Raw genomic sequence first — 115,343 nt, 5'->3', positions numbered from 1 at the left:
ACTGAGTTGTGATGAATGCAGGTGAACGACAGGCTCAGGAATACTGGCTCGTAAGCTAGCAATATGTCCGGTGCGAGTCATGGTATGCCACTGATCTCGGCTTCGGCCAGTGTTTAATAACAAGGTGTTACTCGGTAATGATTGTTGCGGAACACTAACAACCGCAGGCGTAACAAACTGCGCTTTACCCGTCGCGGTAGCAAATTCACCTAGGCCGAAAACACGCACGTTTTGTTGACCAATTTGAGTTGCCGAAGCAATAGGCCATTGCGTCGGTGCTAGTGCATCATATTGCGCTTTGGATAACTCTGTTAGCCCAGTGAGATCAAACACCTTAGTTGGAAAAACCTGTTTAACCTTCGCCGATAAGGCTGCAAACTCGCTAAATATGCTGGCATTGTCATCAAACTCAAAACCATCAAAGCCCATTTTCTTAGCTACTTGGCTAACCGCCCACCAATCCGGTTTAGTTTGGCCTTTGGCTGTGATAAAGCCACGTTGACGCGTAATAGTGCGCTCACTATTAGTGACGGTACCGCACTTTTCTGACCAGCCTTGCGCGGGGAGTAATACATCAGCAAGTTTGGCGGTATCAGAATCAGGACTGATTTCAGACACGACAACAAAAGGACAATCTGCTAATGCCCGTGCAATTTTTTCACTGTTGGGCAAAGACACCACAGGATTTGTGCCCATAATCCAAATCGCTTTGATTTTACCTTCGGCAAGGGCATCAAACATCTCAACTGCTGCTAAACCTTTTTGATCTGCAACACTGTCAACTTGCCAAAAATCAGCTAATAACTGTTGCTCCGATTGTGAAAACCCCATATGACACGCTAACTGAGTGGCTAACCCACCGACCTCTCGGCCGCCCATGGCATTGGGCTGCCCAGTTAACGAAAAGAATCCACAGCCAGCTTGACCAATGTGTCCTAACGCGAGGTGGCAGTTAATCATCGCATTGGTTGCATCGGTGCCAATGGTTGACTGGTTAACCCCCTGACAAGATGCCGTAAGTACTTTTTTATTGTTGGCTACAAGTTGATAAAATTGCGTCAGCTGAGTGACTGAAACACCGACTTGCGTGGCAAGATCGGCTAAATTGGCACTTAATTGTTGCGCCTGCAAAACCACAGTATCAAAGCCTTCTGTATGTGCGGCAATATACGCGTGGTCGACACGATTTTGATCTGTTAGGTAACCGAGTAAGCCATGAAATAATGTTAAATCAGCGCCCGGTTTAATGGCTAAATGTAAGTCTGCTTGTTTTGCTGTGGCTGTTGATAACGGGTCGATTACCACTAACTGAGCATTATTAGCTTTTTTTGCGGCTAAAATTCTTTGAAAAAGAACGGGATGAGTCCAAGCGGTATTGGCGCCGACTAGCACTATGACCTCTGCTTGTTCTAAGTCATCATAACAACCTGGCACTACATCCTCACCAAAGGCACACTGCATTGCGCTCACTGCTGACGACATACATAAGCGTGAGTTAGTATCGACGTTAGCCGTTTTTAAAAAGCCTTTAGCAAACTTGTTGGCAACATAATAATCTTCAGTGAGTAATTGGCCAGAAAGATACAGTGCGACTGAATCTGGACCATGTTCTGCAATGGTTTGCGCAAAGGTATCAGCAATTAAGGTGCTCGCCTTGTCCCAATCAAGTGGCATACCAGAACGAAGTTTAGGGTAACGCAGTACATTGGGTTGGGCTAAACTGTCGAGTAAGCGTTCACCTTTGGCACATAAATGACCGTAATTAGCTGGATGCTTGTTGTCACCGACTAGTATTAAATCTGCAGCATCGACATCGGTCCAATTCGGTTTATTTGAAGACACGCTAACACCGCATCCGACACCACAATAAGCACAACTTGATTGGACCACTGACATACATCTACCCTTTCACTTTGACTATCTCATGGGTAAGGTACTGCGAAAGCTGTGCCAGAAAATTAACTTACTGATTTATAATAGAAATGGATATTTAGATAAATAAAGCATTACAACATTTGCGCAACAAAAGTGCATTAACTGCGCTGTTATGTAGCGCATCTAATTGAAATCAAAAGACTTTAAATACCTATAAAGAGGTATAAAAATAAAAGTGAGATGTATACTCTTGAGGAATAAAAACAAAAATACCGACATTATGTCGGTATTTTCAAGCTATCTAAGATAACTTATTTTGCAGTACGGCCATCATCGTGGCATGTATCACATGTTGGCTTTTCGCCTACTTTTGCTTCATGTGGTGCATGACAATCAGCACACATAAGTAACCCATCATGTGGCTTATGGTTATCATCCATTTCAGCTAGTGAACCATGACAACTTTGACATTGTTCAAATTCATAAGCGCCATCTTTTGATGGTTCACCATCAGCGTGACAGTTTTCACAGCCACCCATTTCAACGTGAAACTCTGCGAGGGTCTCATCAGCAGCAAATGATGCAGAAGACATCATCATTACCGCGAAACCAGCCGCAAACAATGCACTTAGTAGTTTATTGCTCACTATTCATTCCTCCAATTTAGTGTGTGTCCGCATTCTTTTATCTGACGCGGATCAGCACACTGCAACACGACACTTTGCTTAAGGGTTATTCAACAACTTTGTTTATAAACCGTTTATCAAAGATTTATAAACAATCTCAAATTAACTGACAATATAAACGTAGTTAATCAATCCACTTTAAGCAAAATTAATTTAGATTAAGTAATAATAGCAGCGATAATTAGATGAAGATGTGCGCTATATCATGTAACTCGATGGTTTTTAGTCAATAAATCATCTTAAGTGCAGAAACAAGCTAATACAGCAAAGGCTAATACATTGGCTTATAGCCAATAAAAAGCCCCAATCGATATTGGGGCTACATTTACACATATAACAACTTAGTGTTTATATTAACTGCGAGACTTTTCTAAGCGAGCAAGTAAACTAGAAGTATCCCAGCGATTACCTTTCATTGCTTGAACTTCAGAATAAAATTGATCAACTAATGCGGCTACCGGTAAATGGCTACCATTACGACGGGCTTCATCTAATGCAATACCCAAATCTTTACGCATCCAATCGATAGCAAAACCAAAATCATATTGACCTTGCCACATCGTTTTATAGCGATTTTCCATCTGCCAGCTTTGTGCCGCGCCTTTGCTGATCACTTCAATCACTTTTAAGCCATCTAAACCAGCACTTTTAGCAAAATGAAGTCCCTCTGCGAGGCCTTGCACTACACCAGCAATACAAATTTGGTTAACCATTTTAGTCAACTGCCCCGCCCCAACTGGCCCTAACAATTCAGCGCAGCGGCTGTATGCCGATATGACGGGTTTAACAGTATCAAAATGAGCTTGGTCACCACCCATCATCACCGTTAACGCACCATTTTCGGCACCGGCTTGACCACCTGAAACTGGCGCGTCTAAGAATGCGATGTTAAGTGGCTCAATGTACGCGGCAATTTCACGTGCAACATCTGCTGAAGCGGTTGTATGGTCAACTAAAATAGCACCAGCATGCATACCATGCACAATCCCATGTTCACCTAATACTACTTGACGTAGGTCATCATCATTACCCACACAGGTAAAAACAATGTCTTGGCCTTGGGCGGCATCTTTTGGTGTATCAGCCTTCTTACCACCATATTGTTCAACCCACTGAGTCGCTTTAGCCCCGGTACGGTTATAAACAGTAACGTCATGACCCTGTTTAACCAAATGTCCCGCCATCGGGAACCCCATAACGCCTAAACCAATAAATGCTACCTTGGCCATGATTTCCCCTTATTTATTCAACTGAAGGTTTAACGTGAGCTTCCATTTCGGCACCGATACGTTTACGCATATCCATCAATCTCAATGCACTATCACGTAAGCGAACATCATCAGCGGTGGCTGGTATCCACTCAGGAACCGATGTCGGATGTCCTTCATCGTCTACTGCTACCATAATAACAATACAGTGGGTTGTCAGATGACGTTCAGATTCTTTAGGATCGCCTGCTTTTACATCAATGGCAATGTGCATAGACGTTGTACCGGTATAAATAACTTTGCCAGTCACTTCAACAATATTACCCACATGGATAGGCTTAACAAATCGAATGCCGCCAGCATAAACAGTAATACAATATTTACCGCTCCAGCCTGCTGCTGCTGCATAAGCGGCTAAATCGATCCATTTCATTACTGCACCGCCGTGAACCTTACCGCCAAAATTGACATCTGCAGGTTCTGCCAGAAAACGTAATGTAAGTTGTCTATCTTTACCGGCCATAATAGATCCTATTAAATAAGTTTCATTACTTATCAGTCTACGCTAAATCATCATTTAACGGGAATTGATAAATACTAATGTGACAAAAAAACAAACCAAATAAATAAAAAAGGGAAGATTTTCATCTTCCCTTATTGGCATTAACTCGATTAAATTTTCTTAAACAGTAACGAACCGTTCGTGCCACCAAAACCAAATGAATTACATAAGGCATAGTCAAACTGATGTCGACGTGAAGTGTGGGCAACAAAATCTAAATCGCAACCTTCGTCTGGGTTATCTAAGTTGATTGTTGGCGGTACGTGCTGATCACGCAGTGCAAGCAAAGTAATAATGGCTTCAACAGCGCCAGCTGCGCCCAACAAATGTCCAGTCATTGATTTAGTTGAACTTACAAGTACCTCGTAGGCATGTGGTCCAAACACCGATTTAACTGCTGCAGCTTCTGCTTTATCACCCGCATGAGTTGAGGTGCCATGTGCATTGATGTAACCCACAAGCTCTTTGTCAATTTGGGCATCATTAATGGCGTTAACCATTGCCGCTGCGGCACCAGCACCATCACTTGGAGGTGATGTCATGTGAAATGCATCGCCGCTCATACCAAAACCAACTAACTCACCGTAAATTTTAGCACCACGAGCTTTAGCTCGTTCATACTCTTCCATCACAATAACACCGGCGCCATCGCCAATAACAAAGCCATCACGGTCTTTGTCCCAAGGGCGACTTGCTGCTGTTGGATTGTCATTACGAGTCGATAATGCTTTAGCAGCACTAAAACCTGCAACGCCTAATGGGCTAGTAACATCTTCTGCACCACCAGCCACCATCACATCAGCATCACCGTAAGCAATGGTACGTGCTGCAAAACCAATATTGTGTACACCAGTTGTACAGGCTGTAGTCACCGCAAAATTAGGACCTGTCATGCCATACATAATCGACAAGTTTCCGGCTATCATATTGATAATGGTGCTTGGCACAAAAAATGGCGACACTTTACGTGGTCCACCATTTAATAATGCAGAATGGCCTTGTTCAATTAACCACATACCACCCATACCAGAACCAATAGCAGTACCTATACGAGCTGGATTTTCTTGGCTCATATCTAAGCCTGAATCTTTTACTGCTTGAATACCCGCAGCCATGCCGTATTGGATAAATAAATCCATTTTACGAGCATCTTTTTTGGTTAGGTATTGTTCGACGTCAAAATCTTTCACAGAGCCACTGAAACGAGTACCAAATTCACTAGCATCAAACTTAGTGATTGGAGCTATACCACTCTTACCAGCCAATAAGGCATTCCAAGTAGACTCGACATCATTACCCACAGGAGTCACAAGACCAAGACCTGTGATGACGACACGACGTTTAGACATGTTATTCACCTTTAAATAAAATCTGCCACGATGCCATTATTGCGATTTAGCTAAAGAAGTATAAGGAGGGATGTTCTAATGCAATTAAATGGAACGAGCGTTTACAAATGCTTTAAACAAAAACAGGCGGCATAAATGCCGCCTGTTTTTGTGAATTCTTGATTACTGATTCTTAGAAACGTAATCGATCGCTGCTTGAACAGTAGTGATCTTTTCAGCTTCTTCGTCAGGGATCTCGGTATCAAACTCTTCTTCTAGAGCCATAACCAATTCAACAGTGTCTAGAGAATCAGCGCCTAAATCGTCTACAAAAGAAGCAGCTGATTTAACGTCTTCTTCTTTAACGCCAAGTTGTTCGATGATGATTTTCTTTACACGTTCTTCGATGTTGCTCATTAGTTTTCTTTCCTATTCAAATTACGCACTTGCGTAAGATTGCGAGTAGTTTATTCGAATTAGATAACAATGCAAGCTTAGATTTTGTGGTCTAACCACAAAAATTAACATTGAATTGTCACTAACACTGACTCAAATGAAGGTAGTTACCTACCTATCGCCCTTAAACCATGTACATACCGCCATTCACATGCAAAGTTTCGCCTGTGATGTAAGCGGCTGAATCCGAGGCCAAAAACAATACTGCATTGGCAATTTCTTGTGCTTGCCCTAATCGTTCCATCGGAACTTGCGACATAATAGCTTGTTGCTGCTCAACTGTCAGCTCATCTGTCATGTCTGTCTGAATAAATCCAGGTGCAATAGCATTCACTGTTATTTGACGAGATGCAACCTCTCTTGCAAGAGATTTTGTAAATCCGATCAAACCAGCTTTAGCTGCCGAGTAATTTACTTGGCCAGCGTTGCCCATTGTACCTACTACAGAACCGATACTGATAATACGTCCGAAACGTTTTTTCATCATAGATCGCATTACTGGTTTAGACAATTTAAATAATGAAGTCAAATTAGTGTCAATAATATCTTGCCACTCATCATCTTTCATCCGCATTAATAAATTATCACGGGTAATACCCGCATTGTTGATAAGAATATCAACTTCACCTGCTTTTTCTTTGATCTGGCTATATAAATCAGCAACAGATTGAGAGTCAGTGACATTTAACACCATCCCAAAGCCTTTGTCACCTAGGTATGCTTGAATCGCCGCTGCACCTTTTTCACTGGTTGCCGTACCGATAACCATCGCGCCAGCTTGTACCAATGATTCAGCAATCGCACGCCCAATACCGCGACTAGCGCCTGTCACTAAAGCAACTTTACCGTCTAAATTAATGCTAAAGCTCATATCAACTCCTTTATTCGACTAATGCTGCAAATGAAGCAACATCATTGACCGCTTGAGCGGATATCGATTTATTAATTCTTTTTGTTAAACCGGTTAATACTTTACCCGGTCCACACTCTATTAATTTTGTAACACCTTGTGTCGCCATAAATTCAACAGACTCGCTCCAACGCACTGGGCAATATAACTGACGCACTAATGCATCTTTAATTGCCTGTGAATCTGTCGGCATGGCCACATCAACATTGTTGACGACATTAATGGTAGGCTCTGAGAATGTCACTTCAATTAACGCTTTAGCGAGTTCATCAGCGGCTGGCTTCATTAGTGCACAATGTGACGGTACACTCACAGGTAATGCTACTGTCATTTTTGCCCCTGCAGCTTTACATGCAGCTGCAGCGCGTTCAACAGCCGCTTTCTCACCGGCTATCACAACTTGACCAGGGCTGTTGTAGTTAACAGGGCTTACCACGCTACCTTCAGCAGACTCTGCGCATGCTTTAGCAATAGCAGCATCATCAAGACCAATAATGGCAAACATGGCACCAGAACCTGCTGGCACAGCTTGTTGCATTAACTTTCCGCGTAGTTCAACTAATTTAACTGCATCAATAAATTCAATCACACCTGCGCAAACTAAAGCAGAATACTCTCCAAGGCTGTGACCTGCTAATAAAGAAGGCATGGGCTTGTTAGATGCTTGATATGCACGCCAAATAGCTACGCTTGCCGTAAGCAATGCAGGCTGAGTTTTATCTGTTTCATTCAAGGTCTCAGCTGGACCATTGGCAACAAGATCCCATAAATCATAACCTAACGCTTCACTCGCTTCAGCAAAGGTTTTGCCGATAACATCGTTAGATTGAGCTAATTCCGCTAACATTCCTACAGCCTGTGAACCTTGGCCAGGAAATACAAAAGCAACATTTTCCATAAACGCTTACCTGTATAAAATTAATTTGAAAATTAAAAACGAACTAAAGCACTGCCCCAAGCAAAACCACCGCCAAATGCTTCGAGTAGTAATAAATGTCCACGCTGAATTCGACCATCACGCACCGCTTCATCTAATGCGATAGGCACCGATGCGGCAGAAGTATTACCGTGTCTCGCTAAAGTCAGCACGACTTTATCTAGACTCATGTGCAACTTTTTAGCCGTGGCATTAATAATGCGGAAATTAGCTTGATGTGGCACTAGCCAGTCAATTTCTGATTTATCGACATTATTAAGACGTAAGGTTTCAGTGACCACATTAGACAGCTGGGTAACTGCAACTTTAAACACATCGTTGCCTTTCATCGTCATAAAACCAACGGCTTCAGAACTTTCATTAGCACGAGGAGGGAAAGAGCATTTTAATAAATCCCCTTGGCTGCCATCAGCATAGATATGCGTCGCAATGATACCGGGTGTATCACTAACACCGATGATAGCAGCGCCTGCGCCATCGCCAAATAAAATGACGGTAGAGCGATCAGCAGGATCACACATCCGTGACAATACGTCAGAACCTATAACCAGTACTTTCTTAGCAGAACCCGTTTTTACGAATTGATCCGCAACCGATAGTGCATAAATAAATCCAGAACACGCGGCAGCAATATCAAAGGCAGGGATATTTTTGACGCCTAATAAGGCTTGGATTTCGCATGCAGCTGCAGGAAATGCGTTTGATGCACTGGTGGTTCCACAAACAATCATATCAAGATCGCTTGCTTCGATCCCTGCCATTTCAAGCGCTTTTAGTGCCGCTTGATAACCCATTGTTGAAACCGATTCATCTGATGCAGCAATGCGCCGCTCAGAAATACCGGTTCGGTCAACAATCCATTGGTCACTGGTTTCAACCATTTTTTCGAGATCTTGATTGCTACGAACTTGCACAGGTAGATAGCTACCTGTTCCGAGAATTTTTGTGTGCATATATGAGATCAGCTATTGATGTCTAAAAGAATCGACTCCAAACGATCTTTAATCATTTCAGGAAGACGACGTTTTGCTTCTGTTGCTGCTAAATTTAATGCTTGTAAAAATGCAGCTTCATCCGCGTTACCATGACTCTTTACTACTATTCCGCGCAATCCTATCAGACTTGCACCGTTATAGTGGTCGGGGTTCATCTTACTGAGTACTGCTTGTATGCGTGGAGCGATGAGTTTGGAGAGTAAACGAACAAAAAAACCGTCATTTAAGCCGCGTTTTAATTGATGTACTAACAGTTTTGCGATGCCTTCAGAAGTCTTTAAGGTGATATTACCGACAAAGCCATCACAAACAATGACATCCACATTACCAGTGTAAATTTCATCGCCTTCAACAAAGCCGATATAATTAACTTGTTCGGTGTGTTGTAAAATTTGTCCGGCCTGTTGAACCTGGTCGTTACCTTTAATGGCTTCAATACCGACATTAAGCAAAGCGACTTTGGGACGGGATTTCTTATGGACAGCTTCACATAAGACAGACCCCATAATAGCAAACTGGAATAAGGTCTCGGAATCACAAGATACATTAGCCCCTAAATCCAGCAGATAAACGGGCTTGCCAGTCATTGCAGGTAAACAAGAAACCAGTGCGGGTCTATCAATACCCGGTAATGTTTTTAATAGCACCTTAGCCATCGCCATCAACGCACCAGTATTACCAGCGCTAACGCAGGCCTCGGCTTTTCCGTCACGTACCAGTTCAAGCGCTATTCTCATAGAACTGTTTTTACGTGAACGCAAAGCATGAATGGGCCTATCGCACATTGTCACGACTTCAGTAGTGTGGATTATTTCAATTCTGGATAAATCAGCTGAGTGAGCTTGGGGAAGGTATTTTTCTATTTCGGTTTTATTACCAACCAAAATAATATTTAAAGAGGTATGAAATTTCAGTGCCTGCATCGCTGCAGGCACTGTCACGTGGGGACCGTGATCGCCCCCCATCGCATCTAACGCAAGCGTCAGATTTGTCATCAGATAATCAACAAATTACTTGTTGATAACCTTTTTACCGCGGTAAAAACCATCAGCAGTCACGTTGTGACGTAGATGTAATTCACCGCTAGTTGCGTCTACTGATAATTGAGCAGTGCTCAATGAATCATGTGAACGACGCATGCCGCGCTTTGAACGTGATTTTTTATTCTGTTGTACAGCCATTGGACCTGTCTCCTACGATTACTTGCTCTTCAGTTTTTCTAACACTGCAAACGGATTTGGACGCTCCTCATGAGCGGGTTCGATCTCGCCTACAACTATATCTTTCGATCCAGACTTACAACTATTATCATCGTGCATCGGGATGATAGGCATAGCGACTATCAATTCATCTTCAATCAATTGATGCAGACGTACTTCACCAATCTCATTACACTCAATTGGATCATACGCATCCGGGAGCTCATCGATTTCTGCCTCAGTCTTACAAGGACTAAAACAAAAGTCGACCGTAACCTCAGTAGTAAATTGTGTCATGCAACGTTGACATAGCAGAGTGAGCTCCGTCACAGCCTTCCCGCGAAGGTAGACTATCCCCTGTAAATCGACGCCACATTCCAACGACACAACTACGTCGGAACAGTCGCCGGCACATAACTCGCTTAATCGCTTAAGTTGCTTACCTAAAATGGTACCTTCATATCGAAGGCCGCTAGAGGCAGCGCGTATAGGATCAATTGAAACCGGTATCTTTACTGTTTGCATAAGGCGCGCATATTATAGTTTGAAAACGCTGGAGTCAAAGAAAATTTCCGTAAAAATACGGTAACCTCACCTAACAAGGAACTTTAGGTACTCTTTAAATCCGGCATTGAATTTGAAAGTTGGTAAATTTTACCGAACCCAACCCCATCACACAAGCATTACTCAAGAAAAATGATCCATTTGCATAGATGAATACAGTAAACTGACTAATATTCTGTTATTAGCCAATAAATAATGAAACAAAACCAATGAAATTCAATCTTGTACTTGCGTCAACCTCACCTTTTCGTCAACAACTAATGCAAAAATTAATGCTGCCTTTTAGTTGTGTTAACCCAGATATTGATGAAACCCCAATAAAAGATGAGACAGCATTAGCATTGGTTAAGCGCTTAGCCGAGCAAAAAGCATTAGCTGGCGCGAACTTAATTGATCAAACATCTGTGCCGCAATTAATTATTGGTTCCGATCAAGTCGCGCTGATTAACGGTCAAATTATCGGTAAGCCTTATAATGTAGACAATGCGATAGCTCAATTAAGCTCAGCATCTGGTCAAGCAATTACTTTTTATACAGGTCTTGCTGTATTCAATAGTGCCAATCAACAAATGATATCTTGTGTTGAACCGTTTACGGTTCATTTTAAACACTTATCTACGGCGCAAATTCGCTATTACGTCGATGCAGAGCAGCCATTATATTGCGCGGGGAGTTTTAAATGCGAAGGGTTAGGCATTGCCTTATTTAGCCGTTTAGAAGGTGACGACCCAAATAGCTTAATTGGACTACCATTAATTAAGCTGATTGATTTACTCTCACAACACGGTGTAGATGTTCTTAGTACAGCAGCAGAATGCTCAATCAAGGAATATTAATATCGAATACTAATATCGAATACTAATATCGAATACTGATATCGAATACTGATATCGAATATAAGGTCGATACCGAATCTAAAAAGGTGCATTGATGAAGGTAATGGTGTTTGCGCTTAATGTGGGAACGATAACAGGTGTAACACCGAGATAAGCTAAGCAACATATAAAGCGTATGTAATGCAGCGTCGAACACTTATATTCGACGCTGCATTACACATCTGGCAATACATCACCCACAATAATTAAACATAGTCATGTATCGCCGATGGTTGGTCGACAATCGCGCGTGGATTTAACGTTTTTAATCTAGCTTCATTATGTGCGCCGTAACTCACACCAATACTCGCCATGCCAGCATTATTGGCCATGGTTAAATCATGAATAGAATCACCAATCATGACGGCTCTATCGGCAGCAACATCAAAATATCTCAATAATGAATGCAGCATCTCAGGATCTGGCTTGCTCTTAGCGTCATCAGCGCAACGCGTCGCATGAAAATACTGTCCTAAGCCTGTTAATGCTAATACCTTGTCTAGACCATCTCGTCCTTTACCCGTCGCCACAGCTAATTGATAACCAGCCGCATGTAGATTAATAATGAGCGACTCTACCCCCTCAAATAGAGGTGTAGGCTGCTCATTGGCAAAATGATGACGTCGATAACAATCAATAATCTGTTGATGGTTTTGGTGACCAGCAAATAAAATCGGCATGATTTTAGGTAAAGATAAGCCTATGACATCTCTAATTTGTTGCTCAGAGGGTATAGGTAAAATTAATTCTTGTGCTACATCTTGCATACAAGACACTATTTTACCTACGGTATCCATTAGTGTGCCATCCCAATCGAAAATGACTAGTTCATAAGCTTTATCTTTAATGTTCAATATCATGCCCTACTTCATTTGCACATATCTGTGGGTGTTATACTCTCTTCAATTTATCAAGAGTGCTCAATAACACTGGATCTAAAGGCGCTTTAACTTGCATGATTTCATCATTTTCTGGATGAGTGAATTTAAGTTCAGCCGCGTGTAAAAACAGACGGTCTAACCCTAAAGCACGCATGCTGTCGTCAAATTGTTGCTCGCTGTATTTATCATCACAAGCAATTGCATGGCCTGCATACTGACAATGTACTCGTATTTGGTGGGTTCGCCCTGTAACAGGACTCGCCTTAACTAAAGTACACCCTTGGTAACGCTGCATGATCTTATAACGGGTTTCTGACTCTTTACCCTCTTTGTTAACCCGAACGATTCTCTCGCCCGACTTTAAGGTAATTTTTAATAGCGGTGCTTTAACCACTTTATCACTTGCTTGCCATTCACCACGCACCAACGCTAAATAATCTTTTTGCATGGTTTTACTGCGCAATTGCTCATGTAAATGCTTTAGTGCACTTCGCTTCTTGGCCACAAGCAACACACCCGAGGTATCTTTATCTAATCGATGCACTAGCTCTAAAAACTTTTGCTGTGGTCGCAGTGAGCGTAATCCTTCAATCACACCATAATCGACACCGCTGCCACCATGCACAGCAATACCAGCAGGCTTGTTTAACACGATAAGATGATTATCTTCATGGATAATACGATCTTCAAGCTGTGACACTCTGGATAAATTAGGAGATGGTGCCTTGCGATTGTCTTTTTCGGCAACACGAACAGGCGGTACTCTTACGATGTCACCAATTTGTAATTTGTATTCAGGCTTGATGCGTTTTTTATTTACCCGCACTTCCCCTTTGCGCACAATCCGATAGATCATGCTTTTAGGAACACCTTTTAATTTAGTTAGCAGAAAATTATCGATTCGTTGTTCAAAATGATCTTCGTCGATAGTCACGTATTCAACTTGGGGGGTAGTTTCAGTATTCATGATGCGCCATATAGTGGTAACCCCAATAGTGTACCTTATCTTGCAAATGATTGGCTATTGCCGCATCAGACTTGAAATAAATACATGAAAGAATATGGGCTTTTGATTGCTGAAAATAACGTTTGTTGCTATATTTGCCCACAGGTTGAGAGTAAACAGTGGATAAAGTGTTCACAACTTTGACCAAATGCGAAACACTAGCAGTTAAAAAAATGAACCTAATCGGTAGCAACTCATTGATTTGCAAATTGTATTAATTAAAAAACGACAAAAACCGTTTGTGCAATTAAACCGTAAGTTTTGAATAAAGATTTCAATTTAACTGTAGTAAATCGCCCCAAATTCGAACAACATTTTAGCTTGTTATCAAACAAACCGATTCGACTTGGGCATTAACGGATTAAAATACCATAATTTATGGGGTTGGTTGTTAGTCAACCAATTCCTTGTTTTTGTAAACATTAGAAAATAAGCCATAAATAGGATGCGACACGCAGTGACTGCGTTTTACAGTAATGAGCACCTAATTGCCTGGATCTAGCCGTGAGGTTATACCGATTAATTCAGGCCCGTAATGCAGAAAAAATCGTGTTGTTTGATGACCTCATTTAGAAGAATCACGTCATCATGAAACGTATGTTAATTAATGCAACTCAATCAGAAGAGTTGCGCGTAGCCCTAGTTGATGGGCAAGAACTGTATGATTTAGACATTGAAAGTCCAGGTCACGAACAGAAAAAATCAAATATCTATAAAGGTAAAATCACTCGAGTAGAACCGTCACTTGAAGCCGCATTCGTTGATTACGGTGCAGATCGTCATGGTTTTTTACCCCTCAAAGAAATTGGTCGCGAATACTTCCCTAAAGGTTATTCATTCCAAGGCCGCCCAAACATTAAAGAAGTGGTACAAGAAGGCCAAGAAGTCATCGTTCAAATCGATAAAGAAGAACGTGGCAACAAAGGCGCTGCACTAACTACCTTTATTAGTCTTGCTGGCTCTTATTTAGTATTAATGCCAAATAACCCTCGTGCTGGCGGTATTTCTCGTCGTATCGAAGGTGATGAACGTACCGAACTCAAAGAAGCAATGGCTGAGCTAGAAGTACCGAATGGTATGGGCTTGATTGTGCGAACTGCTGGTGTAGGCAAAGAATCAACAGAGCTAAAGTGGGACTTAAAAGTACTACAACATCATTGGGACGCTATTCAAGAAGCTGCTCAAAGTAAAGCCGCACCATTCTTAATTCATCAAGAAAGCAACGTGATTGTTCGCGCTATTCGTGACTACTTACGTCGCGATGTGGGTGAGATCCTTATCGATCACCCACGTATTTTCGAAGAAGCTAAATTGCACATTGGTTTAGTTCGCCCCGATTTCGTAGAACGTGTAAAACTATATGATTCTGAAGTACCGTTGTTTACTCACTTTCAAATTGAGTCTCAAATCGAGTCAGCGTTCCAACGTGAAGTGCGTTTGCCTTCAGGCGGATCAATTGTTATTGACCCGACAGAAGCATTAACGTCGATCGATATCAACTCTGCCCGTGCAACTAAAGGCGGCGATATTGAAGAAACAGCACTCAACACTAACCTTGAAGCTGCGGATGAAATTGCTCGTCAATTACGTCTACGTGACTTAGGCGGTTTAGTGGTTATCGACTTTATCGATATGACACCTGTTCGTCATCAACGTGAAGTAGAAAACCGTTTACGTGATGCAGTACACCATGACCGTGCTCGTGTGCAATTAGGTCGTATTTCTCGCTTTGGTTTAATGGAAATGTCGCGTCAGCGTCTGCGTCCATCGTTAGAAGAATCAGCAGCTCACTTGTGTCCACGTTGTCATGGCCAAGGCACTATTCGCAGTACTGAATCATTAGCGCTATCGATTTTACGTTTAATGGAAGAAGAAGCCATTAAAGAGAACACTACACAAATCGAAGCGATTGTACCGGTTGATGTTGCTGCGTTCTTATTAAACGAGAAACGTAAAGCAATTCGTATTACCGAAGAACGTCACGAAGTTGAAGTTTACATCATCCCAGATGCACACATGCAAACACCAGATTACCGCGTTGTACGTCGTAAGAGTGATGATGAAGTCAGTGAATCTAGCTATAAACGAGTAGAACAACCCGTCGCCAAATTGTATGAGCCTCGTAAGCTTGAGCGTGCAGCGTCTCCTGAACCTGCATTAAAAGGCTTTACTGCTCCACAAAAAGCAGCTGAAGATACAGTAAAAGCAATACCTGCAGATGTCGCTCCGGTGGCAACGTCTAATCAGCCAGGATTATTCACTCGAATGATCTCAGCAATTAGCGCCTTATTTTCAGGTAATGAAGCTGAGGCCAAAGATACCAAAGCAGCTGAACCAACGAAAGAAACGGCTCAAACTAACACCCGTCGTAATACCCGTCGTAATGACACTCGTAACGACAGCACTAACCGTAATGACAAACGCAATGATAGTCGTCGTCAGCGAAATGACAGCGATAAATCAAAAGACAGCACAGAAGCTCGTCCTCAGAATAAGCGTAATGAACGTAATAGCAGAAATACGGTTCAAGATGACAACGCCAAAAACAAACCGAGAACTGAGAAAGTTGACAAGCCATTGCCTGTCAATGAAACCAAAGCAACAGAGGTTAAAGTAACAGAGCCTAAAGTTGCTACGGAAAAATCTCCAAAACAAGAAGCTGCTCGTGAGCGTCGCCAGCGTCGTAATTTACGTCGTAAAGTGCGTATTGAAAGCGAACAGAGTGAAACATTACCAACAACCGATGTTAATGATAATAGATCAACTGAGCAATCAGTTGAGGTAATGACATCAGAACCTAAAGCGGTAGAGTCAAAAGTAGCTGAAGAAAAAACATCAGAAACGAGAGCGCCACGCAGTCGTCGTCAACCTCGTAAAGAGAAGACTGAACAAACGGTTGAAGCACCAACAGAAAATGGTACAGACCAAGTAACTGGTCCAGTAGCTGAAGTAACAAATGTTACCATTACTGCACCCGTTGAAGCTGACACAACTAATATCGTTGAAGTAAAAACAGAAGCAACTCAAGCAGATGTTAATACTGTCACTGAAACGGTAGTTGCTAACGCTGACGTTGTAACTGAAACGGATGAGTCAAGCTCAAGCGCTGACGATGCTACATCAGACAGCGAAGCTGAAGGCCGTGAAGGTCAACGTCGTAGCCGTCGTAGCCCTCGTCACTTACGTGCAGCAGGTCAACGTCGTCGTCGTGATGATGAAACAGGCTCTACACAACCAGCTGTTTTCACACCTAATGATGAGTTAGAGAAGCAATTAGACGCAGAGCAAGCTAGAACTCAAGCACAAGCTCCTGTAACTGAGGCTATTGTTGAATCCGTTACTAAACCTACTGAAGCGGTTAGCACGGCTGTTGAAACAGCTACTAAGCCGGTTGAAGTAGTTAAAGCTGAAGTTAACAAGGCTGATGCAGCGCCCGTTAATGTTGAAAAAACTGAATCGCCAGTAGAAATAAAGGAAGCACCTGAGGCCCCTGAACCTAAAGCTGAAGTAGAAGTTGTTAAAACAACGGTTGATGTTGAAGCTAAACAAACCACTGTGGCAAATACCGCAGTTGTTGAAGCTGAAAAAGCTGCAGCGTTAACTAGCAAGCAAGATAAAACGGTTGCGGCCAATTCATCTGCACCTATGGCTAAGCCTGCTGCAATTGTGCGTCAAGCTAAACCTGAAGTCGTAAAAGAAGTCGCGGCGACAATAGCAGAGACGGTTTCTACTGAAGCAGCGCCATCAACCAAAGCCCCTGTAAAGGTAAGTCGCTTTGGTTCTATGGTGTCATCTGACATGACTAAACCTACAGTCGATGTCCGTGAGCAGAAAGCAGTACCTCAAGGACGTACTTACGAAGCTCAAGCGACTGACAGCAAGGCTCCGAAAGTAGCGAAGAATAACAGTGCATCTGCTGATATGACTCGCCCTGGAGAGTAACCTTAATAAAGGGCTAACTTCGCCCCATTAATAAAAAAGCCATGCTAAGCATGGCTTTTTTATTGGAAATATTAATATAAAACTTAACATTTAGTGTCATTGAATCGATGTCATTATCATTCAACGGTTAATTTTTTGTGTTAAAGCAAACATCCTTTTTATTAACTTACAAACAAAACCAGAGGTTAAATATTCGATCTCATTCGCCATAAAACAAGTAGTAGTAAAGCCGATATTTTGTCAGGATTAACAGTGGCGTTAGCCTAATCCCAGAAGCAGTTGCCTTTGCGTTCGTCGCCCATGTTGAACCTATGGTAGGACTATACGCTGCCTTCATTATGGGTTTGCGGGCGATCAGGTATGATTTCCGGCGCTACAGGTGCTATGGCAGTAGTCATGGTGTCATTAGTGATTGAACACGGTGAAGCGGCATTTACCGATCTGGCTTTTGCTGTGTTTGTTGGTGTTATCGTATCTGCTTTGGTGTTTGCATGGCAACATGCAAAACACATCAACATTGACATAAGTGAAGACACAAATGGCTGGGTAATCCCCCCTAAAAATATATCGCTTAAATGGGCCATTATTCTTTGGCTCAGTGGCTAATTTCCTTGAATTATTTGATGCTGAAAATAATAACTAAGATGTGATTATTGATTTTCAAAATTCACGAGTGGCAGATCATTCAACATTAGAGGCTATCGATACTTTAGCTGAACGTTATGTGGTTGCGGGGAAACGTCTGCATTTACGTCACTTAAGCCAAGATTGTAAAGCCCTACTCCTAAAGCACTTGATTTGGTTGAAATGTACCTTATTGAAGATCTGCACAACAAAGTGGCCGACGATAAATTAGACTAAACGGACATAATACAAATTCCAATAATTATCTGGTCATTCAGCGGGAGTTACTCAGGCTTTCCATTTCTTTGTTGCATTGTTTTACAAGGGAACAACCATTCTTTCAACAATGCGCCTCAAACTGGAAAACCTGAGAGGCTCTGATTGAGCACATAATTAATGGAATTGATATAAAAAAAGGGGTGATTGAATATTCAATCACCCCTTTTTTATTATGCTTAGCCCTAATACAAGAGCAAAAAATTTAGTTTACACTTTACGCTTATCTGCAAACTTACTCATGACTTTATCAAATTTAGGCTTAACCACTAATTGGCAATAAGGTTGTTCACCATGCTTTGCAAAGTAGTCATCATGATAATTTTCAGCAGGATAAAATGTGTCAAACGCACTGATTTCGGTCACTATCGGCCTAGGCCAAAGTTGTTGTTCAGTTAACGCATGAATAAATCGGTTTGCAGCATCTACTTGTTCACTATTATGGGCAAAAATAGCTGAACGATACTGTGGCCCTTTATCATTACCCTGTTGATTAAGTGTGGTCGGATCGTGGCTTTCAAATAGTACGCTAAGTAAGGTGTCAAATTGAATAACCGCAGGGTCAAATTCAATATGAACCACTTCTGCATGAGCTGTTTTACCAGAACACACTGCGTCATAATTTGCATCTTTTGCTTCACCGCCACAATAACCTGATTTAACACTTAGCACGCCATTAAGTTGAGCAAAAATAGCCTCAACACACCAAAAGCACCCAGCGCCAAAAGTGGCCTTTTGGAAAGAAGCTACCGCCGAACTTGATTGCGCTAACTCATCACGGGATTTAAAAATCATCGATACTGAATTAACACAATGACGAACATTATTATCCGTTAAATGCTCACCTTCAAACACATGACCTAAATGACCGCCACATTGTGCACAGGTGATTTCGGTTCGATGACCATCAGCATCAGGAGTATGTTCTACTGCGCCCTCGATTTCATCATCAAATGCAGGCCAGCCACAATGTGCATTAAATTTATGTTCACTGTTATAGAGAGGTGCATGGCACTTTTTACATAAATAAACGCCTTGCGCATCATGATCAACATATTCACCGCTGAAAGGCCGTTCTGTACCTTTTTGTTCAATTACATATTTTTCAAATTCGGTTAAATTATTCATTGTCGGCTCTCATTGAGTTGTTTGTCGCAAATATTAACAAAGGATACGTGAGATCCGCAGCATCAGTTCAACCAATACAACATGAAGACACGCAAAGAATTGCGACAAAGTGTGACTAAGGTTACCATTAGCAGTGGGTCAACACACTAATAAGAAAATATAATGAAACTAAATACAATTGATTACTTAGCACCAGATAGCGCTGAGCGCTTTGTTGAATCGCTTCAACAAACAGGTTTTGGGGTACTATCGAATCACCCTATTCAAAAGCAACTTGTCGAAGACATTTATAAAGAGTGGTACAACTTCTTCCAATCTGAACAAAAACATGACTTTTTGTTCAAGTCAGAAACACACGATGGATTTTTTCCTGCATCGATTTCTGAAACAGCCAAAGGTAACAATGTAAAAGATATCAAAGAATATTATCATGTGTATCCTTGGGGCCGTATTCCTGATTCACTTAGATCCAATATTCTTGCATATTATGAGCATGCCAACACCCTAGCGGCGGAATTACTCAGCTGGATTGAAAAATATACACCCGCAGATGTTGCGGCAAAATATACGATTCCATTACCAGACATGATTGCACAAAGCCAGCAAACCTTATTGCGCATTCTTCATTATCCTCCAGTGAACGGAGATGAGGAAATGGGCGCAATCCGTGCAGCGGCGCATGAAGACATTAACCTCATCACCATATTACCTGCAGCAAATGAACCTGGACTACAAGTGAAAACCAAAACCGGTGAATGGATTGACGTACCTAGCGATTTTGGCAGCATCATTATTAACATCGGTGACATGTTGCAAGAAGCATCGGGTGGTTATTTCCCTTCGACATCACATAGGGTTATCAACCCTGAAGGGACAGACAAAACCAAATCACGGATTTCATTACCGCTGTTTTTGCATCCTAATCCAGAAGTCGTGTTATCAGAGCGTTATACCGCTGACAGCTATTTACAGGAAAGATTACGTGAATTAGGCGTTATTTAAACATTAATGCTTCATTTAGCAATGATACTAAGCGCCTTCGGGCGCTTTTTTTATGCATTTAATCTGCTAACGAGGTAGAATATCACTTTTGTATTTATTGTATTTACTCTCCGGTTTATAAGGCAACATCATGGCAATTCAGTGGTATCCAGGACACATGCACAAAGCACGTAAAGAGATCGAGGAGGCAATGCCTCAAGTGGATCTCGTTATTGAAGTGCTCGATGCACGTATTCCATACAGCAGTGAAAATCCGATGGTGTCACAACTACGTGGTGATAAACCCTGCATTAAATTACTGAATAAATCTGATTTAGCCGATCCTAAGGTTACCGCCCAATGGATTGAATACCTAGAACGTGAACAAGGCGTTCAGGCATCAGCAATCACAAGTTTACAACCCAGTATGGTAAAAAGCATTCCTGATCTTTGCCGTAAACTGGTGCCACACCGTGACATTATGGAAAAAGACATCCGCACCATGATCATGGGTATTCCTAATGTTGGTAAATCTACAATTATTAATACCTTAGCGGGTCGCACTATAGCCAAAACAGGTAATGAACCTGCAGTCACAAGACGTCAGCAACGTATTAACTTACGTAACGGAATCGTACTATCGGATACTCCAGGCATTTTATGGCCAAAGGTGGACAATGAAGCCAGTAGCTATCGCCTTGCTGTCACTGGTGCAATTAAAGATACCGCTATGGAATACGAAGATGTGGCAATGTTTGCTGCTGGCTATTTCCTTAAAGCCTATCCCGACGAAATTTGCGAACGTTATAAGCTTCAATCGCTACCCGCCAGCGATATCGAATTACTCGAAGCTATCAGTCGTTCCCGCGGAGCACTTCGCCCTGGCGCACGAGTTGATTACCATAAAGTATCTGAACTCTTACTACATGAATACCGCTCAGGGAAAATCGGACTATTAAGCCTTGAAACCCCAGCGATGGCTGAAGTAGAAAAAGAGGAAGTTGCACGTAAATTAGCTGAGAAAGAACTCATTAAACAGCAGAAAATAGAGCAAGAGAAACTTAAACGATCCGGTAAACGTTATAACGATTAAGCCGAACAAAGTCTAGGTCGTCAACATCAATGCCGGCCTAGCACTTATTATTCAGAGTGAACTGCCATGCTTAAGTAGCCTGAATTAAGTAACCATAATTAATTAACCTAGATAAGTAGCCTTAGTTAAATCTTCTTAGTTAATTGATTATATTTCAACGTTTAGCTAACTTAATCGCCAATGCCATTAAACTGGCCTCAAGCAAATCGATAACCATCTCAAATCCTCGCTCACCACCATAATATGGGTCAGGCACTTCTTCGACTAACGAATCACCATAGCTTAATATCAACTGTAATTTATATCGTAAATGGACAGGACATCTTTGTTTCAAATCAGCTAAATTGGCAAAGTCTGCCGCTAAAATTAAATCAAATCGTTCAAAATCAGCGTCGATAACCTGCCGAGCTGTCATTCCTGAAAAATCAAGTCCGCGCTTGTTGCCAGCAATAATACTGCGACTATCCGGAGCATGCCCTTGATGATAAGCAATAGTCCCTGCAGAATCGATATCAAGTTGAAGCGAGTGACGTTTCATTTGTTGCCTAAACACTGCCTCTGCAGTCGGCGAACGGCAAATATTGCCCATACAGACAAGCAACACCGAGCGAACATTTAAAAGATATTTATCATCGATCATTGATAACCGCCATTATCTCCAGTTTTATACCATCACTTAATTATGTTGCCAATGCCTTAACCGAAGTTAGGATCATTACCCATTGTAGTTCCACACTTAGTTCTACATTTAGTTTCACCATTATTATTCAATAATACACCACGCAACATGTCAGCAAGTTTGAGCGTTATTGTGATGGCCTTTGGCGTAGAAAAGTAGCAAATCTTGGTGTCCCTTTTTGAGTTAAGCCTAAATATTGATAAGTAATTATCGAACCAACTAAAGGTGGATTTTCTCGTTGTTTATCGCTTAAACCACTGCCTATATTAAACACGATCCCTGCAGGTGTTTTTACAATTAACGCACCTAGCTTACCTCTATATTTACCTTTACCTTCTGTATGACCAATCACTACAGCTTCAGCGTCATATTTGGGTTTGAGCTTAACAATATACTCACTGCGGCCGACAGCATAATGCGCTTGCTGATAATGTAACATCAATCCTTCACCGCCAGCATTAACGACGGAATCAAGCTGTGTAAACAGAGCTTCCGTTGAAACCACTGGACCCTGCTTAATGACCTGTAAATGTATGGAGGCCGTTTGTTCTACCAACATTTTCATTGCTAAATAGCGATCAATAAAAGGGCCGGAATGCCGTGGTAAATCAAACATCATAAACTTGACTTCCAGCCACTCTTTATCAGGTACTTGCTGACGTCGAACCAATGCAGAAATATCTTCGAAACGATTACGACCTAACCAAAGTTCACCGTCAATAGCAGTATTAGGAAAACCAAGGGTAAACGACGCAGGTAGAGTCACTTTTCGGCCACTGCGAGTCAGCATATTACTGCCATCCCAATAGCCTCGAACGCCATCGAGTTTCTCGCTGATTAAGTATTCAGTGACGTCGATATCTTGTTGATACTTTGTTGCTAACTGAATAGGAGGAATTGATAACACTTCACTCTTTATCGTAAAACAATGCAGTGAACTAATGACCAAAATTAAAATATACGGTAGCTTACGCATATGCAATCCTTGCTAATAATAAAATCCATTTAGTGTCTTTTCGTTTTTGTTCAAAAGTTTATTTCAATGCCTCAAGTGTTTACTGTATTGGGCATCAAGTCACTTCCGAGCAATACCGCTCAAAACACTGTTATAACACCTGCCATTCGTGACGAAAGACTTACGCCTGTTTAAAATGATTATCTGTAATGTTAAGTGAGCCTAGTACAAACAGAAGAATTATCCATCCATTGGTCGGGCTTATCTTGATATAAATCGATGCATGATGAGGGCAGATATCAGCACAAAAATAAATATTTTCTCTGCTCTACAGCACATCATAAGATCGAAATAACTGCTGGATGCATATGAACAGAATGTTACAATCTACGGAATTAACATCAAAAAGATAATGAGCAAAATGAAACCAGAGAACAATCATGGTCTAAAACGCGTATTTCGAGCGACAGGATTTTCAATGCTAGGGCTAAAGTCAGCGTGGAAAAATGAAGCGGCATTCAGACAAGAAATCGTGCTTGCTTGCCTAATGCTACCTATTGCACTACTACTCAATATCAGTAGTACTGATCGTATTTTGCTTATCATGACTGTGTTAATTGTATTGATTGTAGAATTGTTGAACTCCGCTATTGAAGCGGTAGTTGATCGGATTGGTGATGAGATCCATCCACTCAGTGGTCAGGCAAAAGACATAGCTTCTGCTGCAGTCTTTATCAGTTTAGTATTATGTGCCATCACTTGGGGCATCGTTATTTGGCCATTACTGTTTTAATAACAGCCAGACGAATATCATTCAGTGTGCTTAGCGGTAGTCAAAATTGAAATGGCTTGTTCAATATAAGCAAGTCTTTCATTTTCAGCCCAATAAGCAGCATACACATGCCGATGGATACATTTTGCATCATCGACAAAATACAGAGTCCCGTTATCTAAATAAGGCTGTATGAGTGCCTCAGGCAAAAATGCACATCCGCCGTTATTAAGTATAAAGTCCAACGCCATACGAGCAGAACTTGTATGTAATACCGGCAAAGGTAACATGGTAAAATCCTGAGCATGAGTGATATTAAAGGCAGTCCCCCAATCTACTTTTATATAAGGTAAAGTAGGTGTTTGAGTAAGCTTGACGCCTGCTTGTTTGCAGACTAAATACAATTTTACTTCAGCAAGCTTTACTAATATAACGCCATCAAGCTTTGGAGGATCAAACGTAATCGCAATATCTAAGGTTCGTTCAATAAGTTGACGAGTCATTACTGCTGCAGGTAACACATCCGTTCTTAAAGCCACTCCTTCCAAGCCTAAATGTAATGGCTGTAAAAAACCTTGTAAAAAAGCATCCCAAATATTATCGCCAGCCGACAACGCTAACTGAGCACTGTGCTGCTGATTTAAAATAATATCTTGTTTTGCTCTTTCCCAGGCGTTAAGCACGGCCTCAGCATGGCCGAGCATTCTTTCACCTGCCGGAGTTGGTTGAATGTTGTTACGTAAGCGTTCAAATAACTCTATACCTAGAATATTTTCTAATTGCTTTATCCTAAAACTGACAGCACTTCGAGTGAGGTATAGATTTTCAGCCGCCTTACCAAAGTGCCGAGTACGGGACACTTCTAAGAATGTTTTTAATAAATCTGTATCCATAAAAATTCTTTACCATTAAGGACAAAATATTTTGATTTAAAAAATGATAATACTAGCCAATACTCCAGTTGCAAATCTTTATATCTCATAATCTAGAAGGTATTAGCCATGTCTCAGCAATCATTTATCAATGCAAAACAAGGTATTGATGCTAACACCAATGGTCATAGTAACAGTTTTCAATCTACTAAACGCTTCTATGATGACGTGAATTTCCCAAAAGGATTTAAACGTTGTGGTGATTTTACCAATAAGGAAGCTGAGTTGCTTGAACAACACGGTCAAGCAATGAAAAATTTAGCCGATGGCTCGCAGTTACCTTGTCATGTTGACGAAGACCAATTTGTTAACGTTTTACAGGGTAAAAAACCTGCAACAACACCAATGGAGCTATTGTGGTCTAAATATTGTCGTCTAGCAAAAGGCAAACCATTTTATGCTGTTGTTGGGACAATTCACGCGCCAGCAAGCTCTAAAGTTGAAATTGAATTTGACGATGTAGAAGAAGATGCTTCTGACACCGATGAGTCAGAATAAACTATCTTTCAACGGCTAAAGTCGCCACATTAAACATGTAACACATTTGTTACATTGGTCGTAAAAGTAGAGTCAACATCCTGCTCTACTTTTCTTGTTCTGTCACATTTTTGTCACCCACCGCCGCTACGCCAATGCTCTGGCGCCTTTATCCGTGTTGACTTTTCGCTGGAATGGTTGTTTTTATACCGTTGAGTTCAAGCTATTAACGAAAACTTGATTTAGCGCAATAATTCTATACAAATACTTCACATTTAGTAGCAAGGTGCTAGTATATGCACTGAACAGTTTGTCGTTTTTATTTTAACTTAATGTTTATGGCTGCGCATTTTGATAATCCTTATTTGGGATATCAGCGCTGAATAGGTTAGGTATTAAATTCGACAAAAGCATCATATGAAGACGCATATCCTGTGATATAGAAAAAATAATAAATGCGGAGTTTCAATGATAAGATCTTTTATTTGTATAGTGTTGTTGATATTAGGTACTCGAACTGCTGCGGCAGAAACGGAACTATCAACTAACAACTCAACAGTTACCGATAAATATACCCTTGATATCGGTATGTTTTATGCTAATTCAGATTCAAACTTCATCGCTACAAACCCTAAAACAGGCGGAACATTCCCGGTAGACTTTGAAGATGAACTGCTACTTGCTGAAGAGCAATACTTACCCTACTTTGAATTCACATTCTCTTTTAACCAACGCCATAGTATTTATATTGATTGGAAGTCGTTGGATCGCAAAGCAGACACTGAAACGGTATCAGAAGATTTTATTCTTGAAGATATTGATGGAAAAGACTACCTGATTGAAACTGGCGCCAAACTGAATACCGAACTCAATATTGATATTCTGCGAATTGGCTATGGTTATGACATATGGCAAGGAACTCACTACGCTGTTGGAGTATCCGTTGGTATACATACCATGTTTATCGAAACCGCTTTTAAAGGCACTATCGGTATTTGCGTGCCAGACTCAACCTTAACCAGTTTATGCAACGATGCAGTAGCAACACCTGAAGTGATAGACGATACTCTAACGGCGCCTCTACCAGACATTGGCCTTTACGGCTCTTACGAATTTTATCCTGGTTGGACATTTGATGCTCACGCCCAATATTTTGCTATCAAATATGATGATGTAGATGGATCACTTATCGATATCCGTTTAGGTGTTGAAGCTAAGGTTTGCGATAATTGGTCATTAAAACTGGCTTACAACTATTATGATGTTGATGTCACAATCGAAAAAACACGTAATGTCGGTAATATTGAACAGCGTACTTTTGATTACAATATAAACTACAGCTTTACTGGCCCAATGTTTGCTGTCTCTTACGTTTTTTAATATGATTCAAGTCACTAAAAAAGCATCTTCGGATGCTTTTTTGTTATTTGTATCACTATAATATCATGGTACAAACTCTGCTATTATTGTTATATTTACTTCAATTGTAGATTTTTTAAAGTCTTTCCTTAGCCCGGATCATGAGGCACTTAATGTCGAACACTCTACTGCAAACCGCTGCAGCCAATTTGAAAAAAGCTGTTCCGTTAATGTTAAAATATAGAATACCCACAACACCAACAAACTACGCGCTTTGGTATGCTTACGTGGGAGAACAAAACCCGTTACTTAATCAAGAGTTAGATACTGCAGTAAAACAAAATCAAACCTGTTCACCAGTGACCAGCGAATTGTTATATCGTAAACATGTGGCTGATCCGGTTGAGCTAGATGTGCGCGACATGCGTAAGAACCTTGATGCTATGGTATGTGAGTTATCTCAGTCACTCAAAGATACTAATTTGGACACTGAGACATTTCAAAATCAAATTGATAAAGATTTTAAAAAATTAAGCGATCTTGAAAATCAAGGTTTTTCTCTCGAGCAAGTGATTGGTATTATTAGAAATATCGTTAAAGAATCTTCCAGCATCCGTTCTAGTACCGTGAGTTTTACCGAACAACTCCAAAAAGCTCAATCAGAGATTGATACTCTCAAAACTCGTTTAGCTGAATCTGAAAAAGACATGCTATTTGACGCCCTAACCAATGTGTTAAATCGCCGTGCATTTAACACTGACATTGAAGCGCAAATAAGTTCAGCCCCTGCGGGTACCTGCATGATTTTAATTGATATTGATCACTTTAAAACCTTCAACGATAATTTTGGTCATCAACTTGGTGATTTAGTCCTAAAAACCGTTGCGAAACGGATCCAAGAAGCCTGCCGTGACGGAATTAAATTGTACCGTTTTGGTGGTGAAGAGTTCGCCATTATTGTGCCAAGTAGTCAGTTTAGAGTTGCTAGACAATTAGCTGAAGGCATTCGAAGAGCGCTCGAAAAACTCAGTGTCAAAGACAGACGAAGTGACAAGGTTATTGATTCGATAACCGCATCTTTTGGTGTTGCTGAATGGAAACCTAAGCAAAATGTATCGCAATTAATTGAAGCAACCGATAAGTTACTGTACGAAGCAAAACGCTTAGGTCGTAATAGAGTGATGCCAATCGCAAACTAATCATTCTGGTAATATCAATTGATTGATCGCCCGCTTTTGCCTGCTCATACTGAAAAGCTAACTGCGGGCAAAGTTGGGCTTAATATTTTCGACTACGAATTATTTCGGTAATTGCAGATAACTCGCGGCATGTTCAGCTGTTGCATTGGCTAAATGAGGCACATAACCTAAAAATGGTCCCTGCATCATCTGCTGTAAACTGTTGAGGTTATCGTCAATAAAAGCCATATCAGGGTCCACTTGATTAGCAACCCACCCCGCTATCGACAATCCGTCGGCCAACACAGCCTCTTGAGTTAATAACGCATGGTTTAAACAGCCTAGTTTCATGCCTACAACTAAAATAACCTCAACCTGAGATATCGCCTGTTGACCTTGAACCAGCTGAATTTGTTGTAGCTTGGCGTGTAATAATTTAACAGTCTCAGATAAATACTCACCATTACCTAGTGGTAAACGCCAGCCACCAGCACCTTCTATCAAGGCAAAATCTGCATCTAACATCGCGGGATGGTACATAGTATCAAGTACACGTTGAGCCGTTAATGTTTGATTAGTTTGTTTGGCAGCAATGTGCGGCGCTATAGCGGGTTCAAAACAAATAGGATTCACCACTTGATACGATAAATCCATATTCGACTGAGCTATTAGCATTAAGGCATCACTGTTGCGTAAGCCCACGTCGGTGGATATACATCCTGATGCTATCGGTTTAAAGCCACATTTATGGCCTTGAGCCTTGGATAATAATGCAGCCGAAATTAAGGTTTTACCGCTGTCGGTATCGGTTCCTGTCACAAAGTACAACATCGTTTCAACCTCGCTTGGCGCGGATATACGCAATTTGATAAGTTAATGGCAAGCCTTTATCGGTACGCATTGTTTCTGCAAGTACGATGCGTTGCTGCCATTGTTGCTTTGTGAGTGGCTGATGTTGTGTTGAATTGTTTTCGTCTTGTTGAGCAAACGACGCACCCACACCCTTTATTGAGTACAGCAAGCTGCGCAAATCATCAAAATACACGCTAATACTCTCAACATGGATATCAATGCTGTGCCAATCATCCACAGTAGTATGAGATGCACTCAATGCGGCATTAAGTGCCGATACGGAATAAAATGGGTTAACTCTAAAGCCTAATGTTTGTAATTCAGCCAAACTGCCATCAACAACTACACTAAGATGACACTCACCATTTTGTCGCAATACTCGATGAAACTCAGCAAATGCTTGTGGTAACGTTTGGCACCATTGCAAGGCTAAATTGGAATAGATACTGTCAATGGAAGCACTCTGTAATCCAAGCGCCTGTGCGTCGCTGCATATCGGTAAATAATCAGGGTGTTGTTTGGTTAATTGCTTAAGCATGCCATGAGCGATATCAACCGCAACGACCTGCTTAACATCAAAGGCATGAAAACTCGTACCAGGACCGGCACCCACATCAAGTAAGGTGCCAAATAGATGCGCATTGTCTAATAATTGCTTAGCGGTAATACGTTGTAATACATCATGTTGCTTGTAATGAGATGCGGCGATTGAAAATTTGCTTGCCACTGGATTATCTAACGTCATGAGAGTCTCATCGATACGATTTATTTAGCCACTGTTTGTGGCGCTAATGCACCTAGCTTCGCGTCAGTATCACTATATTGATGAATAAGCAGCGTCAAGGAATTCACTAGTGCGTGAATGTCATTGATTTGATGCTGTGCATTTAAGGTAATCCGCAAACGCGCCTGACCTTTTGGCACGGTTGGTGAACGAATAGCACCAACTAAAAAACCTCGCTGTTTTAACTGCTGCGCAATAGCGATAACCTGATGATTATCACCGATCATAATCGGTTGAATTGCGGTAGTAGAAGACGTAATACTCAATTTATTTACTAATGCGAGTTGCCTAAACAATGCAATATTAGCCGTTAATTGTTCCAATAATTCTGGGTGAGTTTGTTGCCAATTAATTGCCGCTAATGCTAATTGAGCATTGGCTGGCGCTAAAGCGGTTGAGTAAATATACTCACGACACGTCGCAACCAAGTAATCAATCACTTCTGTGGAGGCTAAAATAGCGGCGCCTTGACAGCCTAGCGCCTTACCAAAGGTGACGACTTGAATATCGACATTATCGGCATTAACAAACGAGCTTGGTAATACCCCAAAACCATGGGCATCATCGACAATGAGCCAACAGCCATGTTGCTTACATAAATCCGATAGCTCAACAATGGGGGCTATGTCGCCGTCCATACTGAATACGCTCTCGGTAACCACTGCGGTATTGGGATTTCGTTCAATAATGCGTGCAGCGCTATTGATTTCGTTATGCAAAAATCGGCTAATTTTGCTGCCGCTGTCTTTTAAACCGTCAATGACTGAGGCATGCACCAATTTATCAGCAATGACCGTATCATCGGGGTTAAACAAGGTTTTCATTAACGCGCTATTGGCACTAAAGCCTGAACTAAACAGCATACAAGCTTGGTGACCGGTAATCTCACATAAACCTTGTTCCAGCGCTACATGGGCTTGGCTATAACCACTTACAAGCGGTGATGCCCCACTGCCCACACCATATACCGTTGCACCGTCGTAAAGTGCTTGTGCTAACGCTGGTTCATGGGCTAAACCTAAATAATCATTGTGACTAAAATCAATCAATACTGACTGTTGCGACGTTGCTGCCACATGTCGCTGGCGTAAAAGACCTGCTGCGTTTAGTTCAGCAAGCTTTTCACTTATCCTTAAAGCTATTGGGTGTTTCCCAATCGCAGGCAGGCCTAATGACGTCATGCTAAATTACAGCGCTGCTGCGTCAAAAAACTGCTTGGTCGACTTATCTTGTATGGCGTTAGCTTTGGCTAATAATGCGTTATCTGTTTCAATGTGGGCTTGTGGGCCTTGTTCCGGGTGCAAACCTAAACGACGGAACAAATTCATATCATCGTTTTCTTCTGGGTTTGCTGTAGTTAATAGCTTACAACCGTAGAAAATAGAGTTAGCACCAGCAAAGAAACACATAGATTGCAGTTCATCACTCATGCTTTCTCGTCCTGCAGATAAACGCACCCGCGACTTAGGCATAATAATACGTGCTACAGCAATGGTGCGCACAAATTCAAGCGGGTCAAGATCATCTATATTCTCAAACGGCGTTCCGGCCACTTTGACTAACATGTTGATTGGCACCGAATCTGGATGTTGTTCTAAATTGGCCAATTGTTGCAATAAACCTGCACGATCTGTGGCTTGTTCGCCCATTCCAACAATGCCGCCAGAACAGACTTTCATCCCAGATGCACGTACGTTTGTTAGCGTATCTAAGCGACTTTGATAGGTGCGAGTGGTAATAACGTCGCCGTAATATTCTGGTGAGGTATCAAGGTTATGGTTGTAGTAATCCAAACCAGCATCGGCTAATTTCCCGGCCTGCTCAGATGACAACATGCCTAATGTCATACAGGTTTCCATGCCTAAGGCACGAACATCTTTTACCATTTGCGTTAAATATGGCATATCTTTGTCACGCGGGTTACGCCAGGCTGCCCCCATACAAAAACGCGATGCTCCAGCAGCTTTAGCACTTTTAGCCTCGGTTAATACTTTATCAATTTCAAGCAAACGTTCTTTTTCAAGGCCAGTGTCATAGCGTGCGCTTTGTGGACAATATTTACAGTCCTCAGGGCATGCACCGGTTTTAATTGATAAAAGACGGCTTATCTGCACTTCGTTAGGGTCAAACGTTTCACGATGAATACTGTGAGCCTTAAACAATAAATCATTCATAGGCAGCGCAAACAATGCTTCAATTTGTGCTTTTTGCCAATCGTGACGAACTTCAGCTAACGACATGGTTCATTCCTTTATTTTGATTTTATGTTGGCTAGGATACCCTGAGCCCGTAAACTGTCAACGCAACAACCACTTTGCGCTTTACTAGTGGTCAAATGATGAGCACCTATAATTATGGCACTTCCCGACACAAATACCACTATCGATTACGCTTTCGATGCACAACATATATGGCACCCTTATACCTCTATGACCCAGTCTCTGCCTGTATATGGAGTCGTTTCCGCTCAAGGTTGCGAGTTGACTTTAGACGATGGCAAGGTACTTATAGATGGCACCAGTTCGTGGTGGTCTTGTGTGCATGGTTATAGTCATCCGACCATTTTAACGGCTATGCAAAAGCAGTTATCACAACTGAGTCATGTGATGTTTGGTGGCATAACCCACCAGCCAGCCATTGAAACCTCAAAACGCTTAGTGCAGATGACGAGTGATAATTTAACTAAGGTTTTTTTAGCCGACTCGGGCTCAATTGCAGTAGAAGTTGCATTAAAAATGGCGCTGCAATATTGGCAAGGCCGAAATCAACCACAAAAGCAGCGGATTATGACCGTAAAAAGTGGTTATCATGGCGATACCTTTGCCGCAATGAGCGTATGTGATCCTGATGGTGGAATGCACACCATGTTCGGTAATAATGTCACTGAACAAGTCTTTATCCCTGCGCCAACGTCTAAGTTTAATGACCCCCTTAATCAAACAGATTCACTGGCTTTAGATGCTGCATTTGCTCAACATCACCAAGATATTGCAGCCGTAATTATTGAGCCCATCATGCAAGGCGCTGGCGGAATGCGTTTTTACTCCCCAGCGTATCTGACTAAACTTCGTCAACTTTGCGACCAATACGATGTGCTACTGATTTTAGATGAAATAGCGACTGGATTTGGCCGCACCGGCACCCTATTCGCTTATGAACATGCCAATATTGAAGCGGATATTTTGTGTGTTGGTAAGGCCTTAACCGGTGGATATATTAGCCTCGCGGCCACCTTATGCAGTGACGAAGTAGCTAATGGTATTAGTGACTCACCTGCAGGTGTATTTATGCACGGTCCTACCTTTATGGGTAATCCATTGGCATGTGCAGCAGCGACCGCCAGCTTAGATTTATTGCTTGCAGGCGATTGGCAACAGCAGGTAAAAGACATTGAAGCGCATTTAATGCGTACCTTACCTGCTGCCATGACGTCAAAAGAGGTTAAAGATGTACGAGTACTTGGCAGTGTCGGCGTAATAGAAATGCACTCGCCAGTGAATACCGCAGCCTTACAAAAAGCCTTTGTTGACTTAGGTGTGTGGGTAAGGCCATTTAGCCGCTATATCTACATCATGCCGCCTTATACTATTAGCGCTGCCCAGTTATCCGAACTAACCTCTGCCATGTTGTTAGTTGCCGATACCCTTGTTCCTACCGAAGAGAATCAAACGTTGATTAGCCATGGATAATCAACGCTAGGCTTTTCTTTGCATGGGCAGGTCTCAATTTTGGTCATTCTCAGTTTAGGTAGATCAAAGTTTAGCTTAATCTAATACCTCTTGAGCGTGGGCAATAATGGCATCTGAAACGTCTTTATAGACACCTTTAAGTAAAATCCAATGTTGCCAGTAAAGCGTTTCAGTGATGACATGGTCTTTACATATATGCACTAACTCACCAGTGGCTAGTTCTGGTTTAATTTGCGTTTTTGGCACTAAACAATGGGCAGCGCCATGTTTAGCAATGGTAACAAAGGCATCTGATGAACGAACAGCATGTAATGGGTATTCACCTTGCATCAGACTAAAATGCTGTTGAATATAGCGTGTGTGCATATTGTCTTTGTGATCAAACGCAATACCCCGAGCTTTTCTAAGACTGTCTGCACTAATTCCATTAGGGAAGTAATGACGACTAAACTCAGGTGAAGCGACTAGCAGATAATCGACACAGCCTAATCGAGTTAGTTGACAACCTTTAATAGGTGTAGATAGCACCGAAATGACGCCAAAAGCTTGGCCATCCTTTAACCTATTAATCGTACGATCTTTACCTTCAACATCGTTCAAAAATGTATGGCGAAATCAGTACCAAATTGCAACACATATTACAGCAGCTAATAGTCGTAAAAAAATTATCGGCACCACATTTTCGGTCACCTTGCTTAACCCTCATGTGTATTTAGATACTGTGATGATATTAGGTAGCGTGGGCGGCACTTTTGATGGTAACGAAAAATGGACATTTGCTATAGATACCATACTGGCGTCGGTTTTGCGGTTTTATACTATTGCACTTGGCGCCGCTAAACTTGCCCCTTGGTTAGGTGTGCCGAAAGTTCAACGCGTGATTGATGTCTTAGTCGGCACAATTATGCTTTTTATCGCCTATTCAGTATTTAATACTTTATTAATAATACCAACAAATTTATAGCGACAGACAACACATGAAAATCAAAAGATATTCATAAAAATAGTAAAGAATTAACTCTCCATCGGCACAAACCCAGCTTGCTGTTTTATGCGTATTAACCATTGATTAATCTTTGGGTAATGGGCTAACTCAAAGCCACCTTGATGAGCTACATGGGTGTACGCAAACAAAGCAATGTCCGCTAAGGTAAGCTGCGAACCACACAGAAAGGGTTGCTTAGCAAGTTCAGCTTCCATAACCGCAAGCGCTTTATGGCCTTTAACGTGCAGTGAGTGATATTCAACTAAACGATCATCAGGCAACCCTAAATACAACTGAATAAAGCGTGCAACGGCAATATATGGCTCATGACTATATTGTTCGAAAAACATCCACTGGTACATTTTCGCTTTACTAAAGACATCAGTTGGGATCAACTCAGAGCCCTCTGCAAGATACCCCATAATGGCATTCGACTCAGATAACACTCTGCCATCATCGAGTTCAATTGATGGTATTTTTCCTGCTGGATATTTAGCTAAAAACTCTGGTGTCTGCGTTTCACCTTTCGTGATACTCATTTCTTGCCATAGATGCTCAACACCTAGCATATTCAGCACCAGCTGCACTTTATAACAATTACCTGACATGCTATCGCCATAGGCTGTGATCATTAGTTGTCCTCAACGCTAAATAACTCACTTACTTTTTGACCAGACTAGAAATTAACGCGCGTAATGCGGCAGGTTTAACCATCTTAGCCATATAGTGATAGCCGCGTCTTTCGACATCATCAACCAACTCTTTATTGGTATTGGCAGTAATTAATATTCCAGGTAAATGTTCACCATAACGACTGCGAATACCATTCATCGCATCAATGCCATTTTGATCATCATCTAAATGATAATCAGCTAACATGATGTCAGGGGCAACCCCTTTAAGCCCTAACTTAATTCGAGCATCAGCAAGATCTTTGGCACAAATAACCTCGCATTGCCAACGACTTAATAACGACTCTAGCCCCGCGAGAATGGCATCTTCATTATCAATACACAATACTTTAATGCCAGCTAAAGGCTGTAATAATGTTGGTAAAGGCTTAATGCTTATTTGGCTGACCGTTTCACCTAATGGCACGAATATAGAGAATAGAGAACCATGGCCTAAGGTCGAACTTACATGAATTTGATGATCAAGTACTTTGCTAATCCTATCGGCAATCGCTAGCCCCAGTCCCAAACCACTGACATTACGACTACTGGGATGATTAAGACGTTTAAACTCTTTAAAAATTTCTTGTATATCAAACTCATTAATCCCACAACCCGTATCGAGTACTTGAATCTCGATAAAGTCACCTCGATGTCGGCAACCAAATAACACTTTACCACCTCGAGCATAACGATAAGCGTTGGTTAAAAAGTTTTGTAAAATACGCCGCAACAATGAAGGGTCGGAGTTCACCGTCGCGGTAGAGGGCACCATCGAAAAAGAAATTTGGCTGTCACTTGCCATTGCATCAAATTCAACCGATAAACCATTAATCACTTCAGCAATAGCAAAATCACGGCGGTTAACGTCCACCATGCCAGAGTCGAGCTTAGAAATATCGAGCAAATCGGTCAATAACTCTCCCGCTATTTTCAACGAACTATTCACATGAGTTAAGGTGGTGCGGGCTTCAAGATCCAGATTAGGATATTGTGATAACGATGCTGTAAATAATCTCGCGGCATTTAGTGGCTGCATTAAGTCGTGGCCCACTGCGGCTAAAAAGCGAGTTTTAGACGCGTGTGCCATTTCTTCCTGTGCTTTAGCTTCAAGTAATTCACTGTTTAACATTGCCAATTCATAGGTTCGTTCTTGCACCCGACTTTCTAATGTTTCATTGGCTTCCAGTAACGCCTTCTCTTGTAAGCGATATTGGGTAATGTCAGTAAATGTCATTACAAAACCGCCATCAGGCATTGGGTTTCCTTGAATTTTAATCACTTTACCATCTTGGCGTTCACGCTCAGATGTGTGCGGTGTTCCATTACGCATATGTTGAACTCGCACAGCAACCTGGTTTTCAATGTCTCCAGTACCACAAAAGCCGCGCAATGCATTAAATCGCACCACATCAGCAATAGGCATTCCTTGGACTAAAAAGCTTTCAGGGTACTGGTATAGCTCGACATAGCGATAATTCCAAGCAACTAAATTAAGATCTTTATCGACCACACTCATGCCTTCATAAGCATGTTCAATTGCGCCACGTAACATATCTTGGCTTAAAATAATTTTAGAGGATGCTTCATCAACGAGACTGAATACTTCATCCAGCGCCAAATCGCGGCCTTGCAGGACTGAGTCCATCACTAATGATGCACTTGATGCACCTAAAACCCCCGACAACATATGTTCGGTGTGGGCAATTAATTCTTCTGGGGCAGCTTTGTACCAACTATCACTTTTTACTGCATCGGCTGAAAAACGACTAAAACTCTCATAAGCACGAGTAGGACTCACAAATCGGCTAGCCAAAATTAACAAATCTTGTTGCGAAATAGGCCCTTGACGTTTTTTTGAATCTTTTTTTGATGACCAAGGTTTAACAAAATTACTCGCTTGAATGCGCTCAGCAACACCCGCTCTAAACCAAATAGATCCTAGTACATAGCAAAATATATTCGCTAACAAAGCAATCAAAGTATCACTAACATTTGGGGTTATCGAATTGAGTAAGCCTGACTCACTACCAATCAAACGGGCTTCACCGGCACCTTGAAGTAAAATAAAACACCACAGGCTAAAACCGACAGCAAGGCCTAGATAGACACCAGCTCGATTGCCGTGCTTCCAATATAATCCGCCGACTAGTGCGGGCGCTAGTTGAGAAAATGCACCAAAGGACATCATCCCCAAATGTGAAAGTGAATCACTGTCGGTAAACAGTAAGTAACTCAAATAGCCGAAGCCTAAAATAACCACAATCGATAAACGGCGTACATTTAACAATAATTGAGAAAATTGGCTGAAGTTCTTTTCCCTTATTTGCCCCGTTCGCAGCAAAAATGGCACCAGCCACTCATTACTGACCATCACACTGATAGTCACCACAGCAACAATCACCATCCCCGTTGCTGCAGATAAACTACCTAACAAGGCAACAACCGCTAATATTGGTTGGTCTAGTGCCAAAGGCAAATTAATCACATAGGTATCAGCAGATACCGAATCACCCAAAATAATTTTACCGGCTAATGCTAATGGCGCGACAAACAAGCCAAACAAGGCTAAATAAATCGGAAATATCCAACGTGATTTATTTAAAATATGCTCGCCGCCACACTCGACCACCATCACATGGAACTGCCTTGGCATACATAAAAAAGCGGCCATTCCAACAAATAGTTCAGGGAGAAACGACTCTAAACGAATGTGACTATTTTCGATTAATGCTTTATCTGATGCCTGCTGCCAAATATCGCCAAAGCCATCAAAAACACCAAAACTAATTACCACGCCGACTGAGATAAATGCCGCTAGTTTAACCAATGACTCAAACGCAATCGCGACCATCATTCCAGGATTATGTTCAGTCGCATCTAATTTACGCGTACCAAATAAAATGGCAAAAATGGCCAGTAACATGGTGATCAATAATGGCACCACCACTGGGCTTAAGGGGGTATCATCAGGTTGAAATAAGTTAAGGCTAAACACCATTGCTTTAAGCTGTAGTGCGATATAAGGCATGATGCCAAACAATGCAATAAGCGTGACTAAAGCCGCTAATAACTGTGACTTGCCATAACGAGCAGCAATAAAGTCGGCAACTGAAGTAATGTTTTGTGCTTTAGACACTACAACCATTTTTCGTAGCATGCCAAACCCAAGGGTAAACACTAATATTGGGCCGACAAAAATAGGTAGAAATGACCATAAATCATTGGCAGACTGACCTACTGTGCCTAAAAAACTCCATGATGAGCAATACACCGCTAAGCTGAGCCCATAAATCCATACTTGAGCTTTTTGGTTTATTTTACTAAACCATCGCTCGGCACCCCATGCCAAAATAAACAGCAATGACACATAACACACCGCAATCACGGCCACGATTAAGGTTAAGTTCATGAAACGTCCGCTATCACTTTATTATTATTAAAAATCTGTTTTATTTTCATCTAAAACATCATGTATTGAGCAGAAAACAACCTACATAAGAGAATCGATATAAATAATCGACCAAATCTGCAGCAATCATTACCATATTAACACGTGCAACAGACTAAATATTAAGGATATTTTAAAACTAGACCAAGGTCTAATAGTGCAAACAGCCCGTTGCAGATGATACTTTAACCACGCCATTTTTAGAAAGGGAAGCCCCATGACCCCGCAGTCTCTTTACAAAGTTCCTAGTGACATTGCAGAAAACGCACTGGTTAATAACGATCAATATAAGAAAATGTACCAGGAGTCCATTATTAATCCAGAAGGTTTCTGGAGAGAACACGGCAAACGTATTGATTGGATTAAACCTTATACCAAAATTAAGAAAACGTCTTTTGATGATCATAATCTTTCGATTAATTGGTTTTATGATGGCACGCTCAATGCCTCGGCCAATTGTTTAGATCGTCACCTTGAAGAACACGGCGATAAGCTTGCTATTATTTGGGAAGGCGATGACGCCAACGAACAACGCAAATTAACTTACGCAGAACTGCATACGCAAGTGTGTAAGTTTGCCAATGCGCTACGTAGCCAAGGGGTTAATAAGGGCGATATCGTCACTATTTACATGCCTATGGTGCCTGAAGCTGCAGTCGCGATGCTGGCTTGTGCTCGCATTGGTGCTGTTCATTCAGTGGTATTTGGTGGCTTCTCACCAGACTCGATAGCGGCAAGGGTAATTGATGGAAAATCAAAAGTCTTAATTACCGCCGACGAAGGTGTTCGTGGTGGCCGTAAAATTCCTCTAAAACGCAGTATCGATGAAGCAATATCAAATCCTGATGTTACGTGCGTCGAAAAAGTCATTGTATTTAAGCGCACTGGTGGAGATGTAGATTGGGTTGAAGGCCGAGATGTTTGGTGGCATTCACTCATGGAAGTTGCCTCAGAATTTTGCCAACCAGCAGAGATGAACGCCGAAGATCCATTATTTTTGCTTTATACCTCAGGCTCTACAGGTAACCCTAAAGGTGTGCTGCATACTACCGGCGGTTATATGGTATATGCCTCGATGACACACGAATACGTGTTTGACTATAAAGCAGACGAAGTATATTGGTGTACAGCCGACGTAGGCTGGATTACTGGCCATTCGTATATGGTATATGGACCTTTTGCTAATGCCGCCACGGTATTAATTCATGAAGGCGTACCTAATCACCCTACTCCATCTCGATTAGGTGAAATGATTGATCGACATAAGGTCAATATCCTGTATACCGCGCCAACCTTAATTCGCGCATTAATGGCTGAAGGTAAAGAACCTTTTAGCAGCTATAAAGGCGATTCATTGCGCATTATGGGTTCTGTGGGTGAACCGATAAACCCAGAAGCTTGGCGTTGGTACCATGAAGTGATTGGTCATGAGAACTGCCCTATCGTCGATACTTGGTGGCAAACTGAAACTGGTGGCATTCTGATTAGTCCATTACCTGGCGCAACTGATACCAAACCTGGCTCAGCGACTCGACCATTTTTTGGGGTACAGCCAGCACTGGTTGATAACATGGGTGATATTGTTGAAGGCACTGGTGAAGGTAACCTAGTTATCCTTGACTCGTGGCCAGGCCAAATGCGAACAGTGTACGGTGACCATGATAGATTTGCGCTGACGTATTTTAAAACATTCCGCGGCATGTATTTTACCGGTGATGGCGCGCGTCGTGATGAAGATGGCTATTATTGGATTACAGGCCGTGTCGATGATGTCATCAACGTTTCGGGACATCGCTTAGGTACTGCTGAAGTGGAAAGCGCTTTAGTGTCGCATGAGCTTGTTGCTGAAGCGGCCGTTGTGGGTTACCCCCATGACATTAAAGGCCAAGGCATTTATGCATACGTCACCCTAACTCGTGGCATTGAGCCAACAGAAGAGTTACGTCAAGAACTTCGTCAATGGGTTCGTAAAGAAATTGGTGCACTTGCAACCCCGGATCTTATCCAATGGGCAAGTGGTTTACCTAAAACGCGTTCAGGCAAAATTATGCGTCGATTCTTACGTAAAATTGCGGCTAATGAAGTCACTAATTTAGGTGATTCTTCTACTCTGGCAGATCCTGCGGTGATTGATACCTTGATTGAGTCTCGCTTAAACAAAACAGAGTAATAAAATCAACTTATGATGTTCTATCCACCCTGAGAAATCCTGACCAATTTCTCTTTTCGCCCCTCGATTGAGGGGCTTTTTTTATCTAAAAATTAAGATTCATTGACGTTTTTATTTATCTGAAACCTTAGGCTGTGGGCCATAAGCAGTATCAATGGTGACATTATATGAATGATCATTTAGAGTCATTTTATAGCTCGTTGATTGGCCCACTTTAATCGTTATGGCTTTGTCACCTAATAGATCCGCACCGTCATTAGATTCATCACGTAAACTTATCAACAAATTAACCTTATTATCACTATTTGCTGTCGACACTATGGTCACGCCATAGTCTCCTTCGACACTAAGTGACACAGATTCATTTAATCCCATCACAATTTTTGAAGCCGATGCAGTTGCATCATCTGAATGCTTAACCGTTTCTTCAATAGATAAACCAATGACAAGACCTTCTTCGGCAACGGCGAGGTGGCTAACCATTAACAGAGCTGCTAACGATAAAAATTTCATAATGTGTTCTTCCTGATGGTGATAAATTTCATTTTTATTAGTATCAATATCATCTTATTTCAATAGATGAATCTACACCAACTGATATAAAAAAACAGCGCTTAACACGCAAAAAGTACCATCCCAGTGTATTTATCATCTTTAACCATGACCAATTGATTTATTTAACGCATTTAAAACATCATGGTCTATCAATCATTGGCTATGTTAAGCTTTGTATAAACCAAAATAACACTACTCGATAACGTGAAACATTCATCTACTCAACCCGGAAATATCACCTTACGCGACTATCAGCAGCAATCAGTCGATGCGGCTATCGCTCATTTCAAGCACAGCCGACAATCAGCGGTGTTAGTGTTACCTACCGGTGCGGGAAAAAGTATTGTCATTGCCGAACTGGCACGTATTGCTAATGGTAATGTGCTGGTGCTAACTCATGTAAAGGAATTAGTCGCTCAAAATGCTGAAAAAGTGGGTTTGCTCACCCAAGAGGCCAATATCTATTCAGCAGGATTAAATCAAAAAAAGGCTAATGGCAAAACCGTGGTAGCCAGTGTTCAATCGGCCGCTCGCGCCCTAGAAAAATTCACTCAAGCATTTTCACTAGTGATCATTGATGAATGTCATCGAGTCAGTAATGAGTCTACCAGTCAATATCAACAACTGCTCACGCACCTTAAAGCGCGTAATCCTGACATTAAACTGCTTGGGCTAACCGCCACGCCTTATCGTTTAGGTTTAGGCTGGATTTATCGGCACCATTATCATGGGAAAGTAGGTAATACTGATAAACCTGTATTCGAAAAATGCATTTTTGAACTCCCAATGCGACCATTAATCAAGAAAGGTTACCTAACCAAACCGACCATTTTTGACGGGTTGAGTGCACAATATGATTTTAGTGAACTGGTGGCGCATGACAGTGGTGAATACCCACAAATGGAAATCGATTCTTTATTGCATCATCAGGGACGAGCAACCACTGCAATTATCAAGCAAGTAAAACAACTTGCCGAATGCCGAAAAGGTATTTTAATTTTTGCAGCTACGGTCAGACATGCCAATGAAATCATGACTCTGTTAGACAACGATGCCGCCTTAATTACCGCTCAAACGCCACATAACGAACGTGATGACATCATCCATCGCTTTAAAGCCCAGAACCTCAAATACATTGTTAACGTTGCCGTATTAACCACAGGCTTCGATGCTCCTCACGTCGACCTTATCGCAATTTTGCGCCCCACTGCATCGGTGAGCCTATTCCAACAAATGATTGGCCGAGGGTTACGTTTAGCTCCCAATAAAGCAGATTGTTTAGTCATTGATTATGCCGCTAATGGTTACGACTTATTTTACCCAGAAGTCGGTCAAGCCAAACCCAATAGCAAATCAGTGCCAGTACAAGTGCATTGTCCTGTGTGTCAATTTGCTAATACTTTTTGGGGCCTAGTGGATGGCGATGGTGATATTGTTGAACATTATGGCAGACGCTGCCAAGGATTAATCAATGAGCAACAACAGTGTGATTTTAGATTTCGATCAAAATCATGCCCAGACTGTGGAGCGGAGAATGATATCGCGGCTCGCATTTGTCATAGCTGCCAATCGACCTTAATTGATCCCGATAAACGCCTAAAACAAGTACTTAATGCTCAGCATCATCATTTATTTAAATGTGAGCAAATGTTGTTGCACGATCAAGACAATAAGTTGCTTATTCAATACATTGACATTGAAGGTAATGATTTTAAGCAAACGTTTAACTTCGCGACACCAGCACAACGAAAAGCTTTTTATGCGGTATATGTTCTCAGTCATACCCGCACGCCAGGTATTCCCCATCCTCAATATAAGAAAGTCACTGATGTATTGGCGGATCAAACTCGATTCAGAAAACCCGATTTATTATTACTGAAAAAAAACAAACATCGTTGGGATTTAGTTGATTCATTTTTTGACTATCAAGGCAAATATAAAATCGATATGAGTTAAAACAAAATTAATTGCGTTGAATTATGATTTGAAAAGTACTTATGGTATAAATTGGCCATATCATTAAACAGGAGTCACCATGTTTGTAGTTATTTTTGGCCGCCCAGGTTGCCCATATTGTGTTCGAGCTGTTGAATTATCAGAAAAGTTAGCGGCGCAAAGTGAAGATTTTAAATTCAAATATATTGATATTCATGCCGAAGGCATCACTAAAGCGGATTTATCAAAAAGTGTGGGTAAAACGGTAGAAACTGTTCCACAAATCTTTGTTGATGAACAACCTATTGGTGGTTGCACCGAATTTGAAGCTTATGTTCGTCAAAACAACTTACTCAATTAAGTAAGCTTCTTAAATTTAAACTAAAAAGGCAACCGATCTGGTTGCCTTTTTGTTATCTGCTCAAATACTAAAGAGCATATTTCGCCGAAAACATAATCCGATTTAGGTCGCCATCAGAACCGTCTTCACGTTCATTTAAGGCATGCATAAACTCAACCCCAAATGTTAGTGGCTTTGAAGGTGAAAACAATAAGTTAACGTAACCAGAGTAAGCCTCTTTATTAACTGCACCACCGGTAAGCGCCACATTATTATCTGCGCTAAAACCTGAGAACGTCACACTAGAACGCCATTGCTCCGACCACCAATGACGATATGACACAAAACCACCAAATGATTTAATCGCTTGAATTTCCCCATTGGTATCAAGCACGCCAGCGTTGGCATAATTTAGCGCCATATAACGACCTAACCCTTCCCCGTAAGTTGCAGTAAATTTGAAGTCATCTTTACCGACAGGAATAACACCCGCGAAACTGACACCATAACCTAGTTCTGATGTGTCATACGTTGTGGTACCAACAACTTGCTCTAGATCTAATTGCCTTACAATCGCCGCCACTGAAAATGCAGAACCACTGGCAGCACTAAAGTTATAGCGACCAACAAAATCAGGAACAACGCCACTGCCACTAGTAATTCGACCACCGCCGCTCAATGGCGTCACAGTTGTTTCAGGATTCTCAATTGAGAACTGCCAATTGCCACTGGTATAACGTAGTTGTGATTGTCTCACAAACGGTGTTCCATCAGCCGCACCGACAAAGTCTAGGTTTTCCGGTAAAGCACCAGGGTTTTGGAAAGTAGTCCACGTTTGCCCTACAGTCCAATTGTCATAACTTACAAATGCATGGCGAATACGTGGAGAGTAACTATTAGAAACTCGTTCATTACCATCTGTATGCGTCATAAAATCCAGTTCAATAAAACCAGTCAGTGTATGCCCTTCAACATCAGTAACAGTCTTAAAATTAAAACGTGATTCACGAGCTTGAAAGTCGACTACTTGCTTACCATTACCCGTCGTACCATAAATAGTGCCTGGCACATAAAACTGACGAGATAACGAACCTGAATCTGGCGCCCCATTGCCATAATCACTAAACATCACATCGGCTTTAATGTAACCACCAAAAGTCATATCTGTAGCAGCCTGAGCTCCCCCACTCATCGCCAATAACGCGCCTGCAACATAAAGACTGAGTTTTTGCTTTTTCATTATTATCTCCCTATTGATATTGTTCTAATCTTGAGCAATATGAGCCAATTAACAGTCATGTAACATTAGCAATAGGTCTATGAGACAAAAGTAGACAAGCAAAAACTAATAAATAGACTACTTCGAAAACAAGATGTTGTTTAATACAATGTAGATCTTGATGAGTTTGGACACTAAAGATTTATAAGAAATTAAACGCTAAATAAGCTGATAACAAAATACATCGACCAGTTACGACCTGGATTGGTTTCGTATAGCATCTTAGGCTCGCTGGAATATAATCATCGAACGCTACTCAAATCTTGTAACGTAATAATAAGATATAACGTTGATAAAAGGGATTATTAGAGGACATAACTAAAGGAGTAAAATAGTGGGTGATGAAAGGTTCAAACATTGGGGAAATGATTCAAAAGTCAACGGCAGCAGTTGATTTCACACAGAGTAACTGAACTGACGATCCATCTTGATTTTGCAAAACCTAATTATTATTGAAGTTAAAACAAACTATCGAGATTTAAACATCTGAAAATATACCGAGCTATTTTAGCCAATGATAAGTCTGGTATTCTGTGATGATTTAGAAATAATAGTGAGGGAATAACAGAGAAAGTGGTGGGTCGTGAAGGATTCGAACCTTCGACCAATTGGTTAAAAGCCAACTGCTCTACCAACTGAGCTAACGACCCATCTTGATATAACATTTAAATTCTTTAACCACGATTTAAAAAGTGGTGGGTCGTGAAGGATTCGAACCTTCGACCAATTGGTTAAAAGCCAACTGCTCTACCAACTGAGCTAACGACCCATCTTGATATAACATTTAAATTCTTTAACCACGATTTAAAAAGTGGTGGGTCGTGAAGGATTCGAACCTTCGACCAATTGGTTAAAAGCCAACTGCTCTACCAACTGAGCTAACGACCCATCTTGGTGTTGCGATATTCATACTCTTGCTGGAACAAAAGCCAACTGTCTCTATTTCAAGACCAACTGAGCTAACGACCCATCTTGGTTTTGCAAGAACTGATATTCTTACTGGAGTGAATGCCCCATTTTATAACATTTAAATTCTTTAACCACGATTTAAAAAGTGGTGGGTCGTGAAGGATTCGAACCTTCGACCAATTGGTTAAAAGCCAACTGCTCTACCAACTGAGCTAACGACCCATCTTGGTTTTGCAAGAACTGATATTCTTACTGGAGTGAATACCCCATTTTATAACATTTAAATTCTTTAACCACGATTTAAAAAGTGGTGGGTCGTGAAGGATTCGAACCTTCGACCAATTGGTTAAAAGCCAACTGCTCTACCAACTGAGCTAACGACCCATCTTGGTTTTGCAAGAATTGATATTCTTACTGGAGTGAATGCCCCATTTTATAACATTTAAATTCTTTAACCACGATTTAAAAAGTGGTGGGTCGTGAAGGATTCGAACCTTCGACCAATTGGTTAAAAGCCAACTGCTCTACCAACTGAGCTAACGACCCATCTTGGTTTTGCAAGAACTGATATTCTTACTGGAACAAAAGCCAACTGTCTCTATTTCAAGACCAACTGAACTAACGACCCATTTTGGTTATGCAAGAACTGATATTCTTACTGGAACAAAAGCCAACTGTCTCTATTTCAAGACCGACTGAGCTAACGACCCATCTTTGTTTTGCAAGAACTTAAGGTTCTTACTGGAATGAAACAAACTGCCTATATTTCAAGTCTTGTTAAATTATCATCCCATTTTGTTGTTTGTTAATAACAACTCATATTACAGTAACTGTAGACTAAGTTATTATCACCTCAACACACCCCAGAAGGCTCTGCCGTTCTGAGGGCGCCTATAATACCTTTTTCAATTTCTCATGCAAGCCCAAATTTATAATTTCTTGTTGTTTGCATGAAAAACAGACTAAGAGGCTGTTTTTTGGCTTAATTAGCCTTTCAATGCTGATAATTGCTGTTGTGCAAGGCGTGCGGAGGCACTATCTGCGTACTCTTTTAATACTTTGTTATACAGTGCTCTTGCACCCGCAGAGTCATTTTCTTTTTCTGCAATCATGCCAAGCTTAACTAAACTATCGCCACGCTTATTTGAATCTGCAAATTTACTGACAACTGTACTAAAAGCTTGTTTCGCATCATTGTACTCACTTTTATTGTACAACAATTGGCCTAACCAATAGTTTGCATTAGCTGCATAATTAGATTCTGGGTATGTCGATATAAAACTACGAAAAGCAGGAATGGCTTCATCATACTTGCGTTCTTTAAGAACCAAGTTAACGGCGGCCTCATAGCTTCCTGTTTCACCTAACGTTGAACTGGCTGCGGCAACCGTAGTGGCATCAGCTTGAGCTGGCGCTGCTGGGGTTGATGACTTAGCAGTAAGATTAGCAATTTCCTCGTACAGCTGTCGTTGACGCTGTAACATCTGATTCATTTGATAATTTTGTTGCTCAGTAATGCCTCTTAAATCTAACACTTCATTTTGCAATGCATCCATACGACGTTGCATGTCGAATTCGCCTTGTTGCTTTGCTTTAATGATGCGTTCTAATCTTGAAATCCTGTCATCATTTGAACCACCAGATGCATCCGAAACCGGTGCTGGTGCAGCAAAAGCCGTGGCCGTTGTAAAGAACATCGCCGCAACTAATATGGCTAGTTTCATTTTTATCTCCTAAAAAAGGCCAACCGATAACGGTTGGCCTTACACTTCTTACGCTTTAGTAAACTAACACACCACGACGGTTTTTAGCAAAACCAGTATCGTTACGTGAATAATCTAATGGCTTTTCTTCGCCGTAGCTCACGATGCTCATTTGGCTAGGTTGCACACCCATACCTTGTAAATACTTAGCAACCGCTTTAGCACGACGTTCGCCTAGTGCGATGTTGTATTCTGGAGTACCACGTTCATCAGCATGACCTTCAATCAACACTCGAACATTTGGATGCTCAACTAAATAGTTACCATGAGCTTGAATGATCTCAGCATTTTCACTTTGAACTTCACTGCGATCAAAGTCGAAGTAAATGATATTTTGACGACGTAATTCTTGTTCTTTTAAACGCTGCTGTTCTGCAGAGCTCAGTACAGGAGCTACACCACCAGTTTCAATACCACCATTACCGTATTCACTACCAGTACCACTCATAGAACCGTTAGCGTCAGTTTCAGAGTCTGAAGTTGAGCTACAGGCACCCAGTGCCATAAGCGGAACTGCAACCAACATAGCTTTAAACAACTTATTCAGATCCATTTTAAATCCTTATCAATATCTATTTAGAGAAACGGAGACCATGCTGGTGACTTCACCTCGCCCTGGCCGACAGGCAATCTTGCTTTAAATCTGCCGTCCATAGAAACAGCAGCTAACACTTGTTTACCTTGATGGGTTGTACCGTAGATAACCATAGTGCCATTTGGAGCAACACTTGGTGATTCATCAAGTTGAGTTGATGAAAGCACCTGCATAAAGCGTGTTGCAAGATCCATTCTAGCAATATGGAATTTACCGTTAGTACGGTTTACAAAAATCATACTACGACCGTCTGGGCTAATTGAACCGCCTAGGTTCCATTCACCTTCAAAAGTCATACGCGAGACTTTATTTGTATCTAAACTTACGCGATATAACTGTGGTTTCCCACCACGTTCAGAGGTAAATAAAATTGATTTACCGTCTGGGAACCAAGAAGGTTCAGTATCGATTGCGTAATGCTCTGTAATACGTCGAGTTGCTTTAGTCGCAATATCGACGACATAAATTTCTGGTTGGCCATCTTTTGACAGTGTAACAGCTAATTTTTTCCCATCAGGAGAAAATGCTGGTGCACCATTAATACCGTCAAAACTACTCACTAATGTACGTGTTTGGCTGTAAATGTCTTGAACAAAGATTTCAGCTTTTCTATTTTCAAAACTCACATAAGCTAAACGACGACCATCAGGAGACCACGTTGGTGACATCAATGGCTCTGGTGAACGTAGTAACATTTGTTCATTGTAGCCATCGTAATCCGCAATCATTAGATGGTAAGGTGCTTTTTGACCTTGTTTAACCACAACATATGCGATACGGGTTAAAAATGCACCACGAATACCGGTGAGCTTTTCATACACAATATCACTGATACGGTGGCTGTACTGTCTAAATTGGTTTGCACTAATAACCGTTTCACGGCTTTCAAGTAATAACTCATTGTTATTCTGAGGCCCTTTACCCGCTTGAAGTTGTGCTTTGACTAAATCAATCAGCTCAAAACTCACTAAATATTGATCGGCGCCATATGGCTTAACCGTACCAACCACAAGCGCTTCCGCTTCTACATTAGCCCAATTTTGAGCAGTAAATCCATTTACAGACGAAATAGTTGATTGTGGCAATGCACGCACATCAAGTGTCTTAAATGTACCACTGCGAGACAAATCAGATGCTACCACATCAGAAATAGATGCAGGAGCTGGACCTTGACCTTGCCATACAAAAGGTACCACAGCAATGGGTCTTGCTGCATCAACCCCTTCTGTAATCACAATATCTAACGCTGCGCGAGCGGGTGTAGTTAACACTATTAATACCAGTGTTAGCCATTTAGCCAAATTATTCATGCGACTCCTTTTAACTCCATTCCATCATTAAATACGATTGATATTAATTAAATTCCGGTGAAACGGTTAAATTAATTTCTTTTAATTGCTGATAAACAGCCGGTTCAGGCGATACTGGTAACCGTCCCGCTTTATTTATCGACGCTTTGGCTGCTCGACAAACTACCTGATCACCATCTAACGTTTGGCTTGTTGTGACAAAACCATCTGACGCTAGACGAATAAAGACCCTGCAGCTTTTCCCACGCATTGACTCATCAACAACTAAATTTCGTTGAATAGTGGCAATAATCATGGCCTTATATTTATCAACTTCTGACAACACTTGCTTGTTACGTGTTTTAGAAAGTGAATCTTGTTCAGCAGCCATAGCCTCTGCCATTTCACGTTCTTGGCGCGCTTTAGTATCAGCTTCTGCTTTACGTTTACGCTCAGCATCTTCTTTACGTTTACGTTCGTCATCAGCACGTTGACGTTCTTCTTGAGCTTTTTTCGCAGCAGCCTCTTCTTGCTTACGTTTTTCAGCGGCTTTCTTAGCTGCGTCCTCAGAAGCTTTTTGCTCTTGTTCTTTTTGCTTGCGTACTACTTCAGCTTTATCTGCTCGCTCTTTTTCTAGCACTTGCTTTGCCTGAGCGGCTTTAGCGGCGTCATTAGCCTTTTGAGTTTCCTGCTCTTTTTGTTTACGCTGGATCTCTAAAGTTTTAATTTTTTCTTGCTCACGTTCACGCTCACGGCGAGCTTCCGATGCTTTACGTTCTAGTTCTGCTTGACGGGCTTTTTCTTGCTTAGCCACATCTTGCTTTTGTTTCTTTAATTGCTCAACTCTGTCATTCACTTTCTGTTGATCAATTACAATTGCTTGAACGGCAGGTGCACTTGCTGCTGCCGTTTGCATTTGCTTGGGCTTATCATCAAAACTAATGCCTAAAGCAAGAATGACGATAAATCCAATATGAATACCAGCAGAAATAGAAACTGGTACGGTTAAATCTGAATTTCCAGCCACCTATTTCTCCTTTGGTGAATCGGTCATTAGCCCTACGGCAGGCACACCAGCACCTTGCAAGCTAATCATTAATTGAATAACGCTTTCATAAGGTATCGTGCGGTCCGCTTTTACAACCACTGGCCTTAACGGTTCAAGTTGGATTAATGCTCCAACTTCAGTTGATACTTGCTCTAAGTCCATAACTTCAGAGTTAGAACTACTGCCGATATTCAAAAAATATTGTCCCTCTGCGTCAATCGATGCAACGATAGGAGGCTTACTATCAGGTGGCAACGACTCCGCATTACCTTGAGGCAATTCTACTTTGACTCCTTGCGATACAATAGGCGCTGTCACCATAAAAATAATCAACAACACCAACATCACGTCGATGTAAGGTACCACGTTGATTTCTGCAACTGGACGACGACGTTTACGCTGATACATTAAACAGCTTCCTTCTCGCTATACGCTTGACGTTGCAATATGTTGGAGAATTCTTCCATAAAGTTAGCATAACTCATTTCAATTTTATCAACTTGCGTTGTAAAACGGTTATAACCAATAACGGCAGGTATTGCAGCAAACAAGCCCATTGCAGTTGCAATCAATGCTTCTGCAATACCAGGTGCAACCATTGCCAATGTGGCATTTTCTACCGCGCCCAGTGCAATAAAGGAATTCATAATTCCCCATACCGTACCAAACAAGCCAATGTATGGACTGGTTGAACCAATCGTTGCCAATAACGGTAAATGGTTTTCAAGTTTCTCCATTTCGCGCGACAAACTCACTCGCATTGCTCGAGACGTTCCATCCATAACCGCTTCAGGAGCTTTACTGTTTACTTTGCTCAAACGAGTATATTCTTTGAAACCAGCCACAAACATCGATTCTAAACCAGAGATAGCACTACCACGCGCAATTAATTCTTTGTAAAGACGATTTAAATCAACACCAGACCAAAACGTTTCTTCAAAACGTAATGACTTAACTCTTGCAGAGCCTAATAATTTGTTGCGTTGAATGATCACTGCCCATGAGGCAATCGATAATGCCAACAAGGTCAGCATAACTAACTTTACCAACACACTGGCTTCTAAAAACAAACCAATAAATGAAATTTCAGCGTGCACTGTCAAACTCCTGAACAATATTTAGGGGAATAGCACGGGGACGCATACGTGATAAAGATATACACGCGACAACAACAGTCGCTTCACAATAGCAATCACCTTGATGATCTACTAGGCGCTGGTGAAATACCAACGACACTTTTTTTAATTCTATAACCTTGGATTCAACCACGAAATCCTGTTCAAATTTTGCAGCTTTACGAAAATCTAATTCTGCATGTTTGACGACAAAAGCAATATCTTCTGCCAACAGTTCAGCTTGGCGAACACCCATTGCTTTTAACCATTGCGTTCGGGCTCGTTCAAAAAATTTTAAGTAATTCGAATGGTACACAACACCGCCGGCATCGGTATCTTCGTAATAGATTGAAATAGGCCAAACAAACATAATCTGAACATCAATTTTTAGGTTGTAAAAGTTGGCTTACTATACCGAGTACCAACACGCTTGTGAATATTGTACCGAGGGAAAAGCAGACTTTATTTTGCTCAAAATGCGCTAAAACACACTAAAAACCTCAGGAACTGTAAGAGATGAAGCTTTATTAATGTGTTTACCCAAAAATTTAACAATTTATTAAACAAAACATGTCATATAAATAGAATTGTTCCTGGTAACAACAGCATACTTTTACGGCCTAAAACTCACAAAAAGACAATAATCAGGTAAAAGTAAACTGCGAATCCCCCTTACCATCGCACACTTTGCAAAATGTAAACGTGAATAAATGTTAAGCCGGTAAAATTCAGCAACCTCTTTTTAGCAAATACATTATCAATTGTTAAGTTAATAGCATTATCTTACTCGTCTTGATGACCATATGCTGTGTGTTAAACATCAAGAAGAGATAACCGTAAAATCCCACCTTAAATATGGATAGAATAATCATATCCATAGTGGTATAGAGTAATATTTAACATATTAAAAGGAGTAAGCAGACTTTACAGCATGACGGGATATATACTATTTGTTAAATATTATTGTTACCTAATTAACTAATCCGAATAGTTATGCATAAAATATAAGTAATAACCTAATAAAGCGCTATATAAGACGATTAGAGTATAAATAACATATCACCACAGCCACAAAGCATTAGTTTTACTAATGCTAATGCTTAATTTTTCTAGTTTGTCAGATTAGTGTATACATTCTATTATTGCCTCGTTTTCAGGACACATCTGATTCAGATGTTGAAAACCAAGAACTCCAAACTGATGTAACCCAATACCTCAGTTATCCCTAGTTCTTATGCTTGACTTCCTTCCTTAAATTTGTTGATTGCAAATTATTTAGCCCACTTGGATTAAGTGGGTTTTTTTTACCTTTTTTTTAGCATCTTTATAAACCCAAATGAGAAGCTTTGCGAAAAAAATTGTAAATTCGAGCGCTACTGATAGGTTGAACCCTTTCAAATGATCACCACGCAAAATACCCTTACATTTTTTATTGATTAGGCTCTTAAAGGAACGATGGTTCATTTATAAAGAGTATTGTCGATTTGGCTCAATTTAGTGTTATGAATGTTGAATAAATGCCGAGTAAAGCAGACTGATAAACATAGGGGAACTTTGGCTGTCGTATCAATACTATTTATTAGAAAAATAGCTGAATCAAGTTACTAGCAACATCGTGACTCAAGTAAATTGATATCTCAATCATATCCAGTAATAAGGATACTGCCCATGGCTGAGCAGTGAGTGATACATGAATGGGTTTATATAGGCTTGGTTATTTTAATCACGACTCTGCGGTTAATCTTACGTTCTTCAGCAAGATCATTGCCTGTTACATGGCGTTTTTCACCATGACCCGATGTATGAATCCGATCCTTAGGAATACCACTAGCGATGAGAATATCTTTCACTGAGTCCGCACGTTTATCTGACACCTTTTGGTTAACCGAACGTCCACCGTAACTGTCGGTGTAAGCATCAATCAGTACAAGCTCGACTTCAGGGTCATAAGACAAATAACGCTGTATTTTCTGTAATTGTTGGGTAGAAAAACGAGTCAGATCTACCCCGCCTTCTTGGTAATTTAACACTGTAAAAGCAATATCATCAAAACTGTAAGGCAGTAAATTAGCCAAGCAGGCGCGAAATTCACGGTATTTACCGCCAAAATTAGCTGACGACAATCCCACGGCAATTTTAGCGTTTTGATTATACCAATCCGCATAATAAAACGTGGGCTCCATTCCTTGACTCAATTCATTCAACATCGACCAAGCGGCTTTTTTGGGTACTTCACCATTAAATTGCTTATTGTAAGTCAGTTGAGTGATTTCTTTAGAATTGTGTCCAGGACGCCAACTAGGGGCTCGACTAATTAATGTCGCGTTGGTCACCGAATCAGGTTTTAACCACATATCTAACGTAAAATGTAAATTTAGCTCTTTACCGGCATTACTGGTAAACACAGCACGCCCATAGTCAGGAATATCATGTTCAAGACGGCATTCTATCGGATTGTTCTCACCGATACGCCATGCTGAGTTTTCCAGTGACGCAACGTAGTGCCTCAAATCGGCATTAGCCGTTGAGCAAAGACACAAACTTGTGAGGACCATCAGTTTTCGCCACATAAAACCACCCTTTATATACCCGATTACATTTGTTCTATCGGCCATAAAGTCAGTTCCTTTAGTAAACAATCATGTTTAATCGATGATAAAAACCACAATCAAACATGACACTGCGCTTGAGTTTGCGCATAATACTCGGCTTATATCATTTGCACCGATGAATGATAGCTATTGAGGATAAAAACTGTAATGACTGATATTTGCGACGCTAATAAGTTTAAACACCGATTTCGTGGTTATTTCCCTGTTGTTATCGATGTCGAAACTGCTGGGTTTAATGCTAATACCGATGCGTTGCTTGAAATTGCCGTCAGCTTACTAAAAATGAATAGTGATGGGATCATTGTACTTGATAGAACCCTTCATTTTCATATTGAGCCTTTTGAAGGCGCGAACTTAGAGCCTGCAGCTTTAGCTTTTAATGGTATAGACCCCACTAATCCACTTCGTGGTGCAGTAGACGAAAAAGTCGCTTTTTTAGAGATTTTTAAAGAAGTAAAAAAAGCCCAAAAAGCAGCAGATTGTCATCGCAGTATCATTGTCGCGCACAATGCCGCTTTTGATTTAGGTTTTGTTAACAAGGCTATTGAACGAAATGGTTTAAAACGTTCTCCTTTTCATCCTTTTGCTAGCTTTGATACCGCGACACTTGCAGGCCTGGCTATTGGACACACAGTATTAGCTAAAGCCTGTAAAATGGCAGGGATCGATTTCGACAACAATGAAGCCCATTCAGCATTATATGATACCGAACGTACCGCCGAACTATTTTGCCTTATAGTCAATCGATGGAAAGCATTGGGTGGTTGGCCATTAGCGGCTGTGGAAGATGATACCGACTCAGCAAGCGAATAATGAATACTCAGCCCTTTGATCTCATGCCAGCCATCTACACTCAGCTAGTGCGATAACAAAGTATTAATTTTATCCAATAAAAAAGCTGCCGAAGCAGCTTTTTTATTATCTCTGACTTGCTAGATTATAGCTTATCAGAATTATCTTTTAGATATGCAGCAACACCTTCAGTGCTTGCAGTCATACCTTTTTCGCCTTTTGACCAGCCCGCTGGACAAACTTCACCGTGCTCTTCATGGAACTGAAGTGCGTCAATCATACGGATCATTTCATCAACGTTACGGCCTAGTGGTAAATCGTTAACCACTTGGTGACGAACTTGGCCTTCTTTGTCTACTAAGAAAGAACCACGGAAAGCCACACCAGCTTCTGGATGCTCTACGTCGTATGCTTTACAAATTTCGTGCTTAACATCAGCAACTAGAGTGTACTTAACTTGGCCAATACCACCCTTGTCTACTGGAGTGTTACGCCATGCGTTATGAGTAAACTGTGAATCAATAGAAACACCAATCACTTCAACACCACGTTTAGTGAACTCTTCCATACGGTGATCAAAAGCAATTAGCTCTGATGGGCATACAAAAGTAAAATCGAGTGGGTAGAAGAAAATAACTGCAGGCTTACCTTTAATTGCGGTAGCAAGGTTAAATGTGTCAACAATTTCACCAGAACCAAGAACGGCTGCTGCGGTAAAATCTGGGGCTGGACGGCCTACTAATACGCTCATTATCTATCTCCATTTAATGGCTTAAACACTCAACAACGGTATATGCGTATCGCAAAATGATGATCCACCAAGCAATTACCCATACCGTTGGGACTTATATCAGTCGTATACCATACATCTAAATTAACGGACTTATAAGTCATTTCAGATGAAAGTTGGTTTACTTGCTGAAAAATAAAACATGATGACCCATTAAATAATAAGTTTCAAATATGACAAAATGATTTGATAACAAGATTTCACTCATCACTATCAACAACCACATGTTAAACAGCAAATAATTCTGAGCTAACTATCAGCAAAAAATACCTAAAAAAGCGATATGCGCTGGACAAATAGACACTAGACAGTCAAGAATAGCGGCCTCACTTATTTTTAAGAAAAATGATTATGAATGCGGTTGTTATCGCGGTTTGCTTAATGCTGTTTTTAAGCTTTATTCGAATTAACGTTGTGGTCTCACTAACCATCAGTGCTGTTGTCGCCGGTTTAGTCGGTGGATTAGATATTCATCAAACAATTGCAGCCTTTAATGATGGCCTAGGCGGCGGCGCTCAAATAGCCCTAAGCTACGCATTGCTTGGTGCATTTGCAGCAGCGTTGTCACATTCAGGCTTAACAACATTGATTTCTCATTCAATTATAAAGAAACTCGGTAAAGAACCCAATAGTAGTAATACTCAAGTTGTACGTTGGTTGTTATTGGTCACAATATTATTGATGGCAGTTTCATCACAAAATATTTTGCCTATACACATCGCTTTCATACCCATTCTTATTCCACCATTACTGCATGTCATTTCAAAGCTACATATCGACCGCCGTCTTATAGCCTGTATTCTCACATTTGGCTTGGTCACCACGTACATGATTCTACCCATCGGTTTTGGCGGTATTTTCCTCAATGATATCCTGTTGGCAAATTTAAATACAAATGGGCTAAATGCAATCCGTGAACAAATTCCTAACGCAATGCTATTACCTGCTATGGGCATGGTTGTAGGTTTACTCACCGCAATATTTATTAGTTACCGCAAACCTAGACAATACATGATTGAAGAACCAGTGGTAAGCGACAATATTGAAACCACGATAAGTCGAAAAAGCCTAGTGATATCACTCTCAGCAATAGTGGTCACTTTAATCGTTCAATTACAAACTGATTCGATGATATTTGGTGCATTAAGTGGATTTATTATCTTTCGTTTTTCAGGAATCATTAAACACGAAGTAAGCAAAGACCTGTTTAATCAAGGTGTGCACATGATGGCCAGCATCGGCTTTATTATGATTGCAGCAGCAGGCTTTGCTGCAGTAGTTAAATCTACCGGGGAAGTTGGCACACTAGTGACCTCTCTAGGTGACATCATTGGTGACAACAAAGCGTTAGCCGCATTACTGATGCTTATTGTTGGATTATTGATCACCATGGGAATTGGCTCTTCGTTCTCAACCATTCCCATTATCGCCACTATTTACGTGCCTTTAGCGCTCAGTTTTGGTTTTTCTGTCGCAGCAACAATTGCGTTAGTGGGTACCGCTGCAGCGCTTGGTGACGCGGGTTCGCCAGCATCAGATTCGACACTAGGTCCCACAGCTGGTCTTAATGCCGATGGGCAACATGATCATATTCGCGACAGCGTGATCCCAACGTTTATTCACTATAATATTCCACTGCTTGTTTTTGGTTGGATTGCTGCGATGGTGCTTTAACATTTAACAGATAGCTACGGCTTATCAAGATAAAAATAAAAACGGGAGCCTCACTAAAGGCTCCCGTTTTTATGGTCTCGTACATGATATTAATCATATCGAGCCTAGGTATCTATAATCTCGGATAACGAACTATTTGGTACCGAATATCTTATCGCCCGCATCACCTAAACCTGGCAAGATATAACCTTGCTCGTTTAAGCAATCATCAATCGCAGCGGTATACAATTCAATATCAGGATGCGCGAGTTCAAGTGCTTTAATACCTTCTGGTGCAGCAACCAAAACCAACGCTTTAATTGAAGTACAACCACGTTTTTTCAGCAGGTCGATAGTCGCAATCATTGAACCACCAGTCGCTAACATTGGGTCAACCACTAAAGCAATACGCTCTTCAACATTACTGACTATTTTTTCAAAGTAAGGTATAGGTTGTAGTGTTTCTTCATCACGATAAATACCCACTACAGAAATACGCGCACTAGGAAGATGCTCAAGAACGCCATCCATCATACCTAAACCCGCACGAAGAATAGGCACTACGGTCACTTTCTTACCTTTAAGTTGCTCAATAGTAACAGGGCCATTCCAACCTTCAATTGTCACCGTTTCAGTTTCAAAATCAGCGGTAGCTTCGTAGGTTAATAAACTGCCAACTTCAGTGGCAAGTTCACGAAATCGTTTGGTGCTGATATCAGCTTCACGCATCAAACCGACTTTATGACGTACCAGTGGATGCTTTACTTCAACGACTTTCATTTCTTTCTCCTAGATTTCTGACTATTTCAGGCAAATTTGACAAATGTTAGTCGATTTATCCTCTCTATAAAACATAAAGTTTCAAAATTGCAGTAAATCGTGACCTAAACCAATAAAAAATAGGCAATTCATCGTTTTCTTTATAGGATAAAGTAAAAACATGGCTTCCGACTAGCAGCACAAACTGGTAGAATATTGCCGCATAAAATTCCATAAAACGATGTACCCTAGAGGATCCTCCGTGACCACTCCTACCCCCCTAAGTTACAAAGACGCCGGCGTTGATATCGATGCAGGTAATGCGTTAGTAAACAACATTAAATCTGCGGTAAAACGCACTCGCCGTCCAGAAGTTATGGGCAATTTAGGTGGTTTTGGCGCATTATGCGAATTACCAACTAAATACAAACATCCAGTGCTTGTTTCGGGCACTGATGGTGTTGGCACTAAATTAAGATTAGCCATTGATTACAAAAAGCATGACACCGTCGGTGTTGATTTAGTTGCTATGTGTGTCAATGACCTGATTGTTTCTGGCGCTGAACCGCTTTTCTTCCTCGATTACTACGCGACTGGTAAGCTTGACGTTGAAACGGCAACCTCAGTTGTTAGCGGCATTGCAGAAGGTTGTTTCCAATCTGGTTGCGCATTAATCGGTGGCGAAACGGCTGAAATGCCGGGCATGTACGAAGGCGAAGATTACGACCTTGCCGGATTTTGTGTTGGTGTTGTTGAAAAAGCAGACATCATTGATGGTACCAAAGTCAAAGCCGGTGACTCACTCATAGCACTTGGTTCGAGTGGTCCTCATTCAAATGGTTACTCATTAATCCGTAAGGTATTAGAAGTCAGCAAAGCAGACCCTCAGCAAGATCTTGCTGGTAAGCCATTAATTGACCATTTATTAGAGCCTACCAGAATTTATGTTAAGCCTTTGTTGAAGCTGATTGAACAGTCAGACATTCACGCTATGGCGCACATTACCGGTGGTGGATTCTGGGAAAATATCCCACGAGTGCTTCCTGATGATTGTAAAGCTGTAATCAAGGGTGACTCTTGGCAATGGCCAGTGGTGTTCGATTGGATAATGACAAACGGTAACATAGCACAACACGAAATGTTCCTAACATTTAACTGTGGTGTGGGTATGGTTATTGCGCTGCCAACAGACAAAGTCGATGCTGCATTGGCATTATTAACAGCAGAAGGCGAAAATGCTTGGTTGATAGGTGAAATTGCTACGCGTCAAGGTGACGAAGAGCAAGTGGAGATCATCTAATGAGCCAAAGCTGTCGTGTTGTGGTACTGATTTCCGGTAATGGCAGTAATCTTCAAGCTATCATTGATGGCTGTGACGATAACCTAAAAGCTGACATTGTTGGTGTGATTAGTAACAAGCCGGATGCTTATGGGTTAATTCGCGCTCATCAAAGCGAGATTGATACCAGTTGCGTTATTCCTTATACCAATGAAGTACGCAGTGATTATGATGCGCGTTTATTGAAATCAATTGAAAAATACCAACCGGATCTGATTATTCTTGCAGGTTTTATGCGTATTTTGACAGATGATTTTGTAAGTCACTTCCTTGGAAAGATGATTAATATTCATCCATCATTATTGCCTAAGTATACCGGGCTTCACACGCATCAACGGGCTATTGATGCCGGCGATAAAAAGCATGGCGCTAGTGTGCATTTTGTTATTCCAGAGCTCGATGCCGGACCGGTAATATTACAAGCTAAAGTCCCTATTTACCCTGAAGATAATGCTGAAGTATTAGCTGAGCGTGTTCATGAACAAGAACATGCCATTTATCCTCTTGTAGTAAAATGGTTCAGCTTAGGTCGTTTAGCGATGGCTGATGGTAAAGCTTACTTAGATGGCGAGTTAATTGGTCCATCTGGTTACGCACCAGATTAATATCGATTACTAAGTGACTAAGTCTTTATGTTAAAAACAAAAAACCTCGCTAATTCGCGAGGTTTTTTTATGCTATAAACATTGTCGATATACAGTGCTAACGTACCGGTAATGTCATGTCTGCAAACATTTCATCAATCAGTTGTTGATCACGAAGCGCGACCGCTTTTTCTACCACATCTCGGGTTAAATGCGGTGCAAAATGTCGCATAAAGTCATACATGTAACTGCGTAAAAAGCTACCACGTCTAAAACCAATTTTGGTTGTACTATGAGCAAACAAATGACTCGCATCAATCGCGACTAGATCTTTATCTACTGCTGGATCGATAGCCATAGAAGCAATAACCCCTACCCCTAACCCTAAACGTACGTATGTTTTAAGTACATCAGCACTGGTTGCACTAAACACCACCCGAGGATCAAGATCCGCACGCTTAAAAGACTTTTCAATTTCAGAGGCTTTATCAAAACCAAACACATAAGTCACCAGCGGAAATTTGGCTAAATCTTCAATACTAATTTTTGTCGATTGAGTCGCGAATGGATGGTCACGAGTCACAACAATTGATCGATTCCAATGATAACAAGGCAGCATAATTAAATCGGTATATAAGTGCATTGCTTCAGTAGCAATGGCAAAATCAGCATCACCTCTAGCCGCTTGTTCACTAATTTGTGATGGCGTACCTTGATGCATATGCAAATTCACTTTCGGATATCGTTTAATAAACTCTTTAATAATTTGTGGCAGAGCATATCGAGCCTGAGTATCAGTGGTGGTAATATTTAAATCACCCTGATTAGGCTGAGTATATTCTTCAGATACCTTTTTAATGCTATCGACCTTGCCAAGTATATCATTTGCAATATCAATAACTTGCTGACCAGCTGGAGTCACGTGAGTCAAGTGCTTACCACTTCGACCAAATATTTGAATACCTAATTCATCTTCTAGCATTCTAACTTGCTTACTAATGCCGGGTTGTGAGGTATAGAGGTTCTCAGCCGTTGATGACACATTTAGGTTGTGTTTAACAACCTCTGCAATATATCTAAGTTGTTGCAGCTTCATGGTTTTATCCTTTATTTAACCAGCACTCATCAGCAAAATATGCAAATAAGAACAAATCGATCTATGTTTCACATGGCAAGAACAGTTGTTCAACTATAATAAAACGTTATATGACAATTGAAATGTAATATAAATAGGAATAACGAGCAAGTAAAAATCACCTGCAATTTAATTGACTTAGCTTTTGATAAACATCCTTACTCAAATGTTTAATGATTTATCAACAAAACGACTTATTATTCAACGACAGCCGCGATAACATACGCTAAGATATAGAATCATTTTGATGCAGTTTTATTGCAACAATTTATTCCAGCATCAAAATAACTTTTAGCCATTGTCGTTTGGCTATATTTACCATGAGATATGAAAGATAAAATGGAACCTTTATGTCCTTAATTTTGGTATTAATTCTTATTGGTGCACTCTTATTGCTGATTATCGGCTTTAGTATTGTCCAACAACAAAAAGAGCGTGCTGAAGCTGAACGTCGAGTAGAAGTATCTCGCCAACGCGCCATTATAGATGAAACCGATGCAGTATTATCCAACACAGGTATGACCCCGTCTTCTAGCCACATTATGTTAGTACTCTATCGCCGCATTCAAGATGCTTTAGAACAATCTGTTATCCATGCATCAGGCCAATTAAAATCGGATTATGAGCGTCGCCTAGCTGACATTAAAATGCAAATAGCCACAGTATCGAATTCACCAAGCCAAGTCCCTGCAATTGAGAATTTTCGTTTACCTGATAATGATAGACAAGTTTTAGAATTAGTAAAAACACTGAAGAAACTTAAAGCTATTTTACGTGCAGAACATAATAAGGGAAAAGTTGATCCGTCTATTTTTGCTGAAGAAGAAATGCGTATCGACAATCTGCAATTAAGGATTAATGTTGATTCTATGATTAGCCGCGCTCGTGCAGCATGCTTTATGAAGCAGTACGGTTCCAGTAAACAAATGGTCACAAAAGCATTAAACACGTTGCACACTATTAAAGCGCAAACGCCAAATGATCCTTTTATTGCTCGTAAAGTCGATGAAGCTAAGCAGTTACTCGATGAAATAATGGGCGCTCAAAAACACAGTGAACCGAGTGCTCCAAAACCGAAAAAAGAAGGCGATGATCTTGATATGCTGTTTCAACCGAAAAAGAAATGGTAATTATCTTTATATTCGCTAACTAAAAAACCAAGTCTCCTTAGGAGGCTTGGTTTTTTTATACGCAAAATCTATTTAATATAAAAACTGCGTTATTTTTTAACCACACATAAAAAATGCAGTAATACAGTGAGTTAGTAAAATAACTTACGTTCGTCAACACAGTTGTCCACAGAATCTGTGGATAACTGTGTGAGACATTCCTTATCACTATGTTTATTAGCAATAATAAATCGGTATGAACAAACACTCTCTATCGTTGTTTCTATACAAGTCTTGTGCGTTGATACAATTAACTTATGACATGTCATTTTGATTGCGTCAAGCCATTAACTACAAAAGTATCCTCATTTGTAGTTAATCGAACAAATAATAGCTTATCAGTAAACTGAAATGAACCATTGATACTTTCAATATATTACAAAATATGAGCATATACCCGTGATCATTGAAAATGCTTGATTTTGTCCCAAATGGGATCATCATAGCCCCATGAAACAAATTACACTCTCGCCAGAACAAAAAGTAGCATTGGAAACTCGACATAAAAGCTCGAGTGATAGGCGTGAGTGTGATCGCATTAAAGCCATTTTACTACGCGATGAAAATTGGCCAACGCCAATGATTGCCCAAGCGTTACGTATTCACGAAACGACCGTAGTTCGATACATTGATGCCTATGCTCACGACCAAAAACTCACGTGTAATAGTGGCGGCTCCTTAAGTTATCTGAGTCAAGAGCAAACTGAACTATTGATTGCACACCTGTGTGAGGTGACCTACTTGCATAGCCATCAAATAGTCGCTTATATCTCAGAACAATTTCAGATTAAGTACACAGTGTCAGGCCTCAATAAATGGCTGCATAAACATCAGTTCAGCTATAAAAACCCTAAAGGGGTTCCTCACAAATTTGATGAAGACAAACAAACGGCTTTCATTGAATATTATGAGCAACTAAAATCCTCGTTAACCCCTGATGAACCGTTATTATTTATGGATGCGGTTCATCCGACCCAAGCCACAAAAATCACCGCAGGCTGGATAAAAAAAGGCGTTGATAAACCGATAGAAACGACGGGAAGCCGAACCCGTATTAACGTGGTTGGTGCAATCCGACTTGGTCACTTAACAGAAGCGGTCATTGAGCAATATAGCAAAACGGTTAACGGTGCATCCATCATCGATTTTTTAAACCAAATTAGAGCGCGTTACTCAACAAGTGGTGTTATCCATTTGGTGCTTGATGGCGCTGGATACCATCGAAATGCCTTAGTAGTTAAAGAGGCTAAAAATCTGAATATAACATTGCATTACCTGCCGCCTTATAGTCCAAATTTAAACCCAATAGAACGATTGTGGAAGGTAATGAATAAGCATGCGAGGAATGGGCAATACTTCGCAACGACAAAAGAATTCCGACGAAAAATCACTGACTTTTTTAGCATCACCCTCCCCGATATTGCCGATACACTCGGTGATACAATTAATGATAACTTTCAGAAATTAAAACCTGCAGTTTGAATTCACTTGAGTATATAAGGCTTTACGCTACAATTATTGATAATGATATTATTTAAATCGAGCCTATCCTTGTAAGCTATAGCATAAATCGAGATACTAGATAAAAATTATAATATCAGCAGTAAAAAAGCCTTATGTTAAAAATGACTTCCATTAAAATATTCTCTGTATTTCTACTGTTCATTCTCACTGCTTGCGGACAATCAGATGAATTTGGTCAACCTCAACTCACACCAGAACAAGTTTCTTTGGGTTTCTTCGAAGCTATTTATGTCGATCGTGATGTAGAGAAAGCTAAAAAGTTTGTCGCACCTGATATACAGGATGTTATGGATCATTATCATATAGCATCAGCGGTGCAACGACACGTATTAGGCTTATCCATGAAGCAAGTGACGATGTCTATTGATGAAATTGATATCGATTTTTTCCGAAAATTTACCGATGACGTGACTGTAATCGTTAAAATGCAAGGATTAAAAGGTGGAAGACAATGGATTGATGATCGAACCATTCGTCTGCATAAACAAGGCAATACCTGGATTATTGTTGAGATACTACCCGAAAAAGGTCGTATTGAAGGTTAGTATTGAGTCAAAACAGATTACCAAAATTAGCTAATTTTAGTGTTTAATCATGATGGGAGATCAAAAACAATTATCGTTCATTTCAGATACTCACCACTATGCGATATGTTTAAGCATTATAAATAATTGATAAAATAAACAATGAGCAATAACCAATAAAAATAGCAGCCTAGGCTGCTATTTTTATTTTTTGTCGGAGTATTTAATGCATCAACTGAGTTGCCAAAGCATTAATAAGCTCGTTCAATCGTCTTATTCTTCGTTAGAAGGTAAAGACTCTAACACGTCATCTTTCACTTGATAGTAAGCGTTTTCGTATTCATGAACTTCCATAATAACTCCAATCTTTTAGGTCGTTTTGTAGGTGTAGGCCTGTCTTTTTATAAACAATAACACGATATTGAATCCTTAATACTGACGACATCGTGTTAATGCTGGGGGGATGACATTTGCCTTACAGAGAGAAGAGTACCAATCACTTTCTTCTTGGCGCTAAGTATATCAATAGTCAGATCACTTTCAAACCACAATTACGAAAAACTTTCAGTTCTGTTTTGCGGATGGTCTGAATGTGCCTTTAAATTGAGATTTTACACTAAAAAACAGAAAGTCTTTCAGAAATTACAACATACTCGACGTGACAACGTACTAGCGCATTGCGATACAAGTCGACGGTTCCATTGCTGCTGTTAAGGCTAAACACCTATTACTATGCCCCTATAACGGCAACTCAAACTCTATAGTTCTGATTATTTATTGAAAGAATAATGCCCTTAAAAGATGAGGCAACAACATGATGAAATACCTGAGTGCCTCACTCAAAAATAATGCCCTGCACTCAGCCTGCACTATCAAAGCATTTAACGAATATGGCTAAGCTTTTGGTTTAGAATTAATCGTTAAAGCGGATTAGTTGCCAGGAAATGACAGGTCTTACAGGCATAACTAGAAATTGAATCAATTTGGGATAATAAAAAACCGACATCACCTAAGTGATATCGGTTTTATTCGCATTGTCATGCGATGGAGCAATGCATCAAGGTTACACTTGACTGATGGAATTCAATACTCGCTTTTCTGAAATAGGATAAGCGGTACCTAATACCTGAGCAAAACAAGATACCCGGTACTCTTCTATCATCCAGCGAGCTTCAATGAGTGCCTCTGGGACCGGTTGTGAACGTGGCACTTTGGCTAATTGAGCCGTTAACGCCTCTTGTACTTTTGCAATACTGTGCATGTGTAATCGATCACGTGTTGGGTCAACAGGTAGCTTATCGAGTCTATTTTCAATGGCTTTTAAATAACGAACAACATCCGTTAACCGTTGCCAGCCACAGTCTTCGACAAATCCTTTATACACAAGGCTATCAAGCTGAGTTTGAATATCACTCATTGCAAATGCAATATCTAAGCTAATTTTGCCCTTTAGACGTTTTTTAATACGTTGATAAATTGTCAAAATTTGCTCTACATTGAGCGCAATGCTCTCTGCTGTTGGGTTAAGCTCTTGGCGAACCCACTCTTTTGCTTGCTCGAACTGCTGCTCATTGCGAATGTCTAGTTGCTTTTGATCTAACAACTGCTGTACCGCTGCATTAATAATATCTTCGATTAATATCTGCACTTGTCCAAATGGATTAAAGTACATTGCTAGCTTTGCTTTATTAGGCAAAGCTTGTTGCAAATGTTTCACTGGCGAAGGAATGTTTATCAACAGTAATCGGCGTAAGCCTACTCGATGATGACGCTTTGCTTCATGTTCATCATCAAATAACTTAATCGCCACATCGGTTTTATTATCAATCAATGCCGGATATGCTTTAACTTCGTAATTACCTTTGCGCTGCTGATATTGAGCGGGTAAATCACCGAACGACCACGTAGTGATAGCCTGTTGTTCAATGCCTTTGTCAGCTACTTTACGTATTGCTTTAGCCACAACACCTTGCAGTTGGCCTTTTAATAGTTCTAAATCACGACCTTGGGCAACTAAACGACCATGGTCATCCTCAATCTTAAAGTTCATCTTAAGATGTTCTGTCAGTTGAGTTACATCAAAGTCGTCAGCAGAAATGCGTACACCGCTCATGCGCAGTAACTGTTTACACATGGTATCAAGCATCGATAACTCAAACGGCTTCATCGCTTGATAACATGCCCGAGCATAATCTGGGGCGGGAACAAAATTACGACGCAAATTTTTAGGCAAAGATTTAATCAGTGCAATCAACTTTTCTTGTCGTAACCCAGGCACTAGCCAATCAAAGTCACTGTCATCAATTTGATTAATCAGTGCAACAGGAATATGCACTGACACGCCGTCATCAATACTACCCGGTTCAAAATGATAACTGACAGTTAAGCCGAGATTACCTTTATGCCATATTTCTGGAAAATCGAGCGCAGATATATGGTCGGCACTACGCTGCATTAATAAGGCTTGGCTGTAATCGAGCAAGTCTGGCGTTTGTTGACGCGCTTTTTTCCACCAGGCAAAAAATAGTGGCCCATTATAAATGCCAACGGGTATTAGTGGTTCGTAAAAATCCACCAACACTTGTTCATCGACCAAAATATCTCGGCGGCGAGATTTATGTTCTAGCGACTCTATGTCATTAAGCAATTTTTGATTATTAACAAAAAACGTTTCTTTCGTCTGTAACTGCCCTTCGGCTAAAGCACTGCGAACAAAAATTTCTCGAGCTTCTATTGGGTCAATCGGTCCGTATTGCACTCGACGACGATTCACTATGGTCAAGCCATAAAGAACTTGGTTCTCAAGTGCTATAACGCTTGCCGCTTTGGCTTCAAAATGCGGTTCTAGATAATTCTTTTTCACTAAATGTGAGGCGAGTGATTCTAACCATTCAGGGTCTATTTTGGCGCAACAACGCGCAAATAAGCGTGAGGTTTCAGTCAGCTCAGCAGCCATTATCCACTTAGGACCTTTTTTCGCTAAAGGCGATCCCGGAAACACAAAGAATTTACGGTTACGCGCCCCTAGATACTCGTTGTTCTCGCCTTTAAAACCAACATGACTTAACAAGCCTGATAATAATGCTCGATGTAACTGTTCATAACTGGCTGCACTGTCATTAATACGCCATTTCAATTCATGGACGGCTTGTTTCACTTGAGTGTATAAATCTTGCCATTCACGTACGCGTAAATAGGCGAGATATTCGTCACGACATTGTTTTCTAAACTGACTGGCTGATAGCTCATGCTTTTGATCTTTTACGTGATCCCATAACTTCACCCAGCTGGCAAAGTCAGAGTCTTTATCCGCATACCGGCGATGACACTCGTCTGCTGCTTGTTTCTTTTCTGCGGGACGTTCACGCGGATCTTGAATCGACAAACCTGCAGTAATCACTAATGCTTCGTGTAAACAACCCAATTTGTTCGCTTCAATGACCATTCGGGCTAAACGCGGATCGAGTGGGATTTTCGCTAAATCTTTGCCTAATGGCGTTAACACTAGGTCATTACCAGACTTTTTAACCGCTTGTAATTCTTCAAGCAATAAAAAACCGTCTCGAATGTGTTTTTGATCCGGTGGTTGAATAAATGGAAATCCGCCAATGTCACCTAATCCAATTGCCAACATGTGCAAAATCACTGAAGCAAGATTGGTTCGTAATATTTCAGGATCAGTAAATTCAGGGCGCTGAATAAAATCCATTTCATCGTAAAGTCGAATACAAATACCTGGGCCTACACGACCACAACGTCCTTGACGTTGATTGGCACTGGCTTGCGATATGGGTTCTATCGGTAAACGTTGTACTTTCGTACGGTAACTATAACGGCTTATGCGTGCGGTACCAGGGTCGATAACATAACGGATCCCAGGCACGGTTAATGACGTTTCGGCAACGTTGGTAGCTAATACAATACGACGGCCAATATGGCTTTTAAAGACTTTAGATTGTTCACCGTAAGAAAGGCGCGCATATAGTGGTAAAACTTCAGTATCGCGATATTGCTGTTTATTGAGTAAATCAGCGGTATCGCGAATTTCACGCTCACCATTCATAAATATCAATATGTCGCCAGGACCCGCGGCCATTAACTCGTCTACGGCGGCAAAAATGCCATCACTAACATCTAAATCTTCATCAGTGTCGCGCACTAAAGGACGATAACGCGTTTCAACTTCAAATGTACGACCAGACACTTCAATAACAGGTGCATTATTAAAGTGTTTTGAAAAACGATCTACATCTATGGTAGCCGACGTAATAATAACTTTTAAATCAGGACGTTTTTTTAATACCTGCTTCAGATATCCCAATATAAAATCAATGTTTAAGCTGCGTTCATGCGCTTCATCAATAATAATCGCATCGTACTGGTTTAAAAATCGGTCCGAGGTGAGTTCGGCGAGCAAAATACCATCGGTCATCAGTTTAATATAACTGTTGTCACTCATGGCATCAGCAAAACGAACTTTAAAGCCAACAACTTCACCTAATGGGCTGTTAAGTTCATCAGCAATACGATTCGCGACACTTCGTGCAGCAAGACGACGAGGTTGGGTATGGCCAATTAAGCCTCGAGTTCCTAAACCCAGTTCAAGACAGATTTTAGGTAACTGGGTTGTTTTACCAGATCCTGTCTCCCCCGCCACAATCACCACTTGATTATTGGCAATAGCAGAAGCTATATCGTCACGTTTTTGCGACACAGGAAGTTCATCTGGATAACTAATAATAGGTCTAGACTGCAAGCGCTGCTGCGCTTTTTGATAGGCTTGCTGCGCAGCATCCGTTAACTGCGCTAACGTTTGGGATTTTTTTTCAGACTCGGCTTCTTTATTGACACGATACAAACGACGACGAATTTTAGCAGCATCGGTTTGATAACAAAGATTGAGATACGCCTTAGATAGCGGGTGAAGGTCCGAATTCAAATCTGATTCCCTTGCTTACATCAAAAAAAGCGATCCTAGCAAGGAAAACAGCAGAATGGTATTGATTTTAACGATTGCTAAGCTGGAGATAAGTAACACTGTTGCATATAAATATTCATCGCCTTAAGCACATTGGTCCGATTAATGGTTCCAATGACCTTTCCGGCACTCAATACAGGATAAATTTTTGGTTTAGAGCCTAACATTTGTTCAGCTAATTCCAATATACTTTCATCGGGAGCAACTGATAATACAGGGGTTTTCATACAATCTGCCACTGTACTGGTCATATCACAGTGGTAGCTACTTTTTAACATCACTGACAAGCAATCTTGTTGGGATAAGAACCCCACTAACTTTCCAACACTATCCACAACTGGCGCGCCGCTCTTATTACTTTCGAGTAGTTTCTCAACCGCTATTGCCAGTGACATATCTGCGGTTAACAGTATCGGACGTCTATCCATGTGATCTTTAATTTTTATTGAATCCATATTGCCCCCTAAATGCACGCTAATTGACTACGTGCTTAATAAATCTCGTCAATCAATTCAAAATGAATCAACATTCAAGTACTGACTTAATTTAAGTTTAGTCAATAATGGCTCAGTGGATAGAAAATAAAACCGATTGTTTTAATCGGTCTTATTCATCACAGCTAGGACTTACTTGTCACGCCAGATCATGACTGTGGCAGCTTGGCCTTTGCTTCGAGTTGCACGATACATACCTTCGGTATTAAATGGCGTTGCGATATTGCCACGCTGATCAATTGCTATCACGCCTCCAGTTCCACCAGCTGATATTAAACGTTGATTAATGACTTCATCAGCCGATTGAATAATCGATACTTGTTGGTATTTAACTCTAGCGCATATGTCACCCGCCACTTGATAACGGATAAAATACTCACCGTGCCCTGTTGCAGATACCGCACAGACACCATTTTCAGCATACGTTCCGGCGCCAATGACCGGAGAATCACCAATACGGCCAAAACGTTTTGCTGTCATGCCGCCAGTTGATGTCCCTGCAGCAAGGTTACCTTGCTTATCAAGTGCAACAGCACCCACGGTGCCGTATTTATAATTGGCTTTTAACTGTTCTACTGACGCCTGATAATCTCCGCCATTATTTTGCTCGGCTTCAATGATACTCGCCTTAGCATCAAGCAACTGTGCATAACGATGTGGGGTATCAAAATGACTGTTAGGCACTAAACTAAATTGTTGGGTTAACGCAAATTCTTCCGCCCCTTGTCCATAAAGCATCACATGGGGTGATTTTTCCATCACCTTTCTTGCTAAATCAATCGGGTTTTTAATATGTTTAACCCCAGCGACGGCACCTGCATTCATAGTGTTACCGTCCATGACGGAGGCATCAAGTTCATGGCCACCATCAAAAGTATAAACAGCGCCAACCCCTGCATTAAATAATGGGCTATTTTCTAACACATTTATCGCAGCTTGAACCGCATCGAGGCTGTCACCACCCTTATCTAACACTTTATATCCGGCATCAACTGCCTGTTTAAGTTTGTCGCGAATGGCTTTCTCTTGCTCAGGGCTTAGACTGGCTGCTGAAATAGTGCCGGCGCCACCATGGATTGCTATAGCAAAAGGTGTATCGTCTTTAGCAAAACTGCTATTGGACGTTAAGCTTAAACATAGCGCAATCGTTAAATATAATTTATTCATGTTAGAAAAATCCTTGAAGGTGGTTTATCTTTGTAACCATTTCTGTTTGTAATTTCAATCATATCCTTGCGACTTTTATACTTTGTAGCGACAATGGTCATCATCATCAATTTTGGAAAAGTTAGCTTAACTTGTCGACAAAACGCCTTAAAATTAGCCAATTTCTATTGCTTTCGTTGACCTTACTGATGTCAGGCTTGGTGCTGGCCGACGAAAATTGGTTAACGATTAACGTTACCGGTGTGCCGAAAAAAATTGAAAAGAACATTTTGGCTCATTTAGGCACACTGCCAGATAACGATGTTCAGCGGCGAGCATTTTTATTTACCGTTGACGATAACACCCATGATGCCCTTGAATCCATGGGCTACTACCATGCAATTTTAGATATTGATGTCAAAGAGAATGATAAAGGCCCTTGGGAGTTAAGCCTCAATATAACCCCAGGCGAACCGGTCATTATTCAATGGGTGGATATTAATTTTCAAGGTGACATGCTCCAAGATAATACTTTTTCGCAGTGGCTTAATAGATTGAAAATAAAACCTGGTGATACCTTAAACCACGGTGTATATGATTCGATAAAATCACAGTTGATCACGTTAGCGCTGGCAAGAGGATATTTTGATGGTCAATACACCAAATCAGAAATCAACATTAATCGTGACTTAAATACCGCCCAAATTAACCTACAGTTTAATTCTGGTAAACGCTATTTATTTGGTGATGTTCACTTTGAAGGCAGTACTCTCAATGATGACGTTGTTGAATCATTGATTCCTTTTGATGCTGATGCACCTTACGCCACACAACTATTAACTGAGTTTAATCGTAATTTATTAGATACTGGTTATTTTAGTAATATCAAAGTATTGCCACAGCTAAACAAAATAGATACTGGGGTAGTTCCGATTAAAGTTGAGCTAAGCCCTCGACCTAGCCATCTTATTGAAGTGGGTTTAGGTGCTGATATAGGTAATAGTACAGAAAACAGTGTTGATCCTCGTGTGCGAGTCACCTGGCGCACGCCGCAAATCAATCGCTATGGCCATTATCAAGAAACCACTGCTGAATGGTCACCTGAGCGACCTAAGATTTTAACCACTTATACTATTCCGTTAACTCACCCCTTAGATGATCAACTGAAAATAAAACTCGGATTATTACGCGACACCTATGGTGTCACCCAAGATTACGACGCTGATAAACGCCAATTTAATAATACCGGGCAATTAGAGTCTAAAAAGTATCTCGTTGGCTTAACGCGTCAAAGGCGATCTAAAAGTAATTGGTTACATGGATATTCAATTGAATCCGTTAGAGAGTTTTATAATCAACTCGATACAGATTACGATCCACGTTTTTATTTGTTGGGTTTCAACCTCACCAAAACCGTTCGTGGTGACAACACGCTCGATCCCAAATCTGGGTATCGTCAAACTTACAGTGTTGAATACGCCGACCCGTCCTTAGGCTCCACCATCCGCCTAGCACGTTTACAAGCCCGATTTAAATGGGTAGAGACTATATTCGATAAACATCGTTTTGTTGCTCGAGTCGATTTAGGAGCCAATATTGCTGATAAAAACGATATGGCTAATATACCGCCATCGTTACGATATTTTGCCGGTGGCGACCAAAGCATACGAGGTTACAGTTACCAAGAATTAGGTCCCTATATTGACTACACCAACAGTGAAGGCGGCTTATCTCGACAGGTTGTCGGTGGGCGCTACTTGGCGATTGGCAGTGTTGAATATCAATATTATCTTACCCCGACATGGCGAGTTGCCACCTTTGTCGATGCTGGTAATGCTTTTGATACACAACAGTTTGAACCGGTAGTATCGGTTGGTGGAGGATTACACTGGATATCACCTATTGGCCCGATTCGAATGGACCTAGGTTTTGGCTTAAAAGAAACCGAGACAGTTGCACGTTCATATCGTTTCCATTTAACCATGGGAACTGACTTATGATAGATAAACATACTGAACAAAGTACTTTGCAACATAATGAGCAAAACGCTCAGTCAGAAGAATCACTCAAGCCAAGTAATAAAAAAGCACCTAAATCAACCCGTCTATCTGCAAGAATTTGGCGCAGTATTAAGCTATCTACCCGAATACTGATTTATGTCCCTTTGGTATTATTGATGCTGTTTGCCATCATCATGGGCACCCCATTTGGCAGTAAAATGGGGGTGATGTTCGTTAATCAATTTGTCAGTGATATCGATGTTGAATATGCTTCAGGCACCTTAAATGATGATATCACGTTGCATCACTTGTCATGGTCAATGCCAGGGATTAGCGTCGAAGCTGATGATTTAACTTTAAAATGGCTGCCAACATGTCTGATTAACAAACAGCTTTGTGTCACAAATCTGCTGGCATCAAGTATTGATGTGAACATTATCAGTGATGATATTCCAGTAACCAAAAATACCGTTGAAACGGGGGATATCGTCGATCCCTTTACCGAGCTTAAATTACCGATTAGTATTAATCTTAGCCACGCCCAATTGGCCAATATTAATGTAGATGTGAATGGTATGACTTTTTATGCCGACAATTTAACAACTCAAGCTATCTGGAATAACGCTGGCCTTGTGGTTGAATCACTCACCAGCCAAGGGCTAATCGTCAACATCCCAGATGCAACATCAACAAGCCAAACACGTTCTCAGCCAAATAATAAAGCAACAAACCAAACCGCCGCGCCCAATGAAACTTCATGGCCATTGGCTAACTTACCACAGGTGTTTATGCCTTTTCCTGTCAATGTGAGACAGTTTAATGCCACCGACAGTCAGCTCATTATCGGCCAGCGCAACGACCATTTTAGCCATATCGCATTAGCTGCCAGTTTTCGTCAATTTCAGCTTGGGATAACCCAACTAGACATTCAACATGATGACGGTGATGTGAGTGTTATCGGTGATATTAGCTTACACGATCATTATCCACTGACATTAAAACTACTAGCCAATGTCGAAAACCTGCCTGAGTTGCCAGGGCTTCAACAGCAACAACTCCGTGTTGATCTTACCCAAGACTTAAGCCAATTAAATATCAACGCCATCGCTAAAGGCGATAGCCACTTCAATCTTGCAGCCGACATTAATCTCACTACACCGGCGCTTGAATACCAAGTAACACTGACCGATGCCGCTTTGCAATGGCCGTTAAAAAATCCCCTGTACACCAGCAATATTATCCACTTTGCCAGTAAAGGTAATATAAAAGACCAAGTGGCGCGGTTTGAAGGGCAACTGACAACACCTTACCACCCTACTTTGGCAGTTATTGCAGATGTTGTTAACAACAATCAAAAGTTGACCATCAATAAACTCAATTTACAGTCAATCGCGGGCAACCTAGATCTAACTGGGCAGCTATCATATAAAGATGACATAACCTGGCAAGCCAATGTGCTTACCAACGACATTCAGTTGCAATATATTGATTATATTAATCAGCAAAATCCGATCAAAAGTAAATTCAGTGGCCATTTTAATAGCACGGGCAGCATTGCCGATAAGCAGTGGCAAGTGGCCATTCAAGACGCCGATTTAACCGGTCGATTAAATGGATACCCGTTGAACTTGCAAGGCGATATTTCATTAAATCAAGATTTTGCGATTAACGCGACAAACCTGCAGGCCAATGCCCTTGGCGCTCAATTAATCATCAATGGCCAAGCAGACAAAACATGGGACATCGATGCCGAACTTAGCGTTCCCGATGTCAGTAAGTGGCTAAAAGGCGGCCGCGGCAATATTTTTGCAAAAGTTGATGTTACGGGTAATAGTGCCGACCCAATTGTGGATATTAACGCGCAAATCAGTCAATTCAGTTACCAAGGAAGTAAAATTGACAGCCTTGAGTTACTGGCTAATTATCGCCCTTATTCGCAGCATCAATATCGGATAGAACTGCATAATAATAATCTTGTATGGGACAGCTATAAGCTGACAGATATCGCATTCATCAGTGACGGCAATCAACATCAACAACAAAGCACACTTAATACTCAAGGTGATGTGGTCATCAATACTCAAATGGCCAGTAGTAGTAATATTGATAAACAACAGATCAATGCCACATTAACAGAATTCAATATCAGTAATGCTCTTGGGCAATGGCAACAAGATAAACACATTACCTTCAGCTGGGATCAGCTCAATCATAGTGGCAGTGTGAGCCGTTTTTGCTTAGTGCATCCCCACAATAAATTGTGCTTAATCAATGATGTTAATCTAGGTCACACCGGCCAGGCCAATATCACCTTTACCGGTAATCCCGGAAAATCATTGGCACCTGTGTTGTCTAAAAAAATCACTTGGAGCGGTGAAGCAGCGCTAACCAGTCAAGTTAATTGGGCTAAAGGTAAAAAGCCCACTGCTAATGTTCAGTTTACGCTTTTACCGGGCAATATTAAGCTAAGCCGCGCCAAAAACAACACCATCAGCATCGACTACCAGCAGTTACTATTACAAGCATCGCTTGATGAGAAACAAATTACTAGCTCATTGAGTTTCGATTCATCCGGAATCGCCAGTTGGCAAAGCCAACTAAGTGTCAACATCACGCCCGATCGGACCTTACAAGGTACCATTAATGTTAATGAACTTAATCTCGCGCCTTTTGGAGAGTTCTTTCCAAGGCTAGAAACCTTAGAAGGCATGTTATCCAGTCGATTAAATTTATCCGGCACCCTTATGGACCCGAGTGTCTCGGGTAATATCAAACTCAGTGAAGGTGCATTTGCCTTATCCACTAACCCAACATTAATCGATAAACTGTACTTGTCACTGGCTCTAGAAGGTCAGCAAGGACAACTCAATGGCCAATGGCATATGGGTGACGGGCAAGTGAGCACGACAGGTACCCTTGCTTGGCCTCAAGGGAAATTTAGTGGTGACATTGATATTAAGGGTGAAAATTTAGCGGTAATTCAACCACCAATGGCAATATTAAATGTCTCTCCAGATATTAATATGACCTTTGATGAGCAACTGTTTGCGATAAAAGGCAACGTCAACGTGCCATCAGGACAAATAAAAATTACTCAGTTAGCTGAAGGAGGCGTTGCGGTATCGAACGATGTGGTATTTAACGATTCAGTGTCTGAACAAACCGTTAAAACCAGTCCTTACGCCGTTACAGCCGATTTGAATATCAGTGTCGGTAAACGCCTTACTATTGATGGTATGGGTCTTAAGGGAAGGCTAGAAGGCGATCTGGTACTAAAACAGCAAGCTTTTAAGCCGCCCATGTTATTTGGTGATATTAAAGTCAACAAAGGGACTTATAAGTTTATGGGGCAAACCTTAAGTATTAATACTGGTGAAGTCCAATTTATTGGTCCAACAGAATTGCCAAACCTAAATATAGAAGCAACTAGAGACATTAAAGAGAGCGATATCACCGCCGGTGTTCGAGTCACTGGTACCCCAATGCGCCCAGTGGTCACCTTATTCTCTAATCCAGCAAAAGAGCAAGCCGAGGTGCTTTCTTATATTTTGACGGGTAAAGGTTTTACCAGTACAACCAACCAACAAAGTAACTCACTAATGATGGGAGCCGCGCTCAGTTTAGGTTCACAATTTGATGGTGGAGCAATGAATAGCATTGGCAGTACTGCGACAGGACTGATTGAAAAGTTTGGATTTTCGAATGTACAACTTGATACTAATGATGACGGAAAAGTGGCCGTGAGTGGGTATATAGGTGAAGACTTAATGATTAAGTATGGCGTGGGAGTATTTAACCCCGGTTATGAAATGACCGTACGATATTATTTGTTTTCACAATTATATTTAGAGAGTGTGTCTAGCACCTTAAGTCAATCACTGGATATCTACTATAGCTTCGAAATCGATTAGCATTTGGTATTTGGTATTTGGTATTTGGTATTATAAAAATAAATTTAGCGATAACATTCAGTCATAAAAAAAGCGCCCTAAGGCGCTTTTTTTTCACATTTGCGATTAAGCAAACATAAAGTCAATGTGTTCAACCAATTGCTTGAATGCGTGACGTTGGATAGCTTTTACACGAACTTTAACTTCTTTACCTTCAATAGAAACGGTTAAGTCAGTTGTGTAAAAGTCATCATTTAACTGGATGTTAATGATGTCTTTGTGTTCAAACTTGATTGATACAGGCTCTTTACCTGGACCATAAATTACTGCAGGAACTTTACCGGCATGACGTAGGCGGCGGCTCGAACCTTTCCCGATTTCTGTGCGGGTTACTGCGTTGATTGTGTAAGACATTAGTCACTCACTTAATAATTAATAAAGTATGAAGGCGTCATCATTTTCGACCAACGATGACTCAAATAAAGCGCGCGGATATTACCACAGCCATTATCAACCCACAAGAAGATATACCAACCCTATTAAATATGTGATATTTCAGCGGGAGTTCAAAGTGCTGTAGGCAAGGCAGATAATTGAAACGAATAGTGATGATCGGTGACAAGCTCATGCGTTACTCTACCTATAGCATCTAACCGCTAGCATCTGACCGCCATGAATAGTGGGAATGTCTTATTTTTATGGAAATAGACCATGCAGTCGTATTTTGAAAGCATCTAATGAAGCATAAAGTACTTTTTAAACCCGCCAGAATAGAGTCTCTCAGGTATGCCACTTCTGTGTTGCATCGATTTAAAAGGGAACAACCATTTCTACATCAATACGCCTTGAAATGAAAAACCTGACAGACTCTGAACTGACCAGATATTTAATGAGATTGGTATTAATTAACCCCAACGCCTCACTGGCCCACAATCAATATGCACAAACCCATCTCGAGGATAAAATCCTACACCACCTAACTTAAGCGACTCAGCAGCATCGCGTAAGTGTTTAGTTTTCACTCCGGGTAAAGCAATATCCATCGCCATGCCTTTCATGTGATAACTTTTCTTGGCAACCCCATTGCTACGCGATGCGAGCATTTGATTTGTTTTGGGTGAACGATAAGCTGAAATAACATGGATTTCATCTTGATTATCTAATGTAACCTGTAATTTATACAAATATTCAAATAATCTTTTATCAATCGGTGCGGCTAAATTTTGGCGATGATCCCGTAATACTTGATTAAATTCAGTCAACGTTTCTGATTGATATTGACCATCAACCCAAAAACTTCCTTGGCTTCTTTCACCAGTATGCAAATTATAAAAACGTAAATCTTTAACACCAAGAGTAGAACGACTTGCTTGCGCGGTATTCGGTAACAGAGTTACCACTGCGGCACCGCTTAAGCCTAATAATAACTGCCGACGAGTTAGGCACTCTATTGTCATTTATACACCACTTAAATTATCTAAATTACGATACTTATCGGCTTTAAAAGCACGATTTCATCTTCACAGCGCTTTTTATTGCGTTGTTGCTTTTTTATCCAACTGGCGAATAAATTAACCATTAATGCTGATAAATGCAAGTATACCTATGTTGAGATGTGCATTAAACACGCTAACTTACATAAGAGTGTGATATAGCTCAAGTGCTTAGGGATGAAGTAAAACCTCATTAACTTTGTTTCATCAATTATGATTATTGCACAATATCGTTACTGGTGACTTTATGGCTTAATAACTTCATCGACTCTACTGGGGTTAATTGATAAATGTCATCTCGGTACTGCGCAACATGCTGTTCATCGACCCAAGCGCGCCAATATACCATGTGAACAGGCAAGGTTGATGATAAGGCAAACCATTGAGTTTGAGTGTGATTAGACTGCAAATGAGCCCAAGTACGCTTATCAATAACTAAATGGTTGGCAAACCAGTCGGCTAACTGTTGTACTTTTTCAATTCGCACACAACCTGATGATACATCCCGCTCCACATGTGCAAACATTTCAGGTGTTGGCGTATCATGTAAATACACGCTCTGATCATTGTTAAAGTGGAATTTATAACGGCCTAATGCATTACCGTTACCGGGGCGCTGAACTACTCTGTACGGGAATTTCCCTTTTGCAGCCTGTTGCCACTGTTGAGGTGTTTTATCGACACGATGACCTTCATAATCAAACACATCAAAATGTCTATCGGTAAAGTAAGCACCATTTAATCTAACTTGCGGTAAAATATCCTTACGTAAAAGTTGTCGAGGTACTGTCCAGGTGGGATTGATAACTATATTAGAAATTTGCCCCGTCATCACCGGAGTCTGTCGATATGGCTTACCCACAATCACTTTCGACGTCAACACCACTTCATTTTGATCGACTAATACCATTTGAAAATCCGGAATATTAATCAACAGATAAGACTGAGGGAGCTGGCTTAAATAGGTCGTTTTTTCGACAAAGCTTTTTGCTAATAAAGAGGCTCGTTGTTGTGGAGTTTGATTTAACCAGAATAAGGTTTTAGGACCAATAACCGCGTCGACCTTTAACCCATGCCGAGACTGAAAGCGTTTAACACTTTGCTCCAAAGCCGGTTGATATTTATCTTCATCCGCAAGGTATGCGTACGCATCACCTAACAACCACAAACGTTGATTAATTTGCTTAATGCTTGGGTGACTATCTCCAGGGCGCAACAACCCTTCAAGCGCGATGGTTGGCCAATCTTGCGTTTGCGATAACCACATTAACTTACGCAGATCATTTATTACCCCAAGGTAATCATCTGCAGCAGGCTCCAGTGCAATGTTTTTATCACGTAACGAAGTGGTGTTAGCTATTGAATCAAATGGCAGGGGTACTTGTTTATTATGCCAAAAAGCGGCCACACTCTGTTGAATGTTGTCGATATATTCTAATTGTTCAGCAGCGGACCCTGTCTGTAATATCGCTAAATATTGTGCCCGCTGTGCTGTGGGCTCAGCCAAATACTGTAATTGCAGATGTTGAGTCAAATTGCCGTATTGCTCTTCAGTGTTAGCCAACACAAATGGCGACACACACAAAAGCAATATACCCATTATGCTAACGTTTACAGACAGTTTCAGTTTGCTGAACATGCTATTCCCCATTGGCCCCACACAATGATATTGTCATGTTTTTTCACGCAAGTGAAATGAATATAGCCATTATGATTAATAATAGATGTGCTTGGGTGCAAGAAACAATTAATCAACAAAAGTGAATACCAAAGCGTTACCTATTCGCTACCTAAGCCTTACCTAAGTCAGTGAAAATTAATCATCTAGATGAAAAGTAACCAGTTAACATTAATTTATGAATACACAACTAGGAAGGGCCATGCTGAATTGTTATAAGGTGAATAAGAAGTACTGAAGCAATAGAGAATCACATGAATAAAAAACAACTCACTCAAACCATGGCCAACAAAATGGACATTCCTCAAGTTCAAGCTAAGCAACAACTTGAACAAATCCTAGCGGTTATTCATCAAGGTTTAGCAGAAGGTGAAAAAATTTACATTCCCCAATTTGGTACATTTGAATTACGTTTTTACTTACCAAAACTAGGTCGTAATCCACAAACCGGTGAAACCATAGAAATTGACGGATTTAATCAACCCAGCTTTAAAGTATCACCCGCATTAAAAGCATTGATTAACGCTTAAACCAAAGTGGTAGAAACCTTATAAGCCGACGTACTAGAACGCTTCGCGGCTAGAGGCTATAACTGCGTCACGAGAAAACGGTTTGCGGATTATTGTTGCATGCTGAGCGTAGATGGCTCAACGTCTGGAGATTAAAAATCTAGGTGCTAGAGAGATCGTAGCTAGAGGCTATACCTGCAGTTATCCAGTTTAACTGTACCTAACTGAAACTAGCCAACGACTTTCCCAATAACCCGCTCTTATAGCCGCGTAGCGAACTAGCAGGACGAAGTCCGCCCTAGCATCTAGGCTCTTATCGCTCTCACCTTTTTTAGCGTTTGTTACCCTTAACTACCAAATTTCAGACGTAAAAAAGCCCCAACATAAGTTGAGGCTTTTTTACACCACTCTCTATTGCTAGAGATTATAATGGTACCCGAGGCCAGACTTGAACTGGCACGCTTATTCAGCGAGGGATTTTAAATCCCTTGTGTCTACCGATTCCACCACTCGGGCAAACTGAGCGTGTCTTGATAACAAACATCAAATCACTTAATTCATATTTGCATAAGATAAACAGGGTTACTTTCGCGTCCCGCTTAACTTGGTGACACTTTACTGTTTTTTTTTGGCCAAGCAACTAAAATATTCATCACATCGAACTGAACGCTTCAAAAAACGTCAATCCGATGTAAAATCCAACAAAACAAGATGCTTAGCACAAAAATGATTAATTAGCTCTAACAGGGGTTAACCCTTTACTGCGATTGGTGACAGCTTCCTCAATTTCAAAACCTGCTTCGCTCCACACTTGTGCTTCTTCAACATTAAACGATTCTTTAGCCCAAATGGTCGCAGTATCTAAATTGAAGTTGGCTTTTATCCAACCATCAGATTCTGTAGGGCCAAAACCTCTTACGCGCCAATTTTGCGCTTGGGTTGAATCAAAGCCTATTGCTTTCCATTGGCTGATCTCACGTTCAGACATTCCTTGCCAGCTAGGAGCTGACGCGCATGCTACCAATAACGATACTAACAAACCTAACAATAATTTTTTCATACAGTCCTAATAACCAATGTAAATGCTGCGGCGCATAAATCGTCGAAAAACAGCACAATAAGTCGTAAATTTTGAGAATCATATCTGAGAAAAAACTTTTGACAAGTAGGTGAGCAATAATTAATTTTCATCGAAAAAAACTAACAAAAAAGGCCGCATCCGCGACCTTCTATAAAGTAACCTAAATATCAATATTAGCTACGCTGACGAGTTGGTTTACCGTGATTACCAACTACTTTATGCTTATGAACTGCACGGCGAATTTTAGCACTTTTAACTTTAGAACGAGCAACACTGTGTTTATCCGAACCTAAAACAGATCGTGTTTCAGCTTCTAAACCAGCAAGTTGGCGTAAATAGTTAACTTGGTCCATTGGCAACTCAATCCAACCACCACGCGGTAATGTTTTTGGTAACTCAACTTTGCCATAACGTACGCGGATTAAACGGCTGACCTGCACGTCTTGTGATTCCCACAAACGACGTACTTCACGATTACGTCCTTCGCGAAGGGTGACATGCCACCACTGGTTTATGCCTTCGCCACCAGCAGCTTTAATGGTATCAAACTGTGCTGGACCATCTTCTAAAGTCACGCCGGTACGTAAACGCTGTACAGCTGCTTCTGGCACTTCACCAAATGTACGCACAGCATATTCACGCTCTACTTCATTTGAAGGATGCATTAAACGGTTAGCTAATTCACCATCACAGGTAAATAACAGCAACCCTGAAGTATTAATATCTAAACGCCCTACCGCAACCCAGCGAGCATCGCGCACTTTAGGTAAACGTTCAAACACGGTAGTACGGCCTTCAGGATCTTTGCGCGAGCAAATCTCACCTTCAGGTTTATGGTATGCCAGTACACGACAAATAATGTCGTCAGCTGATTTTAATGAAATAGCACGGCCATCAATACGTATTTTGGCGTCAACCTCTACACGATCACCTAAACCAGAAATTTCACCGTCAACACTAACTCGGCCTGCAGCAATCCATGCCTCCATCTCACGACGGGAGCCATGGCCTGCACGGGCCAAGACTTTCTGCAATTTTTCACTCATTAGCGGGGACTCTTTAAAGAAATTTTATAAAAAACAAAAGGTTAATTACTCTTGCTTTATTGTCTTTTTAGGATTGTACCCGCCAATGGCGCATACAATTAGAAAAGTGCGTAGATTATACGCTGAATGGGGCTTGTGAGCAAAAAATACCATCACTAAGCTTAACTCAGGATAACAGATGCCATAAACGCTTAGAAATCAGGCTGTTTAACCTGAACTCGATGTATGGACTCCTTTTGTTTTAGACTCCACCAATCTACGACCGTAGAGTGGTGGAGTCCATACATCGAGTTACGATTGCTTAATACTTTTATCAGCCTGCCTAACCCAAGCCAATAGATTTATTCAGCCCATAAAAAAAGCTGCTAACATTATCCGTCAGCAGCCTTAATCATTTAATAAACAATTCGATATTACGATTAAATATAAAACGTAGCGCTTAGCGAGTCACGTTAAGATTAAACACAAGACTATACATTACCGGCAACACCACTAAGGTGAGTAGAGAAGCAAAGCCCAAACCAAAAATGATAGTGATGGCCATAGAACCAAAGAAAGCATCGCTGATTAATGGGATCATGCCTAACATAGTGGTAATAGCCGCCATCATCACCGGGCGAACACGGCTCACACACGAATCAACCAGTGCGAATCCAGGTTCTTTACCTTCTTCAAGTTCGAGATTGATTTGGTCCACTAATACAATGCCATTTTTAATCACCATTCCAGAAAGACTCAATAATCCAAGTAGCGCCATAAAGCTGAATGGGGCATCGAACAACAGTAATCCCGCAGAAACACCGATGACCGCTAATGGTACAGTGAACCAAATAACTAAAGGCTGCCTAACTGAATTGAACAGAAATACCGTAATTAAAAACATGGCTAAATAACCCATTGGGATCGAGCTAAAGACAGCGGTTTGAGCTTCTCCTGCTGATTCAAACTCCCCGCCCCACTCTAAGCGATAACCTGCCGGCAGCTGAATGGCCTCCACTTTACTTCTGACTTTTTTATGTACCGAGTCTGCGGTTTCATTAGATCCCAATTTGGGATCGCCCAATACTGCCAACATACGAATTCGGTCACGGCGCATCACGAGAGGGTTTTCCCATTCAGTGCTGAACTCACTAACAACTTGTGTTGCGGGTACAAATATATTGTTCTCTGTGCTCCATATTTGCATTTTCCACAAGCTATCAGCTTGAAGACGTTCGGCTGCAGGTGCACGAGCAACAATCGGTAACAGATGGCTAGTTTCACGATACAAGCCAATTTGTTTACCGCTAAAATTAACCAGCAAGGCATTATCTAAATCTTGCTTACTGATGCCAGTTTCACGCGCTTGAGCATTTTGCAGTTGCGGGCGAATGAGTGGCACTTGATTGCGCCAATTATGGCGAACACCATCCATTGTCGGCTCATTTCTAAAAACGATTTCAGCTTGTGCGGCCAAATTGCGCAGCACTTGAGGATCTTCGCCATAAAAACGGGCTTCAATTTTAGCCGCGGGAGACGGACCATTTTCCATATTTTTTAAGCGATATTGTGCTTGGGGAAAATGGCTATTTAACAGCTGTTCAACTTGCGGCATATAAGCCTTAACGGCTGCTAAATCACGCATTTCGACGATAAGCTGAGCAAAAGCTGGATAGCCTTTTTCAGGCTGATAAGGTAATACAAAGCGCTGGGCACCCTGGCCGATGACAGATGTCAGGTGCACTAAACCTGTGTCATTAAGCTCACTTTCTTGCAGTAGCTTTTTCTCTATTTCGCCGGTAAAACGTTCAGTTGCTTTAATGTCTGTCCCTTCTGGCATCCATACATCAACAAAAAATATTGGCGTATTAGATGCGGGGAAAAATACGTTTTTAATATGACCAAATCCTATCACTGCTGTGACTAACATCGCCAACACCACTGACAATGTAACGAGACGAAAGCGCAATACAAAGTACAAAATACTGCGATAAGTGGTAAATAACCAACCTTTATAAGGGTCTACCTGCTCAGCTTGTGGCGAGGTCTCTTTGAATAGTAAATTACAGAAAAACGGTGTTAAGGTGATTGCCGTTATCCAACTGATAAACAGTGAAATCATCAACACTTGGAACAATGAACGACAAAATTCACCGGCAGCATTTTGTGACAAACCAATGGGTGCAAAAGCAATAATGGCAATCACAGTGGCACCTAACAATGGCCACTGCGTTTGCGATACCACTTGCTTGGCCGCTTCAAGACGGGTTTTACCCCGTTGTAAGCCAATCAAAATACCTTCGGTCACCACAATGGCGTTGTCGACCAACATGCCTAAGGCAATGATCAGCGCGCCCAGAGAAATAAGCTGTAATTCAATGTCTAATACTTTCATCACAATGAAAGTACCTAGAATCGTTAGCAACAGAATTAAGCCCATCAATAACCCAGAACGAAGGCCCATAAACAATAACAATACCGCGATAACAATCGCAATCGACTCTAAAAGGTTAATCAAAAAACCTTGTACAGTATTATCGACAGCTGAGCTTTGGTTATAAACGGTATCAAGGCTCATCCCTAACGGTCGTTGTGATTCAAGCTCAACTAAGCGTTCACTAACACGTTGACCCACATCGACTACGTTTACGCCGCCAGAAAACGCAATACCTAACGATAACGCCGCCTCACCACTATTGTGATAAAGCACATTGGGAGTGTCGTTATAGTCTTTTTCAATATTAGCAATATCCCCAAGGTAAATAAGCTCAGTACTACCTGGTGAACTCACCACTAAACGAGACAATTCCTCTACCGAACTAAACTCACCGGTGGGATGTAAACGGATACGATTATCACCAATGACAATACTGCCAGCATTAGACACCACGTTCTGATTGTTGACTAATCCATAGATGTAATTTTGATCTAAGCCTAGCGCTGACAATTTTTGTTGTGAAATCTCAATCACCACTTGCTCTGTCACATCACCCACCACAGAGACTTTTTTTACCCCGGGAACAAGCACCAGTTCGCGGCGTAAATAATCTGAATAGTTGCTCAGTTCTCGGTTACTAAAATCGTTACCTGACAAGTTAAGTAAAATACCGTATACATCACCAAAATCATCAATCACTTGTGGCTTTGCGGTACCGGGTGGTAAACGGCCTGTCGTGTCATTAACTTTTCGACGTACCTCGTCCCACACTTGTGGTAAGCGATGTTTGTCATAACTGTCTTTAATTTCAACCTGAATTTGTGATAGTCCAGCACTGTTAATAGAGGTGATATGTTTAATACCATCAAGCTGCTGTAATGCATCTTCAAGCGGTAATGTCACCTCTTCTTCTACTTGTTCAGGCGACGCACCAGGGTAAGCGGTGATCACCAAGGCTTGCTTAATGGTAAATTCGGGAAATTCTAATTGTCCTAAACCAGTAAAAGCAACACTGCCGCCAATAAGCAGTAAAAACGCGAACATCCAGCTAATGACTTTGTGATTGATGGAATACTCAGCAACATTCATCAATTACACTCCTCGTTGCCAGCGTAAAGGTTTTACTTTCATGCCTTCAGATAATTGCGATAATCCTGCTGCAACAATAGCATCGCCTTTTTGGAGCCCAGTTAACACTTCGACACCGTCAGTACTCACCCGCCCGAGAGTCACTTTTACCGGGCTAACATCTCCACTATCTGGCTGATAACGCCACACGGTTACATCACCATTTTGGTCTTGTTTGTCTACGGCTGAAATAGGCACTATGGTACTAAAGCCTTTTTGGGAGTCATTTAGCGTCGCTAAAGTTAATTCGGCACTCATGCCTGGCAATAGTTGTACATTGTCAGGTTGTGGTAATGAAAACACTACTTCGTAAGCTTGTGTGCCTGGCGTCACTTGAGTTGAGTATTCTTTAAATTTTGCATCAAACACCATGTCATCTAATGCGCTAAAACGAACTTTTGCAGCTAAACCATTGGCAATATCTTGAGTTAATACTGCCGCCATTGCTTCAGGTACCTGAATGCTGACATCAAGTAACTGATTATTTTGCAAGGTCATCACACCTTGGTTTGCTTGAACAATTTGGTGGTTATCTACCAAACGTTTTGCAATGGTGCCGCTAAATGGCGCTTCTAAACGGGTATAACTGACTTGATCATTGGCAGCAGCTAACGCTGCTTTGGCCGATTTAAGTTGGGCTTTACTGCTGTCAAATAGCGCTTGCGAAATTAATTTACGTTCTAATAAGGTTTGATTACGGCTAAAGTCTGCGAGCAATAAGTCATACTCGGCCTCACGAGTCATTAAATTATTATGCGCATCGCGATCGTCTAATTGAGCCAGTAAAAAACCTTGTTTAACATGTTGGCCTTCAACAAGATCCAGTCTAACAAGTTGGCCTGAAATCCTAAATGATAATTCTGCACGGCTATTTGCTTCGACTCTTGCAGGAAACTGACGAATGGTATTGCCTGACGACTGTGTCACATCAAACAATTTTACTGGGCGCACCAGTACATCTTGTACGGCGCTTTCAACAGGCATACAACCGACTAAAATAAGAGAAATAAGCAATGCCAACGGCAATGTTGAGTGATATTTCATCGACTATGATCCTTGGGAACTAAGCATTAAAAAGACGTGGTGACAACAATATTTCCCTTTTCAGGGATAACAGTTAATTCACAATTGGGCCGAACAATACCCTGAATTATAGTTGCAATAAATGGGTTTATTTGGGAACATCAATCCCATTATTTGAGTTTGACTTATTTGCCATAATCAGAGCAATCCACATGAAAACCGAAGACATTGCATTATTTCATCGAATTGTCGAAACCGGCAGCATACTTGAAGCGGCTAACTTATTGAATTTGCCTAAATCGACCGTCAGCAGACGCTTACAATCGTTAGAAGAGTCATTAAATTTAAAGTTGTTTCATCGCCAAAGTCGCGCAATAACACTGACCTCTGCAGGCAGTCATTTCTACGAAAAAACCTTAGTAATGTTAGCTGACTTAGATCGAACTCTTGCAGATATTACCGACAACAAAGCAGAGTTGACTGGCCACTTGCGGATTTTGATATTTCCTATCCCACAGATAATGGATATTGTGAGTAAAATATTTGCCTTTATGGATGAAAATCCTAAGTTTTCGCTTGAGATCATTACCAGTACCGAGCCCTTAGACATGGTGCGTAACAATATTGATATCGCATTTATGGTGAATGAAACGTTTAGTGAGCTCGACATGGTGGCCAAACCGGTTATCAGTGAAGATATGTGTTTCTTTGCCAGCCCAGAATACTTAGCCAAAGCTGGCATGCCTGTCACCTTGAGTGATATTGAACAACACAACTCAATTTTATTTCGCTTCCCAAATGGTAAAACCTTCAGTGAAGTGCCACTCGCCAATGACGCTATGCAGGCCGTAAAAGGCAATTTATGCACCAATAGCATTCAACTGGCTTATGAAGCTACAAAATTAGGCCGAGGGATTGGTTATTTACCCAAAAAATTATGTCAGGATGACGTAGAGCAAGGGGCGTTAGTGCGTTTATTTAATGATTTAGCGCCTTATACTGGCGTGGTATTTCTAGTGTATCCGTCAAGACGATTTTTAAGCCTAACGGGTCAGCGCTTACTCGATTACATGCTCGCCCAGCTCCCTGTTCAAACTAGCGACAAAGGGGCGGCAAACAATACTAAAGTGTGGATTTAATGGGTTAGATTTTGGCTGTTTTTAACAACATCGACGGCTTCGTCGTCTACATCATCAAGTTCATTTGTGGTTGTATCACTGCTGTTTTCGCTATCGTTTTGCTCGTCATTGACTTGTTGATCATCGTCTTGGTGATCATCGTCTTGGTCATCAATATTACTGGCATCATCTGTAGGCTCATCGAGAGCAACTTGCACTTTATCAAATAACCCTTGCAGTGATGCGGCATCGGTTAATGCAGGTAAATCGGCAAGTTTTGTTAAATTAAAATAATCCAGAAATGCAGGGGTGGTCGCATACAATGCTGGTTTACCAGGTACTTCCTTATGGCCAACCACTTTAATCCACTGCCGATCCGCTAAGCTTTTTATGATATTACTGCTAATCGCCACGCCTCTAATATATTCAATATCACCACGCGTTACTGGTTGCCGATATGCAATCACCGCCAACGTTTCAAGCGTTGCACGAGAGTACTTAGGGGATTTGTCTTGCCACAGAGGTTGTAAATAAGGGCTGAGTATTTCTTGAGTTTGAAAACGATAACCACTAGCGACTTTAACTAGCTGTACGCCCCGCTCTTGATAATCTTGCTGTAATTCATCAAGCGTTTCCTGAATGCGCGTGCGCGATACACTAAAGTCAGCTAACACCGTTTCTTTAATGGCTTTTACCGACAACGGCTTAGCTAAGACAAACAAACTGGCTTCAATAAGCTGTTTTAACTGAATAGGATTAATGGGCTTCATGGATCTCTTCGAATATCGTTAATTAATACGCTTTTACATAGATGGGTGAAAACGGTTCATTTTGCACTAACTCAACGAGTAACTCTTTAACCAGCTCCATGAGTGCCAAAAAACTCACCACTACACCAGCTCGACCTTCACTGACATCAAACAAACACTCAAAACCAATGTATTCTGTACTGGATAATTTAGCTAAAATTTGGCTCATGCGTTCACGGGTAGATAAATGTTCACGCTTTACATGATGATCTTCGTTGGCATCAATGCGTTTTAGCACTTCGCCAAACGCACGAGCTATATCCACCAGCGAAACATCTGGCGGTACCGTCACCGGTTTAATGTCTGGGGCTGCGCTAACAGATGCTTGAAACACATCTCGTTCAATCCGCGGTAACGTATCAATATCCACAGCAGCTTGTTTGATCACTTCATAGGCTTTTAATTGCCGTATAAGCACCACGCGAGGATCTTCTTCCTCATCATCTTCACTGGCCATTTTAGGTAACAATAATCGGGATTTAATCTCCGCTAATGTTGCCGCCATCACAAGGTAGTCGGCAGCCAGTTCAATGCGCGCTTCAGTGAGAATTTCAATATAGAGTAAATATTGTTGGGTGATTTGTTGAATAGGCAAATCAACCACATCTAATTTTTGTTTGCGGATTAAATATAATAATAAATCTAATGGGCCTTCAAAGGTTTCAAGAAACACTTCTAAGGCCTCAGGCGGAATAAACAAGTCTAGGGGCATGCTATTAAGCGCTTGGCCACGAACCATTGCTAATGGCAGGCTTTGCTGACTGCCTGGCATGTTTATCTTAGATGATTCGTCTGCGGGTATCACGTTGGTTTATTCAAATGCACTGGTATCGCCAGCACCATGACGTAATATCACCATCTCATCTTCAGACATATCAATCACTGTCGTTTGGTTTTCAGGTAAATAACCACCGTGAATAATACCGTCTACCAAGTTATCGAGTATATCGCGAATATGTTCAGGGTCAGATTCAGCAAATTGCTCATTTGGCATCACTAAACTGGTGGTCATCATTGGTTCACCCAATGCTTCGAGTAACGCAAGTGCAATGACATTATTAGGCACGCGAATGCCAATGGTGCGCTTTTTGTCACACTGTAAACGACGTGGCACTTCTTTAGTGGCTTTGAAAATAAACGTATATGGACCAGGCATACAGCTTTTTAATAAACGATATGCTTGGTTATCAACGCGGGCAAAATTGGCCAGCTCAGAGAGATCACGACACATTAATGAAAAATTAGTGTCATTTTCAATCTGGCGAATGCGCGCCATACGCGTCATGGCATTTTTTTCGCCAATCATACAACCCAATGCATAACCTGAGTCAGTGGGATAAACAATGACTCCACCTTGTTTAAGAATCGCCACAGCTTGGTTAATTAATCGTGCCTGTGGGTTCTCATCATGAATATACCAAAATTGACTCATGCTCTTTTCGTCCAATGTTGTGATTGCCAAACCCATTCCACACCTTGTGGTTGGAATAAGTTTTTACCTAACTCGATCCAATTACTCGGGAAGTGAAAATCGCTCCCCACAGAAGCAAGTAGGTTATTTTGCTTACTTAATGCGATAAGGTTATTACGGTCGTCTAATGTTTGCTGGCCTAAAATAACTTCCATCGCATCGCCACCGGCCTCTGCAAATTCACGCACTAAGCGCTTAAGCCATTTGGCCGATAATTTATAACCGCTAGGGTGAGCTAATACTGCAACACCACCGGCTTGATGAATATGCTCTATCGCATTGGCCATATCGCCCCAATTATTGGGTACATAACCTGTTTTGCCACGAGCTAAAAAGCGTTTAAACACACTAGGCATATCTGTCGCATGACCATTATCGGCTAACCATCTAGCATAATGGCCACGACTCAGCGCTGCATCGCCGGCAATAGCTTTAGCACCGTCATAGGCACCCTCTATCCCCGCTTTAGCTAAACGTTCACCAATTTCTTGGGCTCGGATTTCACGCAACTCACGTTGATGAGTTAAAAAATCCAATAATCCCGTGTGAGCGATATCCAAGTTTAATCCGACGATATGAATATCAAAACTGTTCCAACGAGTCGAAATCTCACAACCATTAATTAATACTAATGGCGTGGCATGGTTTTGATTAGCAAGATGCGCTTCCGCTAACCCTCCGACAGTGTCATGGTCAGTAATAGCAAACATCTCAACGCCTTTTTCAATAGCGCGAGTTAATAATTCTGTCGGTGTTAATTGACCGTCTGATGCGGTCGTGTGGCTGTGAAGATCGGCCAAGAGAGTCTCTGTAATCATGTGGTTATTGTACTAGAGTGGCGATTAAAATACTGCTTGGATTTATGAATAAATGATGGCAATTGATGAATTATTTATGCATACGTTAGTTAGAGGGCTCAATAAGTAGACTAGATTTGTCCATATTGCCATTTTTTGTTAGCTTTTGAGAAATATTCAATTGACATTAATCTCCAGCTGGGTTTTCCTATAGGCATTAAACACAGACACAACATAGCGATTAACAATGACACACTCTTTAGCTTCATTACACATTACTTGGTGGTGGCACTTCCCAAATTAACGGGTGGTGTGAAGCGTTGTGCTCATTTTTAAGAGACAAGATTTTACCAAAAAGCCCGCAGAGATGTGGGCTTTCTTGTTATTTGGCCCACTCACTTTAGTCACTCGGGTTACATAATATTAAAGGCCAACAGATGATAAACAAACATGATACAAGGAGCGGCGACATAGTGATGACAACAGTGACCACACCAAACCAACTCGCTCAGGTTAGCACGCAAAAGCAGGCATTAACCTACCATACTGATCCATTAAAACTGTATCAGCAAGTGACTAATAATGCGCCTCATACCATGCTGTTAGAATCAGCAGAGGTAGAAAGTAAAGACCATTTAAAAAGCATCGTACTCACTCATGCGGCAATGATGATACGTTGCGACGGTTATCAGCTCAGCTTCAGCGCATTAACTCAAAATGGTGCAGCGTTATTAACGCCAATAGCCAACTTCTTCAGCGATGCACAGCAACAACGAGATAATAATACTCTCATCGTGACGCTGCAAAAGGCCACCGAGTTACAAGATGAAGATGCACGTTTAAAGTCAACATCTCCTCTTGATGGTTTAAGAATGTTTATTAAACACATTCAAACCAATAATCCGCTTAAATTTGAAGATTTATTTTTAGGTGGTGTATTAGCCTATGACTTAATTGATACTGTCGAGCCACTCCCTGCAGCGCCCAACGCTCACAATGATTGCCCAGATTATTTATTCTATCTTGCTGAAACACTTATTTTAATTGACCATCAAACTCAGCAAGCCGAGATTGTTAGCCACCAATTCGGTCAAGATGAAATGATTGCAGAACAATTAGTTCAGCAACTGCAACACGTTATCGAACAATGTGCCGATCTAGGTGACATTGCTCAATTAACACCAGTGACAACCGACGAAGAAGTTAACATCACCGACGAGCAATTTAAGCAAACCGTGATTGATTTAAAAGAACACATTGTCGCCGGCGATATTTTCCAAGTAGTGCCATCTCGTTGTTTCAGCTTACCTTGCCCAAATACACTCGGGGCTTATCGGGCTTTGCGTTTAACTAATCCAAGTCCGTATATGTTCTATTTTAGAGGTCCTGATTTCACCTTATTTGGTGCGTCGCCAGAAAGTGCCCTGAAATACGATGCGGCCAGTAACCAAGTTGAAGTGTATCCCATTGCTGGCACGCGTAAGCGCGGTAAAAATGCTCAAGGTGAGATTGATTTTGACCTAGACAGCCGTATAGAGCTCGAGCTGCGTTTAGATAAGAAAGAATTATCAGAACATTTAATGCTGGTCGATTTAGCACGTAACGACATTGCTCGCATCAGCCAAAGCGGTAGTCGTAAAGTGGCCGAACTGTTAAAAGTTGATCGTTACTCGCACGTGATGCATTTAGTGAGTCGCGTCACTGGTCAATTACGTTTAGATTTAGATGCCCTGCACGCTTATCAAGCTTGCATGAACATGGGAACCTTAGTGGGTGCGCCAAAAGTGCGTGCATCGCAATTAGTTCGCCAAGCGGAGCAAGCTCGTCGCGGCAGTTATGGTGGCGCAGTGGGTTACCTCAATGGTCTCGGCGACATGGATACCTGCATTGTTATCCGTTCAGCTTTTGTTAAAAATGATGTTGCTCATATACAAGCAGGTGCTGGAGTGGTGTTTGACTCAGATCCACAAGCCGAAGCAGATGAAACACGTCAAAAAGCCCAAGCGGTCATTTCTGCGATAAAAATGGGAGGTGGGCTATGAGCACCGCAACCACACAAAACGATCAACGGATGAAAATATATTTACTCGATAACTTCGATTCGTTTACTTACAATCTAGTCGATCAATTCCGCAGCCTTGGCTGTGAAGTTGTCATTTATCGTAATGATGTCAGTGCCGATTATGTTGCTGAAAAACTCATGAATGAAACGGGTAAAAAGGCATTAGTGCTATCACCCGGACCTGGAGCTCCTCACGAGGCGGGCTGCATGATGGAACTCATTGGCAAAGTGGCTGGTAAAGTCCCGATGCTTGGCATTTGTTTAGGTCATCAAGCCATGGTTGAATATTATGGCGGCAAAGTAGAGCGAGCGCCGTTTGTTGTCCACGGTAAAGCCAGCCCGACCTTCCATAATGGTCAAGGCGTATTTGCAAACTTACCCTCACCATTACCGGTGGCCCGTTATCACAGCTTAGTTGCGACTAAGGTACCTGACTGCTTAGACGTTATTGCCACCACAGATGACATGCCAATGGCAATATTACATCCACAACATCAAGCTATGGGCTTTCAATTTCATCCAGAATCAATTTTAACCACCCTAGGCAGCCAGTTACTCACGCAGACATTAGCGTATTTAACCCAAGACCATGCCTTTACTGGAGGAGAATAATGGATAATCTGCAAACGTTATTCGACCATCTGTATCAAGGTAAGCCATTAACTCGTGAACAAATGGCACAAGTGTTTAGCGCTATTATTCAAGGTGATATGCAACCTGCAACCATGGCGGGTATGTTAGTGGCGCTAAAAATGCGCGGCGAAACCATTGATGAAATAGCCGGAGCGGCTGACGCATTGCGCCAAGCAGCTAAACCCTTTCCACGAAGTGATGCCTCAAAGCAAACTGGCATTGTTGATATTGTCGGTACTGGCGGCGATGGCCATAACACCATCAACATTTCTACTACTGCCGCGTTTGTTGCAGCAGCAGCAGGCGCAAAAGTAGCTAAACACGGTAACCGCAGCGTCTCAAGCAAGTCTGGCTCTTCTGACTTACTGTCACATTGCGGTATCGCGCTCACCATGGCGCCAGACGCAGCAAGCCAGTGTTTAGATAAGCTTGGCTTATGTTTTCTATTTGCGCCGCATTACCATGGCGGGGTGAAACATGCTGTGCCTGTAAGGCAAGCGTTAAAAACCCGTACTATTTTTAATGTGTTAGGCCCATTAATTAACCCTGCAAGCCCAGAATTTATGCTGTTGGGCGTATATACACTTGAACTCATCGAACCTATTGCACAAGTGTTACATGCCCTTGGCGTTAAACGCGCAATGGTGGTGTATGGCAGTGGCTTAGATGAAGTGGCGCTTCATGATAATACTCATGTGGCAGAACTAAAAGACGGTGTGGTGCGTACTTACCAACTGAGCCCTGAAGATCTCGGCGTTAACCGTGCAGACATATCGCAGTTAACGGGTGGAGAACCAGCTGATAATGCCTTAATCACCCAAGCCATTTTACAAGGTAAAGGTCTACCAGCACATAGAGATGCGGTGGCGATTAATGCAGGTTGTGCTTTGTATATCAGTGGTATTTGCGACTCAGTTCAAGCCGGTACTCAGCTAGCGCTCACGACACTCGCCAGCGGTACAGCTTTTACCTTATTAACCGATTTAGCTGCCGCGAGCCAAGCTGGAGAACACCATGAGTAAGCCAGAAAGTAATGTATTAACCCGTATCGTTGATACTAAAGTGGCACATATCGCCGCGCTAAAACTGCGTTTCCCTGAAGCCAGTCTACAGCCTAAAATATCTGACCGTAGCTTATACGATGCCCTGAAAGCACCTAATGCTCAGTTTATTTTTGAATGTAAAAAGGCCAGTCCTTCTAAAGGGCTTATTCGCCCTGTATTTGATGTTGAAGCCATCGCAGATATTTATGTCAATTACGCTGCAGGCATCTCTGTACTGACCGATGAACAATTTTTCCAAGGTGACATGGACTACATACCAAAAGTCCGCGCCAGAGTGACTCAGCCCATTATCTGTAAAGACTTTTTTGTCGACCCGTATCAAGTGAAATTGGCGGCCCATCAAGGTGCTGATGCTATTTTACTCATGTTGTCAGTGCTTGATGATGAGCAATATCGTTTATTAGCCAACGAAGCGGCTAAGTATCAATTAGATACCTTAACTGAAGTGAGTAACCAAGAGGAATTGATCCGAGCGATTGATCTTCTTGCCCCAATAATTGGTATTAACAATCGTAATTTACGCGACTTAAGTACTAATTTGGCGACAACTGAGTTATTAGCGCCACAGATCCCAGCAGACAGAGTCGTTATTAGCGAATCAGGTATTTATAACCATCAACAAGTTTGCCGCCTAAATCCATTGGTTGACGGTTATCTTGTTGGCAGTTCAATTATGGCGCAAGACGATATTGATTTAGCGTGCAGACAACTTATTTTTGGTAATAATAAAGTCTGTGGTTTGACTCGAATTGACGATATTGAGGCGGTAGCAACAGCAGGGGCGGTATTTGGTGGGTTAATTTTTTATCCCAAATCACCTAGAGCCGTAACACCAGCACAAGCAAGTGAATTAGTCGCCCAAATGCAACAACGTAATATTGGCTTAAATATGGTGGGTGTGTTTGTTAACCACCCCGTTGCAGATATCGCTTCATTGGCCCAAACACTGAATCTTTTTGCAGTGCAATTACACGGCAATGAAACTGAACTTGAAATCACCGAATTAAAAGCGTTATTGAATCAACAGCAGCTAAAAACCGAGATTTGGAAAGCCGTTGCAATTGACAGCAACAGCGACGAAGTGAGTCAACAACCTGCTGGCGCCGATCGTTATTTATACGACAGCAAATCAGCACAACAATTTGGCGGCACCGGAAAAACATTCAACTGGCAAGCCAATATTGATGATAAACAAGATGCGATGTTGGCCGGTGGATTAACCCCTGTCAATGTTTATCTAGCAAGCCAACAAGGATTTTATGGGGTCGACTTAAATTCAGGAGTAGAATCTACCCCTGGCCATAAAGACCATCAAAAACTGATTGCTGCATTTACTCAATTACGCCGTAATTAATTTTCTATTTACGACACCATTTTTAGTTAAAAACATGATTACTCGAAGGGAATATTTATGACCGAGCTCAAGCTTAACCCTTATTTCGGCGAATACGGTGGGATGTACGTACCGCAGATTTTAGTGCCTGCATTAAAACAACTCGAAACGGCCTTTGTTGAAGCACAACAAGATGAAAGCTTTATCGCTGAATTTACCGACCTGCTAAAGAACTATGCTGGCCGCCCAACAGCGCTAACACTGACCCGTAATTTAAGTCCAAATCCGTTGGTAAAAATTTACCTAAAACGTGAAGACTTACTTCATGGCGGCGCCCATAAAACCAACCAGGTATTGGGACAAGCGTTGTTAGCCAGACGCATGGGTAAAAAAGAAATTATCGCTGAAACCGGTGCTGGTCAACACGGCGTAGCTACTGCTCTAGCCTGTGCGCTTTTAGGCTTAAAATGTAGAGTCTACATGGGCGCTAAAGACATTGAACGTCAATCGCCAAATGTGTTCCGCATGAAATTAATGGGCGCTGAAGTTATACCGGTTACCTCAGGTTCATCAACCCTAAAAGATGCCTGTAACGAAGCCATGCGCGACTGGTCGGGCAGCTATGATAAAGCGCATTACTTATTAGGCACCGCAGCTGGACCGCACCCATTTCCAACAATTGTGCGCGAGTTTCAGCGCATTATTGGTGAAGAAACTAAAAAACAAATTCTTGAAAAAGAAGGCCGTTTACCCGACGCCGTTATTGCCTGTGTTGGCGGAGGCTCAAATGCTATTGGTATGTTTGCTGACTTTATTGACGAAGCATCGGTTGAGTTGATTGGCGTTGAACCTGCAGGTAAAGGCCTTGATACGGCAATGCACGGCGCGCCGCTTAAACACGGTAAAACAGGTATATTCTTTGGCATGAAATCACCGTTAATGCAAAACAGTGACGGACAAATTGAAGAATCGTATTCAGTTTCTGCCGGACTTGATTTCCCATCGGTAGGCCCACAACATGCACATTTAAACGCTATTGGTCGTGCTCGTTATGAGTCTGCAACCGATGATGAAGCACTTGAAATGTTCCAAACACTCGCTCGTTGTGAAGGCATTATTCCTGCATTAGAATCAGCCCACGCACTTGCTTACGCCGTTCGCATGGCAAAGGAAGCCACTAAAGAAACCATTTTAGTGGTTAATTTATCAGGTCGTGGTGACAAAGATATTTTCACAGTGGCAGATATTTTAGAGGCCAAACAAAAACAACAGGAGAGCGGCAATGAGTAACCGTTATCAAGCAAAATTTGCTGCACTGAAAGCACAACATCAAGGCGCATTTGTTCCCTTTGTGACCATTGGCGACCCAAGTCCTGAATTATCGATGAAAATCATTCAGACCTTAGTTGATAATGGCGCTGATGCACTTGAATTAGGTTTTCCTTTTTCAGATCCATTAGCCGATGGCCCGGTGATACAAGGTGCTAACCTGCGCTCATTAGCGGCAGGCACTAAACAAAGTGATTGCTTTGACATTATCGCTAAAATACGTGCGCAATATCCTGAACTGCCTATCGGATTATTGCTATATGCCAACTTAGTATTTGCTAATGGTATCGATTCATTTTATGCCAAAGCACAAGCTGCTGGTGTTGATTCTGTATTGATTGCCGATGTGCCTGTAGAAGAATCAAAACCCTTTAGTTTGGCTGCAAAAGCACATGGTATCGCGCCTATCTTTATTGCACCGCCTAATGCTGATGCTGACACCTTAAAACTGATTAGTGAACAAGGTGAAGGTTATACCTACCTATTATCTCGTGCCGGCGTAACGGGCACAGAATCCAAAGCGGGTGAGCCAATTGAGAATATTCTGGCGCAACTGGTCGAATTTAATGCCCCACCGCCACTATTAGGTTTTGGTATTGCTGAACCGGAGCAAGTACGCGCCGCCATCAAGGCTGGAGCCGCGGGTGCTATTTCAGGTTCTGCCGTGGTTAAAATCATTGAAGCGCATCAACATGATGAAGTGACATTATTGGCCAAACTCGCCGAATTTACCGCAGCAATGAAAGCGGCTACATAACGACCACTTTCAGGTTGAAAAAGGAGCGATTTTATTGCTCCTTTTTTTATGTCCGTTATACTAGGATAAATATCAACCAATTCGGTATTATATGAAAAGTTCGTTAATAGGGATTTTAACGATTGCCATTCTATCTGTTATCTGCAGTTTTAAAACTGTGGCGACGTCTGAACAACCTAAAATTATTGTCACTTATAATGCTGCAATTCAAGGCACTGATCCAAAACAGGCATATTTTGTGTCGTTACTTGAACTTGCGTTAGAGAAAAGTCGCGATAAATATGGCGACTTTCAAATGAATGCCGCCATGATCCAAATGCCGCAGGGTCGAGCACTTAAAATGGTGGCTGATAACACGATTATTGATGTTGTCTGGACCATGACCAGCATTGAACGAGAAGATCAATTACAAGCTATTTATGTGCCATTACTTAAAGGACTAATGGGTTACCGAATTGGGCTAATCCGTAAAAATGATCAAGCTAAATTTGACAACATAAACGCGATAGAAGACATCAAAAAGACCTTAATTGGCCAAGGCGCTGATTGGCCAGATGTACCTATTTTGCACAGTAATGGTTTTACCGTCACATCTGGCAGTGATAGTCGTTTAATAGCCATGTTACTGAAAGGTCGCTTTGACTACTATCCCCGCTCAATACACGAACCATGGCGAGACTTGGACCGTTATCCAGACCTAGCACTTGAACAAAAAATCTTATTAAAGTATCCCGCGCCCATTTATTTTTTTGTCAGTAAAGACAACACATCCTTAGCTCAGCGCATCGAATACGGCCTCAGAAAAGCTATCGATGACGGTAGCTTCGATGACTTATTCTATAACCACCCAATCACTCAAGGTATGCTCAGTAAATCCGAATTAGATAACCGCACCGAATTTGTGCTGCATAATCCCTTTTTATCTAAAAAAAGTGCTGATCTACTAAGTGAAACTCAGTTATGGCTCACCTTAAAACAACAATGATCACTAAGGTTGCAATTGCACAACTGCTTATGGTTCATAAACACTATCTCATCATGTTACAATCGGCGTATATTGTCGTAGTGACAGCTGTTTGTTGTCCTTTTTCTGCAAGAGATTTTTATGAAACAACTGTTAGACTTTTTACCACTGGTCATTTTTTTTGCCGTTTACAAATTCTATGATATCTACGCCGCAACAGGAGTATTGATTGCTGCCACGGCTATTCAACTCGTCATTACATATCTGATTTATAAACATATTGAAAAAATGCATTTAGCCACCTTCGCCATGGTGACTGTATTTGGTTCACTCACCCTATTTTTCCACGATGATGCTTTTATCAAATGGAAAGTCAGTATTGTTTATGCCTTGTTTGCTATAGGGTTAATTGCCTCACAAATCATGGGGAAATCAGCGCTTAAGAGCATGTTAGGCAAAGAAATGAAAGTAGACGATAGAATATGGACTCAAGTCACATGGTATTGGGTTGGATTTTTTGTATTATGTAGTTTCGCCAATATTTATATTGCGTTTAATTTACCTTTAGAAACCTGGGTCAACTTCAAAGTATTTGGCTTAACCGCCCTTACCTTAATTAACACAGTGATAACGGTAGTGTATCTGTATAAAAATATGCAAGATGACAACTCGCAACCTACTGATAACCAATAATTGTTTATGTAAAATCAAATAAAGGAAGCAGCTATATGTGGTATATGATTTCATCTCAAGATATTGAAAACAGTTTAGAAAAACGTTTATCTGTTCGTGCTGAACATTTAGCCCGTTTACAAGTTTTAGCCGATGAAGGCCGTTTATTAACCGCTGGACCACATCCTGCTATTGATAATGAAAATCCTGGTGAAGCGGGTTTCACAGGGTCATTAGTGGTTGCTGATTTCCCTTCATTAGAAGATGCACAAGCTTGGGCAGATGTGGATCCTTATATTGGTGCTGGCGTGTACAAAAGCGTTATCGTTAAGCCATTTAAACGAGTGCTTCCTTAATGAAAATAGTTTCTTTTAATATCAATGGTATTCGTGCTCGTTTGCATCAACTGCAAGCTCTCATCGACAGTCATTCACCCGATATAATTGGCTTACAAGAAACCAAAGTACATGACGAAGCTTTTCCTGTTGCTGACGTTGAGGCTATGGGGTACAAAGTCCATTATCATGGTGGCAAAGCACATTACGGTGTCGCTATGCTGTCAAAAGCAGAACCTCTTGAAATCATTAAAGGGTATGAAACCGATGATGAAGACGCGCAACGCCGTCTTATTATTGGTCAGTTCACACAAGATAATGGCCGTATATTAACCGTTTTTAATGGTTACTTCCCACAAGGTGAAAGTATCCATCACGAAACGAAATATCCAGCTAAGCGCAAGTTTTATCAAGACTTAATGCTGCATTTAGATAAACATCACAATCCAAGTGAAGACATCGCGATTATTGGCGACATTAATATTTCGCCAACCGATTTAGACATCGGTATTGGTGAGGTTAACGCCAAACGTTGGTTAAAAACCGGTAAATGTAGTTTCCAACCAGAAGAACGTGAATGGTTAGCACGTTTACAGCAATGGGGCTTTATCGACAGTTTCCGTCAATTACACCCTACTCGCACTGAACGTTATTCATGGTTTGATTATCGTAGTAAAGGTTTTGATGATAACCGTGGACTTCGAATTGACGTCATTCTGGTCACAGAGTCAATGTTGCCACGTTTAGTTGAGTCAGATGTAGATTACGAATTACGTGGTATTGATAAACCATCAGACCATGCGCCAATTTGGAGCACATTTAGTTAATCGAAGTGGATGTTAACTGACCCTTAGATTAAACGATATGATGCTTGAACAAAAACGCTATGCCTAACAGCATAGCGTTTTTTTATGATTGTTGACTCTGCGTTAGCCATTAACCCATGCTTGTAGTTAACGCATATTAGCCGTTAACTAACCTAAACGTGGAATAATAAACACCTTTCAAACTGCCCTCTATCTTGCTAACTTTATTGAATTAACTTGCAGTAGGCTTAACTAAAAAAAGTAACGGCTAGATAGTTGCCATTGTTGCTCAAGCAGTTCAACCGATTCATTAAGATACGCTCTAGCAGGTCTAGTTGAATCGACAGCATTGTACTCAAATTGAATAAACCACGGTCTATCGAGTTGATATTGATACGCAAGGGTCAATGATTGGCCATCTTCATTATTATTATCTTCAGGAGTAAGATCATTATCGGTAACAGAAAAGTCTTCAACTCTTAAACTTAATCTGTGCTTGTCCCAACGTTTACTCAATAACACGTAACCCGATTGAAAATCATTATCGACCACAGGATAACCATCAGTGTTGGTCATTAAGGTGGTTCCTTGCATAAATTGACTGATTAAACTGACACCAAAAGGCAAACGCCATTTTGCGCCAACATGACCAAACTGGGTCAACCACACATATTGACCTTGCTTAACAATATGCGTATTGGCGTTATTGTCATAATAACCGGCTTGAACACTGCCTTTATTACGCCAAGTCCACTTTGCGAGTACATGTCCACCAATGCGGTCGTCAAGTTCAGTAAAAGGGTCTGAGTTAGTGGCTTGGGCCTCTAACATACCCCCCTCTTCCATTGCAGGAATGGCAGTGATAGGAATGGTTTCTTGCACTAATGTTTGTCTTGAGGTTTGAGTCCAGCCATGCCAGGCCAGCATAGCGCCGGTGGTATCGTTAAACATAAAGGCTTCTGCAGTTAACGAAAAATCATGCTCTGATTGCCGATATTTCCCTAATGATTCAACCGTTGTCGACAGGCCAATGTGCCTAACCTCTTCGGCCAGCCAACTATTCATGGTTGAATAGTTTAAGGTGAAAGGTGATGCCCATGCGGTAGCGACATTTTCTAACGATATTTGCGGATACATCAAGCCAAACTGAACATCAAACCGAATACCTTGCTCACTCGGAATGTCTCGATAACGTAAAATGGCTTCAGTGATACCTAACCCATTATTGATACCATCAACATATCCATTCGCCACAATACGACTCGACCAGGCATCGCCCCATTGGCTGTGATAACTTAACCCCAGTTGTGATAAAGCTAAGTGCGCGCCATTGTCAACGCCAAACTTGCCCAATCCACCATCCAAATAAGAATCGATGCTATCGGTATAACCAACACGGACATCTATCACGCCACTGAAATCATGCTCAACATCTGCATGACCAATCACGTCATTATCCAATGGTTCGGCATAAATACTGCTACTCACACACAGTAAGCAACACACTATCCTTGTACGTAAGCCGCAAATAATCAATTCTCCTACAGGTAATCAGATTGCCCTAACCAGTCATTAAACTGTTGTTCAGGCAATGGTCGCGACAAATAAAAGCCTTGGCCCATTTCGCAGTTTAGATTGGTTAACCATTCTAAAGTAGCCTTGTCTTCAATGCCTTCGGCAACCACTTTAAGGCCTAAATTATGAGCTAATTGTAACGTCGATTGCACAATGATTTGGTCTGCTTCATTTTCAAGTAACTTTTGCACAAACGACTTATCAATTTTAAGTTCATCGACCGGCAGCTGTTTCAATTGTGCCAATGAAGAATAGCCAGTGCCATAGTCATCTATTGATAACGTGAGTCCATTTTGACGCAATAACGTGAGCTGTTTTATTGCCAGCTCGGGATCAGATACCACCGCATCTTCAGTTATTTCTAACGTCATCGCGGTAACAGGTACATTATGCTCAGCGAGGGCATTAATGACCCAGTGGCAAAACTGCTCGTCTTTTAAATTTTCAGCCGAAATATTTACTGCTATACACATATCAATGCCCAGTAATTGCCAACGATGATATTGAGCCATCGCTTCGGTAATCACCCAGCGGGTCAATGCATCCATTTGCATAGTTTTTTCAGCGATAGGAATAAACGTATCCGGTGGAATAATGCCTCTAGCGGGATGATCCCAACGAACTAACGCTTCAACATGGGTAATTTTTTGTTTGGCTAAGTTTAATTTTGGTTGGTAATAAAGCACTAACTGATTTTGCTCAATCGCCACTTTAAGCTCGTTAATGAGTTGAAAACGTTCAATGCTATTTTTATCGATATTGGCATCGTAGATTTGATAATCACGCTTATTTATTTTAGCGTGCTGCAAAGCCGTGTCAGCTTGTCTTAGCAGGGTAACAATATCTACGTTTGGCTGATAAAAACTGACACCAGCAGTAAACTGCAAATGTAACATTACATCTTGATAGTGATAATCTTGGCCAATCTGATCTTGGAGCTTTTTGAGAAGCACATCAAACGATTGATGTTCACAATGCTTAAATGCTAAAACAAACTCATCACCCGACAATCGATAAGCTAAGGCATCGGGATTAACTTCACATAAACGTTTAGCCACTTCTTTAATTACTTCATCACCTACAGCGTGACCTAAGGTGACATTAATTTCAGTCATACGGCGAATATTAATTAAACACAGCCCCATGGTTGACCCCGATACTAACCAAGGTTCAATCATGCGCTGTAATTCATTACGATTGCCTAAATTGGTTAATGGGTCATGATAGGCTTGATGAGCAATGGCTTTTTCTCGTTGTAGAATAGCTTGCTGCATCGAGGTAAATTCATTGGCTAATTGCTGTAGCTCAATACTGGAATCGACACTCACATTAGAATCATAATTACCTTGTGCGATAAAACGTGCCTGGGCAATTAACTGTGTAATAGGTCGAGTGATACTGCCCGATATCCAAAACGCCAACAGTAAGGACACCGGTAACATCATGACTAACACAGCAACTTGTTGTAACCACTGAGACTCTATTGATGCCAATAAATCAGAGCGGGATTTATACATATAGGCATGTAAAGACTGACCATCGACTTCACCTAAAGATTGCTTCCAGAGAATATAATCGTGGTTGGTTTTCTCTTCAATAATATAACGTGATAATAATGAGCTTTCATCTTCAGGCAACGACAGACCTGAATGACCAATTTCAGTGACTTTACTTTCAGTTGTTAACATAAAACCGCTGTTTAAGCCGGTGAGCTTCTGCAACGAATTAGCTAAGGTATCATCAATAAGAAACCCAAAACCCACCCAACCGATAACGCTATTACCGCCACTAGTGAGTGGTGAAAACTTTATTTGATACAGTTTATTATCTAATAAATAGAATGGACTTAGTGTTTCAAATTCAGAACCTAACTTGTATCGAAACACCTCGTTCTGCTCCGAGCCCAGAGCAACGGCTTCACGACCTAATTCACCTTGTGAAGCCACCAGCTGGCCAATAACTTTACCTTCAGCAGACACCGCCATTGCTAAAGATGCATTAATCCGACTGCGATGATTATTTAACGCCACTAGAAAACTACGATTATCGCCATCAATAAAGATATCTTTTAAACCAAAATCCTTTGCGGCCGTCGCGGCAAATGCAGCCAAATAATAATTTCGGTTATCATATTGCGACTCGAAAACTAAACTCGCTACTTCAAGTTGATTGGCCACATACTGTTGCTCTAACCTTTGATTAGATTGATACGTTAACCAAAAAGACAAACTCAGTACGGCAATGATTAGCAATACAAAAAAAGCAAAAATCCGAGTTTGCAACCGATTAAAAAATAGCAATACTAGTATCCTTCTAAAAATTCAAATTCATCTAAACTTTGCTGGCTGGGAATATTATCAAATTCTGCCTGTAAGGTGATAGTTATAGCGTTATCTCTAGGGAAATGAACAGTTTTCACTTGCTGATTATCAGGCATTTTTAGCTGTGGATGCCACACAACCAGCTTGAAGTCATCAGCAGGTAAATCCGTAAATGCTACTATCCCTTCTAAATTGGTCACAGCATAATATGGGGTGTCGACCACCAATAAATGTCCAGACATCCAGTCATGAACATTGCAGCCCATAGACACATGTCCTGTTTGCTCAAATCTCAATATTTGCTGTTGTTGCTGATGACGAAGTTTGAATGAAAAACGCTTCGGCCCTAATGCAGAAAAAATATGATGAGTAATATCATCTTCATTGACAAAAGCCACATCATTGCCTTTTTGTACAACAGTAATATAGGGAGAAAACTGCTTATCTTTTTGATGAACTTCAGCTTTTGGCGGAGCAACGGTGGTAACAATATTGGCAGGGTCGCTGGGGAGTAAATACACCACCATGTTTTGTGCTGGTTGGCCTTGGGCATTTAACACCGCAATACTCTGCGGTGCTGCGATCGCGGCAGAGGTACTCAATAATACACAGCTTAAGGTCAGCGCTATAACAACGCGCGTAGAGATAATAATCATTGATACTCCTAATGATGTTTGCCGAATAACACAATAAAGCGCCGCAATAAGGTGGCGATGACACATACACCATGCTATTCACAGATATCTAATAGTGTAATGCGACTAACTCAAGTGGTGTTCGACGACTAATTAGAGTCAATACACTTAAACCACCACTTAACAACTTAGTAACAGACCAGATACCTTAGTACTTTATTTCAAGCTAATCAAAAATATATCAACGATCTCCTCTTTAATGATAAGGCTGTAAGCGCTAGATTTTATATTGACTTAAAATCGCAGCTAAACCTTTAGACGATTGATTCAAATCTTTAGCTAATACACCAGCTTGTTTGGAAGTACTGCGAATCGTTTCCGATTGATGACGAATTTGATTAAGTTGTGAGGCGATATCCCTCGCAGACATGCTTTGTTGTTCCGCGGATGCGGCTATTTGGCTGCTCATATCGAACACCGCATTAATAGACTCAGCCATATGAGTAATATCATCACCGACCGCCTTAATGCTCGCACTCCCTTGGTCTGCTTCAGCAACAATCACATTGGTAATACTGGTCAGTTTTTTAGAACCTTGTTGCAACCCTTCAATCATGTTTTGAATTTCTACGGTGGCTTTTTGGGTACGCCCCGCAAGGGTTCGCACTTCGTCCGCCACCACAGCAAAACCACGACCTTGCTCCCCGGCACGCGCCGCTTCAATGGCAGCATTTAATGCCAATAAATTGGTTTGTTCAGAAATACTATCAATGGTAGTAACAGCATCATTAATTTGGGTCGCATCGCGGGAGAGCTGCTCGACAGATGAAAACGCTTCAGCGATACGCTCAGACAAATAGCTAATACGTTTGACGGCATCGTTAATCTTACTTTGGCTTTGATCCATTTGCGTTGCATTTTGCTTAGTATTTAATGATGTATCACTCGCGTGATGTGACACATCGGCTATGGCGGCCGTCATTTGATCCATGGCGTGTGCCACTGAGTCTAAAAAGTGATGTTGCTGATCTATCAGCTCGTCGTTGGTACTGGCTTGATGATTAAACTCGTTAGCGGCAACAGCCAAGGTTTCAGCATTACTGCGGATAGCACTGACCATTTCACTCATATTATCGGCGCAACGATCAATATCTTTGGCGATTAAACTGAAGTCGTCTGTACCAAAAAAATTTAACCTCATGGTTAAATCACCGTCAGCTAGACGCTTGATTGCCATGTACATTTCCCATAAACCTCCCCCTAATGAGGTTGAGATCCAGTAACTCAACTGAAATAAGGGTAATAAACCCACCAATGCGATTATTAACATAAAACTAGTTTGGCTTAACGGCTCTTGTTCCGACGGTTGTACATTTTGACTCATCGTTAAAAATTGGTTGCCCACACTCGCCGATGCCGTCACTACATCGCCGCTGCGTAACGTATTGTCGCGCCCAGATAGCTGCAATTGATTTTCTTGGGCAAATTGCTTGAGGGCATCATTTGCTAAACCTTGATTATTAGCAACCGAAGCATAACTTTCAATACTTGCTTTAACACGTTGTAACGATGTTTGTTCAATTAAGTCGTTTGTTTGTTGGTAATTCATTAGCGCTACAACACTGGTGATCAATGCCACAAGTGAACAAACCACCCAAAATTTTCCATTTAGGCTGAATTTAATCAAGATTGCATCAATTTTTCTAAACTGGATTTGCTTCATATAAGCTTCCTAAGGCAATTGGCCATTATCTCAACAGTGAGAACAAAACGACATAAACGAATAACACCCACACAAACGCCAATTAATATTATAGAAGAGTCTGATTATTCAGATTCAATTACTATTCAATAACCAACATTTTTAAATTTTTTTGTTTGCACACAATAATAATGCCTAAGTGCGCATACACTTAGGCATTTGGCTTATTTATTATCGGCTTAAGATAATAAAACTTAAGTGCTATAGCTCACGAAAATGGCTAGATCGATAAAAACTTATTAAGCGGTAAATCGCGATATCTGATCCCCGTGGCCGCAAAAATTGCATTGGTTAAACTCGGTGCAACAGGCGGTACGCCTGGCTCACCAACACCGGCAGGTTTTGCCGTAGACTCAATAATATAGGTCTCAATATCTGGGCATTGCGGTAAACGCAATAACGGATAATCATGGAAGTTAGATTGTTCAACCTTGCCATCTTTAAAGCTGATTTCGCCCATCATGGCTAAACTTAACCCAAAAATGATTGCGCCTTCTAGTTGTGATTTAACCCGATCAGGATTAACCACTCTACCGGCGTCAATCACCGCTATGGATTTCAATACTTTAAGCTGTTTATCCACCACTTCAACTAATGTTGCTACCGCAACATAGCTAACAAAACTGCGATGAACAGCCATACCCCAACCTTGGTTTTCAGCCGCTTTAGGCGCATCTGCCATTACCGCTTCTAACTTATCTAACACCTTATGATAACGGCCCACATCAACGGGATGATCCGCTAACTCCTCACCGTAATTACCATAAGTAAAAGCTTGATTTTCAAACGGCTCAATTCGAGACGGACCTAATAAATCACGCCACATTTGCACACAGGGTTTGTTAGCATTTACCGCTATTTCGTCGACAAAACTGCCAATACCAAAAGCATGTTGAATATTACATACTGATCGCATCCAACCTATACGAGTGTGTGCAGGAGCTTTAACGGCTTCAAGTTGGATATTTTTAAGGGCTAGCGGTACATCGCTAAAACCTAAATCAAGTTCGCCAGCTGAAGGATATTCAACACCTTCGGCAAATGTTGAACTAATTGAAGGGAAACCAGTACGCGCTAATAATGCTGTCGGCATCTTATTGCTGTCTAATGCAACTTGATACATCTGTGCACTGATCGCATGGTAATAACCGTTTTGAATTTCGTCTTCTCGACTCCAGCAGACTTTGATCGGCTTATTGAGTTTTTGCGATAAAATAGCGGCTTCAACACTAAAGTCCGGCTTTGATTTACGTCCAAAACCACCGCCCAACAAGGTCACATTAACCGTAACTTGCTCTTCTTTAAGGCCTAACGCACCTGCCACATTTTGCTGGGTACTTTGTGGTGTTTGGCTCGAAGCCCACAACTCGCAACCTTCAGCCGTCACATTCGCCGTTGCTACTGGCGGCTCCATCATTGCATGAGTTAAATACGGAACGGTATAAACGGCCTTAACCGTAGAAGCTTGTGGCCAATCAGTAACAGACTCACCTAATTGACGCATCACTTTACCCGGTTGGTTAACTCGCTCAACCAAGCCTTGCAAATATGTCTCTGAGTCATGGCTATCATTAGCCGATTTAGACCAAGTAATGGTTAACGCTTTACGTGCTTCAATTGCACTCCAGCTGTTTGTTGCAATCACGGCAACCCCACCTAGAGCTTGGAATAATGGCGCACCTTTAGGCACTGGCAAAGTAATAATATCAACCACCCCAGCAATCTTACGGGCTTTTGCATCATCAACACTAACCACATCACTGCCTAATACTGGCGGACGAGTGATACTGGCATACAACATTCCATCGAGTTTAATATCATATCCGTATATTGCTTTACCCGTTAGCATCGCATCCATGTCGACAATGGTGTGGGATTGACCGATATGAGTGAATTCACTTTCGGGCTTGAGCACAACCGAATCTAACTCTGGCATCGCTAATGTCGCTGCAACTAGTGCTAACTCACCGTAAGTAAGACTCTTTTTACTGCCTTTGTGATGGACTTTATGAGCTTTAGCGTACACTTCAGTCACTGGAACTTGCCATATTTGTGCTGCGGCTTGTTCAAGCATGGTTCTGGCGGTTGCGCCCATTTGGCGCATACGTTGATAATGCTTACGGATACTGCGGCTACCATCAGTATTTTGGCTGCCGTAACGTTTATCTGCTAAACCTTGAACCACGACAACCTTATCCCAATCAGCTTCCAATTCATCAGCTAAAATTTGTGGTATGCCCGTTCGGATCCCTTGTCCCATCTCAGAGCGATGACAAGTCAAATACACCTTATTATCTTCCCCAATGGCCACAAACAAGTTCATCATTGCTTGCTTGTCTTGAGCTAACGCCATTGGGCTCCAACTTAAGCCTGTTGCGCCTAACGCTAATCCACCACCGACTGCACCAAATATCTTTAATACATTACGACGACTAATATTTTCAACTGCTGTGAATGTGGTCATGATCACGCCTCCGAAGCCGATTGAATAGCGGCTTTTATCCGTGGATAAGTCCCACAACGACAAATATTACCCGACATGGCATCGGCTATTTGTGTTTCAGTAGGTTTGGGCGTCGAGGTTAATAACGCAGCAGCAGACATTAACTGCCCCGCCTGACAATAACCACATTGCGGTACATTATGCTCTAACCAAGCTTGCTTTAACTTTTCAGCCTCAAGACCTTCAATAGTGGTAACTTGCTTGCCTTGTACTTGTTTTAAACTGGTTAAACACCCGCGCATAGGACTACCGTCAACATGAATAGTGCATGCCCCACAAAGCCCTGCGCCACAACCAAATTTGGTGCCAGTTAGGCCTAATATGTCACGCAATGCCCAAAGAACGGGCATATTAGGGTCAGCATCGAGGGTGAAATCCTTTCCATTTACCATCAGTTTTTGTGTTGGGGTTGTCATAATTAATCCTTATTATCTAACCAACGAGCTAAGTCAGCTGGTGTATCAATATCAAATTGCGCTTGTTCCATCTGAACAACGTTCAAGCTATTATTTTTATCATGTTGTTTTAAAATGCTTTTAGCACCTTTATCGCCATCAATCGACATCAAAACATTAATATCTTCAGCTAAAAAAATAGCTGGAACACCCACATTTTGCAGGTAAAAAGCGCAAGTAGTTAAGTTATTACGAATATAGGCTTCTATCAATTGCAAATACTCTGTCTCTTGCAAAGCCACTTGGTCGGCTAATACGATTAACATTGCATCTGCTTGTTGGCTTTGAGCATATCGCCCTGCAAGTTTTACCGAGCTTGATAAGCCTAACTGCCAATTATCATTGATGAGCCGATGATGATCCGCGGTGATCGCCAATACTTCATCCGTTTGATGTGCACCTAACATTACCACCGCTGGGGCGATACCCACTGCGGTGGTGACGCGATCGAGAGTCTGCAGGCAATGCTCAAGTAAGCTTAGTTCGCCTTGCACTTTAGCGACAATTTTAGCACCGTTAAAACGACTGCTAGCGCCAGCGGCTAAGATTACAGTAACAATTTTAGGCTTCATGAATGCATGTACTCTGAGAGTTTATGACAACATCACCGTATCAAGGCTGGTTAACTGACTTTGATACAGCACTCCATGGCATTGGGATAATATACTGAGCCCAACCGAACCAGGCAGCTCGCCGCCTAATGCTAACCCTGCAGGTGCCGAAAAATAGCCACTAAAGTCGTCGACACTGAGTTCAGCCATGCTCAACACCTTGTCACGGCGATGGGTAGGGCCCAATAACGAAATATAAGCCAAAGGTATGGTTTGGAGTACCTGTAATGTTTTAGCATCAATTTGTAAATTATGGCTCATCACAAAGGCGGCATCTAAACTAGCCAAAAGTGTTGTAGACACTTCTGCTGTTGGTTTCTTGATGATCTGACATCCAGGAAAATCATAAGTACGCGCATAAGCAGTACGTTCATCAAACACACTGACTTTCCAACCAAGTGTTTGCGCCATTTGTGCAATAGGTTGTGCATCTAAGCCACCACCAAAAATACCAATGTGTACTGGTGGTCTAACTGGAATATGCAACACAGTAGTATCTTGATCGACTACTGCGCGAGTTTTACTCTTGAGAGTGACAGATGTTGATAGCTCGGCGCCTTGTTCGACAAAGTGACCACTTAGTTTATTGATCGGCGTGCCATCTGCAACAACATCAATTTGATACACACCTGCATGACCACGCATTAAGGCGTCATGGACACTCACCAAACCAAGATAATTGTTCGATTTATTTAACGACACCATCATGATATTAACAATACCACCACAACCCAGCTGATAACTGGTATCAGACTCATCGGTTGCGTCATAGGTTAACTGAATAACTTGCTGAGTTTGAATCGCACGTTGGGCGTGACGACGTAAATCCGCCTCAAGACAACCACCACTTAACATCCCCAGGCTTTTACCCATTGGATGAAATAGCATTATGGCGCCAGGTTTGCGGTAAGAAGACCCTTGTACTTGGGTAAGAACGGCGAGTACCCAGTCTTCTTGATAAGAAGGTAACCAGGTATCGAGTAAATCAACGAGGTGTTGAACCATGTTGGCTGTCCATCATTTGTAAACGCATTATCTTAAGCTAACAGACTGCGTTTACAATGCAAAGAATCAATGGTTTCAACTTATTAATAAATAACCTCAATGACCTGATCACATAACAAATTGTTAATCAAATAACTGATCGGCAACAAAAGGGTTATGTTGTCGCTCATCAGCAAAGGTCGACATAGGCCCATGACCGGGAATAAAACTGACATTGAGCCCTAATGGCCATAATTTGGTGGTAATGGAGTGAAGTAAATCTTGATGATTAGATTGCGGAAAATCAGTTCGACCAATTGAGCCTCTAAAAAGCACATCGCCAACCCAAGCTAAATCAGCCATTTTATCATAAAAAACAATGTGTCCGGGTGTATGCCCTGGACAATGCAACACCTGTAAATGTTGTTCTCCTACACTCACTTCATCACCTTCATTAAGGTACTGATTCGGCTCAAAAGCTTCAGCGCGTGGAAAACCAAAGTTTTGACTTTGTTTAACTAAGTTTTCTAACCAAAATTTATCCGCTATGTGCGGACCAATAATCGGCACCGCTAATTTTTTGGCTAATTCAGCTGCACCACCAACATGATCTATATGACCATGGGTTAATAATATTTGTTCAACACTTAACCCTAACTTAGCCACCTCAGCTAAAATTCGGTCAATATTGCCACCAGGATCAACAACCGCAGCCTTTAAGGTCTTTTCGCACCATATAACACTACAATTTTGCTGAAAAGGCGTTACGGGGATGATTTGATACTTCATCGACAACCTCGTTCTTTATGATCATTCGGTTAATTATCAGTTAATTTTACCTAGGCAGATTTGATCTAGATACCTATTTAATGTGATTTCCATCGAGTTACCGATTGTTAATCGTTAAGATGGCTCATAAAATAGTACCATTCGCGCCTAAATAAGTGCCCAAACACCGTATGAGTCAAACCATATAGATGCGCCTCTAGCACCAAAAAATAGCACCGGTACATCAGAGTTTGAAAAAATTTGCTGTCCCATTAATCAACACTGAATAGGCATTTTATGCACACAGAACTCACCTTAGCAGACATTGTTGCTCGTAAGCACTTTTTCTCTGTGCCGTTAGACTATCAACAAAGTCCAAGTAAACAGATTACAGTTTTCGCTCGGGAAATTGTCAGCGTTGAGAACCAACATAAAAAGTTGCCTTATTTAGTGTTTTTTCAAGGTGGGCCAGGATTTGGTGCCGTCAGACCGATCAGCAATAACGGTTGGATAAAACGTGCGTTAACTGAATATAGAGTATTATTACTCGATCAACGGGGCACCGGACTATCAAGCCCAGTTAATGCCACCAGCTTAAGCTACATGAGTTCAACAGACCAAGCGGACTACCTAAGCTTTTTCCGTGCAGACAATATTGTTCGAGATGCGGAGTATATTCGCGCAAAATTATCGCCAGACCAACCTTGGAGTATTTTAGGCCAAAGTTTTGGTGGGTTTTGTGTATTGCATTATTTGTCTGCTGCGCCAGAAGGCCTAAAAGAGGCATACATTACTGGTGGTATTCCTTCACTAGACCGCCCTGCCGAAGAGGTTTATCAAGCCACTTATCAACGTGTCATTGCTAAAAACAATGACTTTTTCAAGCGTTTTAGTGATGCACGCACCTTAGTCGATGACTTAGCAAAATACCTTTACGAAAACAAAGTCTACTTAGCCACTGGCGAGCAACTCACGGTCGAAATGTTGCAGTTGTTAGGCATTAATATCGGTATGGAACAAGGCCCTGAAGCGGTTTACTATCTGCTTGAGCAAGCCTTAATTGAAACGCCGCATGGTATCGACATTAATCCACTGTTTTTACATCAGTTCAGTCAATTTCTCGACTATAACACCAACCCTATTTTTGCATTAATGCATGAGTCTATTTATTGTCAGCAACAAGCATCAACTTGGGCCGCACACAGAGTACGAGCACAATACAGCCAATTTAACTATCGTCCTGACAAACCATTATTGTTCACTGGCGAAATGGTCTATCCGTGGATGTTTGCCCAATTTGAACAACTCATTCCACTGCAACATGCAGCTGAACTTATCGCAGCGAAAAAAGACTGGCCTGCATTATATGACCTAGAGAAACTGGCGAATAATAAAGTCCCGGTTGCAGCCGCGATATACAGCGAAGATATGTTTGTCGAAATGCAATACAGTTTAGAAACCACTAAAAAAGTGGCTAACCTTAAGTACTGGCTCACATCAGAATATGAGCACAATGGTATTCGTATGGACGGCGAACGCGTACTCGATAAATTGATAAGCCTCAATCGTGGCCACTGTTTGCGCTAATGACTCAATACTGGTCAACGTGTTCAGCTTCAGTAACTTAAAAAAGGGGGCATAAGATTACTCTTATGCCCCCTTTTTCATTAATATCAGTCGCGTAAATAGCGACGGATCAATTATAAAACCTGTAATACTTGCTCAATGTTTAAACGAGATTTTGGTAACTTGGCGTTGTAGTCTTCATCTGAATGATGATAACCAAATGCTAATGCAACTTCACACACATAACCGTCCAACTCTTTAGCAAATATTTGGCCTAGCATTTCACTATCAACACCTTCCATTGGCGTAGAGTCGATACCAAGACGCGCTAGCGTATGCATAGTGTTACCTAATGCTAAATAGGTTTGTGACTTAGTCCAAGCCGCATTGTTACCCGCTTCATCAGTGTTTAAGTCAACAAATGCGTATCCACCAAATGCAGCTTCGCGATCTTCAGGCTTAGTACGGCCATCAATAATGCCTTGATCTACCACTTTGGCATAATCTTCACGGGTATACTTAGGGTTATATGCAAACAATATAGTATGTGAGGCCGTTTTAGCATGCGGTTGATTAAACTGAAACTTATTAGCATAAGAGTCATGTAAACGTTGCTTGGCCTCGTCACTTTCAATCACGATAAACTTCCATGGTTGAGAGTTAATTGATGACGGCGATAACACCATAGCATCATAAATCACGGCTAAATCTTCTTTAGGCACGCGTTGAGTCGCATCATAGCGTTTGGCAGTGTAACGTTTTTCTAAATCAGCAATAATGGCATTGGTCATGTGATATCTCGATGTTAACAATCATTAAAAGGACTGGCAGTTAACGACATTGATTAATGCTGTTGATTAATATCATCGAGTAACTAACCTTGTTAGTCACAACCATTGGTCGTAAATAACATCTAAATCTAAAACTCAAACTAAACTCAAA

At 41.3% G+C, this 115,343-nt stretch carries 97 protein-coding genes, 7 tRNA genes and 2 pseudogenes (1 of these 106 running past the window's edge); 37 read left to right on the top strand and 69 right to left on the bottom strand.

What is annotated here, in order from left to right; translation table 11 throughout:
* The 12 genes from HNW13_RS04705 to yceD form a co-directional block, all read right to left on the bottom strand.
* Window positions 1-1,896: the 5' portion of a molybdopterin-dependent oxidoreductase gene (locus tag HNW13_RS04705; RefSeq protein ID WP_192115132.1), read on the bottom strand. It extends 921 nt beyond the left edge of the window; only the first 1,896 of its 2,817 coding nucleotides appear in the window; it begins with the start codon at window positions 1,894-1,896; its stop codon lies beyond the left edge, outside the window.
* 290 nt (window positions 1,897-2,186) lie between these two features.
* On the bottom strand, window positions 2,187-2,522 hold the full coding sequence (locus tag HNW13_RS04700) for a cytochrome c3 family protein (RefSeq protein WP_011636975.1): 336 nt from the start codon (window positions 2,520-2,522) through the stop codon (window positions 2,187-2,189).
* A 392-nt stretch (window positions 2,523-2,914) separates the two neighbouring features.
* Window positions 2,915-3,790 (bottom strand): NAD(P)-dependent oxidoreductase, encoded by an 876-nt coding sequence (locus HNW13_RS04695; RefSeq protein ID WP_011636974.1) that lies wholly within the window; start codon window positions 3,788-3,790, stop codon window positions 2,915-2,917.
* A 13-nt stretch (window positions 3,791-3,803) separates the two neighbouring features.
* Window positions 3,804-4,292 (bottom strand): acyl-CoA thioesterase, encoded by a 489-nt coding sequence (locus tag HNW13_RS04690; protein WP_011636973.1) that lies wholly within the window; start codon window positions 4,290-4,292, stop codon window positions 3,804-3,806.
* Window positions 4,293-4,441: 149 nt separating this feature from the next.
* Window positions 4,442-5,680 (bottom strand): beta-ketoacyl-ACP synthase II, encoded by a 1,239-nt coding sequence (gene fabF / locus HNW13_RS04685; RefSeq protein ID WP_192115133.1) that lies wholly within the window; start codon window positions 5,678-5,680, stop codon window positions 4,442-4,444.
* A 162-nt stretch (window positions 5,681-5,842) separates the two neighbouring features.
* A complete protein-coding gene (gene acpP, locus HNW13_RS04680) occupies window positions 5,843-6,076 on the bottom strand; it encodes an acyl carrier protein (RefSeq protein ID WP_011496723.1) in 234 nt (77 codons plus the stop codon).
* A gap of 163 nt (window positions 6,077-6,239) precedes the next feature.
* Window positions 6,240-6,986: a 3-oxoacyl-ACP reductase FabG gene (gene fabG / locus HNW13_RS04675; protein WP_011636971.1), complete on the bottom strand. Its 747-nt coding sequence runs from the start codon at window positions 6,984-6,986 to the stop codon at window positions 6,240-6,242.
* 10 nt (window positions 6,987-6,996) lie between these two features.
* Window positions 6,997-7,923, bottom strand: coding sequence for an ACP S-malonyltransferase (gene fabD / locus HNW13_RS04670; protein WP_192115134.1), 927 nt, complete (start codon window positions 7,921-7,923; stop codon window positions 6,997-6,999).
* Window positions 7,924-7,955: 32 nt separating this feature from the next.
* The gene (locus HNW13_RS04665; protein ID WP_011636969.1) at window positions 7,956-8,915 is read right to left on the bottom strand and encodes a beta-ketoacyl-ACP synthase III; all 960 of its coding nucleotides are present in this window, start codon (window positions 8,913-8,915) and stop codon (window positions 7,956-7,958) included.
* Between the two features lie 8 nt (window positions 8,916-8,923).
* Entirely contained in the window at window positions 8,924-9,952 is a 1,029-nt protein-coding gene (gene plsX, locus HNW13_RS04660; protein WP_101086811.1) for a phosphate acyltransferase PlsX, read from the bottom strand.
* 15 nt (window positions 9,953-9,967) lie between these two features.
* Complete coding sequence (gene rpmF / locus HNW13_RS04655) at window positions 9,968-10,138, bottom strand: 50S ribosomal protein L32 (RefSeq protein WP_011636967.1); 171 nt, start codon at window positions 10,136-10,138, stop codon at window positions 9,968-9,970.
* An 18-nt stretch (window positions 10,139-10,156) separates the two neighbouring features.
* Complete coding sequence (gene yceD, locus HNW13_RS04650; RefSeq protein WP_101086810.1) at window positions 10,157-10,681, bottom strand: 23S rRNA accumulation protein YceD; 525 nt, start codon at window positions 10,679-10,681, stop codon at window positions 10,157-10,159.
* Window positions 10,682-10,929: 248 nt separating this feature from the next.
* On the opposite strand from yceD, the gene HNW13_RS04645 reads away from it, so the two are divergent.
* Complete coding sequence (locus tag HNW13_RS04645) at window positions 10,930-11,556, top strand: nucleoside triphosphate pyrophosphatase (protein WP_192115135.1); 627 nt, start codon at window positions 10,930-10,932, stop codon at window positions 11,554-11,556.
* A 245-nt stretch (window positions 11,557-11,801) separates the two neighbouring features.
* On the opposite strand, the gene HNW13_RS04640 is transcribed toward HNW13_RS04645, so the two are convergent.
* Complete coding sequence (locus HNW13_RS04640; protein ID WP_192115136.1) at window positions 11,802-12,455, bottom strand: HAD-IA family hydrolase; 654 nt, start codon at window positions 12,453-12,455, stop codon at window positions 11,802-11,804.
* A 31-nt stretch (window positions 12,456-12,486) separates the two neighbouring features.
* The gene (gene rluC / locus HNW13_RS04635) at window positions 12,487-13,443 is read right to left on the bottom strand and encodes a 23S rRNA pseudouridine(955/2504/2580) synthase RluC (protein WP_011636963.1); all 957 of its coding nucleotides are present in this window, start codon (window positions 13,441-13,443) and stop codon (window positions 12,487-12,489) included.
* A 627-nt stretch (window positions 13,444-14,070) separates the two neighbouring features.
* Between rluC and rne the strand changes: the two genes are divergently transcribed.
* From rne to HNW13_RS23470, 3 genes and pseudogenes are all read left to right on the top strand, one after another.
* Complete coding sequence (rne, locus tag HNW13_RS04630) at window positions 14,071-17,424, top strand: ribonuclease E (RefSeq protein WP_192115137.1); 3,354 nt, start codon at window positions 14,071-14,073, stop codon at window positions 17,422-17,424.
* 245 nt (window positions 17,425-17,669) lie between these two features.
* Window positions 17,670-17,840, top strand: a complete 171-nt coding sequence (locus HNW13_RS23715; RefSeq protein WP_347813078.1) for a SulP family inorganic anion transporter — start codon at window positions 17,670-17,672, stop codon at window positions 17,838-17,840.
* Window positions 17,841-17,859: 19 nt separating this feature from the next.
* Window positions 17,860-18,285, top strand: a pseudogene (locus tag HNW13_RS23470) (STAS domain-containing protein); the annotation flags it as partial.
* Window positions 18,286-18,534: 249 nt separating this feature from the next.
* On the opposite strand, the gene HNW13_RS04620 reads toward HNW13_RS23470, so the two are convergent.
* The gene (locus HNW13_RS04620; protein WP_192115139.1) at window positions 18,535-19,452 is read right to left on the bottom strand and encodes a bifunctional methionine sulfoxide reductase B/A protein; all 918 of its coding nucleotides are present in this window, start codon (window positions 19,450-19,452) and stop codon (window positions 18,535-18,537) included.
* A 162-nt stretch (window positions 19,453-19,614) separates the two neighbouring features.
* Here HNW13_RS04620 and HNW13_RS04615 point away from each other — a divergent pair, with 162 nt between their 5' ends.
* Both HNW13_RS04615 and ylqF read left to right on the top strand, forming a co-directional pair.
* Window positions 19,615-20,454, top strand: a complete 840-nt coding sequence (locus HNW13_RS04615; RefSeq protein ID WP_101086804.1) for a 2OG-Fe(II) oxygenase family protein — start codon at window positions 19,615-19,617, stop codon at window positions 20,452-20,454.
* A gap of 130 nt (window positions 20,455-20,584) precedes the next feature.
* Window positions 20,585-21,526 (top strand): ribosome biogenesis GTPase YlqF, encoded by a 942-nt coding sequence (gene ylqF / locus HNW13_RS04610; protein ID WP_059745525.1) that lies wholly within the window; start codon window positions 20,585-20,587, stop codon window positions 21,524-21,526.
* A 154-nt stretch (window positions 21,527-21,680) separates the two neighbouring features.
* Here the strand turns inward: ylqF and HNW13_RS04605 are convergent, their stop codons facing one another.
* Together HNW13_RS04605 and HNW13_RS04600 are read right to left on the bottom strand one after the other, a co-directional pair.
* Window positions 21,681-22,166 carry a low molecular weight protein-tyrosine-phosphatase gene (locus HNW13_RS04605; protein ID WP_192115140.1) on the bottom strand — a complete coding sequence of 162 codons (486 nt, stop codon included), beginning with the start codon at window positions 22,164-22,166 and terminating at the stop codon, window positions 21,681-21,683.
* A gap of 166 nt (window positions 22,167-22,332) precedes the next feature.
* Entirely contained in the window at window positions 22,333-23,181 is an 849-nt protein-coding gene (locus HNW13_RS04600; protein WP_192115141.1) for a DNA ligase, read from the bottom strand.
* 400 nt (window positions 23,182-23,581) lie between these two features.
* Here HNW13_RS04600 and HNW13_RS04595 point away from each other — a divergent pair, with 400 nt between their 5' ends.
* Window positions 23,582-23,953, top strand: coding sequence for a diacylglycerol kinase (locus HNW13_RS04595; protein ID WP_162023389.1), 372 nt, complete (start codon window positions 23,582-23,584; stop codon window positions 23,951-23,953).
* Window positions 23,954-23,970: 17 nt separating this feature from the next.
* Here the strand turns inward: HNW13_RS04595 and hdfR are convergent, their stop codons facing one another.
* Window positions 23,971-24,825, bottom strand: a complete 855-nt coding sequence (gene hdfR, locus HNW13_RS04590; RefSeq protein WP_192115142.1) for an HTH-type transcriptional regulator HdfR — start codon at window positions 24,823-24,825, stop codon at window positions 23,971-23,973.
* Between the two features lie 108 nt (window positions 24,826-24,933).
* Between hdfR and HNW13_RS04585 the strand changes: the two genes are divergently transcribed.
* From HNW13_RS04585 to HNW13_RS04575, 3 genes are all read left to right on the top strand, one after another.
* Window positions 24,934-25,362 (top strand): DUF413 domain-containing protein, encoded by a 429-nt coding sequence (locus HNW13_RS04585; protein WP_101086799.1) that lies wholly within the window; start codon window positions 24,934-24,936, stop codon window positions 25,360-25,362.
* Between the two features lie 447 nt (window positions 25,363-25,809).
* The gene (locus HNW13_RS04580; protein WP_101086798.1) at window positions 25,810-26,721 is read left to right on the top strand and encodes a hypothetical protein; all 912 of its coding nucleotides are present in this window, start codon (window positions 25,810-25,812) and stop codon (window positions 26,719-26,721) included.
* A 152-nt stretch (window positions 26,722-26,873) separates the two neighbouring features.
* On the top strand, window positions 26,874-27,899 hold the full coding sequence (locus HNW13_RS04575) for a GGDEF domain-containing protein (protein ID WP_192115143.1): 1,026 nt from the start codon (window positions 26,874-26,876) through the stop codon (window positions 27,897-27,899).
* 99 nt (window positions 27,900-27,998) lie between these two features.
* Here HNW13_RS04575 and bioD read toward each other — a convergent pair whose 3' ends face one another.
* Genes bioD through bioB form a run of 4 tightly spaced genes read right to left on the bottom strand, consistent with a single transcriptional unit; the run spans window position 27,999 to window position 31,754 of the window.
* The gene (bioD, locus tag HNW13_RS04570; protein WP_192115181.1) at window positions 27,999-28,706 is read right to left on the bottom strand and encodes a dethiobiotin synthase; all 708 of its coding nucleotides are present in this window, start codon (window positions 28,704-28,706) and stop codon (window positions 27,999-28,001) included.
* Window positions 28,707-28,713: 7 nt separating this feature from the next.
* On the bottom strand, window positions 28,714-29,475 hold the full coding sequence (locus tag HNW13_RS04565; RefSeq protein WP_101086795.1) for a methyltransferase domain-containing protein: 762 nt from the start codon (window positions 29,473-29,475) through the stop codon (window positions 28,714-28,716).
* Window positions 29,476-29,495: 20 nt separating this feature from the next.
* Window positions 29,496-30,695, bottom strand: coding sequence for an 8-amino-7-oxononanoate synthase (locus HNW13_RS04560; RefSeq protein ID WP_192115144.1), 1,200 nt, complete (start codon window positions 30,693-30,695; stop codon window positions 29,496-29,498).
* A 6-nt stretch (window positions 30,696-30,701) separates the two neighbouring features.
* Window positions 30,702-31,754 (bottom strand): biotin synthase BioB, encoded by a 1,053-nt coding sequence (gene bioB, locus HNW13_RS04555; RefSeq protein ID WP_162023394.1) that lies wholly within the window; start codon window positions 31,752-31,754, stop codon window positions 30,702-30,704.
* A 114-nt stretch (window positions 31,755-31,868) separates the two neighbouring features.
* Here bioB and bioA point away from each other — a divergent pair, with 114 nt between their 5' ends.
* A complete protein-coding gene (gene bioA, locus HNW13_RS04550) occupies window positions 31,869-33,203 on the top strand; it encodes an adenosylmethionine--8-amino-7-oxononanoate transaminase (protein ID WP_192115145.1) in 1,335 nt (444 codons plus the stop codon).
* A 75-nt stretch (window positions 33,204-33,278) separates the two neighbouring features.
* Here bioA and HNW13_RS04545 read toward each other — a convergent pair whose 3' ends face one another.
* Window positions 33,279-33,731, bottom strand: a complete 453-nt coding sequence (locus tag HNW13_RS04545) for a hypothetical protein (protein ID WP_192115146.1) — start codon at window positions 33,729-33,731, stop codon at window positions 33,279-33,281.
* 4 nt (window positions 33,732-33,735) lie between these two features.
* Here HNW13_RS04545 and HNW13_RS04540 point away from each other — a divergent pair, with 4 nt between their 5' ends.
* The gene (locus tag HNW13_RS04540) at window positions 33,736-34,167 is read left to right on the top strand and encodes a LysE family transporter (protein WP_243756167.1); all 432 of its coding nucleotides are present in this window, start codon (window positions 33,736-33,738) and stop codon (window positions 34,165-34,167) included.
* Window positions 34,168-34,217: 50 nt separating this feature from the next.
* Here HNW13_RS04540 and HNW13_RS04535 read toward each other — a convergent pair whose 3' ends face one another.
* Both HNW13_RS04535 and HNW13_RS04530 read right to left on the bottom strand, forming a co-directional pair.
* A complete protein-coding gene (locus HNW13_RS04535; protein WP_192115182.1) occupies window positions 34,218-34,817 on the bottom strand; it encodes a glutathione S-transferase family protein in 600 nt (199 codons plus the stop codon).
* Between the two features lie 31 nt (window positions 34,818-34,848).
* Window positions 34,849-38,271, bottom strand: a complete 3,423-nt coding sequence (locus HNW13_RS04530; protein WP_192115147.1) for a PAS domain-containing hybrid sensor histidine kinase/response regulator — start codon at window positions 38,269-38,271, stop codon at window positions 34,849-34,851.
* A 256-nt stretch (window positions 38,272-38,527) separates the two neighbouring features.
* Here HNW13_RS04530 and acs point away from each other — a divergent pair, with 256 nt between their 5' ends.
* Window positions 38,528-40,480 carry an acetate--CoA ligase gene (acs, locus tag HNW13_RS04525; RefSeq protein ID WP_192115148.1) on the top strand — a complete coding sequence of 651 codons (1,953 nt, stop codon included), beginning with the start codon at window positions 38,528-38,530 and terminating at the stop codon, window positions 40,478-40,480.
* A gap of 111 nt (window positions 40,481-40,591) precedes the next feature.
* Here acs and HNW13_RS04520 read toward each other — a convergent pair whose 3' ends face one another.
* Window positions 40,592-40,993: a hypothetical protein gene (locus HNW13_RS04520; protein WP_101086789.1), complete on the bottom strand. Its 402-nt coding sequence runs from the start codon at window positions 40,991-40,993 to the stop codon at window positions 40,592-40,594.
* 246 nt (window positions 40,994-41,239) lie between these two features.
* Between HNW13_RS04520 and HNW13_RS04515 the strand changes: the two genes are divergently transcribed.
* Window positions 41,240-42,991 (top strand): DEAD/DEAH box helicase, encoded by a 1,752-nt coding sequence (locus HNW13_RS04515; RefSeq protein ID WP_192115149.1) that lies wholly within the window; start codon window positions 41,240-41,242, stop codon window positions 42,989-42,991.
* A 79-nt stretch (window positions 42,992-43,070) separates the two neighbouring features.
* Window positions 43,071-43,331 carry a GrxA family glutaredoxin gene (locus HNW13_RS04510; RefSeq protein ID WP_011636939.1) on the top strand — a complete coding sequence of 87 codons (261 nt, stop codon included), beginning with the start codon at window positions 43,071-43,073 and terminating at the stop codon, window positions 43,329-43,331.
* A gap of 67 nt (window positions 43,332-43,398) precedes the next feature.
* On the opposite strand, the gene HNW13_RS04505 is transcribed toward HNW13_RS04510, so the two are convergent.
* The 15 genes from HNW13_RS04505 to HNW13_RS04435 form a co-directional block, all read right to left on the bottom strand.
* Window positions 43,399-44,550 carry a DcaP family trimeric outer membrane transporter gene (locus HNW13_RS04505; protein ID WP_192115150.1) on the bottom strand — a complete coding sequence of 384 codons (1,152 nt, stop codon included), beginning with the start codon at window positions 44,548-44,550 and terminating at the stop codon, window positions 43,399-43,401.
* Window positions 44,551-45,163: 613 nt separating this feature from the next.
* Window positions 45,164-45,239: transfer RNA gene (locus tag HNW13_RS04500), tRNA-Lys, on the bottom strand.
* A gap of 43 nt (window positions 45,240-45,282) precedes the next feature.
* Window positions 45,283-45,358, bottom strand: a tRNA-Lys gene (locus tag HNW13_RS04495).
* A 43-nt stretch (window positions 45,359-45,401) separates the two neighbouring features.
* Window positions 45,402-45,477: transfer RNA gene (locus tag HNW13_RS04490), tRNA-Lys, on the bottom strand.
* 167 nt (window positions 45,478-45,644) lie between these two features.
* Window positions 45,645-45,720, bottom strand: a tRNA-Lys gene (locus HNW13_RS04485).
* A gap of 86 nt (window positions 45,721-45,806) precedes the next feature.
* A tRNA-Lys gene (locus tag HNW13_RS04480) sits at window positions 45,807-45,882 on the bottom strand.
* 86 nt (window positions 45,883-45,968) lie between these two features.
* A tRNA-Lys gene (locus HNW13_RS04475) sits at window positions 45,969-46,044 on the bottom strand.
* Between the two features lie 440 nt (window positions 46,045-46,484).
* Window positions 46,485-47,222, bottom strand: coding sequence for a tol-pal system protein YbgF (ybgF, locus tag HNW13_RS04470; RefSeq protein WP_059745509.1), 738 nt, complete (start codon window positions 47,220-47,222; stop codon window positions 46,485-46,487).
* A 55-nt stretch (window positions 47,223-47,277) separates the two neighbouring features.
* Window positions 47,278-47,814 carry a peptidoglycan-associated lipoprotein Pal gene (gene pal / locus HNW13_RS04465; protein ID WP_101086786.1) on the bottom strand — a complete coding sequence of 179 codons (537 nt, stop codon included), beginning with the start codon at window positions 47,812-47,814 and terminating at the stop codon, window positions 47,278-47,280.
* Between the two features lie 23 nt (window positions 47,815-47,837).
* Window positions 47,838-49,166: a Tol-Pal system beta propeller repeat protein TolB gene (tolB, locus tag HNW13_RS04460; RefSeq protein WP_011636935.1), complete on the bottom strand. Its 1,329-nt coding sequence runs from the start codon at window positions 49,164-49,166 to the stop codon at window positions 47,838-47,840.
* Between the two features lie 43 nt (window positions 49,167-49,209).
* Window positions 49,210-50,172: a cell envelope integrity protein TolA gene (tolA, locus tag HNW13_RS04455; protein WP_011636934.1), complete on the bottom strand. Its 963-nt coding sequence runs from the start codon at window positions 50,170-50,172 to the stop codon at window positions 49,210-49,212.
* Window positions 50,173-50,601, bottom strand: coding sequence for a protein TolR (gene tolR / locus HNW13_RS04450; RefSeq protein ID WP_101086784.1), 429 nt, complete (start codon window positions 50,599-50,601; stop codon window positions 50,173-50,175). It lies immediately after the preceding gene.
* On the bottom strand, window positions 50,601-51,290 hold the full coding sequence (gene tolQ / locus HNW13_RS04445; RefSeq protein WP_101086783.1) for a protein TolQ: 690 nt from the start codon (window positions 51,288-51,290) through the stop codon (window positions 50,601-50,603). Before tolQ ends, tolR begins: the two co-directional genes overlap by 1 nt.
* Window positions 51,280-51,681, bottom strand: coding sequence for a tol-pal system-associated acyl-CoA thioesterase (ybgC, locus tag HNW13_RS04440; protein ID WP_101086782.1), 402 nt, complete (start codon window positions 51,679-51,681; stop codon window positions 51,280-51,282). Before ybgC ends, tolQ begins: the two co-directional genes overlap by 11 nt.
* A 1,327-nt stretch (window positions 51,682-53,008) precedes the next feature.
* Complete coding sequence (locus tag HNW13_RS04435; RefSeq protein ID WP_192115151.1) at window positions 53,009-53,878, bottom strand: OmpA family protein; 870 nt, start codon at window positions 53,876-53,878, stop codon at window positions 53,009-53,011.
* Window positions 53,879-54,067: 189 nt separating this feature from the next.
* Here HNW13_RS04435 and rnt point away from each other — a divergent pair, with 189 nt between their 5' ends.
* Window positions 54,068-54,733 (top strand): ribonuclease T, encoded by a 666-nt coding sequence (gene rnt / locus HNW13_RS04430; RefSeq protein ID WP_162023402.1) that lies wholly within the window; start codon window positions 54,068-54,070, stop codon window positions 54,731-54,733.
* A gap of 124 nt (window positions 54,734-54,857) precedes the next feature.
* On the opposite strand, the gene HNW13_RS04425 is transcribed toward rnt, so the two are convergent.
* Window positions 54,858-55,463 (bottom strand): peroxiredoxin C, encoded by a 606-nt coding sequence (locus HNW13_RS04425; RefSeq protein ID WP_011636928.1) that lies wholly within the window; start codon window positions 55,461-55,463, stop codon window positions 54,858-54,860.
* A gap of 390 nt (window positions 55,464-55,853) precedes the next feature.
* On the opposite strand from HNW13_RS04425, the gene HNW13_RS04420 reads away from it, so the two are divergent.
* Window positions 55,854-57,176 carry a Na+/H+ antiporter family protein gene (locus HNW13_RS04420; protein WP_101086778.1) on the top strand — a complete coding sequence of 441 codons (1,323 nt, stop codon included), beginning with the start codon at window positions 55,854-55,856 and terminating at the stop codon, window positions 57,174-57,176.
* Window positions 57,177-57,308: 132 nt separating this feature from the next.
* On the opposite strand, the gene upp is transcribed toward HNW13_RS04420, so the two are convergent.
* On the bottom strand, window positions 57,309-57,935 hold the full coding sequence (gene upp / locus HNW13_RS04415) for a uracil phosphoribosyltransferase (protein ID WP_101086777.1): 627 nt from the start codon (window positions 57,933-57,935) through the stop codon (window positions 57,309-57,311).
* Window positions 57,936-58,176: 241 nt separating this feature from the next.
* Between upp and purM the strand changes: the two genes are divergently transcribed.
* Both purM and purN read left to right on the top strand, forming a co-directional pair.
* Window positions 58,177-59,214 carry a phosphoribosylformylglycinamidine cyclo-ligase gene (purM, locus tag HNW13_RS04410; RefSeq protein WP_101086776.1) on the top strand — a complete coding sequence of 346 codons (1,038 nt, stop codon included), beginning with the start codon at window positions 58,177-58,179 and terminating at the stop codon, window positions 59,212-59,214.
* Window positions 59,214-59,858, top strand: coding sequence for a phosphoribosylglycinamide formyltransferase (gene purN, locus HNW13_RS04405; protein ID WP_101086775.1), 645 nt, complete (start codon window positions 59,214-59,216; stop codon window positions 59,856-59,858). The genes purM and purN overlap by 1 nt, the downstream gene beginning before the upstream one ends.
* A 97-nt stretch (window positions 59,859-59,955) precedes the next feature.
* On the opposite strand, the gene cysB is transcribed toward purN, so the two are convergent.
* On the bottom strand, window positions 59,956-60,933 hold the full coding sequence (gene cysB, locus HNW13_RS04400; RefSeq protein ID WP_162023403.1) for an HTH-type transcriptional regulator CysB: 978 nt from the start codon (window positions 60,931-60,933) through the stop codon (window positions 59,956-59,958).
* Window positions 60,934-61,322: 389 nt separating this feature from the next.
* On the opposite strand from cysB, the gene HNW13_RS04395 reads away from it, so the two are divergent.
* The 3 genes from HNW13_RS04395 (at window position 61,323) to HNW13_RS04385 (ending at window position 64,210) form a co-directional block, all read left to right on the top strand.
* A complete protein-coding gene (locus tag HNW13_RS04395; RefSeq protein ID WP_101086773.1) occupies window positions 61,323-62,102 on the top strand; it encodes a hypothetical protein in 780 nt (259 codons plus the stop codon).
* Window positions 62,103-62,591: 489 nt separating this feature from the next.
* Window positions 62,592-63,623, top strand: a complete 1,032-nt coding sequence (locus HNW13_RS04390; RefSeq protein WP_124013279.1) for an IS630 family transposase — start codon at window positions 62,592-62,594, stop codon at window positions 63,621-63,623.
* A gap of 134 nt (window positions 63,624-63,757) precedes the next feature.
* Window positions 63,758-64,210, top strand: coding sequence for a DUF4878 domain-containing protein (locus tag HNW13_RS04385; RefSeq protein ID WP_101086772.1), 453 nt, complete (start codon window positions 63,758-63,760; stop codon window positions 64,208-64,210).
* A gap of 1,042 nt (window positions 64,211-65,252) precedes the next feature.
* Here HNW13_RS04385 and hrpA read toward each other — a convergent pair.
* The 3 genes from hrpA to HNW13_RS04370 form a co-directional block, all read right to left on the bottom strand.
* Window positions 65,253-69,128 (bottom strand): ATP-dependent RNA helicase HrpA, encoded by a 3,876-nt coding sequence (gene hrpA / locus HNW13_RS04380; RefSeq protein ID WP_192115183.1) that lies wholly within the window; start codon window positions 69,126-69,128, stop codon window positions 65,253-65,255.
* A gap of 77 nt (window positions 69,129-69,205) precedes the next feature.
* Window positions 69,206-69,622, bottom strand: coding sequence for a CBS domain-containing protein (locus tag HNW13_RS04375; RefSeq protein ID WP_192115184.1), 417 nt, complete (start codon window positions 69,620-69,622; stop codon window positions 69,206-69,208).
* A 171-nt stretch (window positions 69,623-69,793) separates the two neighbouring features.
* The gene (locus tag HNW13_RS04370; RefSeq protein WP_192115185.1) at window positions 69,794-70,828 is read right to left on the bottom strand and encodes an isoaspartyl peptidase/L-asparaginase; all 1,035 of its coding nucleotides are present in this window, start codon (window positions 70,826-70,828) and stop codon (window positions 69,794-69,796) included.
* A 188-nt stretch (window positions 70,829-71,016) separates the two neighbouring features.
* Between HNW13_RS04370 and HNW13_RS04365 the strand changes: the two genes are divergently transcribed.
* Together HNW13_RS04365 and HNW13_RS04360 are read left to right on the top strand one after the other, a co-directional pair.
* Window positions 71,017-72,807 carry an autotransporter assembly complex family protein gene (locus HNW13_RS04365; RefSeq protein ID WP_192115214.1) on the top strand — a complete coding sequence of 597 codons (1,791 nt, stop codon included), beginning with the start codon at window positions 71,017-71,019 and terminating at the stop codon, window positions 72,805-72,807.
* Window positions 72,804-76,718: a translocation/assembly module TamB domain-containing protein gene (locus HNW13_RS04360; RefSeq protein ID WP_192115186.1), complete on the top strand. Its 3,915-nt coding sequence runs from the start codon at window positions 72,804-72,806 to the stop codon at window positions 76,716-76,718. The genes HNW13_RS04365 and HNW13_RS04360 overlap by 4 nt, the downstream gene beginning before the upstream one ends.
* A 105-nt stretch (window positions 76,719-76,823) precedes the next feature.
* On the opposite strand, the gene rplY is transcribed toward HNW13_RS04360, so the two are convergent.
* The 3 genes from rplY to HNW13_RS04345 form a co-directional block, all read right to left on the bottom strand.
* A complete protein-coding gene (rplY, locus tag HNW13_RS04355) occupies window positions 76,824-77,111 on the bottom strand; it encodes a 50S ribosomal protein L25 (protein ID WP_011636915.1) in 288 nt (95 codons plus the stop codon).
* Window positions 77,112-77,602: 491 nt separating this feature from the next.
* Window positions 77,603-78,154: a DUF882 domain-containing protein gene (locus HNW13_RS04350; protein ID WP_101086766.1), complete on the bottom strand. Its 552-nt coding sequence runs from the start codon at window positions 78,152-78,154 to the stop codon at window positions 77,603-77,605.
* A gap of 253 nt (window positions 78,155-78,407) precedes the next feature.
* Window positions 78,408-79,829: a L,D-transpeptidase family protein gene (locus HNW13_RS04345; RefSeq protein WP_182745059.1), complete on the bottom strand. Its 1,422-nt coding sequence runs from the start codon at window positions 79,827-79,829 to the stop codon at window positions 78,408-78,410.
* 293 nt (window positions 79,830-80,122) lie between these two features.
* Here HNW13_RS04345 and HNW13_RS04340 point away from each other — a divergent pair, with 293 nt between their 5' ends.
* Window positions 80,123-80,398 (top strand): HU family DNA-binding protein, encoded by a 276-nt coding sequence (locus HNW13_RS04340; protein ID WP_101086764.1) that lies wholly within the window; start codon window positions 80,123-80,125, stop codon window positions 80,396-80,398.
* Window positions 80,399-80,807: 409 nt separating this feature from the next.
* On the opposite strand, the gene HNW13_RS04335 is transcribed toward HNW13_RS04340, so the two are convergent.
* The 5 genes from HNW13_RS04335 to HNW13_RS04315 all read right to left on the bottom strand — a co-directional run bounded on the left by HNW13_RS04335 (window position 80,808) and on the right by HNW13_RS04315 (window position 87,092).
* A tRNA-Leu gene (locus tag HNW13_RS04335) sits at window positions 80,808-80,893 on the bottom strand.
* A gap of 214 nt (window positions 80,894-81,107) precedes the next feature.
* On the bottom strand, window positions 81,108-81,437 hold the full coding sequence (locus HNW13_RS04330) for a hypothetical protein (RefSeq protein WP_101086763.1): 330 nt from the start codon (window positions 81,435-81,437) through the stop codon (window positions 81,108-81,110).
* Window positions 81,438-81,631: 194 nt separating this feature from the next.
* Window positions 81,632-82,504, bottom strand: a complete 873-nt coding sequence (gene rluB, locus HNW13_RS04325; protein WP_101086762.1) for a 23S rRNA pseudouridine(2605) synthase RluB — start codon at window positions 82,502-82,504, stop codon at window positions 81,632-81,634.
* A 439-nt stretch (window positions 82,505-82,943) separates the two neighbouring features.
* On the bottom strand, window positions 82,944-86,009 hold the full coding sequence (locus HNW13_RS04320; protein WP_192115187.1) for an efflux RND transporter permease subunit: 3,066 nt from the start codon (window positions 86,007-86,009) through the stop codon (window positions 82,944-82,946).
* 3 nt (window positions 86,010-86,012) lie between these two features.
* Complete coding sequence (locus HNW13_RS04315) at window positions 86,013-87,092, bottom strand: efflux RND transporter periplasmic adaptor subunit (protein WP_192115188.1); 1,080 nt, start codon at window positions 87,090-87,092, stop codon at window positions 86,013-86,015.
* A 191-nt stretch (window positions 87,093-87,283) separates the two neighbouring features.
* On the opposite strand from HNW13_RS04315, the gene HNW13_RS04310 reads away from it, so the two are divergent.
* Entirely contained in the window at window positions 87,284-88,210 is a 927-nt protein-coding gene (locus tag HNW13_RS04310; protein WP_242445132.1) for a LysR family transcriptional regulator, read from the top strand.
* A 176-nt stretch (window positions 88,211-88,386) separates the two neighbouring features.
* Here the strand turns inward: HNW13_RS04310 and scpB are convergent.
* From scpB to HNW13_RS04290, 4 genes and pseudogenes are all read right to left on the bottom strand, one after another.
* A pseudogene (scpB, locus tag HNW13_RS04305) lies at window positions 88,387-88,959 on the bottom strand (SMC-Scp complex subunit ScpB); the annotation flags it as partial.
* A 22-nt stretch (window positions 88,960-88,981) separates the two neighbouring features.
* Window positions 88,982-89,770, bottom strand: a complete 789-nt coding sequence (locus HNW13_RS04300; RefSeq protein ID WP_162023413.1) for a ScpA family protein — start codon at window positions 89,768-89,770, stop codon at window positions 88,982-88,984.
* 39 nt (window positions 89,771-89,809) lie between these two features.
* On the bottom strand, window positions 89,810-90,430 hold the full coding sequence (locus tag HNW13_RS04295; RefSeq protein ID WP_101086756.1) for an L-threonylcarbamoyladenylate synthase: 621 nt from the start codon (window positions 90,428-90,430) through the stop codon (window positions 89,810-89,812).
* Window positions 90,427-91,287 (bottom strand): PHP domain-containing protein, encoded by an 861-nt coding sequence (locus tag HNW13_RS04290; protein ID WP_192115190.1) that lies wholly within the window; start codon window positions 91,285-91,287, stop codon window positions 90,427-90,429. Before HNW13_RS04290 ends, HNW13_RS04295 begins: the two co-directional genes overlap by 4 nt.
* Before the next feature lie 455 nt (window positions 91,288-91,742).
* On the opposite strand from HNW13_RS04290, the gene HNW13_RS04285 reads away from it, so the two are divergent.
* The 10 genes from HNW13_RS04285 to xthA all read left to right on the top strand — a co-directional run bounded on the left by HNW13_RS04285 (window position 91,743) and on the right by xthA (window position 101,242).
* Complete coding sequence (locus tag HNW13_RS04285) at window positions 91,743-93,308, top strand: anthranilate synthase component 1 (RefSeq protein ID WP_192115215.1); 1,566 nt, start codon at window positions 91,743-91,745, stop codon at window positions 93,306-93,308.
* Window positions 93,309-93,337: 29 nt separating this feature from the next.
* Window positions 93,338-93,940, top strand: coding sequence for an aminodeoxychorismate/anthranilate synthase component II (locus HNW13_RS04280; protein WP_101087210.1), 603 nt, complete (start codon window positions 93,338-93,340; stop codon window positions 93,938-93,940).
* A complete protein-coding gene (gene trpD, locus HNW13_RS04275) occupies window positions 93,940-94,983 on the top strand; it encodes an anthranilate phosphoribosyltransferase (protein WP_101086753.1) in 1,044 nt (347 codons plus the stop codon). The genes HNW13_RS04280 and trpD overlap by 1 nt, the downstream gene beginning before the upstream one ends.
* Window positions 94,976-96,379, top strand: coding sequence for a bifunctional indole-3-glycerol-phosphate synthase TrpC/phosphoribosylanthranilate isomerase TrpF (trpCF, locus tag HNW13_RS04270; protein ID WP_192115191.1), 1,404 nt, complete (start codon window positions 94,976-94,978; stop codon window positions 96,377-96,379). Before trpD ends, trpCF begins: the two co-directional genes overlap by 8 nt.
* A 57-nt stretch (window positions 96,380-96,436) precedes the next feature.
* Window positions 96,437-97,648: a tryptophan synthase subunit beta gene (trpB, locus tag HNW13_RS04265; protein WP_101086751.1), complete on the top strand. Its 1,212-nt coding sequence runs from the start codon at window positions 96,437-96,439 to the stop codon at window positions 97,646-97,648.
* The gene (gene trpA / locus HNW13_RS04260) at window positions 97,641-98,444 is read left to right on the top strand and encodes a tryptophan synthase subunit alpha (protein WP_192115192.1); all 804 of its coding nucleotides are present in this window, start codon (window positions 97,641-97,643) and stop codon (window positions 98,442-98,444) included. The genes trpB and trpA overlap by 8 nt, the downstream gene beginning before the upstream one ends.
* Window positions 98,445-98,535: 91 nt before the next feature.
* Window positions 98,536-99,429, top strand: coding sequence for an amino acid ABC transporter substrate-binding protein (locus HNW13_RS04255; protein ID WP_162023419.1), 894 nt, complete (start codon window positions 98,536-98,538; stop codon window positions 99,427-99,429).
* 120 nt (window positions 99,430-99,549) lie between these two features.
* Window positions 99,550-100,101, top strand: a complete 552-nt coding sequence (locus HNW13_RS04250; protein WP_162023420.1) for a septation protein A — start codon at window positions 99,550-99,552, stop codon at window positions 100,099-100,101.
* 35 nt (window positions 100,102-100,136) lie between these two features.
* Entirely contained in the window at window positions 100,137-100,436 is a 300-nt protein-coding gene (locus HNW13_RS04245; RefSeq protein WP_101086747.1) for a YciI family protein, read from the top strand.
* On the top strand, window positions 100,436-101,242 hold the full coding sequence (gene xthA, locus HNW13_RS04240) for an exodeoxyribonuclease III (protein ID WP_101086746.1): 807 nt from the start codon (window positions 100,436-100,438) through the stop codon (window positions 101,240-101,242). Before HNW13_RS04245 ends, xthA begins: the two co-directional genes overlap by 1 nt.
* 231 nt (window positions 101,243-101,473) lie before the next feature.
* On the opposite strand, the gene HNW13_RS04235 is transcribed toward xthA, so the two are convergent.
* From HNW13_RS04235 to HNW13_RS04195, 9 genes are all read right to left on the bottom strand, one after another.
* Window positions 101,474-102,709: a hypothetical protein gene (locus tag HNW13_RS04235; RefSeq protein WP_347813074.1), complete on the bottom strand. Its 1,236-nt coding sequence runs from the start codon at window positions 102,707-102,709 to the stop codon at window positions 101,474-101,476.
* Window positions 102,710-102,762: 53 nt separating this feature from the next.
* Complete coding sequence (locus tag HNW13_RS04230; RefSeq protein ID WP_101086744.1) at window positions 102,763-105,096, bottom strand: EAL domain-containing protein; 2,334 nt, start codon at window positions 105,094-105,096, stop codon at window positions 102,763-102,765.
* A 2-nt stretch (window positions 105,097-105,098) separates the two neighbouring features.
* On the bottom strand, window positions 105,099-105,773 hold the full coding sequence (locus HNW13_RS04225) for a hypothetical protein (protein ID WP_243756166.1): 675 nt from the start codon (window positions 105,771-105,773) through the stop codon (window positions 105,099-105,101).
* Between the two features lie 256 nt (window positions 105,774-106,029).
* A complete protein-coding gene (locus tag HNW13_RS04220; protein ID WP_101086743.1) occupies window positions 106,030-107,475 on the bottom strand; it encodes a methyl-accepting chemotaxis protein in 1,446 nt (481 codons plus the stop codon).
* A gap of 259 nt (window positions 107,476-107,734) precedes the next feature.
* Window positions 107,735-109,978, bottom strand: coding sequence for a molybdopterin cofactor-binding domain-containing protein (locus tag HNW13_RS04215; RefSeq protein ID WP_192115194.1), 2,244 nt, complete (start codon window positions 109,976-109,978; stop codon window positions 107,735-107,737).
* 2 nt (window positions 109,979-109,980) lie between these two features.
* Entirely contained in the window at window positions 109,981-110,433 is a 453-nt protein-coding gene (locus HNW13_RS04210; RefSeq protein WP_101086741.1) for a (2Fe-2S)-binding protein, read from the bottom strand.
* Window positions 110,434-110,435: 2 nt separating this feature from the next.
* Complete coding sequence (locus tag HNW13_RS04205; protein WP_182744982.1) at window positions 110,436-111,044, bottom strand: nucleotidyltransferase family protein; 609 nt, start codon at window positions 111,042-111,044, stop codon at window positions 110,436-110,438.
* A gap of 21 nt (window positions 111,045-111,065) precedes the next feature.
* Window positions 111,066-112,088: an XdhC/CoxI family protein gene (locus HNW13_RS04200; RefSeq protein WP_192115195.1), complete on the bottom strand. Its 1,023-nt coding sequence runs from the start codon at window positions 112,086-112,088 to the stop codon at window positions 111,066-111,068.
* 123 nt (window positions 112,089-112,211) lie between these two features.
* Window positions 112,212-112,856: an MBL fold metallo-hydrolase gene (locus tag HNW13_RS04195; protein WP_192115196.1), complete on the bottom strand. Its 645-nt coding sequence runs from the start codon at window positions 112,854-112,856 to the stop codon at window positions 112,212-112,214.
* 276 nt (window positions 112,857-113,132) lie between these two features.
* Here HNW13_RS04195 and HNW13_RS04190 point away from each other — a divergent pair, with 276 nt between their 5' ends.
* Window positions 113,133-114,422, top strand: a complete 1,290-nt coding sequence (locus HNW13_RS04190) for an alpha/beta fold hydrolase (RefSeq protein WP_192115197.1) — start codon at window positions 113,133-113,135, stop codon at window positions 114,420-114,422.
* 113 nt (window positions 114,423-114,535) lie between these two features.
* On the opposite strand, the gene HNW13_RS04185 is transcribed toward HNW13_RS04190, so the two are convergent.
* A complete protein-coding gene (locus tag HNW13_RS04185) occupies window positions 114,536-115,192 on the bottom strand; it encodes a nitroreductase family protein (RefSeq protein WP_192115198.1) in 657 nt (218 codons plus the stop codon).
* Between the last annotated feature and the right edge of the window lie 151 nt (window positions 115,193-115,343).

It is taken from the genome of Shewanella sp. BF02_Schw, assembly GCF_014596695.2.
GTDB lineage: Bacteria > Pseudomonadota > Gammaproteobacteria > Enterobacterales > Shewanellaceae > Shewanella.
Note: the sequence above shows the minus strand (reverse complement) of the source record. Positions and strands in the feature narration are given on the sequence as shown.

Excerpts from the sequence above, each read along its gene's own strand:
- pal (WP_101086786.1), bottom strand. The coding sequence starts at position 47,814 with ATGGATCTGAATAAGTTGTTTAAAGCTATGTTGGTTGCAGTTCCGCTT.
- HNW13_RS04290 (WP_192115190.1), bottom strand. The coding sequence starts at position 91,287 with ATGATTACAGAGACTCTCTTGGCCGATCTTCACAGCCACACGACCGCA.
- HNW13_RS04615 (WP_101086804.1), top strand. The coding sequence starts at position 19,615 with ATGAAACTAAATACAATTGATTACTTAGCACCAGATAGCGCTGAGCGC.
- HNW13_RS04220 (WP_101086743.1), bottom strand. The coding sequence starts at position 107,475 with ATGAAGCAAATCCAGTTTAGAAAAATTGATGCAATCTTGATTAAATTC.
- HNW13_RS04645 (WP_192115135.1), top strand. The coding sequence starts at position 10,930 with ATGAAATTCAATCTTGTACTTGCGTCAACCTCACCTTTTCGTCAACAA.
- HNW13_RS04580 (WP_101086798.1), top strand. The coding sequence starts at position 25,810 with ATGATAAGATCTTTTATTTGTATAGTGTTGTTGATATTAGGTACTCGA.
- HNW13_RS04665 (WP_011636969.1), bottom strand. The coding sequence starts at position 8,915 with ATGCACACAAAAATTCTCGGAACAGGTAGCTATCTACCTGTGCAAGTT.
- HNW13_RS04540 (WP_243756167.1), top strand. The coding sequence starts at position 33,736 with ATGACGCCAAAAGCTTGGCCATCCTTTAACCTATTAATCGTACGATCT.
- xthA (WP_101086746.1), top strand. The coding sequence starts at position 100,436 with ATGAAAATAGTTTCTTTTAATATCAATGGTATTCGTGCTCGTTTGCAT.
- hdfR (WP_192115142.1), bottom strand. The coding sequence starts at position 24,825 with ATGGATACAGATTTATTAAAAACATTCTTAGAAGTGTCCCGTACTCGG.
- fabD (WP_192115134.1), bottom strand. The coding sequence starts at position 7,923 with ATGGAAAATGTTGCTTTTGTATTTCCTGGCCAAGGTTCACAGGCTGTA.
- HNW13_RS04245 (WP_101086747.1), top strand. The coding sequence starts at position 100,137 with ATGTGGTATATGATTTCATCTCAAGATATTGAAAACAGTTTAGAAAAA.
- HNW13_RS04345 (WP_182745059.1), bottom strand. The coding sequence starts at position 79,829 with ATGTTCAGCAAACTGAAACTGTCTGTAAACGTTAGCATAATGGGTATA.
- HNW13_RS04585 (WP_101086799.1), top strand. The coding sequence starts at position 24,934 with ATGTCTCAGCAATCATTTATCAATGCAAAACAAGGTATTGATGCTAAC.
- rluC (WP_011636963.1), bottom strand. The coding sequence starts at position 13,443 with ATGAATACTGAAACTACCCCCCAAGTTGAATACGTGACTATCGACGAA.
- trpD (WP_101086753.1), top strand. The coding sequence starts at position 93,940 with ATGGATAATCTGCAAACGTTATTCGACCATCTGTATCAAGGTAAGCCA.
- rluB (WP_101086762.1), bottom strand. The coding sequence starts at position 82,504 with ATGAGTGAAAAATTGCAGAAAGTCTTGGCCCGTGCAGGCCATGGCTCC.
- HNW13_RS04595 (WP_162023389.1), top strand. The coding sequence starts at position 23,582 with ATGAAACCAGAGAACAATCATGGTCTAAAACGCGTATTTCGAGCGACA.
- upp (WP_101086777.1), bottom strand. The coding sequence starts at position 57,935 with ATGAAAGTCGTTGAAGTAAAGCATCCACTGGTACGTCATAAAGTCGGT.
- tolR (WP_101086784.1), bottom strand. The coding sequence starts at position 50,601 with ATGTATCAGCGTAAACGTCGTCGTCCAGTTGCAGAAATCAACGTGGTA.
- HNW13_RS04575 (WP_192115143.1), top strand. The coding sequence starts at position 26,874 with ATGTCGAACACTCTACTGCAAACCGCTGCAGCCAATTTGAAAAAAGCT.
- HNW13_RS04250 (WP_162023420.1), top strand. The coding sequence starts at position 99,550 with ATGAAACAACTGTTAGACTTTTTACCACTGGTCATTTTTTTTGCCGTT.
- HNW13_RS04375 (WP_192115184.1), bottom strand. The coding sequence starts at position 69,622 with ATGGATTCAATAAAAATTAAAGATCACATGGATAGACGTCCGATACTG.
- HNW13_RS04255 (WP_162023419.1), top strand. The coding sequence starts at position 98,536 with ATGAAAAGTTCGTTAATAGGGATTTTAACGATTGCCATTCTATCTGTT.
- rne (WP_192115137.1), top strand. The coding sequence starts at position 14,071 with ATGAAACGTATGTTAATTAATGCAACTCAATCAGAAGAGTTGCGCGTA.
- HNW13_RS04200 (WP_192115195.1), bottom strand. The coding sequence starts at position 112,088 with ATGGTTCAACACCTCGTTGATTTACTCGATACCTGGTTACCTTCTTAT.
- fabF (WP_192115133.1), bottom strand. The coding sequence starts at position 5,680 with ATGTCTAAACGTCGTGTCGTCATCACAGGTCTTGGTCTTGTGACTCCT.
- HNW13_RS04350 (WP_101086766.1), bottom strand. The coding sequence starts at position 78,154 with ATGACAATAGAGTGCCTAACTCGTCGGCAGTTATTATTAGGCTTAAGC.
- HNW13_RS04690 (WP_011636973.1), bottom strand. The coding sequence starts at position 4,292 with ATGGCCGGTAAAGATAGACAACTTACATTACGTTTTCTGGCAGAACCT.
- HNW13_RS04225 (WP_243756166.1), bottom strand. The coding sequence starts at position 105,773 with ATGATTATTATCTCTACGCGCGTTGTTATAGCGCTGACCTTAAGCTGT.
- HNW13_RS04360 (WP_192115186.1), top strand. The coding sequence starts at position 72,804 with ATGATAGATAAACATACTGAACAAAGTACTTTGCAACATAATGAGCAA.
- HNW13_RS04320 (WP_192115187.1), bottom strand. The coding sequence starts at position 86,009 with ATGAATGTTGCTGAGTATTCCATCAATCACAAAGTCATTAGCTGGATG.
- trpA (WP_192115192.1), top strand. The coding sequence starts at position 97,641 with ATGAGTAACCGTTATCAAGCAAAATTTGCTGCACTGAAAGCACAACAT.
- HNW13_RS04190 (WP_192115197.1), top strand. The coding sequence starts at position 113,133 with ATGCACACAGAACTCACCTTAGCAGACATTGTTGCTCGTAAGCACTTT.
- trpB (WP_101086751.1), top strand. The coding sequence starts at position 96,437 with ATGACCGAGCTCAAGCTTAACCCTTATTTCGGCGAATACGGTGGGATG.
- tolB (WP_011636935.1), bottom strand. The coding sequence starts at position 49,166 with ATGAATAATTTGGCTAAATGGCTAACACTGGTATTAATAGTGTTAACT.
- HNW13_RS04300 (WP_162023413.1), bottom strand. The coding sequence starts at position 89,770 with ATGCCAGGCAGTCAGCAAAGCCTGCCATTAGCAATGGTTCGTGGCCAA.
- HNW13_RS04195 (WP_192115196.1), bottom strand. The coding sequence starts at position 112,856 with ATGAAGTATCAAATCATCCCCGTAACGCCTTTTCAGCAAAATTGTAGT.
- bioB (WP_162023394.1), bottom strand. The coding sequence starts at position 31,754 with ATGTCGTTAGCTGAAGTTCGTCACGATTGGCAAAAAGCACAAATTGAA.
- HNW13_RS04530 (WP_192115147.1), bottom strand. The coding sequence starts at position 38,271 with ATGAACTTAACCTTAATCGTGGCCGTGATTGCGGTGTGTTATGTGTCA.
- HNW13_RS04185 (WP_192115198.1), bottom strand. The coding sequence starts at position 115,192 with ATGACCAATGCCATTATTGCTGATTTAGAAAAACGTTACACTGCCAAA.
- HNW13_RS04210 (WP_101086741.1), bottom strand. The coding sequence starts at position 110,433 with ATGACAACCCCAACACAAAAACTGATGGTAAATGGAAAGGATTTCACC.
- HNW13_RS04560 (WP_192115144.1), bottom strand. The coding sequence starts at position 30,695 with ATGACGTCATTAGGCCTGCCTGCGATTGGGAAACACCCAATAGCTTTA.
- HNW13_RS04315 (WP_192115188.1), bottom strand. The coding sequence starts at position 87,092 with ATGAAATATCACTCAACATTGCCGTTGGCATTGCTTATTTCTCTTATT.
- HNW13_RS04205 (WP_182744982.1), bottom strand. The coding sequence starts at position 111,044 with ATGAAGCCTAAAATTGTTACTGTAATCTTAGCCGCTGGCGCTAGCAGT.
- trpCF (WP_192115191.1), top strand. The coding sequence starts at position 94,976 with ATGAGTAAGCCAGAAAGTAATGTATTAACCCGTATCGTTGATACTAAA.
- rplY (WP_011636915.1), bottom strand. The coding sequence starts at position 77,111 with ATGTCTTACACAATCAACGCAGTAACCCGCACAGAAATCGGGAAAGGT.
- HNW13_RS04395 (WP_101086773.1), top strand. The coding sequence starts at position 61,323 with ATGTCCTTAATTTTGGTATTAATTCTTATTGGTGCACTCTTATTGCTG.
- plsX (WP_101086811.1), bottom strand. The coding sequence starts at position 9,952 with ATGACAAATCTGACGCTTGCGTTAGATGCGATGGGGGGCGATCACGGT.
- HNW13_RS04565 (WP_101086795.1), bottom strand. The coding sequence starts at position 29,475 with ATGACGTTAGATAATCCAGTGGCAAGCAAATTTTCAATCGCCGCATCT.
- HNW13_RS04285 (WP_192115215.1), top strand. The coding sequence starts at position 91,743 with ATGACAACAGTGACCACACCAAACCAACTCGCTCAGGTTAGCACGCAA.
- HNW13_RS04605 (WP_192115140.1), bottom strand. The coding sequence starts at position 22,166 with ATGATCGATGATAAATATCTTTTAAATGTTCGCTCGGTGTTGCTTGTC.
- HNW13_RS04435 (WP_192115151.1), bottom strand. The coding sequence starts at position 53,878 with ATGTGGCGAAAACTGATGGTCCTCACAAGTTTGTGTCTTTGCTCAACG.
- HNW13_RS04370 (WP_192115185.1), bottom strand. The coding sequence starts at position 70,828 with ATGAATAAATTATATTTAACGATTGCGCTATGTTTAAGCTTAACGTCC.
- HNW13_RS04520 (WP_101086789.1), bottom strand. The coding sequence starts at position 40,993 with ATGAAATTTTTATCGTTAGCAGCTCTGTTAATGGTTAGCCACCTCGCC.
- HNW13_RS04425 (WP_011636928.1), bottom strand. The coding sequence starts at position 55,463 with ATGAGCGTATTAGTAGGCCGTCCAGCCCCAGATTTTACCGCAGCAGCC.
- purN (WP_101086775.1), top strand. The coding sequence starts at position 59,214 with ATGAGCCAAAGCTGTCGTGTTGTGGTACTGATTTCCGGTAATGGCAGT.
- fabG (WP_011636971.1), bottom strand. The coding sequence starts at position 6,986 with ATGAGCTTTAGCATTAATTTAGACGGTAAAGTTGCTTTAGTGACAGGC.
- HNW13_RS04600 (WP_192115141.1), bottom strand. The coding sequence starts at position 23,181 with ATGCGTAAGCTACCGTATATTTTAATTTTGGTCATTAGTTCACTGCAT.
- HNW13_RS04310 (WP_242445132.1), top strand. The coding sequence starts at position 87,284 with ATGAAAACCGAAGACATTGCATTATTTCATCGAATTGTCGAAACCGGC.
- acs (WP_192115148.1), top strand. The coding sequence starts at position 38,528 with ATGACCCCGCAGTCTCTTTACAAAGTTCCTAGTGACATTGCAGAAAAC.
- bioA (WP_192115145.1), top strand. The coding sequence starts at position 31,869 with ATGGCACTTCCCGACACAAATACCACTATCGATTACGCTTTCGATGCA.
- ybgF (WP_059745509.1), bottom strand. The coding sequence starts at position 47,222 with ATGAAACTAGCCATATTAGTTGCGGCGATGTTCTTTACAACGGCCACG.
- ylqF (WP_059745525.1), top strand. The coding sequence starts at position 20,585 with ATGGCAATTCAGTGGTATCCAGGACACATGCACAAAGCACGTAAAGAG.
- HNW13_RS04330 (WP_101086763.1), bottom strand. The coding sequence starts at position 81,437 with ATGAAAAAATTATTGTTAGGTTTGTTAGTATCGTTATTGGTAGCATGC.
- HNW13_RS04365 (WP_192115214.1), top strand. The coding sequence starts at position 71,017 with ATGTCAGGCTTGGTGCTGGCCGACGAAAATTGGTTAACGATTAACGTT.
- yceD (WP_101086810.1), bottom strand. The coding sequence starts at position 10,681 with ATGCAAACAGTAAAGATACCGGTTTCAATTGATCCTATACGCGCTGCC.
- rnt (WP_162023402.1), top strand. The coding sequence starts at position 54,068 with ATGACTGATATTTGCGACGCTAATAAGTTTAAACACCGATTTCGTGGT.
- HNW13_RS04695 (WP_011636974.1), bottom strand. The coding sequence starts at position 3,790 with ATGGCCAAGGTAGCATTTATTGGTTTAGGCGTTATGGGGTTCCCGATG.
- HNW13_RS04505 (WP_192115150.1), bottom strand. The coding sequence starts at position 44,550 with ATGAAAAAGCAAAAACTCAGTCTTTATGTTGCAGGCGCGTTATTGGCG.
- HNW13_RS04215 (WP_192115194.1), bottom strand. The coding sequence starts at position 109,978 with ATGACCACATTCACAGCAGTTGAAAATATTAGTCGTCGTAATGTATTA.
- rpmF (WP_011636967.1), bottom strand. The coding sequence starts at position 10,138 with ATGGCTGTACAACAGAATAAAAAATCACGTTCAAAGCGCGGCATGCGT.
- HNW13_RS04420 (WP_101086778.1), top strand. The coding sequence starts at position 55,854 with ATGAATGCGGTTGTTATCGCGGTTTGCTTAATGCTGTTTTTAAGCTTT.
- HNW13_RS04640 (WP_192115136.1), bottom strand. The coding sequence starts at position 12,455 with ATGATATTGAACATTAAAGATAAAGCTTATGAACTAGTCATTTTCGAT.
- HNW13_RS04620 (WP_192115139.1), bottom strand. The coding sequence starts at position 19,452 with ATGAATAATTTAACCGAATTTGAAAAATATGTAATTGAACAAAAAGGT.
- cysB (WP_162023403.1), bottom strand. The coding sequence starts at position 60,933 with ATGAAGCTGCAACAACTTAGATATATTGCAGAGGTTGTTAAACACAAC.
- HNW13_RS04390 (WP_124013279.1), top strand. The coding sequence starts at position 62,592 with ATGAAACAAATTACACTCTCGCCAGAACAAAAAGTAGCATTGGAAACT.
- HNW13_RS04340 (WP_101086764.1), top strand. The coding sequence starts at position 80,123 with ATGAATAAAAAACAACTCACTCAAACCATGGCCAACAAAATGGACATT.
- acpP (WP_011496723.1), bottom strand. The coding sequence starts at position 6,076 with ATGAGCAACATCGAAGAACGTGTAAAGAAAATCATCATCGAACAACTT.
- HNW13_RS04385 (WP_101086772.1), top strand. The coding sequence starts at position 63,758 with ATGTTAAAAATGACTTCCATTAAAATATTCTCTGTATTTCTACTGTTC.
- HNW13_RS04510 (WP_011636939.1), top strand. The coding sequence starts at position 43,071 with ATGTTTGTAGTTATTTTTGGCCGCCCAGGTTGCCCATATTGTGTTCGA.
- HNW13_RS04295 (WP_101086756.1), bottom strand. The coding sequence starts at position 90,430 with ATGAGTCAATTTTGGTATATTCATGATGAGAACCCACAGGCACGATTA.
- HNW13_RS04280 (WP_101087210.1), top strand. The coding sequence starts at position 93,338 with ATGAAAATATATTTACTCGATAACTTCGATTCGTTTACTTACAATCTA.